General features: G+C 59.7%; 83 protein-coding genes and 2 pseudogenes (1 of these 85 only partly in view). 44 read left to right on the forward strand and 41 right to left on the reverse strand.

Annotated elements, in window-relative coordinates; genetic code table 11:
* The 7 genes from phnE to OA90_RS18085 form a co-directional block, all read left to right on the forward strand.
* Positions 1-291: the 3' end of a phosphonate ABC transporter, permease protein PhnE gene (phnE, locus tag OA90_RS18055; protein ID WP_068415155.1), read on the forward strand. It extends 1,053 nt beyond the left edge of the window; only the last 291 of its 1,344 coding nucleotides appear in the window; the start codon falls outside the window, past its left edge; it ends in the stop codon at positions 289-291.
* 125 nt (positions 292-416) lie between these two features.
* Positions 417-1,604 (forward strand): lytic murein transglycosylase, encoded by a 1,188-nt coding sequence (locus OA90_RS18060; protein WP_068415156.1) that lies wholly within the window; start codon positions 417-419, stop codon positions 1,602-1,604.
* A 188-nt stretch (positions 1,605-1,792) separates the two neighbouring features.
* Positions 1,793-2,434 (forward strand): ParA family partition ATPase, encoded by a 642-nt coding sequence (gene parA, locus OA90_RS18065; RefSeq protein WP_068415157.1) that lies wholly within the window; start codon positions 1,793-1,795, stop codon positions 2,432-2,434.
* Positions 2,435-2,761: 327 nt separating this feature from the next.
* A complete protein-coding gene (locus OA90_RS18070) occupies positions 2,762-8,263 on the forward strand; it encodes an alpha-2-macroglobulin family protein (protein WP_068415158.1) in 5,502 nt (1,833 codons plus the stop codon).
* Positions 8,264-8,281: 18 nt separating this feature from the next.
* Complete coding sequence (gene pbpC, locus OA90_RS18075) at positions 8,282-10,447, forward strand: penicillin-binding protein 1C (RefSeq protein ID WP_068415159.1); 2,166 nt, start codon at positions 8,282-8,284, stop codon at positions 10,445-10,447.
* Positions 10,448-11,144: 697 nt separating this feature from the next.
* Entirely contained in the window at positions 11,145-12,287 is a 1,143-nt protein-coding gene (locus tag OA90_RS18080; protein WP_068415162.1) for a porin, read from the forward strand.
* Positions 12,288-12,731: 444 nt separating this feature from the next.
* A complete protein-coding gene (locus OA90_RS18085; protein WP_068415165.1) occupies positions 12,732-13,895 on the forward strand; it encodes a porin in 1,164 nt (387 codons plus the stop codon).
* A 276-nt stretch (positions 13,896-14,171) separates the two neighbouring features.
* On the opposite strand, the gene OA90_RS18090 is transcribed toward OA90_RS18085, so the two are convergent.
* A complete protein-coding gene (locus OA90_RS18090) occupies positions 14,172-15,095 on the reverse strand; it encodes an alpha/beta hydrolase (protein WP_068415168.1) in 924 nt (307 codons plus the stop codon).
* Between the two features lie 270 nt (positions 15,096-15,365).
* Between OA90_RS18090 and dapA the strand changes: the two genes are divergently transcribed.
* Both dapA and smpB read left to right on the forward strand, forming a co-directional pair.
* Complete coding sequence (gene dapA, locus OA90_RS18095) at positions 15,366-16,244, forward strand: 4-hydroxy-tetrahydrodipicolinate synthase (protein WP_068415170.1); 879 nt, start codon at positions 15,366-15,368, stop codon at positions 16,242-16,244.
* A gap of 25 nt (positions 16,245-16,269) precedes the next feature.
* On the forward strand, positions 16,270-16,749 hold the full coding sequence (smpB, locus tag OA90_RS18100; protein WP_068415173.1) for an SsrA-binding protein SmpB: 480 nt from the start codon (positions 16,270-16,272) through the stop codon (positions 16,747-16,749).
* Positions 16,750-17,033: 284 nt separating this feature from the next.
* Here smpB and OA90_RS18105 read toward each other — a convergent pair whose 3' ends face one another.
* The 3 genes from OA90_RS18105 to OA90_RS18115 all read right to left on the reverse strand — a co-directional run bounded on the left by OA90_RS18105 (position 17,034) and on the right by OA90_RS18115 (position 19,151).
* The gene (locus tag OA90_RS18105) at positions 17,034-17,492 is read right to left on the reverse strand and encodes a thioesterase family protein (RefSeq protein WP_068415176.1); all 459 of its coding nucleotides are present in this window, start codon (positions 17,490-17,492) and stop codon (positions 17,034-17,036) included.
* Complete coding sequence (locus tag OA90_RS18110) at positions 17,489-18,652, reverse strand: iron-containing alcohol dehydrogenase (protein ID WP_156510555.1); 1,164 nt, start codon at positions 18,650-18,652, stop codon at positions 17,489-17,491. The genes OA90_RS18105 and OA90_RS18110 overlap by 4 nt, the downstream gene beginning before the upstream one ends.
* Positions 18,653-18,743: 91 nt before the next feature.
* The gene (locus tag OA90_RS18115) at positions 18,744-19,151 is read right to left on the reverse strand and encodes a DUF2000 family protein (protein ID WP_068415179.1); all 408 of its coding nucleotides are present in this window, start codon (positions 19,149-19,151) and stop codon (positions 18,744-18,746) included.
* Here OA90_RS18115 and OA90_RS18120 point away from each other — a divergent pair.
* Positions 19,150-20,049 carry an AraC family transcriptional regulator gene (locus OA90_RS18120; RefSeq protein ID WP_068415183.1) on the forward strand — a complete coding sequence of 300 codons (900 nt, stop codon included), beginning with the start codon at positions 19,150-19,152 and terminating at the stop codon, positions 20,047-20,049. The two genes, OA90_RS18115 and OA90_RS18120, sit on opposite strands and share 2 nt — an antisense overlap.
* Positions 20,050-20,168: 119 nt before the next feature.
* On the opposite strand, the gene parC is transcribed toward OA90_RS18120, so the two are convergent.
* From parC to rpoZ, 9 genes are all read right to left on the reverse strand, one after another.
* Complete coding sequence (parC, locus tag OA90_RS18125; RefSeq protein ID WP_068415186.1) at positions 20,169-22,421, reverse strand: DNA topoisomerase IV subunit A; 2,253 nt, start codon at positions 22,419-22,421, stop codon at positions 20,169-20,171.
* A gap of 120 nt (positions 22,422-22,541) precedes the next feature.
* Positions 22,542-23,297, reverse strand: a complete 756-nt coding sequence (gene recO, locus OA90_RS18130) for a DNA repair protein RecO (protein ID WP_068415189.1) — start codon at positions 23,295-23,297, stop codon at positions 22,542-22,544.
* A gap of 135 nt (positions 23,298-23,432) precedes the next feature.
* Positions 23,433-24,332, reverse strand: a complete 900-nt coding sequence (gene era / locus OA90_RS18135) for a GTPase Era (RefSeq protein ID WP_082837134.1) — start codon at positions 24,330-24,332, stop codon at positions 23,433-23,435.
* Positions 24,333-24,453: 121 nt separating this feature from the next.
* Positions 24,454-25,167, reverse strand: a complete 714-nt coding sequence (gene rnc, locus OA90_RS18140; protein ID WP_068415192.1) for a ribonuclease III — start codon at positions 25,165-25,167, stop codon at positions 24,454-24,456.
* Between the two features lie 46 nt (positions 25,168-25,213).
* Positions 25,214-25,966, reverse strand: coding sequence for a signal peptidase I (lepB, locus tag OA90_RS18145; RefSeq protein ID WP_068415195.1), 753 nt, complete (start codon positions 25,964-25,966; stop codon positions 25,214-25,216).
* Between the two features lie 270 nt (positions 25,967-26,236).
* Positions 26,237-26,734 carry a DUF2062 domain-containing protein gene (locus tag OA90_RS18150; protein ID WP_347876841.1) on the reverse strand — a complete coding sequence of 166 codons (498 nt, stop codon included), beginning with the start codon at positions 26,732-26,734 and terminating at the stop codon, positions 26,237-26,239.
* A gap of 144 nt (positions 26,735-26,878) precedes the next feature.
* Positions 26,879-27,460, reverse strand: a complete 582-nt coding sequence (gene pyrE / locus OA90_RS18155) for an orotate phosphoribosyltransferase (protein ID WP_068415201.1) — start codon at positions 27,458-27,460, stop codon at positions 26,879-26,881.
* A 28-nt stretch (positions 27,461-27,488) separates the two neighbouring features.
* Positions 27,489-29,735 carry a bifunctional (p)ppGpp synthetase/guanosine-3',5'-bis(diphosphate) 3'-pyrophosphohydrolase gene (locus tag OA90_RS18160; RefSeq protein ID WP_068415204.1) on the reverse strand — a complete coding sequence of 749 codons (2,247 nt, stop codon included), beginning with the start codon at positions 29,733-29,735 and terminating at the stop codon, positions 27,489-27,491.
* Positions 29,736-29,846: 111 nt separating this feature from the next.
* Positions 29,847-30,248 (reverse strand): DNA-directed RNA polymerase subunit omega, encoded by a 402-nt coding sequence (gene rpoZ / locus OA90_RS18165; RefSeq protein ID WP_068415207.1) that lies wholly within the window; start codon positions 30,246-30,248, stop codon positions 29,847-29,849.
* A 403-nt stretch (positions 30,249-30,651) separates the two neighbouring features.
* Here rpoZ and OA90_RS18170 point away from each other — a divergent pair, with 403 nt between their 5' ends.
* The gene (locus tag OA90_RS18170) at positions 30,652-31,245 is read left to right on the forward strand and encodes an NYN domain-containing protein (protein ID WP_068415210.1); all 594 of its coding nucleotides are present in this window, start codon (positions 30,652-30,654) and stop codon (positions 31,243-31,245) included.
* Between the two features lie 9 nt (positions 31,246-31,254).
* Positions 31,255-31,914: a uracil-DNA glycosylase gene (locus OA90_RS18175; protein ID WP_068415213.1), complete on the forward strand. Its 660-nt coding sequence runs from the start codon at positions 31,255-31,257 to the stop codon at positions 31,912-31,914.
* Between the two features lie 36 nt (positions 31,915-31,950).
* Here the strand turns inward: OA90_RS18175 and OA90_RS18180 are convergent, their stop codons facing one another.
* Both OA90_RS18180 and OA90_RS18185 read right to left on the reverse strand, forming a co-directional pair.
* On the reverse strand, positions 31,951-32,718 hold the full coding sequence (locus OA90_RS18180) for an arginyltransferase (protein WP_068415403.1): 768 nt from the start codon (positions 32,716-32,718) through the stop codon (positions 31,951-31,953).
* Between the two features lie 85 nt (positions 32,719-32,803).
* Positions 32,804-34,639 (reverse strand): SLC13 family permease, encoded by a 1,836-nt coding sequence (locus tag OA90_RS18185; protein WP_068415216.1) that lies wholly within the window; start codon positions 34,637-34,639, stop codon positions 32,804-32,806.
* A 373-nt stretch (positions 34,640-35,012) separates the two neighbouring features.
* Between OA90_RS18185 and OA90_RS18190 the strand changes: the two genes are divergently transcribed.
* The gene (locus OA90_RS18190) at positions 35,013-35,495 is read left to right on the forward strand and encodes a TspO/MBR family protein (protein ID WP_068415218.1); all 483 of its coding nucleotides are present in this window, start codon (positions 35,013-35,015) and stop codon (positions 35,493-35,495) included.
* A gap of 93 nt (positions 35,496-35,588) precedes the next feature.
* On the opposite strand, the gene OA90_RS18195 is transcribed toward OA90_RS18190, so the two are convergent.
* The 9 genes from OA90_RS18195 to OA90_RS18235 all read right to left on the reverse strand — a co-directional run bounded on the left by OA90_RS18195 (position 35,589) and on the right by OA90_RS18235 (position 43,957).
* Entirely contained in the window at positions 35,589-36,452 is an 864-nt protein-coding gene (locus OA90_RS18195) for a hypothetical protein (RefSeq protein WP_068415220.1), read from the reverse strand.
* A 406-nt stretch (positions 36,453-36,858) separates the two neighbouring features.
* Positions 36,859-37,683 carry an SDR family NAD(P)-dependent oxidoreductase gene (locus OA90_RS18200; protein ID WP_068415222.1) on the reverse strand — a complete coding sequence of 275 codons (825 nt, stop codon included), beginning with the start codon at positions 37,681-37,683 and terminating at the stop codon, positions 36,859-36,861.
* Positions 37,684-37,686: 3 nt separating this feature from the next.
* Positions 37,687-38,559: an amidohydrolase family protein gene (locus tag OA90_RS18205; protein WP_068415224.1), complete on the reverse strand. Its 873-nt coding sequence runs from the start codon at positions 38,557-38,559 to the stop codon at positions 37,687-37,689.
* Between the two features lie 51 nt (positions 38,560-38,610).
* Entirely contained in the window at positions 38,611-39,159 is a 549-nt protein-coding gene (locus tag OA90_RS18210; RefSeq protein ID WP_068415227.1) for a carboxymuconolactone decarboxylase family protein, read from the reverse strand.
* Positions 39,156-39,821, reverse strand: coding sequence for a glutathione S-transferase family protein (locus tag OA90_RS18215; RefSeq protein WP_068415230.1), 666 nt, complete (start codon positions 39,819-39,821; stop codon positions 39,156-39,158). The genes OA90_RS18210 and OA90_RS18215 overlap by 4 nt, the downstream gene beginning before the upstream one ends.
* A gap of 10 nt (positions 39,822-39,831) precedes the next feature.
* Positions 39,832-41,142, reverse strand: a complete 1,311-nt coding sequence (locus OA90_RS18220; RefSeq protein WP_068415237.1) for a TRAP transporter large permease — start codon at positions 41,140-41,142, stop codon at positions 39,832-39,834.
* Positions 41,139-41,657, reverse strand: a complete 519-nt coding sequence (locus OA90_RS18225) for a TRAP transporter small permease (protein WP_068415239.1) — start codon at positions 41,655-41,657, stop codon at positions 41,139-41,141. The genes OA90_RS18220 and OA90_RS18225 overlap by 4 nt, the downstream gene beginning before the upstream one ends.
* A 196-nt stretch (positions 41,658-41,853) precedes the next feature.
* Positions 41,854-42,882 carry a C4-dicarboxylate TRAP transporter substrate-binding protein gene (locus OA90_RS18230; protein ID WP_199823761.1) on the reverse strand — a complete coding sequence of 343 codons (1,029 nt, stop codon included), beginning with the start codon at positions 42,880-42,882 and terminating at the stop codon, positions 41,854-41,856.
* Positions 42,883-43,033: 151 nt separating this feature from the next.
* Positions 43,034-43,957: a LysR family transcriptional regulator gene (locus OA90_RS18235; RefSeq protein ID WP_068415252.1), complete on the reverse strand. Its 924-nt coding sequence runs from the start codon at positions 43,955-43,957 to the stop codon at positions 43,034-43,036.
* Positions 43,958-44,200: 243 nt separating this feature from the next.
* On the opposite strand from OA90_RS18235, the gene OA90_RS18240 reads away from it, so the two are divergent.
* Together OA90_RS18240 and OA90_RS18245 are read left to right on the forward strand one after the other, a co-directional pair.
* Entirely contained in the window at positions 44,201-44,752 is a 552-nt protein-coding gene (locus OA90_RS18240) for a YeeE/YedE thiosulfate transporter family protein (protein ID WP_068415413.1), read from the forward strand.
* Between the two features lie 3 nt (positions 44,753-44,755).
* Positions 44,756-45,340 (forward strand): YeeE/YedE thiosulfate transporter family protein, encoded by a 585-nt coding sequence (locus tag OA90_RS18245; protein ID WP_068415254.1) that lies wholly within the window; start codon positions 44,756-44,758, stop codon positions 45,338-45,340.
* A gap of 66 nt (positions 45,341-45,406) precedes the next feature.
* Here the strand turns inward: OA90_RS18245 and OA90_RS18250 are convergent, their stop codons facing one another.
* The 3 genes from OA90_RS18250 to hemB form a co-directional block, all read right to left on the reverse strand.
* The gene (locus OA90_RS18250) at positions 45,407-45,913 is read right to left on the reverse strand and encodes an RDD family protein (RefSeq protein ID WP_068415256.1); all 507 of its coding nucleotides are present in this window, start codon (positions 45,911-45,913) and stop codon (positions 45,407-45,409) included.
* A gap of 108 nt (positions 45,914-46,021) precedes the next feature.
* Positions 46,022-47,272 carry a threonine ammonia-lyase gene (locus OA90_RS18255; RefSeq protein ID WP_244274666.1) on the reverse strand — a complete coding sequence of 417 codons (1,251 nt, stop codon included), beginning with the start codon at positions 47,270-47,272 and terminating at the stop codon, positions 46,022-46,024.
* Entirely contained in the window at positions 47,269-48,264 is a 996-nt protein-coding gene (hemB, locus tag OA90_RS18260; protein WP_244274671.1) for a porphobilinogen synthase, read from the reverse strand. Before hemB ends, OA90_RS18255 begins: the two co-directional genes overlap by 4 nt.
* A 287-nt stretch (positions 48,265-48,551) precedes the next feature.
* Between hemB and OA90_RS18265 the strand changes: the two genes are divergently transcribed.
* The 16 genes from OA90_RS18265 to OA90_RS18340 all read left to right on the forward strand — a co-directional run bounded on the left by OA90_RS18265 (position 48,552) and on the right by OA90_RS18340 (position 64,827).
* Positions 48,552-49,691 carry an isobutyryl-CoA dehydrogenase gene (locus OA90_RS18265; protein ID WP_068415271.1) on the forward strand — a complete coding sequence of 380 codons (1,140 nt, stop codon included), beginning with the start codon at positions 48,552-48,554 and terminating at the stop codon, positions 49,689-49,691.
* Between the two features lie 56 nt (positions 49,692-49,747).
* Positions 49,748-50,782, forward strand: a complete 1,035-nt coding sequence (locus OA90_RS18270) for an enoyl-CoA hydratase/isomerase family protein (RefSeq protein ID WP_068415273.1) — start codon at positions 49,748-49,750, stop codon at positions 50,780-50,782.
* An 18-nt stretch (positions 50,783-50,800) separates the two neighbouring features.
* Complete coding sequence (locus OA90_RS18275) at positions 50,801-51,220, forward strand: DUF6163 family protein (protein ID WP_068415277.1); 420 nt, start codon at positions 50,801-50,803, stop codon at positions 51,218-51,220.
* Positions 51,221-51,291: 71 nt separating this feature from the next.
* On the forward strand, positions 51,292-52,224 hold the full coding sequence (gene mmsB, locus OA90_RS18280; protein WP_279625824.1) for a 3-hydroxyisobutyrate dehydrogenase: 933 nt from the start codon (positions 51,292-51,294) through the stop codon (positions 52,222-52,224).
* A gap of 155 nt (positions 52,225-52,379) precedes the next feature.
* Complete coding sequence (locus OA90_RS18285; RefSeq protein WP_068415286.1) at positions 52,380-52,895, forward strand: MarR family winged helix-turn-helix transcriptional regulator; 516 nt, start codon at positions 52,380-52,382, stop codon at positions 52,893-52,895.
* Positions 52,896-53,348: 453 nt separating this feature from the next.
* Entirely contained in the window at positions 53,349-54,635 is a 1,287-nt protein-coding gene (locus OA90_RS18290) for a L,D-transpeptidase family protein (RefSeq protein WP_068415287.1), read from the forward strand.
* Between the two features lie 108 nt (positions 54,636-54,743).
* Positions 54,744-54,971 (forward strand): serine hydroxymethyltransferase, encoded by a 228-nt coding sequence (locus tag OA90_RS18295; protein ID WP_068415295.1) that lies wholly within the window; start codon positions 54,744-54,746, stop codon positions 54,969-54,971.
* Between the two features lie 362 nt (positions 54,972-55,333).
* Complete coding sequence (glyA, locus tag OA90_RS18300) at positions 55,334-56,644, forward strand: serine hydroxymethyltransferase (protein WP_068415297.1); 1,311 nt, start codon at positions 55,334-55,336, stop codon at positions 56,642-56,644.
* Between the two features lie 29 nt (positions 56,645-56,673).
* Complete coding sequence (gene nrdR / locus OA90_RS18305; protein WP_068415300.1) at positions 56,674-57,150, forward strand: transcriptional regulator NrdR; 477 nt, start codon at positions 56,674-56,676, stop codon at positions 57,148-57,150.
* A gap of 20 nt (positions 57,151-57,170) precedes the next feature.
* Positions 57,171-58,295, forward strand: a complete 1,125-nt coding sequence (ribD, locus tag OA90_RS18310) for a bifunctional diaminohydroxyphosphoribosylaminopyrimidine deaminase/5-amino-6-(5-phosphoribosylamino)uracil reductase RibD (RefSeq protein ID WP_068415303.1) — start codon at positions 57,171-57,173, stop codon at positions 58,293-58,295.
* 1 nt (position 58,296) lies between these two features.
* A complete protein-coding gene (locus OA90_RS18315) occupies positions 58,297-58,908 on the forward strand; it encodes a riboflavin synthase (RefSeq protein WP_068415306.1) in 612 nt (203 codons plus the stop codon).
* A 148-nt stretch (positions 58,909-59,056) separates the two neighbouring features.
* Positions 59,057-59,506, forward strand: a complete 450-nt coding sequence (gene ribH / locus OA90_RS18320) for a 6,7-dimethyl-8-ribityllumazine synthase (RefSeq protein WP_068415418.1) — start codon at positions 59,057-59,059, stop codon at positions 59,504-59,506.
* A 5-nt stretch (positions 59,507-59,511) separates the two neighbouring features.
* Positions 59,512-60,045 (forward strand): transcription antitermination factor NusB, encoded by a 534-nt coding sequence (nusB, locus tag OA90_RS18325; protein WP_068415308.1) that lies wholly within the window; start codon positions 59,512-59,514, stop codon positions 60,043-60,045.
* 2 nt (positions 60,046-60,047) lie between these two features.
* On the forward strand, positions 60,048-61,046 hold the full coding sequence (thiL, locus tag OA90_RS18330) for a thiamine-phosphate kinase (RefSeq protein WP_068415311.1): 999 nt from the start codon (positions 60,048-60,050) through the stop codon (positions 61,044-61,046).
* A gap of 200 nt (positions 61,047-61,246) precedes the next feature.
* Positions 61,247-62,470, forward strand: coding sequence for an MFS transporter (locus OA90_RS18335; protein WP_068415314.1), 1,224 nt, complete (start codon positions 61,247-61,249; stop codon positions 62,468-62,470).
* A 218-nt stretch (positions 62,471-62,688) separates the two neighbouring features.
* Positions 62,689-64,827 carry a sodium-translocating pyrophosphatase gene (locus OA90_RS18340; RefSeq protein ID WP_068415317.1) on the forward strand — a complete coding sequence of 713 codons (2,139 nt, stop codon included), beginning with the start codon at positions 62,689-62,691 and terminating at the stop codon, positions 64,825-64,827.
* Between the two features lie 195 nt (positions 64,828-65,022).
* Here OA90_RS18340 and bamE read toward each other — a convergent pair whose 3' ends face one another.
* Positions 65,023-65,460: an outer membrane protein assembly factor BamE gene (gene bamE / locus OA90_RS18345; RefSeq protein WP_068415324.1), complete on the reverse strand. Its 438-nt coding sequence runs from the start codon at positions 65,458-65,460 to the stop codon at positions 65,023-65,025.
* Positions 65,461-65,562: 102 nt separating this feature from the next.
* Between bamE and OA90_RS18350 the strand changes: the two genes are divergently transcribed.
* The 6 genes from OA90_RS18350 (at position 65,563) to OA90_RS18375 (ending at position 70,136) form a co-directional block, all read left to right on the forward strand.
* Entirely contained in the window at positions 65,563-66,132 is a 570-nt protein-coding gene (locus OA90_RS18350) for a ubiquinol-cytochrome C chaperone family protein (RefSeq protein WP_208986186.1), read from the forward strand.
* Positions 66,133-66,211: 79 nt separating this feature from the next.
* Positions 66,212-66,778: a DUF177 domain-containing protein gene (locus OA90_RS18355; protein WP_068415326.1), complete on the forward strand. Its 567-nt coding sequence runs from the start codon at positions 66,212-66,214 to the stop codon at positions 66,776-66,778.
* Positions 66,779-67,023: 245 nt separating this feature from the next.
* Positions 67,024-68,088, forward strand: coding sequence for a phosphate acyltransferase PlsX (gene plsX, locus OA90_RS18360; RefSeq protein WP_068415328.1), 1,065 nt, complete (start codon positions 67,024-67,026; stop codon positions 68,086-68,088).
* On the forward strand, positions 68,085-69,062 hold the full coding sequence (locus OA90_RS18365; RefSeq protein WP_068415331.1) for a beta-ketoacyl-ACP synthase III: 978 nt from the start codon (positions 68,085-68,087) through the stop codon (positions 69,060-69,062). Before plsX ends, OA90_RS18365 begins: the two co-directional genes overlap by 4 nt.
* 143 nt (positions 69,063-69,205) lie before the next feature.
* On the forward strand, positions 69,206-69,520 hold the full coding sequence (locus tag OA90_RS18370) for an integration host factor subunit alpha (protein ID WP_023003819.1): 315 nt from the start codon (positions 69,206-69,208) through the stop codon (positions 69,518-69,520).
* Between the two features lie 10 nt (positions 69,521-69,530).
* The gene (locus OA90_RS18375; protein ID WP_199823762.1) at positions 69,531-70,136 is read left to right on the forward strand and encodes a MerR family transcriptional regulator; all 606 of its coding nucleotides are present in this window, start codon (positions 69,531-69,533) and stop codon (positions 70,134-70,136) included.
* 116 nt (positions 70,137-70,252) lie between these two features.
* Here the strand turns inward: OA90_RS18375 and OA90_RS18380 are convergent, their stop codons facing one another.
* Together OA90_RS18380 and OA90_RS18385 are read right to left on the reverse strand one after the other, a co-directional pair.
* Positions 70,253-71,452 carry a glycerophosphodiester phosphodiesterase family protein gene (locus OA90_RS18380; protein ID WP_068415333.1) on the reverse strand — a complete coding sequence of 400 codons (1,200 nt, stop codon included), beginning with the start codon at positions 71,450-71,452 and terminating at the stop codon, positions 70,253-70,255.
* Between the two features lie 89 nt (positions 71,453-71,541).
* Entirely contained in the window at positions 71,542-72,777 is a 1,236-nt protein-coding gene (locus OA90_RS18385) for a cytochrome P450 (RefSeq protein WP_068415340.1), read from the reverse strand.
* A 276-nt stretch (positions 72,778-73,053) separates the two neighbouring features.
* On the opposite strand from OA90_RS18385, the gene OA90_RS18395 reads away from it, so the two are divergent.
* Positions 73,054-73,242 carry a hypothetical protein gene (locus OA90_RS18395; protein WP_068415346.1) on the forward strand — a complete coding sequence of 63 codons (189 nt, stop codon included), beginning with the start codon at positions 73,054-73,056 and terminating at the stop codon, positions 73,240-73,242.
* A gap of 21 nt (positions 73,243-73,263) precedes the next feature.
* Here the strand turns inward: OA90_RS18395 and OA90_RS18400 are convergent, their stop codons facing one another.
* Complete coding sequence (locus OA90_RS18400; protein WP_156510557.1) at positions 73,264-73,884, reverse strand: flavodoxin family protein; 621 nt, start codon at positions 73,882-73,884, stop codon at positions 73,264-73,266.
* A 103-nt stretch (positions 73,885-73,987) separates the two neighbouring features.
* On the reverse strand, positions 73,988-74,830 hold the full coding sequence (locus tag OA90_RS18405; protein WP_068415351.1) for a universal stress protein: 843 nt from the start codon (positions 74,828-74,830) through the stop codon (positions 73,988-73,990).
* A 236-nt stretch (positions 74,831-75,066) separates the two neighbouring features.
* On the opposite strand from OA90_RS18405, the gene OA90_RS18410 reads away from it, so the two are divergent.
* The gene (locus OA90_RS18410) at positions 75,067-77,781 is read left to right on the forward strand and encodes a cation-transporting P-type ATPase (protein ID WP_068415354.1); all 2,715 of its coding nucleotides are present in this window, start codon (positions 75,067-75,069) and stop codon (positions 77,779-77,781) included.
* A gap of 211 nt (positions 77,782-77,992) precedes the next feature.
* A complete protein-coding gene (locus OA90_RS18415; protein WP_199823763.1) occupies positions 77,993-78,886 on the forward strand; it encodes a DMT family transporter in 894 nt (297 codons plus the stop codon).
* Between the two features lie 146 nt (positions 78,887-79,032).
* Here the strand turns inward: OA90_RS18415 and OA90_RS18420 are convergent, their stop codons facing one another.
* The 7 genes from OA90_RS18420 to OA90_RS18450 all read right to left on the reverse strand — a co-directional run bounded on the left by OA90_RS18420 (position 79,033) and on the right by OA90_RS18450 (position 86,996).
* The gene (locus tag OA90_RS18420) at positions 79,033-79,758 is read right to left on the reverse strand and encodes a ribonuclease activity regulator RraA (protein WP_068415357.1); all 726 of its coding nucleotides are present in this window, start codon (positions 79,756-79,758) and stop codon (positions 79,033-79,035) included.
* A gap of 39 nt (positions 79,759-79,797) precedes the next feature.
* Positions 79,798-80,703 (reverse strand): dihydrodipicolinate synthase family protein, encoded by a 906-nt coding sequence (locus OA90_RS18425; protein WP_068415362.1) that lies wholly within the window; start codon positions 80,701-80,703, stop codon positions 79,798-79,800.
* Entirely contained in the window at positions 80,693-81,898 is a 1,206-nt protein-coding gene (locus OA90_RS18430; protein WP_082837132.1) for a mandelate racemase/muconate lactonizing enzyme family protein, read from the reverse strand. Before OA90_RS18430 ends, OA90_RS18425 begins: the two co-directional genes overlap by 11 nt.
* Complete coding sequence (gene araD / locus OA90_RS18435) at positions 81,898-83,628, reverse strand: L-arabinonate dehydratase (protein ID WP_068415363.1); 1,731 nt, start codon at positions 83,626-83,628, stop codon at positions 81,898-81,900. Before araD ends, OA90_RS18430 begins: the two co-directional genes overlap by 1 nt.
* Before the next feature lie 14 nt (positions 83,629-83,642).
* On the reverse strand, positions 83,643-83,765 hold the full coding sequence (locus tag OA90_RS29805; RefSeq protein WP_068415364.1) for a dihydroxy-acid dehydratase: 123 nt from the start codon (positions 83,763-83,765) through the stop codon (positions 83,643-83,645).
* A gap of 10 nt (positions 83,766-83,775) precedes the next feature.
* Positions 83,776-85,851 (reverse strand): TRAP transporter large permease subunit, encoded by a 2,076-nt coding sequence (locus tag OA90_RS18445; RefSeq protein ID WP_068415366.1) that lies wholly within the window; start codon positions 85,849-85,851, stop codon positions 83,776-83,778.
* A 113-nt stretch (positions 85,852-85,964) separates the two neighbouring features.
* Positions 85,965-86,996 carry a TRAP transporter substrate-binding protein gene (locus tag OA90_RS18450; protein ID WP_068415368.1) on the reverse strand — a complete coding sequence of 344 codons (1,032 nt, stop codon included), beginning with the start codon at positions 86,994-86,996 and terminating at the stop codon, positions 85,965-85,967.
* Positions 86,997-87,129: 133 nt separating this feature from the next.
* Between OA90_RS18450 and OA90_RS18455 the strand changes: the two genes are divergently transcribed.
* The 4 genes from OA90_RS18455 to OA90_RS28635 all read left to right on the forward strand — a co-directional run bounded on the left by OA90_RS18455 (position 87,130) and on the right by OA90_RS28635 (position 90,503).
* The gene (locus OA90_RS18455; RefSeq protein WP_068415371.1) at positions 87,130-87,843 is read left to right on the forward strand and encodes a GntR family transcriptional regulator; all 714 of its coding nucleotides are present in this window, start codon (positions 87,130-87,132) and stop codon (positions 87,841-87,843) included.
* Positions 87,844-88,424: 581 nt separating this feature from the next.
* Complete coding sequence (locus OA90_RS18460; RefSeq protein ID WP_156510558.1) at positions 88,425-89,720, forward strand: hypothetical protein; 1,296 nt, start codon at positions 88,425-88,427, stop codon at positions 89,718-89,720.
* Positions 89,721-89,756: 36 nt separating this feature from the next.
* On the forward strand, positions 89,757-90,086 hold the full coding sequence (locus OA90_RS28630; RefSeq protein ID WP_156510559.1) for a hypothetical protein: 330 nt from the start codon (positions 89,757-89,759) through the stop codon (positions 90,084-90,086).
* A gap of 129 nt (positions 90,087-90,215) precedes the next feature.
* The gene (locus OA90_RS28635) at positions 90,216-90,503 is read left to right on the forward strand and encodes a hypothetical protein (RefSeq protein WP_156510560.1); all 288 of its coding nucleotides are present in this window, start codon (positions 90,216-90,218) and stop codon (positions 90,501-90,503) included.
* A gap of 172 nt (positions 90,504-90,675) precedes the next feature.
* Here OA90_RS28635 and OA90_RS28095 read toward each other — a convergent pair.
* Together OA90_RS28095 and OA90_RS29580 are read right to left on the reverse strand one after the other, a co-directional pair.
* Positions 90,676-90,894: pseudogene (locus OA90_RS28095) on the reverse strand (integrase core domain-containing protein); the annotation flags it as partial.
* Positions 90,895-91,040: 146 nt separating this feature from the next.
* Positions 91,041-91,307: pseudogene (locus OA90_RS29580) on the reverse strand (transposase); the annotation flags it as partial.
* Between the last annotated feature and the right edge of the window lie 52 nt (positions 91,308-91,359).

Genomic DNA, 91,359 nt, shown 5'->3' on the forward strand with positions numbered 1-91,359 from the left:
ACCGGCGCAAGCCAGATCCAGCGCTACCGCTTCGGCGTGATCCCGCAGATCCTGCCGGTGTTCGTCTCCCAGGTGCTGTATTATCTGGAATCCAACACCCGTTCGGCCACCGTCATCGGCGCGCTCGGGGCAGGGGGGATCGGCCTGCTCCTGGTTGAAACCATGAAGACCTCCCGCGACTGGGAAAACACCAGCTACATCATCATTCTCACCATCGTTGTGGTCATCGCAATGGATCAGAGCTCGGGCTGGCTGCGCCGCAAGTTGATCGAGGGTAAAAAAACCGGGTGACGCGATCTGTCATTGCTTTTCGCTTGATAACTGCTCGATCCTGATTTGTGCCGCATTTAGGTCGTGGTGGCATGGCAGCGTCTTCAGGTGATTCGAGGGGGACGGAGCAGGCAATGCGACAAGGCATGGAATGGAAACTGGCAGCTGCGGTCATAGGAGGCGGACTGGGCTTCCTTCCGGCATCGGGTCCGGCGCATGCGATTGAGAGCTGTGTCGCGGCCCTGAAGAAGCAGGCTATTTCTGCCGGCGTTCGCCCGGATGTCGCCGAGCGCATGCTTTCAGGCGCCACTTTCGACGAGAAAGTCATCCGCTTTTCCACGTCCCAGCCCGAACACAAGACCGAAATCTGGGACTATATGGCCTTTCTTGTCGACGCACAGCGGATCAAGGACGGCAAGTCGAACCTGAAGAAACACGCCCGTACACTGGCCGCGATCGAAAAACGCTATGGCGTGGATCGTCATGTGGTGCTGGCTGTCTGGGGCATTGAAAGCGATTACGGCCAGTTTCGGGGCGACTTCTATACGCCGCATGCCTTGGCAAATTTGGTCTGCGCTGGAAAACGCCGCCAGAAATATTTCCGCGGCGAGCTGATCAAGACCTTGCAGATCGCCTCGCGCGGCGATGTTCCGGCAAAGGATTTCCGCGGTTCCTGGGCGGGGGCCTTTGGCCAGACCCAGTTCATGCCGAGCACCTATAACAGTCTGGCTGTCGATTATGACGGCGATGGCCGCAAGGATCTGGTCAACTCGGTTCCCGACGCGCTCGCGTCGACTGCCAATTTCCTGAAGAACGCCGGCTGGAAGAACAGTCGTGCCTGGGGATACGAGGTCAAGGTGCCGGACGGATACTCGGGTCCATCCGGCCGGAAGTCCTATTCCTCGCTCGCCACCTGGGGCAAACGCGGCCTTGTCGGCATCGATGGCAACCGTCTCTCCGGCAATCTCGAGGCAGCGCTGATCCGGCCGGCCGGCGCGAATGGACCGGCTTTTCTCGTCACCCGGAACTTCCGTGCGCTGCGGTCCTACAATGCCTCGACATCCTACGGCCTGGCGATTGCCCTTTTGTCGGAACTTGTCTCAGACGGCGAGCCTTTCAAGACCCCTTGGCCGACCAACAATCCCGGACTGTCCCGGGCACAGCGGCTTGACCTCCAGAAGCTGCTCAACCGGAACGGTTTCGACGTTGGTGAGCCGGACGGCAAGGTAGGGCCGGCAACACGAGCCGGGATCCGCAGGGCGGAGGCCAAATACGGCATGCCGGAAACGGGCCGGCCTTCCTGGAACGTCTACTACGCCCTTGGAGGACGCTAGAGAGAAAGGCGGCGCCTTCAGCTCGCAGATTCTCCTGTCCTTGCGTTCATTTTGAACGCTATCCGGATTTCCGCGCGGATTACTTCATCAAACCGAATGCCGGTGCGTATATGCACCGGTTCCGGCATTGCTTTGTTGCAATGCGGTAGGGCGCGGCGCACTATATTGGCGTTTTCTGGAGGAATGGCATGTCGGGACGGATTTTGACTGTTGCGCAGCAAAAGGGCGGCTCGGGAAAAACGACGCTGGCTGCGCATCTCGCTGTGGCCCTTGCAAGACAATCTGGCGAACCGGTCGCGATTCTCGATGTCGACCCGCAAGGATCTCTCGGCACTTGGTACGAAGCGCGGGAAAACCGGCTGGGTGAGGATAACACCGGCCTGGAATTTCGCACGGCATCCGGCTGGGGCGCGCGGCGGGAAGCAAGATCGCTCGCCAGGTCCCACGGTTACGTGGTGATCGACACCGCGCCCAAGACCGACACCGACGCCAAACCCGCCATCGACGTCGCCGATTTCGTGATTGTTCCAATCCAGCCGACACCGGTCGACCTGTGGGCAACAGCGCAAACCGTCCAGTTGGCCGCCCGCGAGGATACGCCAGCACTGCTGATTCTCAACCGTGTCCCACCCCGCGCCTCCCTCACGCAAGAAATGGCGGAAGCGATTGAGGCCTCCGGTTACGATGCTCTGAACGCCCGTCTTGGAAACCGCACCGTATTCGCCTCCGCCATGGGAAAAGGGAACTCGGTGATGGAGGAGGCGCCCTCCAGCAAGGCGGCGCAGGAAGTCGGTCTGCTCGTCGAAGAACTGATCGTCCGGATCGGGTAATACATGGCGTAGTTCCGCCACCACTCTCCCAGCCCGGGATGCAGGATCGTAAGGAACGCCCCAATGGGCCCGATCAGGAGAGTGAGCGCCGAAACCAAGCCATATATCGTCCTGGGCCTCGCTTTTGCGGATTACCGCCTGTGAAGCCGCCTGATCCTTTGCCGGACGTCCAGCCGGAATGTCATCGCCGTTTTTCGACCGTGCATTTTTGCCTTGTCCTTGTCATGATCCGGTGCCTTGATGGGTAAAATTCTCGGCCCGGGAGGTCTGGCCATGGCTCTTTTTTCGCAGCTCTCTTTTAGATTTCAGTTATTTTCAGGACATCACATGAAAAACGGTCGCACATCCTTCGCCTTTGCCCTGGTTCTGTCGTCGCTGCTGGGCTGGGGCGCTGGCGCCCCGGTTTCCCCGGCCGAAGCCCAGGACCGGCGCATTGTCACCATTGAAGACGCAGACTTTTTCGGCAGTGACTATCGAACGGTGAAGGACGTCGATCTGGAAGGATGCAAGTCCGTCTGCTTGCGGGACGATCAGTGCAGGGCCTTCACGTTCAACACTTCCGCCGGCTGGTGCTTCCTGAAATCCGACTTCGGAGAATTGCAGGGCTTTTCCGGTGCAATTGCGGGCCGGGTCGTCGAAGTTCAGGCTCCGCGGCCGGATCTGAGCGCCGACCGGAAAGCAGAGCTCGCGTTCCTGCCGCAATCCCGGATCGACGCGGCCGAGACCTATTCTCTCAGCATTGCCAATTCCGTCCGTCCACGGGGCCAGAGCGCGGATCAGCTCCGCCGTGACGGTCAGGCAGCTCTGTCCAGTCGGAACGGGTCTCTGGCGGAGGCCGATTTTCTTCAGTTGATCGTGCTGGAACCGGGTGATTTCCATGTCTGGCGGCAATTGACAAATGCGTTGCTGCTGCAGGAACCGGAAGATTGGCAGGATCGGGAAAACAAGCAGAAAAACGCGGTTTCCGCGGCGGTCAACGCCTATTTGCGGGCTGTAAGCGTCCCCGAGCAGGCTCTGGCGCTGGAACTGTTGGGTCTGTCGCTGGAACGGCGCAGCGAATTCAAGACGGCGATCAAGGCCATGCGCGCCTCACTGGCGCTTGAGGAAAATGCCGCTCTGCGCCGTCGCTATGACGATCTGGTGGCACAACACGGCTTCCGGATTGTCGATCATCAGGTGGATTCCGACAGCGTCTCCCCGCGCATCTGTCTCGTTTTTTCGCAGAAACTGCCGGTCGGTCAGGATATGAACCCCTATGTCACCATGCGCGGTGAAGGGGTCCTGTCCGTCGAAGCGGAGGGCAACCAGATCTGCGTGGACGGCCTTCAGCACGGCAAGCGCTATCAGGTGAGCGCGCGCAGCGGTCTTCCGGCAGCTGACGGTGAGAAGCTCGAGAAATCCGTCGAGATTTCCGCCTATGTGAAGGATCGCACGCCGACCGTGAATTTCCTCGGCCGCTCCTATGTTCTGCCCGCCGGCGGCAACCCGACCATTCCCATCGTCTCGGTGAACACCAGCGAAGTGGAAGCGTCTATCTACAGGATCGGCGACCGGTCCGTCGCCGATATCCTGCGGGAAAACAGGTTCCTGCGGCAGCTTAATGCCTATGAGGCCGAGCAGATAGGCGATGAGCTCGGGGAGAAAATCTGGTCCGGTATCGTGGAAACCGAGAACCCGCTCAACCAGGACATCACCACGGCGATACCGATCAGCGAAACCGGCATCGAACTGAAACCGGGTATCTACGCCATGACGGCGCGCTCCCGGCTCGACTTGCAGAACCGCTGGGGAACACAGGCAACGCAATGGTTCCTCGTCTCGGACCTGGGGGTGACAGCACTCACCGGGGATGACGGCATCGCGGCGAATATCCGCTCGCTTTCCACAGCAGAGGCTCTTGAGGGCGTGACGGTCCGGCTTCTCGCGGTGAACAACGAGATTCTCGGCGAGGCAACCTCGAATGCGGAAGGTTTCGCGGAATTCGCTCCCGGTCTGACTCGTGGCCAAGGCGGTCGGGCTCCCGGCATACTGGTCGCGGAAACAGGCACCGGCGACTATTCCTTCCTCGACTTGCGCAAACCGGCATTCGATCTTTCGGACCGGGGTGTTGAAGGCCGCCCGGCGCCCGGACCGCTGGACGTGTTCGCCTGGACCGACCGGGGCATCTACAAGGCCGGAGAAACCGTTCATGCCCAGGCGCTCCTGCGCAATGCGAGCGCCGTCGCTCAGGAAGATTTTCCGCTGACACTGGTCTTTACCCGCCCGGACGGTGTCGAGCATGCCCGCTTTACCGTCAATGACAGCGGTCTCGGAGGTCATCTGCAGGACCTGACACTTGCGCAATCCGCGCAGCAGGGAATCTGGTCCTGGAGCGTCTATGCCGACCCGAAGGGCAGCTCTCTGGCGCAGGAAACCTTCCTGGTGGAGGATTACCAGCCGGAACGGGTCGATTTCGAGCTCGAGACTGCGTCGAAGACCTTCAGCCGGACCGAGCCGACGAAAATTTCGCTCTCCGCCAAGTTCCTCTATGGCTCTCCTGCGAGCGGACAGTCCCTGGAAGGGGACATCATCGTTCGTCCTGTCCGTACCCTGAAGGCCTATCCGGACTACCGGTTCGGACTGGAGGACGAGGAAACCTATTCGCAGCGCGGTGAGATCCCTTCCGGTCTGAAAACCGACGACGACGGCAGGCTCAGCTTCGAAGTCAGCCTTCCGGAGCTGCCCGAGACGACGCTGCTCTATGACGGCGAGCTGAATGCGCGCCTTGTCGAGGCCGGCGGGCGTTATGTCGAGCGTAATCTGGATCTGCCGGTGGTTCTCGACGGACCGCGGATCGGCATCAAGCCAGCTTTCGACGGCGGTGTCGACGAAGGCGGACCAGCCGATTTCTCCGTCATCGTCGTTGGCGCCGATGGCGGGGAGCAAACAGCTTCCGGGCTTGGCTGGACGCTTTCCAAAATCGATCGCCGCTATCAATGGTATCGTCTGGACGGGCGCTGGTCCTTTGAACCCATCACCACGTCGCGACGGGTGGCGAATGGTGAGATCGAAACAGCTCCCGGCGCGCCCGCCCGTCTGTCGCTGCCGGTGGAATGGGGGGAATACCGGCTTGATATTCACGGCGGCGGCGCTCTCCAGACATCGACCAGCGTCACGTTCGATGCCGGCTGGTATACGGCGGACGCCACCTCCGACACGCCGGATTATCTGGATGTCGGGCTGGACAAGGCGAGTTACAGGCCGGGCGACACCGCTATCTTGCGGCTGAAGCCGCAGATGGCCGGGATCGCCGTGATCAACGTCGTCTCCGGTGGCCTTCTGGCCAGCCGCACCGTGGACGTGACCGGCGAGGAAACCGAAGTGGAAATTCCGGTCAGCGATGACTGGGGGGCTGGGGCCTATATCACGGCCAGCCTCTACCGTCCGATGGATCTCGAGCAGAGACGCATGCCCTCGCGGGCGATAGGTCTTTCCTGGCTGCAGGTTGATCCGGGCAACCGGGCCATAGACGTGGAGCTGACCGCGCCTGACCGGATCCTGCCGGAAACGACGCTGGAAATCCCGGTCCGGCTCGCCAACCTTGAAGTCGGCACACAGGCTTATCTTACCGTGGCGGCCGTGGATGTCGGCATTCTGAATCTTACACGATACGAAACACCTGATCCGGAAGGCTGGTATTTCGGCCAGCGCCGTCTCGGCACTGATGTTCGCGACCTCTACGGCCAACTGATCGACCGCATGGCGGGCACGATGGGGCGGGTCCGCTCCGGAGGCGATGCCATGGGGATGCGTCTGGATGCTCCGCCGCCGGATGATGAGCCGGTCGCGCTGTTCTCCGGCCTTGTGGATGTGGGAACCAGCGGCGAAACCGTGGTTTCCTTCGACATACCGGCTTTCAACGGCGCCCTGAAGGTGATGGCCGTGGCCTGGACGAAAGACGGGGTTGGTCATGCGGACCGGGAGGTGGAAGTCCGTTCCCCGGTGGTGATGACGGCAAGTGCACCGGCGTTTCTGGCGCCGGGTGACCAGTCACGGTTGGCCATCGAAATCGACAATGTCGACGGGGCTCCCGGCGCTTATGCGCTGGACGTTTCTGTGGCGGACGGGCTGACGCTTGACGGCGGCACGGCGGTTCAGAACCGGACGCTCGAAATCGAAGCTGGCAGGAAGGCTCTTATCCTCCTGCCGGTTTCCGCAGGCGAGGAGGCCGGCAACAGTGAAGTTGTCGCCGCGCTTACCGGGCCAGAGGGCAAGACCTATATCAAGCGCTTCGGCGTCGAGATCAGGGATACACAGCCGAATGTGGTTCGAAATTCCTCCTTCGAGTTGGCCTCGGGCGGAAGCCTGTCGCTGACCGCCGACAGTTTCGACGGGCTGCGTCCCGAGACCGTCAGGGTGACCCTGACGGCGGGCGGCGCGGCGAGTATCGATGTGGCGGGGCTTCTGGATGCGTTGGACCGCTATCCGTTCGGCTGCACGGAACAGACAACCAGCCGCGCGCTGCCGTTGCTTTATCTGAGCGACGTCGCCGAGGCCGCAGGTCTTGGGTCGGACAACTCCATTCGCGAGAGGGTGGTCAAGGCGATTGCCGGGGTGCTGGCAAACCAGTCATCCTCGGGCGATTTCGGCCTGTGGAACAGCTATGGCGGCGGCGACACCTGGCTTGATGCCTATGTCACGGATTTTCTCACCCGGGCCAAGGAGAAGGGCTATCGGGTTCCCGAAATCGCTTTCACCACTGCGCTGGACAATCTTGAGAACCGGCTGGCCTACGCCTCCGATTTTCAGGATGGCGGCGAGGGGATCGCCTATGCGCTTTATGTGCTGGCTCGGAACGGCCGCGCGTCCATGGGCGATCTGCGGTATTACCTCGATGCCAGACTGCAAAGTTTCGCGACGCCTTTGGCAAAGGCCCAACTGGCTGCCAGCCTGGCCCTGTATGGGGAACGTGAGCGTGCAGAAACCGGGTTCAAGGCCGCCCTTGCCGCTTTGCCAGGCGACAGGCAGCAGACTTACCGGGACGATTACGGGTCCGTCCTGCGCGACAGCGCCGGTGTGACCGACTATGTCGTCTCAACCTCCATGGGAGCGGACCTGACCGGCGAAGCGGTCGATTTCCTGAAAACCGCACAGACTTCCTCGTCCTGGCGCTCGACGCAGGACATGGCCTGGCTGCTTCTTGCCGCACAGGCCCTGAACGACTCGGCGCAGCAGGCCCGAATCTCTGTCGATGGCGAAGAAACGCCCGGGCGTCTGGCATGGTCCCTTGAGGGACGTGACATCGCCGGGGCTCCGGCTGAGGTGACGAACAACGGCGGTGAGGCGACGGATCTTCTGGTCTCGGTTGTCGGGCAACCCGTGACACCGGAACCTGCCGGCGGCAAGGACTTCGCGGTCGAACGCACGGTTTACGATCTCGACGGCAATCCGGTGGATCCCTCGGCGGTCCCCGTCAATACCCGTCTTGCAATCGTGGTGACTGTCCGCGCGCTGACGGATCAGCCAGGGCGGCTAATGGTAGTTGACCGGCTGCCTGCGGGCCTTGTCATCGACAACCCGCGCCTTGTGCGTTCCGGCGACCTTGGCGGCCTGTCGTTCCTGTCCACCATCGATCAGCCGGAACATTCCGCCTTCTATTCCGACCGCTTCGAAGTGGCGGTGGATCAGACCCGGCAGCAGGGCAGGGAAATGACTTTCGCCTATCTTGCCCGCGCGGCCACGCCGGGGACATTTGCCCACCCTCCGGCATCGGTTGAAGACATGTACCGGCCGGACCGGCGCGCGATAACGGCAACCGGCCGCTTTGTCGTACTCGGGCCGACCCGCTAGGGCTGGCAAGGCAGGACAATGAAAAAAGGGCCGCGACAAGGCTGGCGCGCAACCCGGCGGTGGGCAATCGCCGCCGGGTTGGGTGCGCTCGTTTTTGCCGTCGGTGGTGGGCTCAAGGTCCGCCACGACTTCAACGCGCTGCCAGCTCTGCCGCAGATCGGCGACTTGTCCCTTTCGGTCACGGTACTGGACCGGGACGACAGGTTGCTGAGAGCGTTTACCAGCGGCGATGACAAGTGGCGCCTGCCGGTTGATCTGGAAGAGATCGATCCGCTTTATTTCAAGATGCTGCTGGCTTTCGAGGATAGGCGGTTTTTCGACCATGGCGGGATCGATATCCGGGCCCTGGTCCGCTCGGCTCTCCAGAGCGCGCGCGCCGGAAGGATCGTCTCGGGCGGCTCCACCTTGACCATGCAGGTGGCGAGACTTCTGGACGAGGCGCCGACACGAACTTTCATGCGCAAATACGAGCAACTTCTGAAAGCCGTTCAGCTCGAGCGGAGCCTGTCCAAGCAGGACATCCTGAGGCTCTATGCGCTTCGAGCGCCTTTCGGGGGTAATCTTGAAGGTATCCGCGCCGCCAGCCTGACATGGTTCGGCAAGGAGCCCAGGCGCTTGACCCCGGCGGAGGCGGCCCTGCTTGTTGCCCTGCCGCAGAGCCCGGAAGCGCGGCGGCCCGACCGTTTTCGCGAAAACGCGCGCACAGCGCGCAACCGGGTGCTGGCGCGTGCCGCCACTGCCGGTGTCCTGACGCCGGAAGAGGCCGGCTCGGCATCCGCTGAGCCGGTGCGGGCAGCGCGCCATCCCATGCCCTTCCTCGCACCTCATGAAAGTCGGCATGCCCGCCTGACCGACCCGCTGAAACCGGTTCACAGGCTGACGATCGACCGGGACCTGCAGGCAGCGCTCGAGAAACTGTCCCGTCAGAAGATCGGTTCCCACCCGAAGCCGGTCTCGATGGCCGTCATGGTCGCCGATCATCGGACCGGCGACATTCTGGTGAGCATCGGCGCTCCTGAGCTTCTGGATAGTACCAGGCAAGGGCACGTCGATATGACGCGTGCCGTCCGCTCTCCGGGATCGACCCTCAAGCCTTTCATTTACGGGCTGGCCTTTGAGGAAGGAATAGGTTTTCCGGAAAGCTATATCGACGACAGGCCGACGGATATCGGTGGTTACAAGCCGACCAATTTCGATCAGGCCTATCAAGGAACCGTCACCCTTCGCGAGGCGTTGCAACTGTCCTTGAACACGCCCGCGGTGCAGTTGCTGGAGGCCGTCGGCCCCGCAAGGTTGATGGCCAGGCTCAGGCGGGCTGGCGTCCGTCCCGCTCTGGAGAAGGGAGCGGCGCCGGGCCTTGCCATCGGTCTGGGCGGGCTCGGGTTGACCCTGAAGGATCTGACGCAGCTTTATGCGTCGCTGGCGCGGCAAGGCGAACCGGTCTCCCTGTCTGTCTGCCGCGCGGAGTGCGAACGTGATTCCATGCCTGTCTCAGAAGCGGGCAAAGGTACAGATGTCGGTTCGCGGCGGACGGCCGATGTTCTGTCCCGCAAGTCTGCATGGCTGGTGAGCGACATTCTCTCCGGTTTGCCTCAGCTACGGGGCGCTGAAGCCTCCCACATCGCCTACAAGACCGGTACAGCCTACGGCTACCGGGACGCATGGGCCGTTGGGTATGACGGCCGCTATGTGGTCTCGGTCTGGCTTGGCCGGGCGGACGGAACACCGGTCCCCGGGGCAACCGGGGCCAGCGCGGCGGTTCCTGTCCTGTTTGAAATCTTCCAGCAACTCGGGCCCGGCCGCAGGGAGCTGCCGGAGGCTCCGCCGGAAGTCCTCCAGATGACAAGCAGCGAAGTGCCGGGGCCGCTCAGGTATGCCCGGCTGCCGGGCCGGCGGGAGGCCGCGCGCGTCGGAGACGCCCTGAAAATATCCTATCCGCCGGATGGAGCTGAACTGGATCTGGGGTTCGGCGCTCACGGCAGCGGGGCGCCGCGGTCTCAACCGCTCGTCGTCAAGCTCAAGGGCGGCTCAGCGCCGTTTTCGATTCTGGTCAATGGAACGCCGCTTGCCGAAAAGGCGCGCAGGCACCAGTTGGTCTGGCAACCTGACGCACCGGGCTACCTGACCGTCACGATCCTCGATTCCAATGGGAAAAGCGCAGGGATCACCGTTTTCCTGCGTTGAATTCAATTGGTTTCTGACCTGTTTTCGGAAGGTGGATCCTGACCGCCTTCCCGAAACGGGCACGATTCTCAAGTCCTTCACATTGCAGCATATGCAGGCCGACTGGTTCGGGCCTTCTGCCGATGTGCGTCTTTTTCCCGGAAATTGGAGAGTTTCTACCTGCAACAGATTGTGCGGTAGGGGAAGGTGCATTTTTCAGGCGAAATAATGACAAAAAATAGGCGATAATATTACTATTTGCCACAATTATAAATTATAGAATAATTATTCTTTTGAATTACAATTGATGTCGATCAAAAATTTTGCATCGCACCAGAACAACATGAAAATATTTTTTCATCATTTATATAATTCTTGCGGATCGTACGTAAAAATCGTAAGAAAATCGTCAATAATTAATTAAAGGTGAAAGTTTCTCGTTGGAAATATTACGCTGGGTAAGTAAATAATTGTTGCATTACAGCATGTTGCAAAAAGCACACATGCATAATTATCATTGCCTCAATTGACCATTTTGAGCTTGCTGACGATTATCAAGTTTGGTTCTTGAGATCCGCGACGGCGAGTAATCGCCAGTAAAAATGGTTCGATTGAATTGATCGGATCGTTTTTTTAGGAAATCGCGGGGACGGGACCTGCCTAGCCTTTTCGAGGTGCGGCTCAGGTTCTAATAGAAATTGACTTTGGAGGTCAGATAATGAAACTCAAGAGCTTGATGCTCGGCGCTGCAGCAGTTGCTACAGCTACCACCGCCCAGGCAGCCGACCTTCCGGTTGCTCCGGAGCCGGTTGACTACGTTCGCGTCTGTGATGCTTACGGCGCACGCTTCTATTACATCCCGGGCACCGAGACTTGCCTCCGCGTTGGCGGCCGTGTTCGTACCCAGGTTGTGATCAACAACGTTCTTGAAGACGGTGCCTGGGGCGAGCGCGACTCCGACGGCTACTCCTGGCTGGCTCGTGGCTACCTCTTCCTCGACGCTCGCACGGCTACCGAATTCGGCACGCTGCGCGCCTATGTCTCCATGTACGGCAACTCCCAGAACGGTGACAACTCCGGTTTCGCCATGGACAACGCCTACATCCAGTGGGGCGGCCTGACGGCTGGTCGTCTGGGTTCCAACTTCGACATCTTCACCGGTCAGGTTCTGGTGGGTGTTGTCGGTCGTGACTGGTCGGATAAAACTCTGAACCAGGTTGCTTACACCGCTGCTTTCGGCAACGGTTTCTCCGCAACCGTCGCTCTTGAAGACCGTTCCAGCCGTGAATCCGCTGCAACCAACTACGGCGGCACGCGTGCTCCGGACGTCGTTGCTGCTCTCGGCATCTCCCAGGGTTGGGGTTCCGCACAGCTGTCCGCAGCTCTGCATCAGGTTTACCCGAACGCGGCTGCTAATGGCGGCAACAACGGCGGCGAAGACGAAATGGGCTTTGCAGTCGGCGGCGGTGTAGTCTTCAACCTGCCGATGATCACCTCTGGTTCGAACATCTTCTTCCAGGGCTTCTATGCTGATGGCGCTCTGTCCTACATGGGCAACCAGGCTGGCGTAGCTGACAGCAACGGCTCGGGCGACACCTCCACCGGTTGGTCCCTGTCCGCTGGTGCATACATCCAGGCAACTTCGACCATCGGTCTCGCACTCGACGGTTCCTACGCTGACATCGATGCAGCAGCAGGCCTGAACGATGTGACCCGCTATGCGATCGATGGTTCCGTACAGTGGGAGCCGGTCTCCGGTTTCGTAATGGGTGCCGACGTTGGTTACGCCAACACCGACACCGACACTGTGGGTGACACCGACGAACTCCTCTTCGGTGTTCGTATGCAGCGTACGTTCTAATCATCCGATTAGAATCTGACTGAAGGCTCTGAACTCCAGTCAGTCATGCGGCCCGGCAGGCTCCAATCTGCCGGGCCGTCCCCGTTTTGATTCTTCAAAAAACGCGGGAACGGCGTATTTGAGACGCCGGCAGGTCTCGGAAAATGAGGTCGAAGAGGCTCTTTCAGGCCTTGATTCCTAACAGAGTCTAAATTTCCTCTCCGTTTTTGTGACATTCGCGCAACACCGGTTTTTGAAAACAGCCCCCTGGGCAGGGGGAGGGCGTTTTCGATGTTGAACCGGCAATGCGGATGCGTATGGTCATTTTGCGAGCGGCTTCGAGCCGCACTGGTTTGCATGCCTCGGACATCCAACCTCCGGTCGGTGGCAAACACAGACTTAATTCGCGGGGACAATGGTACTTATTCTTTAGTGCCAATTGAAATGACTGATTGGAGGTCAGATATGAAACTCAAGAGCTTGATGCTCGGCGCTGCAGCAGTTGCTACAGCTACCACCGCCCAGGCAGCCGATCTTCCGGTTGCTCCGGAGCCGGTCGATTACGTTCGCGTCTGTGACGCTTACGGCGCACGCTTCTACTACATCCCGGGCACCGAAACCTGCCTCCGCGTTGGCGGCCGTGTTCGTACCCAGATCGTAGCCAACAACGTTCTTGAAGACGGCGCATGGAGCGATCGCGACACGGACGGTTACTCCTGGCTCGCTCGTGGTTACCTGTACCTTGACGCTCGCACGGCTACCGAATTCGGCACGCTGCGCGCTTACGTCTCCATGTACGGCAACTCCACAAATGGCGACAACTCCGGTTTCGCCATGGACAACGCCTACATCCAGTGGGGCGGCCTGACGGCTGGTCGTCTGGGTTCCAACTTCGACATCTTCACCGGTCAGGCCTTCGTCGGCGTGGTCAATCGTGACTGGTCGGACGTGACCCTGAACCAGGTTGCCTACACCGCTGCTTTCGGCAACGGTTTCTCCGCAACCATCGCTCTTGAAGACCGTTCCAGCCGTGAAGCTACCGGTTCCGCAGCAGGCGGCGGTGTCGTGAACTACGGCGGCACGCGTGCTCCGGACGTCGTTGCTGCTCTCGGCATCTCCCAGGGTTGGGGTTCCGCACAGCTGTCCGGTGCTCTGCACCAGGTTTACCCGGATGCAGCTGCTAACGGCGGCAACAACGGCGGCGAAGACGAAATGGGCTTTGCAGTCGGCGGTGGCGTAGTCGTTAACCTGCCGATGGTTACCCCGGGTTCGAACATCTTCTTCCAGGGTTTCTACGGCGACGGCGCAATGGCCTACATCTCCACTTTCGGTGGAATTGCAGACAGCAACGGTTCGGGTGACACCTCCACAGGTTACTCCCTGTCCGCTGGTGCCTTCATCCAGGCAACTTCGACCATCGGTCTCGCACTCGACGGTTCTTACCTCGATGTTGACGCAGCCGCTGGCCTGAACGATGTGACCCGTTGGGCAATCGACGGTTCCGTACAGTGGGAGCCGGTCTCCGGTTTCGTAATGGGTGCTGACGTTGGTTACGCCAACACCGACTACGACGTCACTGGCGACACCGACGAACTCCTCTTCGGTGTTCGTATGCAGCGCACGTTCTAATCAATCCTCATCTTGAGGTTTGAGGGAAAACCCGGCGGAAACGCCGGGTTTTCTTTTGTTCTTTTTCGGGGAGGACCGAAGAGCGGTATCTCCAGCTTCCCCGGTAAGCTCTGAATGGACAACCTGCTGAAAGCTCACACCTGAAGTGTGTCGCGTTTACACGGATTCACCTGTTCCGGAAAACGCTCGAGGCAACGTTTGCATTGCAAATGCGTTCGGGTGGTTTCCTGAATTCAATCAAACGCGACAGGCACTGATGTTCAGGGATATGCCGGATCAAAGTCCTTCCAGGAATCGGGCGATTTCTTCCTGAGTGTCCCGCTCCCAGAGCACAGGCGCGTGTCCCTGGCCGCGGATTGTTTTCAATCGTGCGTTCGGGTGAGAGTCCAGCATGCGCAGGCATGTCTCCTCGCTCAGGAGGTCGGAATGTTCGCCGTGGAGAATGAGGACAGGGCGGTCGGTCAGTTTTTCGTATAAATGCCAGAGATCCGCGACGGGGGCCGCATCGTCCAGACTCGCCAGTTGATGCGCGAGGGCCGGATCGTAGTCCATGATCATCTGGCCACCATCGTCGGACGCCACTTGTCCTGCGAATTTTCTCCAGTTCGCAAGATCAAAAGCGGGGAACTGATTTCCAAGTGTTCGCTGCAACGAAACAGCCGCATCTTCAAGCGAAGCGTGGGTCATCTTGTGGCCAAGCGTCGCCGCGATCCGGTGAATGGCCCGCATTTCGATATGCGGACCGACATCGTTGAAAATCACCGCCGCCATGCGGTTTGCCGGATAGCGTCCGCTCATGGCGAGTGCGTGCAAGCCGCCCCTCGACGTGCCAAGAAGGGCAAAGCGCTCAAGTCCAAGCTGTTCGATCGCTGCATCGATGTCCTTACCTTCGATGGTCAGATCGTAGTTTCGCCAGTCGGGATCCCATTCGCTTCTGCCCCTGCCACGGTAGTCAAGCGCGATCACATGGTGATTCAAGGATTGAAGGTACTCGGCTATATCATTGAAATCGCGAGAATTTCTTGAAAGTCCGGGAAGGCATAGCACCGGAATTGCCGCCGCAGTCATGTCCGGTTCGCTCCGTGCTGGAAGCCACTCACACCCGGCAAGCGTGAGACCGTCAGGGCTCTTCAAACTGAAACCCGATCGGGGCGGCAGAGGACCGGAAGTCGATCCAGCTGGTTGCAAGGCAGTATTCATAAGCGCCTCCCGCGCGATAATTCGTAAGCCGGCTTCCTCAAGGATAAAGGGGTTTCCGACCGGCTGCCAACAGGAAGACTCCTACCCCATGGAGGTCACGCACCCGTGTCGCCCAAAAGCCCCAGCACGAGGCAGAAATGTCGCGAAGCCTTGCTGGAATGACGAGCGGAGCATTGCCCCTTGACCGGCAGATGAGTATGGTGCGCCTCCACTGAAACCCGGCAACGTTCAGACCACAGCCACAATAACTTCATCCAAGAGGAAACCGAGATGTTCAAAGGCTCCATTCCAGCGCTGATTACCCCGTTCAAGGACGGAGCGCTTGATGAGAAACGGTTTCAGGATTTTGTGGAATGGCAGATTGCCGAGGGATCTTCCGGACTTGTGCCGGTCGGCACAACGGGTGAAAGCCCGACGCTGGCCCATGACGAACACAAGCGGGTTATCGAGCTGTGCGTGGAAGCGGCCGCTGGCCGTGTTCCGGTCATCGCGGGGGCAGGGTCAAACAACACCGTGGAAGCGATCGATTTCGCCCAGCATGCTGAAAAGGCGGGAGCTGACGGGCTTCTGGTCGTGACACCATATTACAACAAGCCGAACCAGGCCGGATTGAAGGCACATTTCAAGGCGATCGACAGTGCCGTTGGCCTGCCGATCCTCATTTACAACATTCCGAGCCGCTCCATCGTCGACATGACGCCGGAGACCATGGCGGAACTTTATGAAACCTGCGATAATATCAAGGGCGTGAAAGATGCGACCGCCGATCTTGCAAAAGCAAGCCGCCAGCGCCATCTGTGCGGCCCGGAGTTCATTCAGCTTTCCGGCGAGGACATTTCCGCCCTGGCGTTCAATGCTCATGGCGGAGTGGGCTGCATCTCCGTGACCGCGAATGTCGCCCCGCGTTTGTGCGCGGAATTCCAGGCTGCAATGCTTGCAGGAGATTACAAGACGGCGCTGGAGTATCAGGACCGTCTGGCGCCCTTGCACCGCGCGCTGTTCCTCGAGCCGAGCCCGGGTGGTGCCAAATATGCGCTCTCGCTGCTGGGCAAGATCGGGGAAGAACTGCGCCTGCCGCTGTTGCCTATTTCCGAAGCGGCGCAGATGGAAGTCCGCGGTGCAATGGCTCATGCCGGTCTGATTAATTGAGCAGGGATAGCTCGGAAGGATAAAAATGGCTCCGAAAAAAGGGGGCGTTCCGGGACGGACCATCATTTCCGACAACCGGAAAGCCCGGTTCAACTTCGAGATTGAGGATACGCTGGAAGCAGGGATCGAGCTGCAGGGAACGGAAGTGAAATCCCTGCGCAGCGGCAAGGCGAATATCGCCGAATCCTATGCGGCCGAGCGTGGCGGCGAGATCTGGATCTACAACGTCTATATTCCCGAGTACCTGCAGGCAAACCGGTTCAACCATGAGCCGCGCCGGCCGCGGAAGCTGCTTCTGCACAAGCGCGAGATAGGTAAACTGGCTGGCGCCGTCCAGAAGGACGGCAAGACGATCGTCCCGCTCAAGCTTTACTTCAACGATCAGGGTCGTGCGAAGCTGGAACTGGCGGTTGCGCGCGGTAAAAAACTGCACGACAAGCGCGCCACTGAAAAGAAGCGCGACTGGGACCGCGAGAAATCGCGTATCATGAAAAACGGCGGTTGAGAGAGTCTCGCAGCTGGTGCCTGTCGCATTAAATTGAATTCAGGAAACCACCCGAACGCATTTGCAATGCAAACGCTGCCTCGGGTGTTTTCCTGAATAGGTGAATCCGTCTAAACGCGACACGCTTTAGAGCGTGGCTTGTGCGCTGCCTGTTGAGAAGTAGCGCATAAGCTGTTTGTTTCCTGTGCGCTAATTGTGGGTGGTGTTCGCTCTTGCGCAGAGCATTTGCTGTGCGAAACCTGTGTATGGACGGAACAAGAAGCTTCGCCGCATAACGACATGATTCAGAACATCAAACGGTTAAGAACAGCCCGCTTCCGCTCCTGTATCGGCACCGGTCTGCGCGAAGTCCGGTCGACATGGACATGCACGAACCGGCCATGGGCCGCAGTTTCCGACGCTCCCCCGGAAAACAATCCGATCTGAAAAACCACAGAGCTTGAGCCGATTTTGGCTATTGTCAGCCCTGCGGTGACGTCATCGGGGAAATTCAGCTCGCTAAAATAATTGCAACCTGATTCGACCACGAGAAAGATCTGAGGACTATTTGCCGGCTCCAGGATGCCGTGTTTCACGTACCAGGAGTTCACAGCCGTGTCGAAATAGCTGAAATACTGCACGTTGTTAACATGTCCATAGATATCCACATCCATCCACCGTGTGGAAATTGTGAGGAAGTCCTTGAAATCTTCGCGTGTTAGCGGTGCAGGGCGTGGAGTCGGTGGAGAAACTGTGGAAGTCATAAGGCCGCCTTGTAAATGGCCAATGCATCGGCTTCCGCTAGGTCCCTTGGGTTGTTCACCAGAAGTCTGGTCTGTTTCATGGCATCTGCGGCCAGTTTCGGGACGTCGGCCTCGCCAATGCCGACGTCCCGCAATCGGGTCTGAAGCCCCAGTTTCGCGGACAGCGCCGCCAAACGGCCGGCAAACTGCGCGGCGCGTTCCGGCACGTCCTCGATCCCGGCAAGATCGGGAAACAGAACCGGGGCGATCTCAGCATAGGTCCGCGCGGCAACTGCGTTGTTGAACTCAATTACATGCGGCAGGACCAGAGCATTGGACAGTCCGTGCGGTACGTGAAAAGTCCCGCCAAGCGGATAGGCGAGGGCGTGAACCGCGGCAACGGGCGAATTCGCAAAGGCCATGCCTGCCAGCATCGAGCCGAGCAGCATCGCGCCTCGTGCGCCCTCGTCGCCGGGCGAATGCACCGCGCGTTCGATATTCGCACCCAGAAGCCTCAAAGCTTCGACTGCCAGCGTTCTGGACAAGGGATTGTTGTTGGCCGATTTCGACGCATGGGATTCGATGGCGTGGACCATCGCGTCAATGCCTGTCGCCGCCGTGACCGGTGCCGGGAGACCAAGCGTCAACAGGGGATCCAGAACTGCCAGGTCCGGAAGCAGGAGCGGGGAGACTACACCGCGCTTTTCCTCTTCTCCAACGGTGATGATCGAAATCGGTGTCACCTCGGAACCGGTTCCCGCCGTCGTCGGAACAAGGATCAGCGGCAACCGCGGCCCCTTCGCATTGCCGATGCCCCAGGCACCGTCCAGATCTTCGCCGCTTCTGGCGATCAGTGCCACAAGTTTGGCAACGTCCAGCGACGAACCGCCGCCGAAGCCGATAACAGACGTCGCTCCGTGCGCCCTGGCCGCATCGATGGCCTTGTCCACCAGGGCTCTCGGTGGATCCGCAGTGACATCGGTAAATCGCGCCAGCACGCATCCTGTCTGCCGCAAGGAGGTCTCGCACGGGTCCTGCAGACCCAGAGCGACAATGCCCGGATCTGTCACCAGAAACGGGCGGGCACCGAGGAATGGCGCTGCATGACGGCCCAACGCGGACGCAGAGCCGTTCTCAAAGACAATGCGTTGACTGGTATTGAACGTAAACGCGCTTATCATTGGTGTCTCCATGCCGTTTTCTCAGCACAGAGTGCCCATTTGGAAAGGATCCGTCGAGAGGTGAAGGCACTGTTTTTTGATGGTCTTTCGACTAAGCGTGCATGCGTGCGCCTTTGGAGATCTTGTCGGCGATCTTCTTGTCGGCATGGAAGGCCAAACCGGCGACCCTGGCGTCTTCAGGGGTGAATTTGGCAAAGACCTCCCGGTTGGCACTGTCATGGCCGGTCGAGAACATTTCCTCGATGTAGAGACTGGCGCGAATGCCGCGCTGAAGTGTCCTCTGATGGATCTTGCCAAGTGTCACTGCATCCGTGCTCAGAACGATTATCGGCTGAATGCTCATGGGGTGATAGACATTTTGCGCGGCATCGCGGTAGTTTTCTCCAATGATTTCAGGCTTTGTGGCTGCAATCCCGGTCGCGAGAAAGGCCGTGACGTTGAGTTTTTGCCAGACGGCCAGATCTTCGCGGACAACAACGACGAATTTGGTTTCGAACATGAATAACAACTCCACACAGGGATTTCAGAGGGACTGGAAGTCGCAAAACCTAGAGGGAGCCGGGGAGACCGGTCTTGAACGTTTGTGCGTTACCGGCAGGGATATGATCCGCACTTCGCCGTCCGAAGAGGGTATTGACCGGATTGAGGCGCGGTTCAGCGGCAATGGCTTCGCGCCGCATCGCCATGACACCTACGCGATTGGACTGACGCTCGCCGGGGTGCAAACCTTCAGATACCGGGGCGAGGAGCGGGCTTCTCTCCCCGGGCAGATCATCGTCATCCACCCGGATGAACTCCACGACGGCGGTGCTGGAACCGAGCGTGGGCTGCGCTACCGCATGATCTACATTCCGCCAGAGATGATCGCAGACGCCCTTCAGACTGCGGGCCATTTCGCTGTTCTGCCTTTTGTCGCCTCTCCGGTGTTCTCCGACCCGGATTTCCAACGGGACCTGATCGAGGCGCTCGACGATATTGACACTGAAATGGGGGCTTTCAAGCGCGACAGTCTGCTTGCGGATCTCGCCGGAGGCTTATGCCGCCGCGCGGACAACGGCAAATCTGATGCAACTGCCGTGAACCGGCCCGCGCTCAGGCAATGCAGCGAGTATTTGCGGGAATGCTGCGGTAAGCCGGTTCAAATGAAGCATCTGGAAGGGATCGCGCATATGGACCGCTTCACGCTCTCCCGGCAGTTCCGGACCGCTTTCGGAACCAGTCCGCATCGCTATCTCATCATGCGGCGGCTGGACCGGGTCAAGTCGGCGCTGGCACTGGGCGGGTCGCTTGCGGAGGCTGCTGCCGATAGTGGCTTTGCCGATCAAAGCCACATGACCCGCCATTTCAAACGCGCCTATGGCATGACCCCGGGCCACTGGCGTCGTCTGTGCACCTGAAGAACATCCACCAGATATCGGATCATATGATGCCGGAAAGCAGGTTTTCGGGTGCTCCGGGATGGACTGAAGTCTCGCAACTCCAGTCTCCTCGTGGACACCCTGTTGAAAGCTCACATCTAGAGTTTACCCGGCCCGAACTTGTTGGACCGCGGGAAGCCCGTTGGCGGCAGACGGCCGGCCTGACCGCGCTCGCCGTGCCATTCCGCGAGTTCCTCCAGTGACCGGGTGAAACTGCGGCCGGAGCTGTCGCTCCAGGTGAGACCTTCTTCACCCTTGAAGACGCGGATATCGGCGAGGTTGCCGTCCCGGTAGCGTTGCAGGCGCACGCCGCGTCCGCGCCCCATCTGCGGGATCTGAGCCAGCGGGAACAGAAGAAGCTTCCGGTTCTCGCCGATGATCGCCACCTGGTCGCCTGCGGCTTCCACACAGAGCGTTGCCTCGGCGGGCATGGTGAGGTTGAGGACCTGTTTTCCCTTGCGGGTATTGGCGATCACATCGTTCTCGCTGACGACAAAACCGCGCGCTTCGTTGCTGGCAAGCAGGAGATTGCGGCCCGGCTTGTGCACAAAGGCCCCCACCACATCCTGGGATTCGTCCATCTCCACCATCAGGCGGATCGGCTCGCCATGTCCGCGTCCACCCGGCAGGCGGTCGGCACCAATTGTGAAGAACTTGCCCCCGGTGGAGAAGATCAGGATCTTGTCGGTCGTCTCCGCATGGAAGGACAGTTTCAACTTGTCGCCCTGTTTGAAGGTCAGGGAGGAAAGGTCTGCCTGATGGCCTTTCAGAGCGCGGATCCAGCCCTTCTCCGAAATGATGACGGTGACCGGTTCCTTTTCGATCATCGCCTGCTGGATGTCGACGAGATCCGTTTCGGGCGCTTCCGCCCGGTCGGTCCGCCGTTTGCCGATTTCGGTTTCCGGTCCGTAGACCTTGGCGATTTCGGCGATTTCCTTGGAAATCTTCGTCCACTGACGCGCGTCGGAGCCGAGCAGCGTGGTGAGGCCGTCCTTTTCCGCGGTGAGCTTGTCATGCTCCTTGCGGATTTCCAGCTCTTCCAGCTTGCGCAAGGATCTCAGGCGCATGTTGAGGATGGCTTCCGCCTGCACGTCGGTCAGTTCGAAAGTCCGGATAAGCTCGGCCTTTGCATCGTCCTCTTCGCGGATGATGCGGATCACCTCGTCCAGATTCAGATAGGCGACCAGATAGCCTTCCAGAACCTCAAGCCGGTGATTGATCTGGCCCAGCCGGTGTTCGGAGCGCCGGATCAGCACTTCCTTGCGGTGGTCGAGCCATTCGCGCAGCACCTGCTTCACGCCCATGACCTTGGGCACCTTGCCCATGGACAGCACGTTCATGTTCAGCGAGAACCTGTTTTCAAGGTCCGTCAGCTTGAACAGCGATTCCATGAGAATGTTCGCATCGACATTGCGCGAGCGGGGGACCAGAACGACGCGGATGTCTTCCGCAGATTCGTCCCGGACATCGTCGAGCAGAGGCAACTTGCGGGCTGTCAGAAGCTCGGCGATCTTTTCAATCAGGCGCGATTTCTGAACCTGATAGGGGATTTCCGTAACGACGATCGCCCACTGGCCTCGGCCGAGATCTTCCACTTCCCAGCGCGCCCTGACGCGGAAGCTGCCGCGCCCCGTCGCATAGGCTTCGCGGATCGATCCCTGATCGGAGACCAGAAGTCCACCGGTCGGGAAATCCGGCCCCTTGATAAACTCCAGAAGTTCTTCGACTTCCGCTTTCGGGTTGCGGATCAGGTGTTCGCAGGCCTGGCAAAGTTCGAAGGCGTTGTGCGGCGGGATCGAGGTCGCCATGCCGACGGCGATGCCCGAGGAGCCGTTGCCGAGCAGGTTCGGGAATCCGCCGGGCAGGACAATGGGCTCCTTGTCCTCGCCGTCATAGGTCTCCCGGAAGTCGATGGCGTTCTCGTCGAGCCCGTCCAGAAGGCGCCGGGCCGTATCTGTCATGCGCGCTTCGGTGTAGCGCATCGCGGCGGCGTTATCGCCGTCGACATTGCCGAAATTGCCCTGGCCGTCGATCAGCGGATACCGCTGTGCAAAATCCTGGGCGAGCCGGACAAGGGCGTCATAAACGGCCTGATCGCCATGCGGATGGTATTTACCGATCACGTCGCCGACGACGCGCGCGCATTTCTTGAACCCGGAACCGGGGTCAAGCTTCAAAAGGCGCATGGCATAGAGAAGGCGCCGGTGCACCGGCTTCAATCCATCGCGTACGTCCGGCAACGCCCGGTGCATGATGGTCGACAGCGCATAGTTCAGGTAGCGCTCTTCCAGCGCGTCCTTCAGGTTGATGCCTTCAATGCCGCCGGGCGGTAGTGTGGTCTCTTTTCCCATATCTGCTTGCTAGCCGGTTCAGGCAATCAGCGCAATTCGCTTGCGGGCATTCACAGGCGGGATCGGCGGATTTTCAACGGATTTCGACCGGCTGTGGGTTCTTTGGGCGTCAGTGGCGGCCTAAAAGTTCCACGGGAAGTCCTCGCGGTAGCGTTTTTCCAGAGCGCCTAGAAGCTGCGAGCGTGTGCCGCTGTCTGTGGTCTCTCTTTCCTGAAGGTGGCGATTCAGGAAAAAGCTTGTCAGGTCAAAACCTTGGGTGATGTCTTTCCACATCAGTTCACTGCCGGCCTGACGCTGGCCGTCCAGCAGGAATGAGGGCAGCGGCAGCAGCTTGTCATGATAGGGCAGGCCGGCCTCGCGGCTGACCGCGCGCGCCGATTTCGGGGACACATAGGCAAGGTCTTCCCGGGTTCCGGTCGCCGCGCAGGAGGACAGGTCGAGGCCTATCCCGAGTTCGCGCAAAAGTTCCAGTTCGAACCTGATGACAAGAGCGCCTGCCGTCTCCGCTTCGTTCAGATGGTTCAGCACGACGCTGACGGCATTGAACAGTCCGGGGTAAGGGTGCCGCTCCGGGAGGAGCCGCACGAGAAAGGCCAGGTGCTGGACGCCGGTCAAACCGACGGAACTGGTCATAAGGTCGCCGGCGCGCAGATTGAGCGGATCGATCTGAAACTGGCCGAGATGGTCCGACAGACGGGCCTTCCAGGTGAGTTCCACCTCGTTGCCGGGCTGAAGCACCGGACGATGACGCTTCGAGCGGCCGCCCCGCACCAGACCGAGATGCCGGCCCCGCTCGAGCGTCAGCACCTCCAGAATGACATCGTTTTCGCCATGTTTGCGGGTGGTCAGGACAATCCCGCGTCCGGTCCATTCCAAATGCTGTTTCCTGCGTAGGGGGCCAACTTGGAGTTTGGAGGATTCTGGCCCGGACGCCAAGTATACCAAAGAGCGTTGGTTATGGCCCGCCGGAGACGGATATTAGAGGCGGGGCACGATCAACGTTCTTTGGAGTTACTTCGGAAACTCAAGCCCCATTTCCCGGTAGCGTTCCGGGTCGTCGGCCCAGTTTTCCCTGACTTTCACGAACAGGAACAGATGCACGGGCGCCCCGATGATTTCGGAAAGCTCATGGCGGGCCATCTGGGAAATAGCCTTGATGGTCTGGCCGCTCTTTCCCAGGACGATACTCTTCTGGCTGTCGCGTTCCACATAGATTGTTTGCTCGATGCGCGCCGAGCCGTCCTTGCGGGTCTCCCAGCGTTCGGTCTCGACGGTGGAAATATAGGGCAGTTCCTGATGCAGGCGTTCGAACAGCTTTTCCCGGGTGATCTCGGCCGCGAGAATGCGCAGGGGCAGGTCGGAGGGCTGGTCCTCGGGATAAAGCCAGGGGCCTTCAGGCACCTTGGAGGCAAAATAGTCCAGAATGGTCCCGGTCCCGTCGCCGGTCAGAGCCGAAACCATGAAGGTTTCCTCGAACTGCGCGTATTCATTGGCTTTTTGAGCCAGCTTCAGCAGTTTTTCGCCTTTGGAAATATCCGTCTTGTTCAGAATCAGCACCTTTGGCGCCGACTGGCCTGAAAGCCGCTTCAGGATGTTTTCGACTTCCTCGTCGATGCCCTTGCGGGAATCGATCAGAAGCGCGATCAGGTCGGCGTCTCTTGCCCCGCCCCAGGCAGTGTCGACCATGGCGCGGTCCAGACGGCGTTTCGGTTTGAAGATGCCTGGCGTGTCGATGAACACAAGCTGGGCCGTGCCGTGCATGGCTACGCCGCGGACGATGGACCTCGTGGTCTGCACCTTGTGTGTGACAATGGAGACCTTGGTGCCGACAAGCTGATTGATCAGGGTGGATTTACCCGCATTCGGCGCGCCGATGAGGGCGATGAAGCCGGCTTTCGTATCAGACGGCATGGCTGAAACGGGATCGGGCAGGGGAAAGTCGAACCGGCCCTTGGCAGGCTGGAAAACGTTGTCATCTTCCTCCGGTTCACCGGCAGGGCTCACATCCTGGTCTTCGTCGCTCAAGGTACTTCTATTCCTTCCAAACGCCTTCGCGGCGGAGCACGGCCTCGGCCGCGCTCTGTTCTGCGATCCGCTTCGAACCGCCTTTGCCTTCACCGGGTTTCAGCCCCTGCACGATCACCGATACCGTGAAATTCGGTTCATGATCGGGCCCGTCCCGGCCGGTAACTTCATAATGCGGTGTCGGCAGACTTCTGGACTGCGCCCATTCCTGCAATGTGGTCTTTGCGTCCCTGAGCGGTCCAGACCACGATAACATACGCGGTTCCCAAAGGCGCTGGATAAAAGCCTCTGCCGCCTCGTAGCCGCCATCCAGATAGATCGCGGCGATCACCGCCTCGCAGATATCGGCGAGCAATGCGGTCTTCTTGCGTCCACCGGTCTGGGCTTCCGCGAGGCCGATGCGCATGGCATCGCCGATGCCCAGTTCCTGCGCGATCTCCGCGCAGGTCTCACGCTTGACCATATGGTTGAAGCGGCGGGCCAGTTCGCCTTCATCAGCTTTGGGAAAGTGACGGTGCAGCATGGACGCGATCGCCAGACCGAGCACCCGGTCGCCGAGAAACTCCAGGCGCTGATAGCTTCCCGCGACTGTCTCCGACGGGGTGAGCGCGCTTGCGTGCGTCAGCGAGACGCGCAGAAGATCCAGGTCCTTGAAGTCGTAATTCAGCGCAGCCTTGAGAGCTGAGATGGAATTCTTCTGCTGTTGCGGTTGCTTGATCATGCGACCTGCCTGGTCCTTCAGCGGGGGTGGACGCCGCGCCGGGCGCTCAAAGCGTCCGGCCAATCCGCTCCCAGCGCACGTTCCATGGCCAGGTCCAGATCTGCCAGGCCGGTGTTTCGTCCTTGATGGAGAAGAACAGGACCTCCGCGCGTCCCATGAAGTTTTCGATCGGCACATACCCGACGCGGCTCAGGACACGGCTGTCGACGGAATTGTCCCGGTTGTCGCCCATCATGAAATAATGACCCTCCGGCACCTTGTACTCGCGCGTATTGTCGAGCTGGCCGCGTGTCGTGAGGTCCAGCGTATCGTAGGAGACGCCGTTCGGAAGGGTTTCTCTGAAACGCGGAACCCGGCGGACGACGCCGGACGGAGACTGTTCGATATAGTCGTCGATACGCTCACGTTTGACCGGCTCGCCGTTGATATGAACAATGCCATCGGTCACCTGGATGGTGTCGCCGGGCAGGCCGATCACTCGTTTGATGTAGTCGACGGACGTGTTGGTCGGAAGTTTGAAGACAGCCACATCGCCGCGCTCGGGATCCGAAGAGAGAACACGTCCGGAGAAGGGACCCAGACCAAAGGGGAACGAGAAGCGCGAATAGCCGTAACTGTATTTGGACACGAAAAGATAGTCGCCGATGAGCAGCGTATCCTTCATGGACCCCGAAGGGATGTTGAACGGCTGGAACAGGAAGGTCCGGACGATCAGGGCAAGCAGCAGAGCCTGGACGATGACCTTCACAGTCTCGTAAAGGCCGCCTTCCTTGTCTTTCTTGTGGTCTGTCACGCTCATTTTTTCCCTTAGGCAAGTTGTCCGGAATCCCGGAGGGAGACGCCGCCATTCAGCGGGACTCTTAGCTCTTCAATCGAATGGAAGCAATGCGGGGAAAGCTTCCCGTGAACGGTCATGCCCTTAAAACAGACGAAACGTGTCCTTCGGGAGAACTTCATGTGAAGGCCGCTGTGTTTTCTCCCCGCGGCACCGTGACGAGGACGGGAATTCATGGTTGCAGGGCCGAAGAAACATGACCCATGGCACTTATGAGGATCGTTGGGCTTTTTTTCAAGCGCTGCCGTCTTCTTCCGCAGGCGTATCCGGTGCCGGAAAAAGACGGCCGTTCTTGCCTGCGAGCGTGCGCCGCCGGCGGCGCTGATAGACCTCGACGCTTTTCAGGACGACCACGTAGGAAATTGACCCGACGATCAGACCGACAGGAACCGCTCCGATGAACATCGGTTTGAGCATCGGCCAGAGCGCATCGAAAGACTTCTCCCACAGTCCGTGCTGGAATTGCTGGTGAACCTGGTGAGGGTCGGTCTTCGGGGCCCGGCCGTGCAAGACCCATTGGCCGATCTTGTAGGTGAGAGCCCAGATGAACGGAAATGTCAGCGGGTTGCCGACGGAGGTTCCCAGCGCGGCGGCAATAAGATTGCCGCGCAGCAGGTAGGCAACGGCGAAGGCGGTCAGGAAGTGGAAACCGATCAGCGGAGTGAAAGACGCGAACGCACCGGAGGCAAATCCGATGGCGATGGCATGCGGTGTCGCTGTTAGCCGCAGCACACGTTTGCTGAAATAGCGCGTTGACCGGGCCCAGCTGTTGCGTGGCCATACGGCGATTCGCAGGCGCTCGGCACGGGATGGCCTATTTCTTCGGCGAAACAGCATGGTCTTGAGGTGGTCTCCGTTGTTCCTGCTCGTTTCTGCTCAGGCCAAACCGCGGCTGCCCGGTTTTACCGCGGGCAGAGCCGCCAGTTCCGGGGGAAGATTGTCCGGCTCATAGGCCGGCACCTTGTATTGCGCCAGGGCGATGACCGGCACGGACGCATCGGCTTCACCACCCGACCGGTCGATGAGGCATGCAAGTGCGAGAACTTCAGCACCAAGAGATTTCAACGAGGTTACCGTTTCCCGGCTGGAGAGCCCGGTTGTGACGATATCCTCAACTATGATGACCCGCGCGCCCTTGGGAAGCTCGAAACGGCGCAGCCGGAACTCGCCGTCCTCGCGCTCCACCCACATCGCCGGAACACCGAGATGACGAGCGGTTTCATAACCTGGGATGAGGCCGCCCAGGGCAGGGGAGACGATATAGTCGATCTTGCCGAGGTTCGAGGCGCGGATTTTCTCCGCCAGCGCCTTGCAGAGTTTCTCGGTCTTGTCGGGATGCATGAACACCCGGGCTTTCTGAAGAAAAACGGGGCTGCGCAGGCCCGACGTCAGAATGAAATGCCCTTCCAGGATCGCGCCGGCCTCCCGGAACAGGGACAAGACTTCGTCACGTGTCATAAATAGTCTCCCTCAATCTGACGCTCAGCTATCCATTGACCCGGCTGACGCTTGAAACATTCGGTTTGGAACGAAGTTGATTGATGATCCGGTTCAGGTGCTTCAGATCCCAGACTTCCAGATCGATGATCATTTCATGGAAATCATGCGCCCTCTGGATCATTTTCACATTGTCGATATTTCCACTGTTTTCACCGATAACCTGGGCGATTGTCGCCAGTGAACCCGGTTCGTTGGCCGCCGAGATTTCGAGCCGCGCCGGAAACCGCTCCGGATTATCGACGTCTATATCCCATCTGACATCCACCCAGCGCTCCGTCTGGTCATCGAATTCCTTCAGGGAGGGTGACTGTATGGGATAGATGGTCAGGCCTTCCGACGGGGTCAAGATGCCGACGATGCGGTCACCGGGCACCGCGCCGCTGTCGGGAGCGTAAGTGACCGGAATATCACCGGACAGGCCTCGGATCGGCAGGGCCGGGCCATCCCCATTCTCGTCGGCGGGGCCCGATACCTGCGGCTCGTGATCCAGTTCGCCCGGCGGAATGCGGAACTTCAGGCCATGCCCCTGTTTCAGGTCGAACCAGCCTTCCTCCACAGGAGGGCCGGATATCGCCACGCGTTCGTCCTGATAGTCGGGATGCGCGGATTTCAGGACCGCTTGCGCACTCAGGTCACCGCGGCCGACCGCGGCCAGCAGATCGGCGACGCTGGCCTGATGATGTTCGTCCAGAACGGCGTCCAGAAGGTCTTCGGAATAGGCTTTCTCGGCGCGGGCGAAAGCGCGCGTGAGGATATGCTCTCCGAGGGTGCCATATTGCTTGCGCACGGATTCCCGAGTCGCCCGGCGGATGGCTGCCCGCGCCTTGCCGGTGACGGCGATGGTTTCCCAGGCGGGCGGCGGCGTTTGCGCGGGAGAGCGGATGATCTCCACCTCGTCACCGTTATGGAGTTCGGTCACCAGCGGCATGATCTTGCCGTTGACCTTGCAGCCGACGCAGGTATTGCCGATACCGGTGTGGACCGCATAGGCGAAGTCGATCGGCGTCGCGCCGCGCGGAAGGGCGATCAGGCGGCCCTTGGGCGTGAAGCAGAAGACCTGGTCGTGGAAAAGCTCCAGCTTGGTGTTTTCCAGAAACTCTTCGGGCGTATCTCCCTGGGCGAGCAATTCCGTTGTTCGCCGCAACCATTCGAAGGCACGGAAGTCCTCCGAGTAATTGGCAATGTTGCGGCCGCCGAATTCACCGTCCTTGTAGAGAGCGTGGGCGGCAATCCCGTATTCGGCCACCCTGTCCATGGAAATGGTGCGGATCTGTAGCTCGACGCGCTGGCGGGAAGGGCCGACAATGGTGGTGTGGATCGATTTGTAGTCGTTCTGCTTCGGTGTCGAGATGTAGTCCTTGAACCGGCCGGGAACGGTTGGCCAGGTCGTATGGATGACACCCAGAACCCTGTAACAGGCCTCAACCGTGCCGACAGTCACCCGGAAGCCGTAGATATCAGACAGCTGCTCGAAGCCGATCGCCTTGCGCTGCATCTTGCGGAAGATCGAGTAGGCGCGTTTCTCCCGTCCCTTGACGAGCGCCGCCATGCCGCGCTCGCTGAGCCGTTCCGTGAGAGTGGTTTCGATCTCGAGGATCAAATCCTTGTTGCGTTCGCGCAGATCTCCCAGTCTTTCGGTAATGGTCTCATAGGCTTCCGGATTGAGCGTGCGGAAGGAAATGTCCTCCAGCTCCTCGCGCATGTCGTGCATGCCCATGCGCCCGGCGAGCGGCGCATAGATCTCCATGGTCTCTTCCGCGATGCGGCCGCGCTTGTGCTCCGGCATATGGTGGAGCGTGCGCATGTTATGCAGACGGTCCGCCAGTTTCACCAGCAGCACGCGCACGTCGTCGGCGATGGCAAGCAGAAGCTTGCGGAAGTTTTCCGCCTGGTTGGCCTTCTGGGACACCAGGTCGAGGCGCTTGATCTTGGTCAGCCCTTCGACGAGCTTGCCGATTTCCTCACCGAACAGGCTGTCGATTTCCGATCGGGTGGCATCCGTGTCCTCGATCGTGTCGTGCAGAAGCGCGACGGCAATGGTCGCGTCATCCAGACGCAGGCCGGTCAGGATAGCGGCGACTTCAAGAGGATGGGAGAAATAGGGATCGCCGGATGCGCGCATCTGGCTGCCGTGCTTTTGCATGGCATAGACATAAGCCTTGTTGAGCAAGGCTTCGTCCGCTTCCGGATTGTAGCGCGTAACCCGTTCAACGAGTTCGTATTGACGCATCATGGCAGCAACCGAACCCGGCAACCGGCCGGGAGATCAGCAGAATGAACAAAAAAGACAGGCCGAAGCGCCGGAAGGAACCGGGCGCGCTTCAGGCCTGCCTGTGACGAAAAATCAGACGTCGTCGGTTCGCTCCGGCGGAACCAGGCCTTCAAGGCCGCGCAGAAGGTCTTCTTCGGACATGCGGTCGAATTCCACCGCGCCGTCGTCGACGGCATTGACCTGGGTCACCTGATGCTGATTTGCGGAAGGAACGACCGGCACGGCCTCTGCTTCCGGCTCATCGACTTCCACAAACTTCTGCAGCGAGTGGATCAGATCTTCTTTCATGTCTTCCGGGCTGACGGTCTGCTCGGCGATCTCGCGAAGGGCAACGACGGGGTTCTTGTCGTTGTCGCGGTCGATCGTCAGCGGAGAACCGCTGGAAATCATGCGAGCGCGATGCGCAGCAATCAGTACCAGCTCAAACCGGTTTTCGACCTTGTCGATGCAGTCCTCGACGGTCACGCGCGCCATTCGACGTCTCCATAGGTTTAAGGAACTTGAAGAAACAGCGTATAGTGTTCACGTTTCCAAAAAGCAACCCCCCGCCAGATCTGATTGGCGATGTGTGCTACATTGGTAGTGGGCTGTGGCTTTTGGCCGAATTTTCATTGGCTTTTTTCAATTCGGCACTCGCTTTTGCGTTGCGGCTGTCCAATATAATAGTGTAGGGCACCTGTGCGGACCAGCTAAGAATCAAGGACCGTTTGGGAAAAACAAAAATATAAGCTGTTTGAAGTTGCGAAAATTAGCGGCCTCAATCCGGCAAATATGTGTTGTTTAAAGTATTGGACAAGCAAAGACAGGCTGCGGGAAGCCTGCGTAGCCGTCACAAATTCAAAAACAGCACATATCACTCTGAAAGGTTTCAAATAGGATGTTTGACGCTCGAGAAAAGGTTGCTTTGTTCATTGACGGAGCCAACTTGTATTCGACGGCCAAAGCCATCGGTTTCGACATCGACTACAAGCGATTGTTGAAAGAGTTCCAGGGACATGCCTACCTTCTGCGCGCATACTATTACACCGCGCTGATAGAAGATCAGGAATATTCCTCCATCCGTCCGTTGATCGATTGGCTGGATTACAACGGCTACAAGGTCATCACGAAACCGGTGAAGGAATTTGTTGATAGCGCCGGGCGCCGCAAGGTGAAGGGCAACATGGATATCGAGCTTGCGGTCGATGCCATGGAACTGGTCGAATCCGTCGATCACATCGTCCTGTTCTCCGGTGACGGCGACTTCCGGTCGCTGGTCGAAGCGTTGCAGCGCAAGGGCCGCAAGGTCAGTGTTGTCTCGACCCTGAAAACCCAGCCGCCGATGATCGCCGACGATCTGCGCCGGCAGGCGGACCACTTCATCGATCTGGCAAGTCTTGCCAACAAGATCGGCCGCGACCCTTCCGAGCGCCCCGTGCGCCCGCAGATGGCAGCGGACGTCGATGACGATGACGAGGATGACGACTACTAAGGTCGGCAAATGAACTTCGCGAATGCAGATATGGGACCGGTCGACCCGCCATCGGGTTGTTCGGGATGTCCTCGGCTTGTCGGTTTGCGCGAGGAACTGCAGGGGCTGCATCCCGGCTGGCACAACGCACCGGTTTCCTCTTTCGGGGCATCGAAGCCGCGTCTTCTCGTCATCGGCCTGGCCCCGGGAATGAAAGGCGCCAATGCCACTGGCCGTCCGTTCACCGGCGACTATGCAGGGGATCTGCTCTACAAGACCATGCTCGACTACGGATTTGCCGAGGGAACGTATCGTGCCCGGCCCGATGACGGGCTGGCGCTGACCGACGCCCTGATCACCAATGCGGTTCGCTGTCTGCCACCGCAGAACAAGCCGACCGGCGAGGAGATCAGGACGTGCCGGCCCTATCTGCTGGCGACACTGTCAGCCAATCCGTCCATCCGGGCGGTTCTGGCGCTCGGGCGCATCGCCCATGAGACCTTTCTGACCGCACTCGAGCTCAAAAGGGCGCGATATCCCTTCGGCCACGGCGCGCAGCATGAGTTGCCCGGATACGGGATGGACCTGTTCGACAGCTATCACTGCTCACGCTACAACACCAACACCGGCCGCCTGACGGAAGAGATGTTCAGATCCGTCTTCGACAAGATCCGCCGGCATATTCCGTGAAAGCAGCGCCTTGCTTCTTCCGTCGAGCGGGCAGTGTCATTCCCTGACGTTCGCGTCCGCGTCGACGACCGCCCAGCCGTTCGGCCCCAGATGTTCCTGCGGCCGGAAGCGTGCCTTGTAGGCCATCTTGGCCGAGCCTTCGACCCAATAGCCCAGATAAACGTATGGCAGACGCAATCTGCGCGCCCGGTTGATATGATCGAGGATCATGTAGGTGCCGAGCGCGGTGTCCTCATGGGCCGGATCGTAGAAGGAATAGACCATCGAAAGCCCGTCGGAGAGCTGATCGGTGAGCGCAACGCCGAGCAGCGGGCCGTCTCCGGTTCCGGTCAGAAAACTGTCCGGCCCCCGGCGGCGGTATTCGAGCACCAGTGTCTCCACATGGGTGTCCTCGACCATCATCGCGTAATCGAGAACGCTCATCTCCGTCATGCCGCCATTCTCGTGTCTGGCCAGCAGATATTCGCGGAAGAGGTCGTACTGTTCGGCTGACGGGCTCGGCGGAAGGCGCGCGCCGACGATGTCCGCTCCGGACTTCCAAACGCGCCTCAACGATCTGGTCCACTTGAAATCGTCAACTCGGACGCGTACGGAAACGCAGGCTTGGCATTTCTCGCAGGCCGGCCGGTAGGCAATGTTCTGACTGCGGCGGAAACCGCCCTGGGTCAGAACCTCATTGAGCGCCGGAGCACTGTGGCCGACAAGATGCGTGAAGACCTTGCGCTCCTGGTGGCCCTCGAGATAGGGGCAGGGCGCAGGCGCCGTCAGATAGAACTGCGGATGATCCGTTGGGTGCCGTGTCACCGTTTTGTCCCGCGAAACCTCAAGGCCTGACCCCATGCCAGAGAGCAATGAACCATAATCAGGGCGCTCCGGTCTGCCTCCACACTTACAATCCGTAATACCATGGTGCGACCAGAGAGAAGGTCAACCATAAAATTAGAGCCAGCGGTGCGCCAGCGCGCACGAAATCTATGAACCTGTAGTGACCGGGCCCCATGACGATCAGGTTGGTCTGATAACCGATGGGGGTGGCGAAGGAACTGTTGGCGGCGAAGATCAGGCAGACCACGAAGGCTTCCGGCCTCTGGCCGATCTGCTCGGCCAGATTGATCGCGATCGGCGTGAACAGAACGGCCGCCGCATTGTTGGACAGGAAATTGGTGAGCAGCATCACGACGAAGAACAGCGCCGACAGCATCACCGGCGCCGATGCGCCGTGCAGCACATAGACCATCGCCGAGGCGATGGCTGTTGAGCCGCCGGTCGATTCCAGCGCCACCGCGCCGGCGAGCGAGGCGCCGACCAGCATGAAGATCCGGCTGTCGATGGCGCGCAGCGCCTGACGGACGTTCAGGCAGCCGGTCGCGATCATCGCGAAGGTCCCGGCCACGGCGGTCGACACGATAGGCACCAGGCCGCTGGCGGCAAGCGCGACCACGCAGGCAAAGATGATGAGCGCGTGCGGGGCGTAGCGCCGTCTGGGCAATTCCGTGGTCGACCAGTCGAGCAGCAGCACGTCGCGGTTGCCGCGAAGGCGGCCGATCTCGTCTTCCTTGCCGGCGACCAGAAGCACGTCTCCGGCCTCCAGGCGGATGTCGTTCATCGCCATGCGCGGCATGCGGCTGCGCCTCTGGATGCCCATCACCAGGCAGCCGGTTTCGCTGTAGAAGCCCGATTGCGGCAGGGTTCTGCCCATTAGACGCGAGGCTGGCGCCACGACCACTTCCGCCAGGCTTATGGATCCGGGCGTTGTGGCGGAGGGCTCTCGTCCGGCGACATTGCCGTCCGATTCCGCCTCCATGAGCGGCTGCCGCTGGGCAAGGGCATTGGCGAGTGCGGTGCGTGTCGCGGCAACGATCACCGTGTCGCCTGGCGACAGCACGACATTTTCGAACGGCGGCAGGAGAGGCTTCTGGCCCCGCTGTACGAGGCGCACGGTCATGTCCTTGAGTTTGGGGAACATGCCGGAAACCGCCTCGACCCCGACCAGTGGGTGGCCGTAGGTGATCTCGATCTGTGCGATGAACTGTTTGCCGGAAGTGGCCTGAAACTCCTCGGCCATGGTCTTTCGGGTCTTCATGAGGCGCGGCATGAGGAACAGGACGTAGAGCGCCCCGGTGCCGGCGACAATCAGGCCGATGGGCGTGAAAGAGAAAAACGTCAGTTGCAGACCGGAATGCTGCGCGGCGTAGTTGGCGACCAGAAGGTTGGTGGAAGAACCGATCAGCGTCGTCATGCCGCCAAGGATCGCGATGAAGGACAGCGGCATCAGCACGCGGGCGGGAGATTGCCCGACGGTCGCCGCGACAGCAGTCAGGATCGGCAGGAACATCACCACCACGGGAGTATTGTTCAGAAACGCACTGAGCACCGCGACCACGAGCAGAATGGGGATCGCCGCCCGGTGTGAGCGGCCGCGCGTCATCCGCACGATGGCTTTGGCGGGCCCCTCCAGCGCATCTGTCTGGAACAGCCCCTGGCCGATGATCAGCAGGCAGATGACGGTGATCAGCGCCGGATTGGCAAAGCCGGCCAGAAAATCGGCCGCCACAACAGGCGAACCGTCCGGATTGCTGACCGGAAAGATCGAAAAGATGACGATAAAGGCGGCAACGGATCCGAGCGCGATGGTTTCGATGGAATAGCGCTCAATGGCGTAGAGAACCACAGTCGACGCAATTACCAGAAAGGTCAGCGTCATCGCAATATCAACTGCTTCCATTCACCTGCCCAAGAACTTCATCGCCGAACCTGACGAACGCCCACTTTAAAGCAGGCGGTCGCGGTATTGAAAGAGGCAAGTCACCAGATTGTCATAGCCGGATTGTTATAGCCAGATTGTTAAAGATTGCACTGGGCCGGGCAGGAGAGTGGTGTCTTCGCGCAAAAGTGCCTGCCGGTGCAAGGACGCAACCGGATCTGGCAGGTTGCATCACTCCGGCGAGAACTGGTGTTCGCGAAGCAAACCACCGGCTTGGCGGCAGGCACAGGTGGCCCTGCCGGTTGACGGGCATACCGCCGGCGCTATGTCGAAGAGAGCTGCCGGGAATGACCCGCCAGTGGAACCCTCCGGCCGCAGGCGCGTTGAACCTGTCATGAACATTGTTGATTCACACCCTCCGCAGCACCGGCAATTTCCGGCCCCGGTATTTTTCATCGTCGCTGTTGTCGGTGTCGGAATACTGATCGGCACCCTGTCCGCACCCGGGCCGTGGTATGAGGCGCTGCGCAAGCCGCCGTTCAATCCGCCCAACTGGATCTTCGCACCGGTCTGGACGGTGCTCTACGTGTTCATCGCCATTGCCGGCTGGCGGGTCTGGCGCAGGACGCCTCGAGGCACGCTTCCGGGGGCCTGGGCTGCGCAGATGCTGCTTAACTGGTCCTGGACGCCGCTGTTCTTTGTGCTTCATCAGGTCTGGGCAGCATTTGCCGTGATTGTCCTGCTGTTCGCACTGGTTCTGGTTTTCATCGCCCGCGCCTGGAGCACCGACCGCACGGCCGCACTGCTGTTCGTGCCCTATGCGGCCTGGGTCGCCTTCGCCGGGCTTTTAAACGTCTCGATTGCCGTTTTGAACTGAACAAGTACGAATCATTCTCCTACGAGAAAGACACGCTTGAAAGGAAGCGCGACGACCTTCAAGGCCACCGCACGGCATCAGTTGTTGCAGTACTTACTTGCAGGGGTAAACGGTGATCTGGCAGTGGGCGCTGTCCGGGACCCAGGTGAATTCGCCGGCAGTGTTGTCCTTTGGATAACAGAAGAACCCGTACTTGCCGTTCGTGTCCGGGTGTGCCGCGGCATGCATGGCCTTCACATAACCGGTGTCGCTCGGACTTTTTGCGGTCGATTGCGTCAGACTTTGCCAGCCACTCCAGTTGCTTTCGCTGCTGAACAACTGTGTTCCGCTTTTGGGCAGGGAAGAAAAGAAGCTCTTGTAGCTGGTTGGCACCCAGGGACCGATTTTATTATCTGGCAACTCACCTTGCCAGGCGGTGTTGGGGCCGATGACGCGATGAATTCCGTTGGGAAACTGACCCCATTGGGTCTTCACGTGTTTCAGCGGCCAGATCAGGGCGGACCAATCATAATCCTTCTGCTCACCCAATTCTTTCAGAATCGATTTGAGGCTTTTCGGGCCGTACTCGTGCCCTGCGACTGCGCCCTTGTAGGTGCCCAGGTCAGAGAACAGGATCGTCACCGGGTAGGAGAAGACGTCGATATAGGAGAGGTCGACAGTGTATCGGTCATTGCCGGGGTCATAATTGTATTCGGCAAAAGAGAACATCACCGAACCGTCCACCCCTAAATTGAAGGGGTCGGGTGCGACATCTTTTTCAAGGCTTTCCTTCAACCTCTGCCCGGCGAAATAGATACGCTGTTCGGCGTCGGGCTCCAATTTTAACGAAAGCGTATCGTTCTTCTTCAGTGGCCCACCACCCAGTGGCTTGACCTTGGACTTCGAACCGTAATTGAAGTCATAGACATAGAGGTCCTTGCCGGACTGGTTCGATATCTCGAATTTTGTCGATGTCATGCGTTGCTCCTTTGAGGTAACCGCTCGAGATTTCGCTCAAACTCTAGACTTCGTGCCGCTCGGTGAGCGGAGCCTTGAACGCGCTACAAATTCTTTGCGAAAGACTGCTTCCTGCAAAGTGGCGTGAATGACGGTAATCCGGCTCGATTCGGTAAAATATACAACCAAAAATAGAATCTCTTTCCCGCTTTCGCGCGGAAGGTCTCCTGAGCGTCGCAGTTCACCTGTTTCAATTGTGGCAATAGAGGCTTCAAGGGAGCGAAATTCGGATCGGCGAAGGTTGGGGTTTCCCAGTCCCGATCAGGATGGCGGTTGGTCAAACCATCGGCAATTTGTAACGCGATCGGCACATTGTTTCTGATCGCACTGTGAGGAAGGACGTCATTGTAGACCTGACACCGCTCCCCTAATCACAGCGGGCCGTCATGCCTCCATCAACCACGATCTCGGTTCCTGTAATAAAGCGGGCCTCGTCGGAGGCGAGGAAGAGCGCCGCGTTGGCGGTGTCGCGGCCGTCACCCATGAAGCCGAGGGGAATGCGGGCGAGGCGGCTCTGGAGAAGGGCGTCGATATCGCCGTCCGCGCGCTGTCCAGCCAGTCGGGCCTCGACCATCGGGGTGTGAAGTTGACCCGGCACCACTGTGTTGACGCGGATGCCGCGCGCGGCATATTCGACGGCGGCGACCTTCGAGAACTGGATGACGCCGGCCTTGGTCGCCGCATAGGCCGACTGGGCGGCGCCGGTCCAGCGCATGCCCGAGGTCGACGAGGTGTTGACGATGGCCCCCGAACCCTGTTTTTCCATCACCGGCAGAACGGATTTGCAGGTCAGGAAAACGCTCTTCAGGTTGAAGTCGATCTGACGATCCCAGACTTCCTCGCTCATTTCCACCGGGCCACCCTTCGCCGAGCCGCCGACGTTGTTGACCAGGATATCGACCCGCCCAAAGCGAGCAACGCAGGCTTCCACCATGGCGACCACGGCCTTGCCGTCGGTGATGTCGCAGATATGGCCGTGAATTTCGCCGGCGTTCGCGTTCACAGTTCCGCCGTCGGTGCTCTTTGCTCGCTCAAGGGTTTCCTTCAACGCGTCCGGATTGAGATCCACCGCAAAGACCTTCGCGCCTTCCTCGGCGAAGCGGACCGAAACTGCACGGCCATTGCCCCATCCTGGACCGACGCAGCCCGCGCCGGTGACGATCGCAACCTTGTCCTGAAGCCGTCCCGCCATCGTTCAGGCCGCAAACCGGTAAAAGCGCAGGGGATTATCGACAAGCAGCGCCTGCTGCAACTCCCGTGTCGGGGCGATCTCCGGAATAAGATCGACCAGCACGCCGTCATCCGGCGGCAGACTGCGGAAATTGGGATGCGGCCAGTCGGTGCCCCACAGCACACGGTCGGGGAAGGTTTCAACCAGTTTCCGCGCGAACGGCACGGCGTCTTCATAGGGCGCGTCGAGGCGCGAGGCCCGCTCGCCGCCGGAAACCTTCACGTGGATGTGGCGGGTTTCCATGAGGCGCTGCAATGCATTGAACGGCACCTGGTCGAGACCCCGCGAGGCGTCTATCCGGCCCATGTGATCGATCACCACGGGCACGCTCGCCTTTGCAAGGCCGGAAGCCTTTTCGGCAATCAGGTCGCTGTCCATGTGAATTTGCAGGTGCCAGCCGAATTTCGACAACCTGTCGGCGAGCCTCAGAAGGGTGTCCATTGAAGCGCCGCCCTCGAGATGCGCCATGTAATTGAAGCGGATGCCCCGGAAGCCGAGTGCGTGGTGGCGCGCGATCTCGTCGTCCGGCACGTCGGCGGGCAACAGGGCAATGCCGAGGTATCTGCCCGCGCGGGCGGAAATCGCATCGGCCGTTGCCGAATTGTCGAAGCCGTGGACACCGGTCTGGACGATGACACAGCGCTCGATCCCGATCATGTCATGCAAGGCGAAGAGCTTTTCCTTCGGCGCGTCGCCAGGCTGCAGCCGGCTTTCAGGCGCATAGGGAAACCGGTCGCCGGGCCCGAAGACATGACAATGCGTATCGCAGGCGCCCGCCGGCATGACGAAAGACGGCTTTCTGGGAGCCGGATGATAGGTGATCGGAGCCGTGTTCATGGCTTTCCTCGTTGGAAAATTCAGGCAGGCGTGACTTCAGGTGACGGACGTCTATTCAAGTTCCGGCGGCAGACCCTCGGGAGGGGGGACCTCGAAGACATTGATGGTCATGGAAATCAGGGTGTAGTAGCCGAGGATGCCTGTCAGATCGACGACAGCCTCATCGCCGAGCAGATCCACGGCCTGCTTGTAGAGCGCATCGCTGACCCGCCGTTCCGTGTGCAGCGTCTTTGAGAACCGGTAGACGATCTCCTCGTCGGCCTCATCGAATACCGGTTCGCCGCCGGTGCGGATCGCCTCGACGATCTGCGGCGCTATCCCGGCCTTGAGGGCAACCGGCTTGTGGGCCGCCCATTCATATTCCGACATCCACACCCGCGCGGTCGCCAGGATGGCGAGTTCCGACAGGCGCGGCGGGAACAGGCTGTCATACCGGCAGTAGCGTCCAAGTGCCTGCGCACGGTCAGCCAGGTCCGGGCGGTGGAGCCAGACGGCCAGCGGACCGCGGACCTTGCCGCGCGGACCGGATTGGATCGCTTCAAAGACTTCCTTCTGCCGGGATGTCAGGTTTGCAGGATCGACTGGTGGCAGGCGTGTCATGTCACGGCTTCCTCAGGTCTGCGGGTCATGTTGAAGGCGGGTTCCGCAGCGGCGAAACTTTCCAGCCAGTTTACGAGCTGTGGGTACCGACCGCGCCATTCCAACGGTTTGCGCCAGTCCAGGTAACCGAGCGCGCAGGCAAGACTGATGGAGACGACACCGGTCTTGTCCGGATCCGGTGGCTCCGCAGCCATCACGGCTAGACCGCGCTCCACCTTGCCGCGCTGGTGCGCAAGCCAGGCTTGCGAGACCTGCGCGGGATCGCGGAACCGCCCCTCATAGACCATCAGCAGCGCCGCGTCGGCGATACCGTCGGCGAGCGTTTCTCCGGTCAATGCTCTTGCCCGGTCCTCCGGGTCTGCAGGAACAAGAAGGTTCCGGCCCGACCAGGCGTCCAGGAATTCGATGATGACGCGGCTGTCGTAGAGCGCCGTGCCATCCGTGAGGAGTAGACAGGGCATTTTACCGAGCGGGTTCTGCAGGCGGAGGCTGTCCGTTTCGCTTCTTGTATCGGCGGGTTCCAGATCGATCTTGTGCGACAGCCCGAGGACCTCCATCGCGATCCGGACCTTGCGTCCGAAGGGTGACGTCAGAGTTGTGCGAAGGATGCGCGGCGCCGCGCTCTGTTCGCTACCGGGTGTCGGGGAAGCGTTCAAACTCATCTCGGCGGCCTCACTTCATCGTCTGCGGCAGGTAGAGAGCCAGTTGCGGGAATACGCACAGAAGGATCAGCATCACGAAGCCCGCGATCACGTAAGGCACCAGGCCCTTGAAGACTTCTTCCAGACTGACACGACCCTCGGAGGCTGCCTGGACAACGAAACAGTTGATGCCGACCGGTGGCGTCACTGCACCGATTTCCACGAGCAGAACCACGAAGACCCCGAACCAGATGGGGTCGAACCCGAGGTTCATCATCACCGGATGGGTGATCGGCAGGGTGATCGCCAGCAGCGCCGGTGCGTCCATCATCATGCCGAGTACCAGATAGATTCCGACTATGATCGCAACGACGACCCAGCGGTTGACGTCCAGTGTGGTCAGGAAGTCGCCGAGTGCATTGGCAACGCCGCTGATCGCCAGGAATTTTGAAAAGATCAGCGCGCAGATGATGATCGCAAAGATCATCGCCGATGTGCGGATGGTATCCAGAAGCGTCTGGTTCAGCTTGAGGGCCTTGAGGCTGCGCTGCCTGACAATGGCCAGGAGCAATGTCAGCCCCGCACCGATGCCGCCTGCTTCGGTCGGTGTGAAAATCCCGAGATAAAGTCCGGCGATGATGCAGACGATTACAAGCACGAGCGGGCCGGCGAGGCGCAGCGAATAGACCTTCTCGCGCAGGGTGGATTCGGTTCTCACCACAGGTGCCAGGGCGGGATTGCGCAGCACCGTGAAATAGGTGGCGAAGCACAGAAGGACGGCGAAAACCACCCCGGGAATAACCCCCGCGATCAGAAGTCCGCCGATGCTGCTGTCGGTCAGAATGCCATACACGACGACAAGCGCGCTCGGCGGGATCATAACCGCCAGGGTACCTGCGATGGCGATGGAGGCGGACGCCAGGCGCTTGTCGTAGCCCCGTGCCAGCATCTCCGGCAAAGCCAGTTTCGTGAATACCGTCGCCGTTCCCACGCTCGAGCCGGAGGCCGCGCCGAAAGCCGCCGCGCCGATGGTGGTGGAAATGGCGAGCCCGCCCTTCAGGTTCCCGAGCCACTTGCTCGTGGCTTCGAACATGTCCTCGCCAAGACCGGCACGCATGGCGAAGAAGCCCATCAGCAGGAACAGGGGAATGACGCTGAAATGGAAGCTGTGGGTGGTGTCGAAAAACACCGTTGAAAGCATCGCGGTCGCACCCTTGACGCCGACGATGGAGGCCAGGCCGATGGCGCCGACCGCCCCAAGCGCGACCATGACGTTGACGCCGAGAAGTATGGCGGCGAAAAGCGCGCCGATACCGATGAGACCGATTTCAAGACCTGTCATTTCGAGGCAAGCTCCTCAGCCTGTTCAGTGCCTGTCGCCTCGCGGACGAGCCCGAGAACATATTGAACCGCGAGCAGGGTCAGGCCGAAGAAGACCATGAATTTCACGGGGTAGAGCGGATAGCGAACGGCACCCCATTGCTGTTCGCCGATCACATAGGAAGCGAGTGTGTAGCCCCAGGCCGCATAGGCACACCAAGCAAAGAAGGCCGCGCCAAGCGCAAGTGCGGCGAGGCGTGCGATCTTCTGGAGCCCGCCCGGCAGTCTCTGGGTGAGGAGCACCACGCGGATGTGGCCGCCCTCATATTGCGTCAGGGCCAGAGACAGGAACACGAGCACCGTCAGCATGGTCTCGGTGATTTCGAAGGCGCCCGACACCGGGGAATTGAAGAGGAAGCGGGAGACAGCGTTGGCGATCACCAGCATCATCATCGCAAAGGTCGTGTAGCCGGCAACCAGCCCGCATCCGTAGAGAAATCTGCCGTAACCGCGCCAGATCCTATCGAACAGCGACATCGTTGATTTCTCCGAAAAGTGAGACCTGCCCGGGGGGGATCATTGAGTGTCTCCCGGGGCGTCCATTTGACGTTCCCGAGGCGTGCCCCGGGGCGGCCCAGGAGACAGCGAGAGGCGGTAAAACCGTCTCGGCCATCTGCGGGGGGGGGGGGCGCCCCAGGGTCAGCCCTGGGAGGGAGTGATATTCAGGAGTTTCTCAGAAACGAAGTTCTTCGACAATCTCGTCGGAAGGCACGCCGGCAGCCTCCGCCCGGCTGATCCATTCCTTGCGCACATTCTGGATGCGTTCGTCGTCGATGACCGCAATCAGTTCGTCCGTGGGAAATTGGATGACCTCGACGTCCTTTTCCGGCCAGCCGGCACGAACGGCCGAAATGGTCTTGTCGAGTTCGCCGGCATAGTTCTTCGCATAGTCCCTGCCAAGCTGATCGACGATCGCACGGTTTTTTTCGTCCATGCCGTTGTAGGTGTCCAGGTTCATGGCGATGAGGTGGCCGAACGATGCGCCAAGCGGAATCTCGATATAGTATTTCGCAACTTCATCGTATTTCCAGCCATGGGCAAGCGCCGGGCCGATCGGCGTGCAGTCGAGGATGCTGCGTTCCAGAGCTTCATAGGCTTCCGAAGTTGCAACGGAAACCGGTGTCGCTCCCAGCGCCTCGACCAGCGCGGGATAGGCGAAGCCGTATGTCCTGATGCGCTTGCCCTTCAGGTCCTCTACGGACCGGATCGGCGTCGTGCAAAGCAGGCCGTAGCTTTCCAGCGGCCGGAAACCGACGGCTTTCAGATTGCTTCGGGCAAGCTCCTCGGCGAATTGCGGATAGGCTTCATGCCACTTTTCCATCAGGTCGGAAATCTCGAGGGTGGACTTGGGCTGGGGGATAAAGAAGCCGACGGCATTGTTCAGCGGAAACTTGTCGGGAAAATAGGGGGTGACGATATCGCCGAAATCACCGACGCCCGCGGCGAGGGAATCCGGAATTTCCCGGGTCTTGGCGACACTGCCGCCCCAATAGACCTCGATCTCGTGTTCGTCGCCGGTACGTTTCTTGAATTCGTCGACGAACCACTGTGTGGAGATGGCCTGTGCATCGCCCGCACCCTGCGGCTTGAACGTGATCCACTTGTAGGTGTCTGCCACAGCTTCGGTCGTAGATACCGCGGCGATCATACCAAGGGCAATCGCTGCTGATCCAAGTGTTCCGCGGTTCAAAAGTCCAGTCATATTTCCTCCCATTGCGCAGTTGAGGCGCAAACGTTTGTCCCTGAAGTGGCGGCTTGCATGACAAGTAGCCGGAAACGGATCTGATTAAAAAGATCGCCGCCTATAATTCAAATACAATAGGCGTATATGTATTATGCCTTTTGGGTATGAGTCATTTCCAGATACCTTCAGCGACCAGTTCTTGCACGACTTCCTGGATCAGTTCTTCGATGACGGCCAGGGTCCGTTTGCGGCGCTGATCGGTGCGCATGGCGACGCACAGGGTCCACAGGATTTCCGGATTGCAGATGGGCACGGCCTGCAGCACGCCTTGCTGCACTTCGGAAATGACCGCGCCGTAGGTCAGGATTGTGAAGCCGTGACCATATTTAACCAGTGACTTGGTATGCCCGATCCCGTCGGAGCGCGTCACGATGTTCAGGGGGATGTCGAGCTGTTCGGCATGCCCGTCGATCAGAATGCGCAGGAAATTCGGCCGGCTTGGCATCACCAGCGGATAACTGCCGGCTTCAGCCAGGGAATATTCCGGTTTTTCCAGAGTGCCCGACCGCCCCACCAGGCACAGATGCTCGACCAGCAACTTGCTGATGCGAATATCGTCCCTGGGGGCGGGGTCGTGCATCACGGCGACGCCGATCTCGTTGTTGGCGAGCTTGCGTTCCAGTTCTCCGCTGAAACCTTCCACAAACCGTAGCTCGATATCCGGGTAGCGTTCCTTGCTGCGTTCCAGCAGGCGGGGGGCGATGAATTCTCCTGGGGTCGGCGGCATGCCGACAGACACGACCCCACCCAGGTGTCTTGAATGGATCGTGACGTCGTGATGCGTCTGCTGCACCTGATTGAAGATGAGATAGGCGCGGCGCAGAAGAATTTCTCCGGCCTCGGTCAGCTCGGCTCCGCGGGAATTGCGAATAAACAGCTGAACCCGCAAGTCTTCTTCCAGTTTCTTGATCTGCCGGCTGAGAGCAGGTTGCGCGATCCTGAGCCGGCCGGCGGCGCGGGTGAAACTCTTTTCCTCGGCGACACAGATGAAGTACCGCAAGGCCCGCAATTCGATTTGCCAGTCGCTGTTCATTCAAGGCACCCGGTCGAGAGATGGGAAACGGCGCAATGCCTAACACAGATTTGTTCTTGTCGACCGGGGCTTTTTCACAAGCCACCTGATGTTGACTTCAGGAAGAGGGCGGCTTGGCACGCGCGGGGTAAATATTGTTCCGATCTCCAAAGATCTCCGGAATCCTGCAAAAATTGACAAAAATCAAAGCCGACTCCAAATAGTTCTATTTATTCGAATAAATGAATATATATGGAGGCTGACATGACACTGGATTGGAAAACAGGCGGGCTGGCCCTGGGGCTGGTCTTTTTCGCGGCGGTGCTGCTGGTCAAGCCCATAGGGGTCTCGACCCAGTTCGTTATCCTCGACGGGGTGCTGTGGGACGCGGTCGATCCCGCTGTGGTGACGCAGACCGAGGACAGCTATACGGCGACAAACGCCTATCTTGCCAAGTCGGGCGGCAAATACGCCAAGGCGGTCGCCAACCCGCTGAATTACAGTTTCCTCTTCGTTCTGGCCATGCTGCTCGGTGGTGCTGCCTCGGCCTGGCAGCGCGGCGGCGTGGGCCCTGCAGAGCGCCGCGTCCCGGAGCTTTGGAAGGCGAACTTCGGCGACAGCCCGATAAAGCGTTTTGCGGCGGCCTTCGCCGGTGGCTTCATCGTTCTTTACGGCGCGCGGCTGGCGGGCGGATGCACCTCCGGCCACATGATGTCCGGCATGATGCAGACGGCGGTGTCAGGCTATCTGTTTGCCGCAGGCGCCTTCGCCGCGGCGGTTCCAACCGCCCTGATGCTCTATAAAGAGGAGGCGTAACCCATGGAAATCATACTCGCTCTTGCGATCGGCGGTGCTTTTGGCGCGGTTCTGGACCGCATTAGCGCTTCCAACCCGAATGTCATCGGGCGCATGCTCAACCTCACCAATCTTAAACTGATGAAGGCGATCCTGCTGGCCATCGGTGTCGGCTCTGTGCTGATGTTCGCCGGGCAGATGCTTGGCATCGTCGAGGTCGGCCACATGTCGGTGAAAACGGCTTATCTTGGCGTCTTCGCCGGTGGCCTGCTGCTCGGCGTCGGCTGGGCGCTTGCCGGTTATTGCCCGGGCACCGGCGTTGTCGCCGCCGGCGCGGGCCGCCGGGATGCCTTTGCCTTCATCGCGGGTGGCCTTCTGGGCGCCGCCGCCTACATGGCGACCTATCCCGCCGTCAAGGCCACCGGCCTTCTTGACGCAATTCTCGGCAGCAACGCAACGCTCGGAGCGATCCCCGGCACGGATTACCCGGGGCTGACCGGTCTGCCCGGCGACACGCTCGGCATCGTGCTGGGACTGGTCTTCGTCGCCGTGGCCTTCGTTCTGCCGGAGCGGATAATCCGCAAGGACGCGCGTCTCCCCGCGGAATGATCTCTTACCTTGCAGCGTGCGCTCCAGGCGCACGCTTGGCCTCAACGCCAACCAAGTGAAGCGCCACTACGCTTTCCCCGCTACATATTCCCGGTAATACGCCGAATTCATCACGACCACGCCCAGCACCATGTCGTGCAGCAGACGTTTGCGGTCGGAGAACAGGGAGACCAGCAGGACGAGCGGTGTCAGCAGCGAGATGGAGAACCAGAAGAGGATGGCGTGGACCGCTGCGAGCAGGGGATAGGGCCGGTCGCCATACCAGAGGCGCATTTCCAGGCCCATGGCGCGCATGCCCGGTGTTGATGACTGCGGGCCACCCAGCGTGAAGGCCACATAGATCAATGCGACGGCGGTTGGCAGGATGGCATAGAGCAGGAAGCCGAGACCGAGCGTGAACACGCCGAGCACGAACACCAATACCCCGGCCACTAGGGTCAGCAGCGCGATCGCGATCACGTCAATGAAAAAGGCGAAGATCCGGCGGCTGCGGACGCCTGAGAACAGGTCCGGATGAAGGGCGGCGTCGAACACGTCCTGACGGTCGTATTGCGATGAGGTTTCAACTGACATGATCCGGCTCCCGGTTTTGTGATGACCTGAATGTGGGAACTTCCGCAGGGATTCGCAAATCCCGCGTTCTCTTGCGCGGAAGAGCGGCGGATCTGCCGCTTTTCCCGTTCACTCCATCCGTTCGCCGATTTCCAGGTAGCGCACGCCGTAGCCGTGTTCGCGCAGGGCAGCGACGATGCGTTCGCCATGCGGGCGGTCGAAGGCCTCGAAGGTGACATCCAGTGTCGCGCCCTTGGCGGGAACGTTGAGGAACAGCCGGTGATGCTCCACATCGACGACATTGCCCTGCAGGTCGCCGATGACCGTGGCGATTTCGCCAAGGACACCCGGCCGATCCGGCGTGTCGATGCGGATGGAGACCAGTTTGCCGTCCCGGGCCAGCTCGCGCACAACGATCTTGGACAAGAGCCGCGGATCGATGTTGCCGCCGCACAGAACGAGGCCCACCCGCTTGCCGGTGAACCGGTCCCGTTCGCTCAAAAGACCGGCAAGGCCAGCAGCGCCCGCGCCCTCGGCAATCGTGCGCTGCAGGGTGAGATAGGCATTGATCGCCTGCTCGATGCTGCTTTCGGAAACCAGCAGGATGTCATCGACGGTTTTTCTGACGATCTCGGTCGTCAGCACGCCGATGTCACGCACGGCGATGCCCTCGGCGATGGTCGCGCCCTCGCAGCGGACCTCCTTGCCGTAAAAGGCTCCCCACATGCCCGGATAAAGCACCGTCTCGACCCCGATCACCTCGATGGAGGGTTTGAGAGCCTTGGCGGCCGTTGCCATGCCGGCAATCAGCCCGCCGCCACCCACCGGCACCACGAGCACATCGAGATCCGGTTGGGCTGCCAGCATTTCGGCCGTGATCGTGCCCTGGCCGCGGATCACATGCACATCGTCATAGGGATGCACCCAGACCAGATTGCGCTCTTCCGCCAGCCGGTCCGCCTCCGCCTTGGCTTCGGCCAGCGTGTTGCCGGCCAGCACCACTTCCGCGCCGTAGCCCCGAGTGGCGGATATCTTCACAAACGGTGTCAGCACCGGCATGACGATGGTTGCCGGTATGCCGAGGCGTCCGGCGTGATAGGCAACGCCCTGCGCATGATTGCCGGCCGAAACGGCGATTACGCCGCGCGTCTTTTCCGCGTCATCGAGGCTGGCAAGCTTGACCAGCGCGCCGCGCTCCTTGAAGGCGCCGGTGACCTGCATGTTCTCGTATTTGACAAAGACATCCGCGCCGGTGAGCTGCGACAGGCGCGGAGCGGGCAGGCAGGGTGTTTCCAGCACCGCACCCTTGATCAGTTCGGCGGCCCGAAGGATTTCCTCCAGGGTCACCGGAGCGTTTACAACTTGCGCGGCCTCCATCATCCGGCGTCGGCCAGCATGGCGGCGACCTTCGGTGCGAAATAGGTCAGGATGCCGTCTGCGCCGGCGCGCTTGAAGGCCATCAGACTTTCCATCATGGCGCGTTCGTCATCCAGCCAGCCATTTGCCCCTGCCGCCTTGATCATCGCGTACTCACCGGAGACCTGATAGGCGAAAGTGGGAACCTGAAAGGTGTCCTTGATGCGCCGGACGATGTCGAGATACGGCAGGCCGGGCTTGACCATGACCATATCCGCGCCTTCCGCGATGTCGAGCTCCGTCTCGCGCAAGGCTTCATCCGTATTGGCCGGGTCCATCTGGTAGGTGCGTTTGTCGCCCCTCAGCGTTCCGGACGAGCCGACCGCGTCGCGGAACGGACCATAGAAGGCGGAGGCGTATTTGGCTGAATAGGCCATGATCTGCGTGTCCCGGAAGCCTTGCCCGTCGAGGGACTGGCGGATGGCGGCGACCCGTCCATCCATCATGTCGGACGGAGCGATGACATCCGATCCGGCTTCCGCCTGAACCAGCGCCTGTCGGCAGAGCCGGTCGACGGTTTCATCGTTGAGGATCGTCTCACCCTCCATCAGGCCATCATGGCCATGGCTGGTATAGGGATCGAGCGCCACATCGGTCATCAGCCCGAGATTGAGCCCTTCGGCCTTGATCGCCTTCAGGGCACGGCAGGTGAGATTGTTCGCGTTCAGCGCTTCCGTGCCCATTTCGTCGCGCAGCTCGGGTTCGGTGTAGGGAAACAACGCCATCACCGGAATGCCGAGCTGGGCGGCGCGCTCGGCTTCCTGCACCGCCTCGTCGACCGAAAGGCGGAAGACATCCGGCATGGACGCCACCGGCTGGCGCACCTTCTCGCCATCGACCAGAAAGACCGGCCAGATGAGGTCGTCCACCGTCAACGTGTTCTCGCGCACCATGCGGCGGGACCAGTCCGTCTGGCGGTTCCGGCGCAGGCGCGTGCCTGCCAGAAGCGTATCCATATGGTCTGGGGTGATTGGCGGAAGCTTGGATCTGGACGACATGGTCTCTGTCTGCATGATGAGAGTGGCGGTGAATCTGCGTTTCCGCATGTGTGAGCCGCAATCTATCACGCAGATCTGAGCTTTCCAACATTCTGTAAAATAACTGAAATCAATAACGAAAAAGAGTTTGTTTGACGTGAGCGTCAAATATGCTTTAGTGCTGTCGCGACAGTGAAATGACAGGCCCTTGCAAAAAGGGATTGCGGCGGGAGCCCTGGTCTCCACCGCGCTTGGGAGGACAATCCGTGGACTTTTCTCTGAATGAAGATCAGCGCGCCTTTCAGGACATGGCGGCGAGCTTTTCGCGCGACGAGCTGGCGCCCTTCGCCAAGGAATGGGACGAGAACAGCCATTTTCCCGTTCCGACCCTGCGCAAGGCCGCCACGCTCGGCTTCGCCGGTATCTATGTGCGCGAGGATGTCGGCGGCTCGGCCCTGACCCGGCTGGACGCGGCGCTGATCTTTGAGGAGCTGTCCAGGGGATGCACCTCTACGGCCGCCTATCTGTCCATTCACAACATGGTTTCCTGGATCATCGATACCTACGGGTCGCAGGCGTTGCGCGAAAAATACCTCGGCCGGCTGTGCGCGATGGAGCTCCTGACCAGCTATTGCCTCACCGAGCCCGGGTCCGGGTCGGATGCGGCCAGCCTGCGCACCAGCGCCAGGGACGACGGCGATCATTATGTTCTGAACGGCTCCAAGGCCTTTATCTCCGGCGGTGGAGTGAGCGATCTCTACGCGGTGATGGTGCGCACCGGAGGCGAGGGCCCGGCGGGCGTCTCCTGCCTGCTGGTGGAAAAGGATACGCCGGGTCTCAGCTTCGGTGCCAATGAAGACAAGCTCGGCTGGAGGAGCCAGCCTACCGCGCAGGTTAATTTCTCCGATTGTCGGGTTCCCAAGGCCAATCTGGTGGGCGAAGAAGGACAGGGCTTCCGAATCGCGATGGCAGCTCTGGATGGGGGACGCCTGAATATAGGCGCCTGCTCACTGGGCGCGGCCCAGGCCTGTCTCGATTTTTCCCTCGCCTACGTCAAGGAGCGCAAGCAGTTCGGCAAGCCGATCGCCGACTTCCAGGCCTTGCAGTTCCGCCTCGCGGACATGGCGACCGAACTGGAAGCGGCCCGTCTTCTTTTGCACAAGGCCGCTCAGGCCGTGGAAAGCAAATCCGCGGATGCGACCAGGCTCGCGGCCATGGCAAAGCGTCTTGCCACGGATACCGGCTTCAAGGTGGTCAACGATGCGCTGCAGCTTCATGGCGGCTACGGATACCTGCGGGACTATCCCATCGAACGTTATTTCCGCGATGTCCGGGTCCATCAGATCCTGGAAGGCACCAATGAGATCATGCGGCTGATCATCGCCCGTCAGCTTTTGAAGGACTGAGTGAAGCGGTTCCCGTTACATCTTGAAACGACTCCACTATCGCGTGAGGTGCCAGCATGACCGACGACATCCTGTTTGAAAAACGCGGCCTGGCCGGATTTGTCACCTTGAACCGCCCGAAGGCACTGAACGCGCTCAATCACGCGATGGTCACAGCGCTCGCCGCCCAGCTCGAGCGCTGGGCGGATGATCCGGACGTGGCTCATGTGGTCGTCACTGGAGCCGGCGAAAAAGCCTTCTGCGCCGGTGGCGACATCCGCAGCATTTATGATGCCCGCCAGGCGGGGCAGCTCGACGGGCTCAGCGCCTTTTTCCGCGACGAGTATCTCCTCAATGCGCAGATCAAGACCTATCCGAAACCTTATGTTGCCCTGATCGACGGGATCGTCATGGGGGGAGGTGTCGGCGTTTCGGTGCACGGTAGCCATCGCGTTGGCACACAAAAGACGCTGTTCGCCATGCCGGAAACGGCAATCGGTTTCTTTCCGGATGTGGGCGGCACCTGGTTTCTGCCGCGCATGCCAAAGAGAACAGGCGTCTATTGCGCCCTGAGCGCGGGACGCGTGAAGCAGGGCGACGCATTGGCAACCGGCGTGCTGACCCATGCAATCGATGAAACATCCCTGCCGTATCTGGAAAAGGCGCTGGAAACCGCGAGCGACATCGGCGCGGCTCTGGCACCCTATCTGGTCACGCCGGAGAAGGGGCCGTTGAGCGGGAACGCGGACCTGATCGAACAGGTGTTTTCAGCAGGGTCGGTCGAGGAAATTCTGGAACGCCTCGAAAATTCCCGGGACGCCTTCGCGCAAAAGACGCTGGAATCAATTCACCAGAAATCGCCGACAAGCGTGTTGATCGCCTTTGAGCAGATGCAGCGCGGTGCGCAGCTTTCCTTTGACGACTGCATGCGGCTCGAATACCGCATCCTGTGCCGGATTCTCCAGAGTGAGGATTTTTTCGAAGGCATTCGCGCGGTGCTGGTCGACAAGGATCAGGATCCGAAATGGGTGCCTTCCCACTTCAGTCAGGTGGACAGGGCCGGTCTGGCGTCGTATTTCGAGAAACCGTCTGTTGGGGATCTTCCACTTTAATCCGGGACCGGACCGCGCATGATTACCAGTTTTCAGGACTTGATCGACTCCCGCCCGCCGTGGAGCACCGTTCTGGTCTGGTATCTGCGCGCGATGGCGATTCTTCTGATTGGTGGCGGCGTCATTTACTGGGCGCGGATAATCGGCATCGTCGAATGGCGCGGCCTGTGGTTCTGGGATATGCCCGTCGCCCTTCAGGGCGCGATCGTGTTCTTCGCGGTGCTGGATCTGGTCGCGGCAACCGGCCTTTGGTTGACCGTCTCCTGGGGAACGGTCATGTGGCTGTTCCGCTGCTTCAGCCAGATCGTCATGCACACGATCTTTTCCGATCTCTATGGCCGGCGGCCCTATGAGATTGCCTTCTACCTGCTGACAATCGCGATCTTCGGCTTGCTGGTCTACCTGATGGACAGGGAAAACCGCGCCGGTTCCGGCTGACGCTGGCCCGGGTTCGGGTTGACTGGATATCGGCCCTGTTGATTCCGGGCGTGAACTGCTTCGCACAACAGATTCAAAAACATCACCAATTTTCTTTCGGGAGAAACGCAATGGCACAGACAATCGGGTTCATCGGGCTTGGCAATATGGGTGGCCCGATGGCGGTCAATCTCGTCAAGGCCGGACACAAGGTGCTCGGCTTCGATCTGTCTGCGCAGTCCATGTCTGCCCATGCCGATGCCGGTGGTGAAAAGGCGGCAGGTATTGCAGAACTCGCGGCCGCCGCGGATATAATCGTGACGATGCTGCCGGCGGGCAAACATGTGCGCCAGATCTATCAGGGCGAGGGCGGCATTCTGGAAAATGCCAAACCGGGCACATTGCTGATCGACAGTTCGACCATCGATGTGGACAGCGCCCGCGCGGTGATCGCGGCGGCCACCGAAAAGGGTATGCCCATGGTCGATGCGCCAGTCTCCGGGGGCGTCACCGGGGCTGCCGCCGGAACGCTGACCTTCATGGTGGGCGGAGCCGATGACGCCTATGAGGCGGCCAAACCCTATCTCGACATCATGGGCAAGACGATCGTGCATGCGGGTGGTGCCGGCAATGGCCAGGCAGCCAAAATCTGCAACAACATGATCCTGGGCATTTCCATGATCGGCGTGTCCGAAGCTTTCGTGCTGGCGGAACGGCTTGGCCTCGACGCACAGAAACTCTTCGACATTTCCTCCACCGCATCGGGCCAGTGCTGGGCGCTGACGTCCTATTGCCCGGTGCCGGGTCCACTGCCGGCCAGTCCGGCGAACCGGGACTACCAGCCCGGCTTTGCCGCCGCGATGATGCTCAAGGATCTGAAGTTGGCACAGGAGGCCGCGAATTCCTCCGGCGCGGCAACGCCACTGGGCGCTGAAGCAGCGTCCCTCTATGCGCTGTTCTGCAACTCGGGTGGGGAAAGCCAGGATTTCTCTGCCATTGTGAAGTTCCTGCGGGGATCATCATAAACAATGTATTAAATGACCCCTTCAAAGACCTCGTGAAAATTAACCAATGATTCAGCGTGTCTCTTAAGCAGATTTTAGAATCGGTCGGTTAAATTGCTTAGTAAGGCGGGAATAATATCCGTCGAAAGACAGGTACTTGAAGAGGCGCAATTACAATGATTACAGCAAGCAGGGCAGTTGACGCTGTTGCACCGAGCCAGAGTGAAGAAGCGGAAATCAAGCCGCTTTATCTCGAGGCTCTGACGCTCGTAGAGCGGCTGCACCGACGTCTTCTCGACGTTATCAAGGATGAGTTCGATCGTATGGGCCGGTCAGATGTCAACAGCGTGCAGGCACTGCTGCTGTTCAACATCGGCGATTCGGAACTGACGGCCGGTGAGCTGCGCACGCGCGGTTATTACCTGGGATCGAATGTTTCCTACAATCTGAAGAAACTGGTCGAAACCGGTTACATCCACCACCAGCGTTCCCGTATGGACCGCCGCTCCGTTCGCGTCAGCCTGACGGAAAAGGGCGGGGAAGTGGCGAAGATCGTCAACGATCTTTACGAGCGTCACGTTCTGTCGGTCGAACAGGTCGGTGAAATCGGACCAGAGGACTTCGCGGTTCTCAACAAGTCCCTTCGCCGCCTCGAGCGGTTCTGGACTGACCAGATCCTGTACCGCCTTTAAGGGCAGACAGCAGACACATTTGAGTTTGATAAGCACCGCCCACCGGGCGGTGCTTTCTTTTTTGCCGCCTCACGCAGATTTGCGTTTCCATGCGACCGAATTCTTTCAAAATACCTGCGTTGATGACAGGCCTGAAATGAGTTGCTGTCATCGACATCTTTAGGTCACATTGAAATGGCTTTGTGCGGTGCTTCCAGCAAGATTTCGGTTAAAAAATCAAGCGATTTGTTAACTCCCTTACGTTAGGAATCGGAGCTGGTAAATGTGGTGCGGTACGTATCAATTCGTCATCCGGGCCTCAGGCACGACATCAGCGGACGTCCGGTCGCAACCGCTTGTTCGTCAGGAAGTTGATTGAATTTAAGGTGTCAGGGCACGTTGTTCGCGATCGGTTGAACAAAAGGTGCTTGTAAGACAGGTCAGCGCGTGAAACGCAGCAAGATGGGGTCGGCAATGAACCTTTTATCCGGACAGTTCGGGATAAAGCTTCACCACGGATGGATTACTCGGCGGACGCTCGGGAGCCTGTGCGCACTCGGGATCGTGGCGCCGCTTATGGCGGGTGCCCAGGCGCAGGCGCAATCCTCCGGCCAACAGGTTGAGTGGGCCGATAACTTCGACATCGCCACGGACAACATCAAGGAAGTGAAGTCGTCCGCACCGACATTGTCGCCGGAAACGGCTGATTACATTTCTGTCGCCATCGACCGCTATCAGCGCATCGTGCAGGCCGGCGGCTGGGGTATGGTCACGCCCGGTGGCAAGCCGCTGAGAATCGGTGCGAAAGACCCGCGCGTTGTCGAACTGCGCCGCCGCCTGATCGTTTCCGGCGATCTTGAGCAGCAGGCAGGCCTGTCCAACACGTTCGATTCCTACGTGGACACGGCCCTGCGCCGCTTTCAGCTTCGTCACGGTCTGATCCCGGACGGCGTGATGGGCGAGGGCACGGTGACCGCGCTGAACATTCCCGCCGATGTGCGTCTGCGCCAGCTTGAAACCAACATGATCCGCATGCGCTCCATGTCCGGTTTCCTTGGTGACCGCTATGTGATGGTGAATATTCCGGCTGCCGAAATCGAAGCGGTCGAGAACGGCCGTGTGCGGTCCCGTCATACCGCCGTTGTCGGCAAGATCGACCGTCAGACGCCGATCCTGAACAGCAAGATTTACGAACTGAACTTCAATCCCTACTGGACAGTGCCCGTCTCCATCATCCGCAAGGACCTGATCCCCAAGATGAATGAGGACTCGCAATATCTGGCGAAGAACAACATCCGCATCTTCGACTGGAGCGGGAACGAAATGTCCTGGCAGCAGATCGACTGGAACACCGAAGAGGCGACCCAGTACCGGTTCACACAGGATCCGGGATCGGACAATTCACTCGGCTCCGTACGCATCAACTTCCACAACAAGCACCAGGTCTATCTGCACGACACTCCGTCCAAGACTTTGTTCGGCGAAGACTACCGGTTTCATTCGTCCGGTTGCGTGCGTGTTCAGAACGTGCGTGAGCTTGTGACGTGGCTTCTGCAATCGACCACCCCGGACTGGGACCGCACCCGCGTGGATTCGGTCATCCGCACCGGCGAGCGTGAAGACGTGAAGCTGAAAGGTCAGATTCCTCTCTACCTGACCTATGTCACCGCCTGGGCCAATGCGGACGGCGTCGTGCATTTTCGCGAGGATATCTACAATCGGGACGATCTCTACGGTACCGGTACACAGGCCCGTCTCTGACGCGGTTTCCGGCACGACAACCCGATCTTTATGTTCACTGCGAAACGCCGGCCTTGATCAGACCGGCGTTTCGTGGATTCTGGGGGTCTGCGCGCAAGGATCGATAACATGAGTCGCGAGCCGAAGTCCGGCGAGATCTATCTTGAATTCCGTTCTGTCGGCCGTCAGGTCCAGGTGATCGCGATGGATGCCGCGACCGGTATCGAAGTGTCAGCGTTCGGACCGAATTCTGCTTCCCAGGGAGATCTGAAACGGATCGCCATCCGTAAGCTTCAACGCCGGATAGAGCAGGAACGCGAAGCAGCCGGCGGACGGTCCGACCCGTCGCTTTACTGAATGATCCGGCCGATTTGACCGCTCTCTCCGGCTCCGGTCATGGCGTTCGGGCCACAGCGTCGTTTTCAAGTTGGCGTGCGTCGGTAAGACCCTTGGTTCTTCCCGGGGCCTGTGTTAATTCCTCGCCTCGAGTTGGCTTGGCCGTCGCAGGGCGTTGCTTGACCTGCAAGACGCCGTGACCCGGTCAATGCGCCGGGGCTCCGCCAGAAAGGCCGATGCGGCTGTGAGCCCCGGTCGCCGGAATCGAGTTGCTGGAACGCATCCGGGGGAGAACCTTGCATGCGGACAGTTGTGAAAAATGGCCTGACAACAGGGCCGCGAAACAAGGCCCTGCAATCGGGCCGTAGAACAAGGATGGTGCGATGTCTTTGATGGAAAGCTCCAATCAGCCCCTGCAGTCCGGTTTCTTCACCCGTGGTCTGGAAGAGGCAGATAGCGATATTTTCGATACCATCGAAAAGGAACTCGGCCGTCAGCAGCACGAGATCGAGCTGATCGCCTCGGAGAACATCGTCTCCCGTGCCGTTCTGGAAGCTCAAGGGTCGATCTTTACCAACAAATACGCCGAAGGCTATCCGGGCAAGCGCTACTACGGCGGCTGCGAATTTGCCGATGTCGCCGAGACACTGGCGATTGAACGCGCCAAGCAGTTGTTCGGCTGCGGCTTCGCCAACGTTCAGCCCAATTCCGGCAGCCAGATGAACCAGGCCGTGTTCCTGGCGCTGCTGCAGCCGGGAGACACCTTCATGGGGCTCGACCTGAATTCCGGCGGCCACCTGACCCACGGTTCTCCGGTCAACATGTCGGGCAAATGGTTCAACGTCGTCTCCTATGGTGTGCGCAAGGAAGATCATCTGCTCGACATGGCAGAGGTCGAGCGTCTCGCCCATGAGCACAAGCCAAAGCTGATCCTGGCCGGCGGCACGGCCTATTCGCGCCTGTGGGACTGGCAGAAGTTCCGCGAGATCGCAGACAGCGTCGGCGCGTATCTGATGGTCGATATGGCTCATATCGCAGGTCTGGTGGCCGGAGGAGTGCATCCGTCTCCTGTTCCGCATGCGCATGTGGTCACCACCACCACCCACAAATCCCTGCGCGGTCCGCGCGGAGGCATGATCCTTTCCAATGACGAGGCGATTGCCAAGAAGATCAACTCCGCCGTCTTTCCCGGTCTCCAGGGCGGCCCGCTGATGCATGTGATCGCGGCCAAGGCGGTTGCCTTCAAGGAAGCGCTGCAGCCGGAATTCAAGATCTATGCCCGCGCCGTGGCCGAAAACGCCAAGGCGCTGGCCGAGGTGCTGAAGGAGCAGGGCCTGGACATCGTCTCCGGCGGAACGGACAACCACCTGATGCTCGTCGATCTGCGCCCGAAAAACGCCACCGGCAAGGTCGCCGAGAAAGCTCTCGGCCGCGCCAACATCACCTGCAACAAGAACGGCATCCCCTTCGACCCGGAAAAACCCTTCGTGACGTCTGGCATCCGGCTCGGAACTCCGGCCGCAACCACACGCGGGTTCGGCGTGGCGGAATTCCGCGAAGTCGGCTTGCTGATCACCGAAGTTCTGGACGGATTGAAGGCAGCAAACAGCGAAGAAGGCAACGCGGCGGTTGAAGCGGCCGTCAAAGCCAAGGTAGAAGCACTGACGGCCCGGTTCCCGATCTACGGGGGGTAATCGACGGGTCCCGTCAGGAGCTTTGAAAGATGAGATGTCCGTTTTGCGGCGGCGAGGAAACCCAGGTCAAGGATTCCCGCCCGACCGAGGACAACACCGCCATCCGTCGGCGCAGGATCTGCAACACCTGCGGCGGCCGTTTCACGACATTCGAACGGGTTCAGCTGCGTGAGCTGATGGTGCTGAAACGTTCCGGCCGCCGGGTTCCCTTCGACCGGGAAAAACTGATGCGCTCCGTGCAGATCGCTGTGCGCAAGCGTCCCGTCGATCCGGAAAAGATCGAACGCATGGTCAGCGGCATCGTCCGCCAGCTGGAAAGTTCGGGTGAAAGTGAAATCACCGCGGAAACCATCGGCAATCATGTGATGGAAGGCCTGAAGGCTATCGACGACGTCGCCTATGTGCGCTTTGCCTCCGTTTACAGGAATTTCCGTGAAGCCAAGGATTTCGAAGCACTTCTGGACGAACTCAGCGACCCTGAGAAACATCCCGTCAAAGACAACTGACCCGTTGCAACCGGCTTTTCATGTCAGCTAATCCCGATCTCGATGAGCGCTTCATGGCGGCGGCCGAACGTCTGGCCCGCCGCGGGCTCGGCCACGTCTGGCCGAACCCTTCCGTGGCCGCCCTGATCGTCCGTGAAAACGAGGACGGCCCGGTTCTGGTCGGACGGGGTGTGACGTCGCGCCCGGGCATGGCCCATGCGGAAGTGAATGCGCTCAACCAGGCAGGAGACAAGGCAAGAGGCGCGGCGTGCTACGTGACGCTCGAGCCGTGCTCCCACTATGGCCGCACGCCGCCGTGTGCGCTCTCGCTGATCAATGCCGGCATCAGCCGCGTGATCGTCGGGATGCTGGACCCGAACCCCCGAGTTGCCGGCCGCGGCGTGAAAATGCTGGAAGATGCCGGGATCGAAGTCACTGTGGGCGTGCGCGAAGCGTCTATGAAGGTGCTTTATCACGGGTTCACGATGCGTCAGCTCCGGCAGCGGCCGCATGTGTTCCTGAAGCTCGCTGCTTCACGGGACGGATGTATCGGCAAGGCCGGGGAGGGGCAGATCAGGATTTCCGGGGATCTGTCGATGCGCAAGGTGCACGGCTTCCGGGCTGCCTACGATGCCATTCTGATCGGCTCGGGCACGGCGCTCGCGGACGATCCGCAACTGACCTGCCGTCTGCCCGGACTTGCGGGCCGCTCGCCCGTCCGTGTGGTCGTCGACCGCTTCGCGCACCTGCCTGTTGGATCGAAACTCGTGCGCACCTGCGTGGATGTTCCGGTCTGGCTGATTTGCGGAAACGCCGCGGACCCCGACAGCCTTGATGCCCTGGCGGAGGCCGGGGTGAATATCATCCGCGTCCCGGCGTCCGAAACCGGCATCGCCCCGTCCGTCATCCTCAGCGCGCTGGCAACCCGTGGCATCACGTGCCTGATGGTGGAGGGCGGAGCGCGGATAGCGTCCTCCTTCCTGACCGCCGATCTTGTGGATGACCTTTGTGTGGTTACCGGCGATATCCAGATCGGCGCGGGCGGCATACCGGCTCTGCATGGCCTTGACCTTGCAGATGTTCTTCAGGACCCCAGATTCGAGCGTGTGGATGCCGGTAAATTCGGGCCGGACAGCTTTATCTATTTGAGGCGGAGTGGAGCCTGACATGTTTACCGGCATTGTGACCGACCTTGGCGAAATTCTTTCCATCGAAGACGTTCCGGCGGGCAAACGTACCCGGATACGCACCGCATTTGACACGGAAAGCTTCGATATCGGAGCCTCTATCTCCTGTGCGGGTGTCTGCCACACTGTTACCGCCAAGGACAACGCTCCGGACGGCAACTGGTTCGATGTGGTCTCCGCCGCCGAAACGCTCGCTCTGACAACCGTCTCGGATTGGCAGACCGGCCAGAACGTCAATCTGGAACGGTCCCTGACAATGGGGGCGGAGCTCGGCGGGCATCTGGTGCTGGGGCATGTGGACGGTGTCGCGACCGTCACCAGGCGAGAAGACCATCCGGAGTCCGTTTATTTTCAGTTCGAAGCGCCCGCGGAAGCCGCGCCCTTCATCGCCAAAAAGGGCTCCGTCGCCCTGGATGGCACTTCGTTGACGGTCAATGAGGTCGACGGGCTGCTGTTTTCCGTGTTCCTCATCCCGCATACGCTGGAAGTGACCACATGGTCTGACCGTCAGGTGGGAGACAGGATCAATCTTGAAGTGGACATGATGGCCCGCTATGCGGCCCGTCTCGCAGAGTTCAGCAGGATTGATTAAAGACGCAACGTCATTCCGGACGTGAGCTGTTGTTGTTAAACACGATTGCGATGTGGTGCGGTCGCCACGGGGCGATCCTGTATGAATGACTGGACAAACCGGGGCAGACGTGGTTCCTGTCGCGGCCTGATACTGGATGGTAAAACCCATGAGCGCTGCCCCGAAACTGCTGATCATAGAAGCCCGCTTCTACGAGGATCTTGCCGACGCGCTCGCAGAAGGTGCTGTGAAGGCGATTGAAGCTGCGGGCGCCAGTTATGAACGGATCGCCGTTCCGGGTGTGCTGGAGATCCCGGCCGCCTTGTCCATGGCGATGACAGCCATGGAAAATGAGGGCGAACTGTACGACGGTTTCGTGCTTCTGGGCGTCGTGATCAGGGGCGAAACCTCGCATTACGACATTGTCGCCAATGAATCGAACCGGGCCATCATGGACCTGATCATTGACGCTGATCTCGCCGTCGGCAACGGCATCCTGACCGTAGAAAACGGCGATCAGGCATGGGCCCGTGCGAAGGTGAACGACAAGAACAAGGGCGGGGCTGCTGCTGATGCGGCCCTTCAGATGATCGCCCTGCGCGAACGGCTTGGAGTATAAGAAAAATGACCGGAAAGGCCGACCCGGAAAAACCGGCTGCAAAAACTGTGCGCCCGGCGAATAAACGCGGTGTGGCCCGTCTTGCGGCGGTCCAGGCCCTTTACCAGATGGATGTGGGCGGCTCGCCGCTTGCCAATGTGATAAGCGAATTCACCGCTTTTCGCCTCGGCAAGGAAATCGACGGCGCCCAGTACCGCGATGCCGATGAACAATGGTTCAAGCAGATCGTCTCCGGTGTGGTCGAGGACCAGAAGTTCCTCGATCCCTTTATCCATACCGCGCTGACGGAAGACTGGCCGCTGAAGCGGATCGACAGCCTGCTGCGCGCCATCCTGCGCTCCGGCTCATATGAGCTGCTGCGCCGCAAGGATGTCCCGGCCAAGGTCATCATTTCCGAATATATCGACGTCGCGAAGGCCTTTTTCGAGGACGACGAGCCGGGTCTTGTCAACGGTGTGCTCGACCGGCTGGCCCACGACCTGCGCAACGCGGAATTCGATGCCGATACCCAGGTCAGCAAGGTTGATGGTGCCTCCTGATCATGGATGGTGACCGGCCGGACGAATTTACGCTCATCAAGCGCTATTTCGCGCCGCTGGCGACCGATCCCGGGAGCCTGGGGCTGACGGACGACGCCGCGGTGCTGGCGCCAGAAGCCGGCCATGATCTTGTTCTGACAAAGGACATGCTGGCCGCCGACATACATTTTTTCTCCGAAGACGCACCGGAGGCGATCGCCGCCAAGGCGCTCAGGGTCAATCTGTCGGATCTGGCCGCCAAGGGCGCACGCCCGCGCGGCTACCTGATGGGGCTCGCTCTGCCCGCCGGCTGGACGGAAACCTGGCTGGAGCGCTTCTGCAACGGGCTGGCCGCGGACCAGGCCGCCTATGACGTTCAATTGCTCGGAGGGGACACCATCCGCTCCGGAAATGGCCTGCAGATCTCCATTACCGCTATAGGCGAAGTGGAAACGGGCAAGACCGTCCGCCGCTCTGGGGCACGCCCGGGGGACATTCTCTTCGTGAGCGGAACCATTGGCGATGCGGCCGCCGGCCTCGAAGCCCGCCTTCACCCGCAGTTCAGTCGGGAGCATGACCTGACCGAAAGCGAAGAGCTGCACATTCTGGACCGTTATCTGCTGCCGAGGCCGAGAACCCGGCTGGCGGTGCTCATCACCCGCTTTGCCTGTGCTGCCCTCGATGTGTCCGACGGACTGATTGCCGATTGCGGTCATATGGCGAAAGCCTCCGCTGTCGATATCACGATCGATGTGGAGCGGATCCCGCTCTCGGGTGCGCTCCAGCATCTCAAGGTGAAGTCGCCGCAAGACTTCGCACGCTGCCTCAATGGCGGTGACGACTATGAAATCCTTGCCAGCGTGCCGGCAGGCGAGGCGGTCGCCTTTCAGCGGGCAGCGCAGGTCACCGGGTGCCCCGTAACCGAAATCGGCCGGGTAGATCAGGGCCTGGGCGGCGTGCATCTCACGGAAGCGGGCAAACCGTTCCAGTGCGATTTCAATGGCGGCTTTCGCCACTTTTGATCTGCCGCGACGACTATCCCCTCCCTGGCGGCCATGTTATAGCGTGTTGCGTTCAAACAGGGCCATGGATCTGGGAAAATGCCCGGGGCTACGTTTGCATTGCAAACGTGTTCGGGTGATTTCCAGCATGCAATTCAACGCGACACGCTTTAGAAATCAGGCCCCGCCCTTACCAAACCAAGCTATTCGAGAGACCAGCCATGACTGCCGCAACTCCGGACGTTTTCGTCGATGATCGTCTGGCCAAACGCAATGCGCTGCTTCTTGGTCTGGCTCAGGCCATCGGCGGCGCATCGGCCTCCATCGTTATCGCGACCGGGCCGCTGGTCGGCTACATGATGCTGGAAACGGACAAGTCCCTTGCCACCCTGCCGGTTTCGGCCATGGTTCTGGGAACGGCCTTCGGCACCATTCCGGCGGGCATTATCATGCGCCGCTACGGCCGCAGGGCGGGCTTCATGGGGGCGGCGCTGCTGGGAGCGCTTTCCGGTCTTCTGGCTTCCTACGCGGTTTTTGAGGACCTGTTCCTGCTATTTGCGCTTGCGTGCTGTCTGGGCGGGCTTGCAGGGGCCTTTGTCCAGCAATACCGCTTCGCCGCTGCCGATACGGCGAGCGATGCCTTCAAGCCCAAGGCAATCTCCTGGGTTCTCGCAGGAGGTGTTCTGGCCGGCGTGGTCGGTCCCCAGACCGTGATCGCGACGAAGGATCTGTTCGAGCCGATCCTGTTCGCAGGCACCTATCTGGCGCAGGCCGGACTGGCGCTGATCGCCCTGTGCCTGCTGGCCTTCATCAAGATCCCCATTCCGCCACGGCGCACGCACGCACAGGCCGGAGGGCGTCCGTTGCGCGTGATCATGGCGCAGCCGCGCTTCCTCGTGGCGGTGGCATGCGGGATCTGTTCCTATGCCCTGATGAGCCTGGTGATGACCGCGACCCCGCTGGCGATGATCGCCTGCGGCCTGACGGAAACCGATGCCGCGCTCGGAATTCAATGGCACGTGCTCGCCATGTTCGGACCGAGTTTCTTCACCGGAAACCTGATTGCACGGTTCGGCAAGGAACGGATTGTCTCCATTGGTCTGGCGCTTCTGGCGGGCTGCGCGGTGATTGCGCTGACCGGGGTCGAACTCAGTCATTTCTGGACGGCGCTCGTGCTGCTTGGTCTCGGCTGGAACTTCGGCTTCATCGGCGCGACTGCGATGCTGACCGATACATACCGGCCGGAAGAGCGCAATCTGGTTCAGGCGGTCAATGATTTTATGGTGTTCGGATTCGTGGCCGCGGCGTCCTTTTCTTCCGGAGCGCTTCTCAATATCTACGGCTGGAACACGGTGAATATCCTTGTTTTTCCTTTCGTGGTCCTGTGTCTCGGGCTTCTCGGCTGGCTCGTTTTGGCTGAAAGAAAAGCAGTTACAACCGCTTAAAGTTTCTCCCAAATTTTATTTCGTCAGTGCAGCATAAATACTGCACCGCACCAAATAATACCGTCACGGAACTGGCTAATTAGTCGATCTGAGAGCTTGACGAGCGGCTCTGCTTTGTTGCTATCGTGTCAATCCCTCACGCAGAGGAATCGGCGGGAGGCACAGTCAGGCGGGATAAACAAAAACAAAATCAGTCCGCCGCAGTTTTGGGAGGAAGCATGATCGAGCTTGTCGTCATCATAATTTGTGGTCTCTTGTCCATCGCCTATGGCGCCTGGGCAATCCAATCCGTCATGGCGGCGGACGCGGGCAACGCCCGTATGCAGGAGATCGCCGGGGCGATCCAGGAAGGGGCCAAGGCTTATCTCAACCGTCAGTATACAACCATCGCCATTGTCGGTGCGGTTGTGTTTGTGATTGCCTGGGTACTGCTTTCCGGTCCGGCGGCAATCGGTTTTGCCATCGGCGCGGTTCTGTCCGGAAGTGCCGGTTATATCGGCATGATGGTTTCCGTCCGCGCCAACGTGCGGACCGCTCAGGCCGCGAGCCAGAGCCTCGGTGCAGGTCTGGAGATTGCCTTCAAGTCCGGCGCTGTTACCGGTCTTCTCGTCGCCGGTCTGGCCCTTTTGGGCGTGGCCGTCTACTACGCCATCCTGACCAGAGGCCTGGGATACGATCCGACGGACCGCACGGTGATCGACGCACTGGTCGCACTCGGCTTCGGCGCATCGCTGATCTCGATCTTCGCCCGTCTCGGCGGCGGCATCTTCACCAAGGGGGCGGATGTCGGCGGCGACCTTGTCGGCAAGGTGGAAGCGGGAATTCCCGAAGACGACCCCCGCAACCCGGCAACGATCGCGGACAATGTCGGTGACAACGTCGGCGACTGCGCGGGTATGGCGGCCGATCTGTTCGAGACCTATGTGGTGACGGTCGTCGCCACCATGGTTCTGGCCTCCATCTACTTCTCCGGGGGACAGGCCATCGAACTGATGCTGCTGCCGCTTCTGATCGGGGCAAGCTGCGTGGTGACGTCCATCATCGGAACTTTCTTCGTCAAGCTCGGCAAGAACAACTCGATCATGGGTGCCCTCTACAAGGGCTTCATCGCCACGGCATTGCTGTCGGCAGTCGCGCTTGGTGGCATCATCTTCGGCTGGCTTGGCGCCGGTACCGAATACACCACCTCTGGAGGTTTCAGCTTCAACGGCTTCGACCTCTTCATCTGCGGCCTCGTCGGTCTGATCATCACCGGCCTGATCATCTGGGTGACCGAATATTACACCGGCACGGAATACCGTCCGGTGAGATCGATCGCCCAGGCGTCGGTGACCGGCCACGGCACCAACGTGATCCAGGGCCTTGCCGTGTCACTTGAGGCAACGGCGCTTCCCGCGATCATCATCATCGCCGGCATTCTCGTCACCCATACGTTCGCCGGCCTGTTCGGCATCGCCATCGCGGTGACGACCATGCTGGCGCTGGCGGGGATGGTTGTGGCACTGGACGCCTTCGGCCCAGTGACCGACAACGCCGGCGGTATTGCCGAGATGGCTGACCTTCCCGCGGAAGTCAGATCGACGACGGATGCGCTCGATGCGGTCGGCAACACCACCAAGGCGGTGACCAAGGGCTATGCCATCGGGTCCGCCGGTCTGGGGGCGCTGGTCCTCTTCGCTGCCTATACGGAGGATCTGAAGCACTTCTCCAGCACGGCGCTGGAGGGATCGATCTTCTATGGCATCGATGTCTCCACGCTGTTCTCGCTGTCCAACCCCTATGTGGTGGCGGGTCTCCTGTTCGGTGGTCTTCTGCCGTATCTCTTCGGAGGTATCTCCATGACGGCCGTCGGCCGGGCGGCCGGAGCAGTGGTTGAGGAAGTCCGCCGTCAGTTCAAGGAGAAGCCCGGCATCATGCAGGGCACTGAACGGCCGGATTACGGCCGGGCTGTTGATATGCTGACCAAAGCCGCGATCAAGGAAATGATCCTGCCGTCGCTGCTTCCGGTGCTTTCGCCGATCGTTGTGTTCTTTGTGGTCAAGGCGGTGGCAACACCTGCAGATGCCTTTGCCGCGCTGGGGGCGATGCTCCTCGGCGTGATCGTAACCGGCCTGTTTGTCGCCATATCCATGACGGCGGGCGGCGGTGCCTGGGACAATGCCAAGAAGTCCTTCGAGGACGGGTTCACCGACAAGGACGGTGTTACCCACCAGAAAGGCAGCGAAGCGCACAAGGCGTCTGTTACCGGCGACACTGTGGGCGATCCCTACAAGGATACCGCAGGTCCCGCGGTCAACCCGATGATCAAGATCACCAACATCGTCGCCCTGCTGCTTCTGGCGGTCCTGGCGCACTGATCTCCATTGGTGCCTGGATCAGCGGGCGATAAGCCGGAAACGGCTTGTTGGCCAAAAGCTGATCGACTCCTGAATGGCAGAGCGTCGGGCGTTTCTTAAACGCCTGACGCTCTGAAAGAAAAAACCCCGGCCGCTTTGGCCGGGGTTTCTCGTTGATGACCCATGGATCATACAAACCTGATTGAAGAGAATGCCTTAAAGACCGAGGCTCGGGTTTGCAGCGCCTCTCAGGATCTGCGTCAGGAAGCCGTAGTCGGCGCCGCCTGTGCGGGTCTTGCGCGTGACGATGTCGACGATCTTGCCGTCCTGCAGCGAGTAGTTGCCGAGATCCTGCACATAGCCGTCCTTGTCGAAATAAACGGCGACTACGCGCTGTTCGACAATATCGGGCGCCATGAAAGCCGTCGTCGCTGTCTTTTGCGAAATATAATAATAGGCATCGCCATTGAGGCTCGACGTCGTTGACGGCGATCCAAGCACCAGTTCGACCTGTTCACGGCTGGAGCCGACTTGAACCTGGTTCAGCATGTCGGTGGTGACCACGTGCCCGTGTGTATAGGTGGACGTGAAACAGCCTCCCAGCGGCAGTGTGGCCAGAAGCGGAAGGATCAGGGCGCTTGCCTTGAAGTTCATTTAAGAAGTCCCGTTGGGCCAGACCGGTCTGGCTGCTTTTGAATTTCGTTGCTTGGCAAAATCTCTATCGTGGGATAGGGCACATGACAACAGCAGACTCGAATGAAGACTTTGGAGACCGTCATGATTTTCGGCCTGTTCCGCCGCCGCAACCGCGATGCCGAGCACAAGGTCTATTGTGAAATCGTGGCTCAAGCACGGCAACCGGCATTTTATAGCGGTTTTCATGTGCCCGACACAATTGACGGACGGTTCGACCTGATCGTCGCTCACGCAGTATTGTATTTCAGGCGAATGCGCGGGGAGGGGAAGACGGTTTCCGAGTTTACCCAGTATGTCTTCGATCTGTTTTTCCAGGACATGGATGCGTCCCTGCGCGAGATGGGCGTCAGCGACAGCCGCGTGCAGAAGAAGATCACGGTCATGGGGGAGGCCTTTTACGGCCGCGCCAATGTCTACAACCCTGCCATCGACAGCGCGAATGCGGTGGAACTTGCCGAGGCTCTCGGCCGCAATGTCTTCCCGGACAATCCCGAACCCGTCGCACAGTTGCGTCTGGCGCATTATATCCTTGAGTCAGCAAACCGTCTCGGCGATCAGACAGTCGCGGATCTGATGAGCGGACAGATCAACTGGGCCGATCCGGAGGCGTTCAGGGACCTGCCTGTTTGAAGCCGGTCCAGGACGTTCGCACCACAGACCATCGCGCAATAGAATCTCGAGCCTAAGACGTAAAAAAGAAAGACGACCCATGGCAAAGGACAAATTTCCCTATTCCTTCAAGGTGACGGCCGCCAGTGTGGTCGATAAGGACCAAACCGTCCTTGTGGCGCCGAATGAAGACGGCCTGAAGGCGATCGCCAAGGCGTTCGATCTTGAAGCAGTTCATGATCTGAAGGCGGAGTTCACCCTCAAGCCTTACCGTAAGGCCGGTCTGAGAGTGGTGGGACCGGTCACCGCCACCATCACCCAGGTCTGCGTCGTTTCGCTCGAGCCGTTCGAGAGTTCCCTGAAGCTCGATGTCGACCGGACCTTCGAGGCCCATTCCGGCAAACAGCGCAAGATCAGGGATCTCAACGAGGACGGCGAAATCGAGATCGACCTTGAGTCGCTGGATCCGCCGGATGTCATCGTCGACGGGGTTCTGGACCTCGGTGCGGTCATCTGCGAGGAACTGGCTCTGTCGCTCGATCCATTCCCGCGCAAGCCGGGTGTCGCCTTTGAAGGCGGTGACGTGGAGGCCGATGATGAGGTGGCGGAGGAAAAGCCTTCCCCGTTCGCCGCCCTCCAGGCCCTGAAGGACGAAAAGGAAAGCTGACGCTCCGGCCTCATCCGGCCGATCCTGACCCTGGCGCCGGTTTGCCGCGGCAGGCGCGTGCTCCGGTCGCGGTTTTCCCGCCGCTTTTCAGTCTCTTCACCGGCAAGGGTAAGGAAAACGGTTGTCACTCCGTCCAAAACCGTTATGTTCGCGCCGGATCAGGGCCCCTGCCGAACCGGTGGGACATTGCGGGCGCACCGTCCAGGTGACGCCCTTTGTAGAAAAACGTTAAAAAGACCTTCTAAATGGCGAAAACGATTCCGATTTCATTGGATGCCATGGGCGGCGATAACGGGGCCGAAGTTGTGATACCCGGTGCGGAGATCGCGCTTGTCCGCCATCCCGATATCCGGTTTCTTCTCTACGGCAACGAACAGGTTTTGCGTCCGCTTCTGGAAAAATATCCCCGGGTCCGCGACGCTTCCACCGTCCATCATTGTGAAGTCGCGATTGCGATGGACACCAAGCCCAGTCAGGCCCTGCGCCAGGGGCGGTGGCGGTCCAGCATGTGGCGGTCCATCGAGGCGGTGAAAACCGGAGAGGCATCCGTCGCCGTTTCCGCCGGCAATACCGGCGCTCTCATGGCCATGTCCAAGTTCTGCCTGCGCACCATGGCGAATATCGAGCGGCCAGCCATTGCCGCCATCTGGCCGACGCTGCGCGGGGAATCGGTCGTGCTGGACGTCGGTGCGACCATCGGCGCCGACGCACAGCAGCTTATCGATTTTGCTATTCTGGGCGGCGCCATGGCCCGCGCCGTCTTCGGTGTCCAGCGTCCCACGGTGGGGCTTCTGAATATCGGTGTGGAGGAAGTGAAAGGTCTGGAGGAAGTGCGCACGGCGGGACGTTTGCTGCGCGAGACCCCTCTGCGTTCCCTGAATTACGCCGGTTTCGTCGAAGGCGACGATCTCGGCAAGGGGACGGTCGACGTCGTTGTGACGGAGGGCTTTGCCGGCAACATCGCCCTGAAAACGGCGGAAGGCACCGCCAAACAGATCGGCGGTTACCTGCGGTCGGCCATGAACCGAACCTTCATGTCGAAGATCGGGTATCTTTTCGCCAAGGGCGCGTTTGATCTGCTGCGCGAGAAGATGGACCCGCGCAAAGTCAATGGCGGTGTGTTCCTGGGTTTGAACGGCATCGTGATCAAGAGTCATGGCGGGACGGATGCGGAGGGGTATGCCTCGGCGATCGATCTGGCCTATGACATGGTGAAAAATGAATTGACCCACAAGATCGCTCAGGATCTTGTGCATTACCATCGCGGCCGCTTCGCAGAAGCCGCGCCGACATCGGAAGGTGATTTGTGAGCGTTATCCGTTCAACCGTAACCGGCTGCGGAAGCTTCCTGCCGGAAAAAATTCTGACAAATGATGATCTGTCCCGGATGGTCGATACGTCCGACGAATGGATCGTTCAGCGCACCGGCATCAGGCAGCGTCACGTCGCCGCCGAAGGCGAGCTGACCTCGGATCTGGCTCTTGCGGCCGCCAGGCGGGCGCTCGAGGCGGCCGGCCGCGATGCCCAGGACATCGATACCATCATCCTGGCGACGGCGACGCCGGACAACACGTTTCCGGCAACGGCGGTCACCGTGCAGGCCGGTCTCGGCATCCATCACGGAGCTGCCTTCGATATCCATGCAGTCTGCTCGGGTTTCGTCTACGCACTGACCACTGCCGATGCCTATGTTCGCACCGGGCTTGCAAAACGCTGCCTGGTCATCGGTGCCGAGACTTTCTCCCGCATCCTCGACTGGGAAGACCGGGGCACCTGTGTGCTTTTCGGCGACGGCGCGGGGGCTGTTGTCGTGGAAGCGGCTGAAGGCGCCGGGGGCAATGAAGACCGGGGCATTCTGACATCGCATCTTCGCTCCGATGGCCGCCACAAGGACAAGCTCTATGTGGATGGTGGGCCGTCCTCAACTCAGACAGTCGGTCATCTGCGCATGGAGGGCCGCGAGGTCTACAAACACGCGGTTGGCATGATCACGGACGTGATCGAGGACGCCTACAAGGCGACTGGCCTGACTTCGGAGGATCTGACCTGGTTCATTCCGCATCAGGCCAACAAGCGGATTATCGATGCCAGCGCCAAGAAGCTCGGCATTGCACCGGAGAAGGTCGTCACCACCGTGCAACTGCATGGAAACACCTCCGCAGCTTCCATTCCGCTGGCGCTCGATACGGCTGTCAGAGACGGGCGCGTCAAGAAAAACGATCTCCTGATGCTCGAGGCAATGGGTGGCGGATTTACATGGGGATCGGTTCTCCTGCGCTGGTAGCTGTCGCTGCCGGCTTATTGCGACAAATCTTAACTTGTTGCGGAGTTCCGGTTGACCGACCCGCCGTGAGGCCGTACCGTACCGTATTGCGTCGAGTTCTCTTGCAAAATCAGCCAGATCACTGGCGTCGTTGAGGAGGGGTTATGGGCAACCGGACTATTACCCGTGCGGATCTGTGTGAGGCCGTTTATCAAAAAGTGGGTCTGTCACGTACTGAATCATCCGAATTGGTCGAACGTGTACTTTCTGAAATTTCTGACTGTCTTGTGACGGGAGAATCGGTAAAATTGTCGAGCTTCGGTTCATTTGTGGTTCGCTCCAAGGGGGAGCGTATCGGCCGCAATCCGAAGACCGGAGAAGAAGTTCCGATTTCACCGCGCCGCGTGATGGTGTTCAAACCATCGAATGTTTTGAAGCAGCGGATCAATGATGCGCTCACAGGACAGGCCAGCAAATAAACAAGACCGGATGAGTTCACTGGATAAAAGCCCGGACGCCTTTAGAACCATCAGCGAGGTCGCTGACGACCTTGACCTGCCGCAACACGTGCTGCGGTTCTGGGAAACCCGGTTCTCTCACATCAAACCGCTGAAACGCGGCGGAGGGCGGCGCTATTACCGTCCGGACGATGTCGAGCTTTTGAAGGGAATTCGGCATCTGCTCTATGGAGAAGGCTACACCATCAAAGGGGTGCAGCGTATCCTGAAGGAGCAAGGCCCGAGATTTGTCATGCAGATATGGCGTGAGGACGCGTCACCGCTGCAGTCGGCTGCTCCCGCCGCGCCGGAGACCGTGGACCATGCAAACGGCGGTCAGACCCGGGTGGCATCCCAATCCACAACGAACGGACATCAGGACAAGCTGCCCAGCGGCGTTCTGGCCGAAACCGTTCCGGATGCGGGCAGCCATTCTTCCTCCGGAGGCCTCAACATTCTCGGCAGACTTCGCGGCGACAAGTCAGCGGCAAGCGCCTCGGCGGCGCAGCCCTCGGTTGCGAAAGAGGATATCCGCCGGCTGCAGTCCACCTTGTTCGAACTTCTGGAATGCAAGCGCACGCTGGATCAGGCTCGCTGAGAGCCTGACTGACTAAACAATCTTCTGTGGTTTCATTTGCCAACCTGTATCAGGCTGCCCGAGTTCACTCGGGGTTGCCGTATTATTCCCGGCACCAAAATCATCGCGCCTTGATATTACTCCAGTCCCATGCAGGACGCGTAGAAGCTGGTCGTCGCCGGCCAGTCCGAAAAGACCCCTTTCACGCCGACATCCCGCGCCAGAACGTCGAGCACTTCCAGCATGCGTCCGTCGCCATCGATGGCCGGGCTCACGCTCTGGTAATACCAGCCGCCTCCTGACGCCAGGGGGCCGGAGCGCTCCAGGGTCCAGGTGATGATATCCAGACCTGCGTCCCTGGCAGCCTTTGCGTAGGCGGACGGCACGATCTTGCCGTCTTCCAGCGCAAGCAGGACAAAGAGCGGCGGCGCGATGAAATTCACCCCCATCTCCTTCAACTCGGACATGGAGGGTGAGAACGAACCTGGATCCATTGGATCAAGCCCGCGCCGCCCGTCGAGAAAGACTGCCTGCCGGCCGAACTCCGGCGCGTTGCGGATCCAGTAGCGCACATCTTCAAGGTCGAACGACTGCGGGTAGACATCTTCCGGTGGAATGCCGGCGTCCTTGTAGTCGTCGATCATCTTTTGCGCATAGGCCTCGCGGGTGAAACCGTCAAAGGGCATGTCGACAACCGGGGTCTTCAGCTCCGGGGTGAACTTTACCCCCAGATCCTTGAAGAGCCGGATGGACTCCTTGTGGGTAAGCAGGGTTCCAGTGCCGGCATACAGTGCGGTCCGCCAGGGGACATTGGCCTTCAGGTAGTCCTCTACGCTGAGCGCGGTCTTGTCGGCTGCGTCCATTTTGCCGCGCAGGGACCTGAACTGCGCAAGCGTCAGGTCGGAAGTCCGGCACTCAGCAGCCGCCGGAGTGTCACCCTGCGCGGGCGTGAAGGGCTCCTCGCATGTCGCCGCCAGGTCGGTAGCCAATATGTCTGTGGTTGTCTGTAGATCGTTCTGTGAATGGCGGCAGACCAGTTCCTTGTCCTTCGTGAACGTAACGTCGCACTCCAGGATACCTGCGCCCATGAGCCCTGCGGCGCGGTAGCCTTCCTCCGTGTGCTCGGGAAACTGCAGGGGCGCGCCGCGATGGCTGATGGAAAACAGGGTCCGTTTCGTCGGCTGGCCGATGCAGGCGGCAAGCTTGTACTTCAACGGGCTATCCGCCATCTGGCCGACCAGATAGGCCGGGCGGGGACCGAGTTCGATTTCGCCGGAATGCGCGGGCGAGGCAAGGGTCAGTCCGATCACTGACAGAACGGCAAGGGCAGAACGCATCTTATGTCCGGTAATTTGAGAGGGCGGGTAACGGCGAAACTCGATGTGTAACTGAATATAGCGAAGCGGTGGCGAGGGGCAAGAAGGTGTCAGGCTGCCGTCCAGCCGATCCGCAGCGTCTCGGGTCCGCGAACGGACAGTCCGCGCTTGTACGTGACGATGTCTTCCGCCAGTTCAATGTCCCGGAACCTCTTGAGCAGAGTTGAAAAGATGATGTCCATGTCCAGCCGGGCCAGATGATTGCCGAGGCAGAAATGCGCGCCGCGGCCGAAGGCGATATGCCAGTTGGGCGTGCGCCCGGCGTCGAACCTGTCCGCATCGGGAAACTGCTCCGGATCGCGGTTCGCGGACCCGTAGAGAACACCGAACTTGGTGCCGCGCGGAAACACCCGTCCTCCGATTTCAACATCCCTGGTTGTGTAGCGGTGAAAAAAGGGCAGGGGAGATTCGTAGCGGAACATCTCCTGGACAGCCGTTTTCATGAGGCTCGGATCGGCGCGCAGGCGTTGCATTTCATCCGGGAATTTCAACAGTGCATGCATCCCGCTGCCAAGGACGTCGATCGTCGACCCGTGTCCCGCCATCAGGATCAGCATGGCGGTGGAGATGAATTCGTCGTGGTTTATATGGCCCTGCCGCTCGGCCTCGATCATCAGGCTCATCAGGTCGTCTTCGGGGTTGGTTTCCCGTTTTGCCTTGAGCTTCAGCAGATAGTCATAGAATTCAGTGGTGTTGCGTTCGGCGAGCTCCTTGCGCTCATCCGAACGGTCGATATCGAAGAACTGCACGATGTTTTCCGACCAGACGCGCAACTGCGGGCAATCCTCGTCGGGCACCCCCAGAACGCGGCCGATGATGTGGCCGGGCACATGGGCGGCAAGATCGCCGATGAAGTCGATCCCGTCGCGGTCACCCAGCCTGTCGAACAGCGTATCGACATATGTCTGAATGTCGTCTCTCAGCTTTCCCACCATCACCGGCGTGAACAGCTTGAACACCTGCTTGCGCAGCCGGTCATGCACGGCGCCGTCGCTGTCGAGCAGCGAAAATTGCACGAAGCGGGAATGATGCGGCATGTCGTGCCAGTTTTGTGCCCGTTTCTGCGCGGCGATTTCCTCAGGCGCGGCGACATGGTCGAGGGTACGAACCATGTCGTCGTCAAGCACTATTCGGGAGACATCCGAAAAGCGCGACGCCAGCCAGATGTCGAACTCCTCATAGTAGGTCAGGCCCTCCGTAGCGCGGAGGGCCGCGTAAAAAGGGTAGGGATCCTGTGCGAATTCGGCTGACAGGGGGGCAAAGCAAAGGTCTGTGGACGGCGGCATGCAGGACTCTTGGAGTGAACGGCGATCGGGTAGAATTGTGATTCTTGGCAGCGTCGAAGATTTGATTGCCCAAGTGCAAGCGAAAAGAACGGATTGTGATCTGTTTTTGCTGGTCATCGTGCTTTTCCCTGTGCCTGCGGACAACGCCTGGGGATTGCGAGGAAAGGACAGAATTGACGATAACTGTGTGAGATTGAATTTCTTAACAGTTTGTTAACTTGCTGCGGTCATGTCCCGCGCCAGTCCGGAGAAATAAATCAGGTGCGTGAGGCCGTTATGCGTGTTCCAAAGGCTTTCAGGGAAGAATATCAGAGCTTCTTGCGGGAAGCCGGATTCGACAATCCGAACCCGCAGGCCCTGCTGATGGAACTCGCCTCGCTCAGCATGGATGTCTACCTGAAGGAAATCGCCTGGTTGTCGGATTTCATCGGCAGGATCGAACGGGCGAAACGCGAGGCCGCTTGAGACTATCGGTGTCCTGAAAGCCTAATTTTGCGGGGCCGTACCCTTGGGTGCCAGGGCAGGCTTGAGCGCTTCGACGAAGCTTGCGGTTTTTTCCTTGTGCTTGCCCGACTTAATATCGCCTTCGGTTATTTCGAGTGTCGCTACTGGTGATTTGCCGCACAGATCTTCCATTTGTTTGAAGACGTCCTGTCCTCCGACATTGCCTTCGGTGCAGAAGAAAGCGATCCTTTCGAATCCTTCGGCGTGTTCGTGTATGTAAGTCCGTACCGCTGGCGGGAGACTGCTGGCCCAAACCGGTGTGCCCACAATGACGAGATCGTAATTTTCTGGAGTGGTATGGACCGGCTTCAGCTGGGTCTCGCGTTTGAACAACGCCCCCAAACCGGCAATCAGATAATTCCGACGCCGGCGTTCCTCCAGTTCTTCCAGATCTGCACCCAGGGTGCCGGAGATCACTTCTGCGACCGAATGGGTATGTCCGGTCCTGGAATAGAAAACGGTCAGAATTCTGCTCATTGCCAACATCCCAACGCCACTCACCGGGAGGCACCAACAGCAGTAAGGCACGCCCGATGCCGGAGGCCGGTGTTCCCGTCCATTTGAAGTGAACCTCATCAAAATGCGTTTTATCTTCGCGCTCATTGACCGGTGTCAATTGGCGCCCGCGAGGGTCTGGTATGAGGTTGTCGCGCCTGTTTTTTGTTCTTGCCGGGCGAAAGTCAACAGGTGCGGGAGAGCTGGTGGGTCAGCGCGACAGCAGTATGGGAACACCACTGTTTTCAAGCATTTCCGATGTGGTCCCCCCCAAGATGTTCTGGCGGAGCCTCGAATGTCCGTAAGCCCCCATGACAATCATGTCGCTCTTGATCTCGCCTGCCTTTTCAAGCAGGGCCTGAGAGACAGGTCTTCCTTCGGACGCAACGACCCGTACGTGGGGCTTCAGGCCATGGCGGGAGAGGATCAGGGCCATGTCGCTGCCCGGGTCCTGACCGTGTTCCTCATTGCCGATGACCGGATCGACGACAAGGAGATCGATCTGAGCCGCCTTTTTCAGAAAAGGCAAGGCATCGGTCACGGCACGGGCGGCTTCCCGTTGGGCGTTCCAGGCGATCGCGATCCGTTGGCCGAATATGTCCAATTCCGGAGCTTTTGGAATGTAGAGAACCGGTCTGCCGGAATCGAACAGGGCGCCATCAATCGCGTTTTTCTCAATACTCTCCAGCTCCTGTTCGGCGGAGCGCAGAACAATCGCCAGATCGCAGTAGATCGCATGACGCGCTACCAGATTGTCCTCCCGCTCCGGGGAGGAGAGACAGGGACGAAGATCGTAGGAAAGACTTTCCCGTGCGAGCAACTGGTCCATCCGCAGGTTGACTTCGGCAAGGTCCGCCTTGCGCTGGTCGCACTCCTCGGACCAGATTTTCACGTAGCCGTGCCCTCCGTAGCCGTAAAAGGGAAGATGCGGCACTTCACCGATGTTGAGGACGGTCAGATGAGCATCATGCGCGCGCGCCACGGCGGTGGCCAGGCCGATACTCTCCAGAGCCGTCTTGAATTCCATGATCGCAAGGATTGTTTTGATGGACATGGCCGGTTTCCTTGCAGGTGGAAGGCGCATCGAACGCCTGTCGGAAAAGCGATTATCACCGATAGGATGTATCGGCGGCAAGCAGGGATAGAATACCACTTTCTGCCGACAGGAATGACAGACTGTTTGACTGTGCACGGTTCCGCTGAGCGGCGCTGCCGGACGACGGCATTCAGCGCACCCTCTCGCGGGATCGGCCCGGCCGAAAGAAACAGGAAAGTGTGATCCGAGGAACAATGGAAACGACCGGAACCGTGACGAATGCCTTTGCCCTCGAGAGCGGGGAGATTGCCGAGAAATTTGCCACCCGGCCGGGGCAGGGGCTGGCGGAGGCCGAAGCCGTTCGCCGTCGTGGTGTTCATGGTCCCAACCGGCTCCGCGAGCACAAGACCCGCAGCACGCTTCTCATCCTGGCGCATCAGTTCACCGGCATAATCGTATGGATGCTCGCGGCGGCGGCGGTCTTGTCATTCGTTTTGGGGGATGTCGCGGACTCGGTCGCAATCGTCATCGTCCTGCTGCTGAATGGGGCCATAGGATTTTTCACCGAACTGCGTGCCGCGCGGTCGATGGAAGCTCTCATGCGCATAACCGAAGTCCGCACGCGCGTGCGCCGGGACGGGCGGGTGCGCGACATAGACGCTCACGAGCTGGTGCCGGGGGATGTTGTGGTTCTGGAAGCCGGTGACGTGGTCACAGCGGATCTGCGGCTCGTGACCGCATCGAACCTGTTGTGCGATGAATCCCTGCTCACTGGTGAATCCGCGCCCGTTGCGAAACAGACCGCCAGCATCGCCCCCGGTGCCGGTGTCGCGGACCGGACGAACATGGCGTTCAGCGGAACTGCGGTCACCCAGGGGCTCGGGGAGGGGATTGTCGTCGCCACCGGAATGGAGACGCAGCTCGGTCATATCAGCGCGCTTGCCGAGGAGGCGGACTCCGACGCCTCGCCCCTGGAACAACGTCTCGACAAACTGGGTCAGAAGCTTGTCTGGCTGACGCTGGGTTTGGCGGCGTTGACCAGCCTTGCCGGCATCTTGTGGGGCAACTCCATTGCCGAGATGGTCAAGACCGGTGTGGCACTGGCCGTGGCGGCAATTCCGGAGGGACTTCCGGTCGTCGCCACGCTCTGTCTGGCGCGTGGCATGTGGCGGATGGCGGCCCGCAATGCGATTGTCACTCAATTGTCCTCGGTGGAAACCCTCGGAGCGACCACCCTGATCCTTACCGACAAGACCGGCACTCTGACGGAGAACCGGATGTCGGTGGTCAGCTATCTCCTCGGCGGCACGGACGTCGAGGTATCGCGCGACGGGGAAGATGTTGCTTTCCGCATGTCGGACAACTGCGAGGTCCCTGCTGGTTCGGAGAGCCTGAACTGGGCACTGAAGGTTGGCGTCCTGTGCAACACGGCCGAGCCGGATCTTGAGGACGGCAGCGCCCGCATCGGCGACCCCATGGAAATCGCATTGCTTGCCGTTGCCGCCAGGGCTGACCTGACCAGGACGTCCCTTGCAGCGGATTTCCGGGAGGTCAGGCAGTATGCTTTCGATCCGCTTCGCAAAATGATGGCGACGGTCTTCACACGCGACGATGACAGCCTCTACGCGGTGAAGGGCGCCCCCGAATATGTGCTCGACGTATCGCGCTCGGTTCTCGTGGACGGCGGCCCGCGTGAGATGAGCGAGCAGGACCTGGCCGAATGGCGCGCGCGCAGCGCACTGGCGGCGAGCAGGGGACTGCGTGTTCTGGCTCTGGCCATGAAGACGGCGGCAACGGAAACCGAAGATCCGTATGAGGAACTGACACTGGTCGCGCTGGTCTGCTTTCTCGATCCCCTGCGCGAGGATATTCCCGCCGCCATAGAGGCAAGCCAGAACGCCGGCGTGCGCGTCGTCATGATGACGGGAGATCATGCGGACACAGCCGCCAAGATCGCTCAGGAGGCAGGCCTCGGCACGGAGCCGCTCAAGGTGCTGACGGGCCGGGATCTCGCCGGCATCGACCCCTCATCCGCTGATGAGACGACGCGTGAGAACGTGCTTCAGACGGATGTATTCGCGCGGGTGGCGCCCGATACCAAACTCAAGCTGGTGTCGCTTTTTCAGGAACAGGGCCACGTGGTCGCCATGACGGGCGACGGCGTCAATGACGCGCCGGCCCTGAAAAAGGCGGATATCGGCATTGCCATGGGCTTGCGCGGCACACAGGTGGCGCGCGAAGCGTCCGACATCGTTCTGAAGGACGATGCCTTCGCGACGATCATCGCGGCCATGCGCCAGGGGCGAACGATCTTCGAAAACATCCGCAATTTCGTGGTCTACCTGATGTCCTGCAATGTCAGCGAGATCCTGATTGTCGGGATTGCCGTCGGCGTTGGCCTGCCGGCTCCGCTTTTGCCCTTGCAGATCCTGTTTCTGAATCTCGTCACCGATGTCTTCCCCGCTTTCGCGCTGGGGCTTGGCCGGGGAGACGAGGCAATCATGTCGGAGCCTCCGCGCGATCCGGACGAACCGATCATAGACAGGAAGAGATGGTTCCTGATCGGGCTGCTTGGCGGGGCGATCACCCTTGCCACCCTCTCGGCCTTCGTGTTGGCGCTTTTTTATCTTGACCTTGGAACCGACACCGCGGTGGTCGTCGCTTTTCTGACCCTTGCCCTTGCCCAGCTATGGAATGTTTTCAATGTCCGGCGGCCCTCCCTGGCAGTTGTTCGCAATGAAATCAGCCGCAACCCGTATGTCTGGGCAGCCCTTGCACTCTGCCTCGGTCTCCTGGGCCTTGCGATGGGGCATCCGACCCTTGGCGATGTTCTGGGTCTTCACTGGCCAGGTTCGGAAGCAATGCTTCTCGCTGTCTCCCTGAGCTTTCTGCCGCTGTTGATCGGTCAGGCGTTCCTGATGCTGTTCCGTCCGGGCCAATCGCCTGACCGGAACCGCAATCACCGGTGACACCCGCATCACCGGACCGGAACAGTCATGCTGAAGACGGGACCTGTCCGTCGGAGACAGCGCGGCGTGACAAGCCATCGGACATGCAGGCCTCGCCGAACTGCCGCGACGATCCGGGGCTGTCCGCGGCCTTCAACGATTTGCTCTGAAAGTCTGTTGATCTGGAGCCGCTGGCGTTCCATACCCCTTGTCCAGACGAGGATCCGAACACGTGAAGACGAACGGCGTATTGCCCACCCAAATCCTGACAAGGCCCGAATTCGGCCTTGGGCTGATGTGGATGGCGTTCAGCATGGTGTCCTTCATCGGAATGTCGGTCGGCTCGCGCGAACTGGCGGCCACGCTTTCCATCAATCAGGTGCTGTTCTTCCGCGCGCTGGTCGGTCTTTTCGTGATCCTGGCCGTGGGCAGATCCCTGCTGCCGGAAGTTCGGCAGATGACCATGATGCGGCTGCACGTCCTGCGCAACGTCATCCATTTCGCCGCACAGTATTTCTGGACCATCGGCGTGGTCATGCTGCCCCTGGCTTCCGTTTTCGCGCTGGAATTCACGATGCCGATCTGGGTAGCGTTCTTCGCCTGGATCTTGCTGAAGGAACGCCTGACCAGACCGCGCATCCTTGCCACCATCGGCGGGTTCATCGGGGTGCTGGTCATCGTGCGTCCTGGCGTCGGCATGGTCGATCCTGCCGCCGGCCTTGTCCTGATCGCCGCCGCTGGCTACGGCCTGTCGCTGATCTTCGTCAAACGCCTGACCGGATATTGCTCGCCCGGGGTGATCGTGGTGTGGATGATCCTCATCCAGCTGCCGCTGGGTTTCGTCGCGGCCCTGACCGCATGGAACGAAGTGCACCTCACGGACGTGCCCTGGATGCTCGTGGCCGGCATCGGCGCGCTCAGCGCCCATTTCTGTCAGGCGCAGGCGTTGAAGAGGTTGGAGGCCTCCGTGGTCATGCCCATCGACTTCCTGCGTGTGCCGCTCGCTGCGGTCGTCGGATACTACGCCTACGGGGAGGCAATAGACCTCTGGGTGTTCCTGGGCGGCGGCATCATCCTGTTCTCGAACTATCGTGCCGTAATGGCGGAGCGCCGCGCTGCACGGTGAAGCGGGAACAGCGAAACTCCACCGAACTGCCGCATCGATAAAACCGTCAGCCGCGTCCGGTTGATATCGAGGCGTCTGCACGGGCAAAGTCACCGCAGGCGACTTATGGGAGACGGCAAGCTACGCGCGAAGGGGGCATTGCCCTCTCATCTGTCGTTTTGGGCCCGCCAGGCAGTGAACTTGACGAGGTTCTCTTCTCTGGTTGCCGGGTAGAGGCCGATGATCGTTTCGCCGGCGCGGACCTGCTCCATGGCGAAATCCTCGTAAGCCGTCATTTCGGTTGCTTCATCGGCAACTTCGTCAGCCAGATGCGCCGGGATGATGATGACGCTGTCATCGTCGCCCACAACAATGTCGCCGGGGAAGACGGGCGCATCGCCGCAGCCGATCGGGACATTGATATCGATGGCTTCGTTGATCGTCAGATTGGTCGGGCTTGAGGGGCGGGAGTGGTAGGCCGGCATGTCCAGTTCACCGATATTCATCGCATCCCGGAAACCGCCATCGGTCACGATACCAGCGCCACCGCGAACCATCAGTCGGGTGATAAGAATGTCGCCGGCGCTTGCCGCATCCGCATTGCGGCGGCTGTCCATGACCAGCACATGCCCTGGCGGGCAGGTTTCGATCGCGTGCCGTTGCGGGTGTTCGGGGTTGCGGAACTCGACGAGTTGGTTGCGGTCCTCGCGTGCGGGCATGTAGCGCAGGGTAAAGGCCGGGCCGACCATGTTGCGGCCCTTGGCCTTGACGGGCCGAACGTCCTGGATCACCTGGTGGCGCAATCCGCGTTTGTACAGCGCTGTGGCAAGTGTTGCGACCGAGACGTTGCGGAGTTTTTCGAGGGTAGTTGGATTTGGAGGTGTGGCGGTCATGGATCTCTCTCAGGGATTGGCGGCAAATCCGCCCCGGTTTCAGGCGTTGATCAGATTGTGGGTTCGCATGAAATTGGTCAGGCGGGTCATCTGATCCGGGTTCAATGGCCAGGCGGCGGGCGGGCGGGCATGACCGCAATCCTCCCCCATCAACGCGAGAGCCGCCTTGACACCGGGAACGTTGGCGCCACCCTGTTCCTCGGCACGGATGTCTTCAAAGACCTGCATTTCGGCGATAAGTTGCCGGGCAACTGCGTAGTCACCCCTTTCCAGAGCGGTGTTGATCGCCACCGAGCGCTCGGGCCAGACGTTGATCAGTCCGGAGGTGAACCCTCTGGCTCCAACGGCATAGAAGACCGGAGCCCAGACCTCTGCCAGCCCTCCTGTCCAGATGATGTGGTCCGGCGCAGCCTCGATCGCGGCCTTCAGCTTCATCGGGTTGGGTGTCGCCCATTTGACGCCGATCACACCGGGTATCTTGCAGATGTCGGCGATGGCGGTGGTGCCGATGGCGTCATTGCGCAGATACAAGATGAGAGGCAGACCGTCACCGGCCTCCTGGACCGCGCGGATATAATCACCGATGCCGCGCGGGGCGACGAACGGGTCGGGCGGCTGATGGATCATCAAGGCATCCGCGCCAGCGGCGGCGGATGCCTCTGCCAGACGGCAGGCGTCGCGAACCCCCCGGCCGACACCGGCCACCAGCGGTACGCGTTTGGCGATATGGCCGGCGGCGGCCCGCACCATCGCGACAGCCTCATCCGTGGTCAGCCCGTAGAATTCGCCTGTGTTGCCGTTGGCGGTTAGAACATGCAAGCCTGCGGCGATTGCACGATCGACCACCGAGGCTTGCAGGGCGGGTGCGATTTCGCCATCGGCTCCGAATGGCGTGACGAGGATGCCGGAGACGCCGGTTAGGGCGCGGCTCAGATCATGCGTCATGGAAGTCTCCGAATTTTTGTGAGGCCACGATCAGGTCAAGTGCCCGGCCGGACAAGCTGAGACCCAGGCCGGGACGGTCCGAGACATGCATGCGTCCGTCACGGATTTCATTGTGTTCGTTGAAGAGAGGGTCATAGAACTCGAAGTGCTCGACCCAGGGCTCCGTCGGGAAGGCCGCGGCAAGGTGGAGATGCAACTCCATGACCATATGCGGCGCGAGCTGGACCTGGCTGGCCTCTGCCATTGCCATGACCTTCAGGAAGGGGGTGATGCCGCCGATGCGCGGCGCATCCGCCTGACTGATGTCGCAGCCGCCAAGGCCGATAAGACGAAAATGCTCCTGCGGAGAGGTCAGCATCTCGCCCGTCGCGACCGGCGTCGCGAGTGCGCGGGCCAGGTCCGCATGGCCCTCAAAGTCCCAGGCGTCGAGCGGCTCCTCGATGAAGGCCAGCCCGATATCGTCCACGATGCGTCCGAATTGCAATGCGTAGGCACGGTCCCATTGCTGGTTGGCGTCGATCATCAGGGCAATTGCGTCGGGCAGGTGGGTCCGCAAAGCATCGATGCGTTTCAGATCTTCCTGCCCATCTGGTTGGCCCACCTTCATCTTGATCCCGCCAATACCCTTTTGCATCGAGGTCTCCGCCGCCGTTTTCATATCGGCCACGGAGGCCTGGAGAAACTGGCCGGAAGAATTGTAGATCCTGCAGGAATCCCGATGGGCGCCAAGGAGCTTGGCGAGCGGCAGGTCCGCGCGGCGCGCCTTCATGTCCCAAAGCGCGACATCGAAGGCGCAGATCGCCTGATAGGCAGCGCCCCCGCGCCCCAGCGAAATGGATTGCCAGGCCAGCCGCTCCCAGAGGCGCCCGATGTCGTTCGGATCCTGCCCCTGAAGGATAGGCGCCAGTTCGCAACCGATACCGTAAAGAGCCGAGCCGCCGGCCCGCAGCGTGTAGCTGAAGCCAAGGCCGCGGTGCCCGGCCTCGCTGACAATCTCGACAAACAGAAGTTCGTGCGCGGCCAGTGGGGTTTGCCGGCCGGTCAGCACCTTTGCGTCGGAGATGGGTTTGTCCAGCGGCAAGGTCACATGCATGACCCGGCTGCCGGTGATTGCATCCTGAGAGGCTGGCCCCTTCGGCAGCCCTGCCATGGGCGGACGTGCCGGAATGCGGCGAAGGGAAAGGTCGAGGCTCATCAGTAGATGTCCGGCTCCGGTACGGGTTTGCCGAAGTCGGTGCGCAGGAAATCGAAGTCGCAACCCTTGTCGGCCTGCTCGATATGTCTGGAGAACATGTGCCCGTAGCCGCGTTCGTAGTGCGGTTCCGGCGGGGTCCAGTTTTGCCGGCGCCTGGCGAACTCTTCATCGGATATGTCGACACGCAGAACCCGGTTGGGGACATCGAGTTCGATGATGTCGCCGGTCTCGATCAATGCCAGCGGTCCGCCAATGAAGGACTCCGGGGCGACATGCAGCACACAGGCGCCGAAAGACGTGCCTGACATGCGGGCATCGCTGAGCCGCACCATGTCCCGGTGGCCATCCTTGAGAAGCGCCTGCGGCATCGGTATCATTCCCCACTCCGGCATTCCCGGGCCGCCCTGGGGGCCGGCATTGCGCAGAACCAGCACGTGATCCGGCGTCATCGGGTAATCGGGATCGGCAATGATCTTTTTCAGTTCCGGGTAGCTGTCGGCGACGATCGCCGGGCCGGAATGCTTGTGAAATTTCGGATCGCAGGCGGCGGGTTTTATGACGGCTCCGTCAGGAGCCAGATTGCCGCGAAGAACGGCCAGAGAGCCCTCGTGATAGACCGGGTTGGAGAGCGGACGGATGACGTCCTCGTTGTAATTCACCGCAGGTGCAATGTTCTCGCCAACGGTCTTGCCGTTTACCGTCAGGACCGAAAGGTCCAGCTTGTCGCCAAGTTCCTTCATCAGGGCCGGCAACCCGCCGGCGTAGTAGAAATCTTCCATCAGGTATTCGCTGCCTGACGGCCGGATGTTGGCCAGCACCGGCACCTGGTGACCGATCCGGTCCAGATCGTCCAGCCCCCAGTCGATCCCGGCGCGTTTCGCCATTGCGACAAGGTGGATAATGGCATTGGTCGAGCAACCGGTGGCCATTGCTATCGTCGTGGCGTTGGCGGCAGCCGCCAGGGTCACGACCTTGTCTGGCGTCAGGTCTTCCCACACCATCTCCACGATACGCCGGCCGCAGGCTGCCGCCATGCGTTTGTGTCCCGCATCCGGTGCGGGGATCGACGAAGCACCCGGCAAGGTCAGCCCGAAGCCTTCGGCAATCGACATCATGGTGCTGGCGGTGCCCATGGTCATGCATGTGCCGTAGCTGCGGGCGATGCCGCCCTGGACACCATCCCATTCTTCCTTGCCGATGTTGCCCGCGCGCCGTTCGTCCCAGTATTTCCAGACATCCGTGCCGGAGCCCAGTTTCTGCCCGGCATAGTTTCCCCTGAGCATCGCGCCTGCAGGCATGAAAATGAAGGGAATGCCCATCGACAATGCGCCCATGATCAGGGCGGGAGTGGACTTGTCGCACCCACCCATGAGAACGACACCGTCGATCGGGTGCGAACGGATTGTTTCCTCGACTTCCATCGCGCCCATGTTGCGATAGAGCATGGACGTCGGTTTCAGGAACTGCTCGGAAAAGGAATGCACCGGCATTTCAGCCGGCATGCCGCCGGCCTGATACACGCCTTTTTTCACGAACTCCGCCCGGTCGCGCAAATGGTGGTGACAGGGAGACAGGTCCGACCACGTGTTGACGATCGCGATGACCGGTTTGCCTTCCCAGTCTTCACCGTCAAGTCCCATCTGCATGGCGCGCGATCGGTGACCCATGGAGCGCAGGTCGTCGGGCGCGAACCAGCGTGCGGATCGAAGGTCTTCAGGGCGTTTCTTCATGCGTCGGATCTCGATCAGGAAATGGGTTGGGCAAGGGTGAACATCAGGAATATGATCACTCCTGCCAGCACCAGGCCCAGAACCCAGGGCCAGATGCCATAGCCGTTGATGTCGTCATGGGAATCGCGACCGATCATGGCAGTCTCCTCAGTTCAAGAGTTCGGGCAGGAACAGCGCGATCTGCGGGAACATCATCACCAGTACCAGACCTGTGACTTGCAGGGCGATGAACGGCAGAACGGCAATGAAGATTTCCTGCAAGGTGACATCCTTGGGGGCCACCGACTTCAGCCAGAAGCATGCGGGACCGAAGGGGGGCGACAGGAAGTAGATCTGGATGTTCATCACAAAGAGGATGCCGAACCAGATTTTCGCCTGATCTTCAGTCAGGCCCAGTTCCGGAGCCAGGGTCATCACGACCGGCGCAAAGACCGGAACAGTGATCAGCACGATGGCGATCCACTCCATGAACGTGCCGAGCACCATCAGGATCAGCATCATCACCACGATGGTGCCCATGGCGCTGAGCCCGAGGTTGAGGAACAGTGAGCGGATGAAGTCGCCACCGCCGACCAGGTTGAAAATTCCGACGAAGCTGACCGCGCCCAGAATGAGCCAGATGATCGTGCCGACAGTCGTCATGGTGCCCAGAAGCGAGGCGGAGATGACGGACCAGTTGAAGCGGTTGCGGACGGCGGCAATGAACAGGGCTCCGATACAGCCGACGGCAGCGGATTCCGTCACACTGGCAATACCGCCGTAGATCGACCCCATCACCATCATGATCAGGATGACGCACAGGATGACGGCGGTCAGGCGTTCGCGTGACAGTTTCTGATGGGTTCCTGTCACCTCGGCCACTTCGGCGGCGGTCGGGGCCAGGGACGTATTCAGGTTCACCCGGATCAACACATAACCGGCATAGAAGGTCGCCAGCATGATACCCGGGATCGCGCCTGCCATGAACAGGTCCCCGATGCCGACTTCCGCCGAGACGCCATAAACAATGGTGATGATTGACGGCGGGATCAGCGTGGCCAGCGCTCCGGCGGCGCAGATCAGGCCGATGGAAAGCTTGCGGTCATAACCGAGCCTGAACATCTGGGGGAGGGCCACAAGACCGAGCATGACGATCTCGCCGCCCATGACACCCGACATTGCCGCCAGAATGACCGCCACGACCGTGGTCTGGACCGCGACGCCGCCGCGCATGTTGCCGGCGAAGATGGACATGGCATCGAACAGGTCTTCCGCAATGCCCGCGCGCTCCAGGATGGAGGCCATCAGCACGAAAAAAGGCACCGCGACCAGCGAGTAGTGTTCCAGGAGGCCTACGGCGTTGGAACTGACGAGGAACAAGCCTCGGGGCCCGAAAAAGCCGACAGCCATGATCACCGAAACGATCAGCGTCACGATGCCGAGCGGCATGCCCGTCATCATAAGTGCGATGAGCAGCACCACCATGATGATGGAGATAGTGCCCAGGTCCATACTGCGCAGTTGCAGGGCTTTCGACGGATCCAGCGCCTTGCCGATGTCGGACATGTAATCCGAGAAATGGGCAAACAGCTGAATGTCGAGAGCGTGGCTCAGGAAGGCAGAGGCGAAATAGGCAACGAAATAGACGGCAACGATCTTGACCAGCCATCTGGCCCAGGCAGAGGTCAGGTGGCGATGCAGGTTCACCATGAGCTGCGCGAGATACATGAAGGCGCCGATCACCATCAGCGATTTCATCATCATCGGGAGCGGGGAGTTGAAAGCAGAGCCCGATTTCTCGATGCGCCCAACGCTGTCGTAAGCGCGGATCGATGCGTCGGTCAGAAGCATGTAAAGGGCAATGACGCCGATGATCATGGCGAACAATTCAAGCCACCAGCGCTGTGCCGGGCTGGCGATGTTGTGGATGACCGTGATCGCGATGTGGCGCTTTTTCAGGGTCACATAGCCCGCCGACAACATCCATGCGGCGGCGACGGTGACCATGACGGTCTCAAATGCCCAGAAGGTCGGCGCGTTCAGAACGTACCGGGAAAAGACTTCAAAGAGCGTTGCAAGAGCCGCGATCAGGTAAAACGTCGAAACCGCGATACCGGTGACGTGACTGACATGTTCGACCGGGCCATATTGGCTGCGCGGCGTATCCGTTTCGTGATGCTCCGGATCCTGTGCCGCGATCTCGACTTCCGTTGCTTCCAGCGCCTTGTCGTATTGGTCGCCCATCTCTTTCCTCTCCCTTACCGGATAATATCCGGACCTTCCCCGCCCATGGCAAGCACGAGGAGGTGTGTCACCCCGGGCCGGGCCCGGGGTGCGTCAAGTGGTGTTTGAGAGCCTTAGAGAAGGCCGGCTTGCTTCATGAAAGCAACGTGCGCGTCAAAGACCTCCTGAGCGAGGTCGGAACCCGCTGCGAAATCGTTCCACGCTTCCTGTGCAATCTCGCGCAGCGCATCGCGCTCGGACTGCGGCCAATCGATAACCTCGATTTCGCCTTCCGCCTTGTCACGCGCCACCAGTTGGCGATCGAGCCGGTCGAAATACTGGCGCAGCCCGTTATAGGCGGCAAGATACCAGGTCTCGAGCGCGACCCGTTCCTGCTCGCTCAACTCGTCGTATACCGATTGACTGATGGTGAACTGCAGGATCGGAGTCGAGTGGATGCCCGGGAAAATCGGGTATCTCGCGATCTTGTGCATGCCGTTCGCATCATTGTTGGCATAGGCCGAGTTGTCGGCGGCATCAATGACGCCTTTTTCCAGGGCTCCGTATGTTTCAGAACCCGACATCGAGACAGGGGCTGCGCCGGCGCGCTTGAATACGTCCGCGGCCAGTCCTTCCGGCGAGCGAATTTTCAGGCCCTTGAGATCGGCGATGCCGCGTACCGGAACCTTGGACACGAATGCTTCGCGCGCATAGGCGCCACAGCCGATAACGTGAACGCCCGGAAAGTGCTCGTCATAGAGTTTTTGCAGCATTTCCTTGCCACCGCCCTGGGCACAGAAGGCCTGGATCTGGTCGGCGCTGTCATAGCCTGCGATCAGGTCTCCCATGAGTGCGAAGGCCGGATCGATGCCGGCGAAATAGTTGATCGACGTCAGGTCGCCATCAAGAATGCCGACGGCAATGGCCTCGGCCGTTTCACGGCGCGGCACGACGGCATCAACCGGCAGCAGTTCGACGGACAGCGAACCACCGGTCATCTGTTCCAGCTTTGGTACCCATTCTTCGTTCAGGTAGCCCAGAGATGCGTGACTGGCATTGGCTGACGTCTGGATCTTCAGAACGCGATCTGCCGCGTGGGAAGCAGCGACGCTCATTCCCAAAGCCGCAGCGACGGCAAGCGATTTGCCCAGGATATTGATTTTCATAGAACTCCTCCCAAAGTTCGCTCCGTGCAGACTGTCTTCTTTCTGCTCGATCAGAGCGAAGATAAGACTAATATATTAGTTGACTATTATTGGCAACGGCATATTTTCACCCTTTCACTTGAACGGAAGAAACATGCAGCAGGGTTTGACGAAAACACGGTCTGGGGGATCCAAGACCGGCGGTGCGCCGGACCGGGTTTACCGGCAACTGCGTGAGCGCATACTCAACTTCGACCTGCCGCCGGGCGCGTCCCTGAGCCGTAATGAAATTGCTGAGAATTATGGGGTCAGCCAGGCCCCCGTCCGGGAGGCGCTCCAGGCGCTGGAAGAGGACGGGCTGGTGTTGATCATCCCCCAGTCCCGAACCCTGGTCTCGCAGATCGACGTCAAGCAGCTTTACGAAACCCAGTTTCTGCGCGTGGCCGTCGAATGTGAGGTGGTCCGGCGGCTCGCCGATGCACAAAAGAGCGAGACCATCGAACGCGCCCGAACCATCTTGCGAATGCAGTCGACCCTGGAAGGGGAGATGGACAAAATGGATCTCTTCAACGAGCTTGACCGGTCGTTCCACGAGACACTTTTCGAAGGTGCCGGCATGAGCCGGATCAACGAGATGGTGCGCCGCAAGATGGGGCACCTTGCACGCTGTCAGCGGCTGGAACTTCCGGTGAAGGGAAAGATGGAAACAATTCTGCGGCAACACGCCAAGGTGATCGAAGGGCTCGAAGCAGGGGATGCACAACGTGCGGCGGCGGCAATGAACGAGCATCTGTCCGGAACGATCAGCCGGGTCGAGAAACTGCGGGGGGATTTCCCGGACTATTTCACTGACGATGAATTTCAGTGAGCAGGGGCACTGGATCGAGGCGGGCGCAATTTACCCGGCGCTCCGCAGACTGTCCAATTAATGCAAGTTTCCATCGGAAAATCCGCAGAGATCTGCAGGCCGACCTGAATCGGTCCGCCGCCCACGCCGATTTAAAGTGTCAACTTCTGCACTGCGCTGGGAAGTAGGGTGGGGGGCATGGTCTCCGGCGTGAAGAATGACCGGGGTGGGGCTGATAGGGGACTGGCGGCTTACACCCTTGCAAACTATCCAGCCGGACATCCAAACAGACCGGGCTCGCGACGGTCTCAGCGCCAAATCGACAGCTGCCACACAGCACTCAAATTGCAACCTTTGTTTATCAAATTCGTAACGAAATCTCGCTAGGAAATTGCAACTTTAAGTTAGTGGGAGTTTTTATGTATCGCAGCTAAGCGGCCCTTTGTGCATTATTGATTGCAACGTCTCCGGCAATGTCCAAATCGCCCCCGACTACGGAAGATATGCTCCGAAAAACTGTGAATCGCGACGCTGATAAGGCGAAGGAACAATTCGTCTCCCAACTGTTCAAAATGTCTCCGACAGGTGAACTGACTCGAACAATGGCCGAGACAATTGATCTCAGGTTCAAAGCTGAAATACGAACAAGCATAACGACATCGATCCTGAGGAACGATCTGGACGGAAACGGTGAAATGTCGAGCGAGGAAATCGACCGTGTCCGCGCGGTTCTTTCAGGGGAACAGCGATCACGCTTTGAAACAACAGTGATCAAGGTTGATACTGACAACGACGGAACGCTGTCGGCTGCCGAGATCAGGAAAAGGGGTGCTGAAGCGGTCGCGGATCTGCAAAAGCTTGGTGGACGTGGCAGGCTTAAGGGGACGGCGTTCATGGTGTTCGATGCCAATGCGGACGACGTGGTCGTCGTCGACGACATCATCAAAACAATTGATCGCCTCACCAAAGAAGGGCCATCTGTCACGCCAGAGTCTCGATCTGACCGAAACGAGGTTTGCAAGCTGCCTAAACCCTCACCGGAAGCCTCTCCGGTTTTTGTGGGTGCCTACGAAGGGACTGCTCTCTCCACTGTTGCGGTTGCCGGCCCTGAAAACGAAACAACCTTCGCGGAGCTTGAGATCGAGGAAGGCAAGGAACCGGTCTACATCGTGGCCAGCGTATATGATGCGATGGTTTTACGCGTCACCGGCGCGACCGAACGTGTCGAGCGTTTTGTTGGGAGAAGCCAAAATGGCATGGGCGTTATCGGGCTGCCGGCAGAGCTAGTGGATCTAACATCATTGTCAAATTGCCATTTTCCGGTTGCCTATAAGGAAAATACCTCGAAGTGGATCAAGGCGCGGGCGTTGTTGACCGCCGATCTTGGCCGCGAGGCCAGCATGATTGTTGGTTACAAACTTAGTCGACTGCAGCTTCCCTCAGGTCGTAGCGATAAACCCGCAGCATCGCAAAAGGCCAGCGGCGGTATCATCATACAAAAGGGCGACAAGCGCTTTCGGATGACTGATAAGGGCCTTGCGGAAATTGTAGAGTCGCAAACCTCTTCCGCTTTGGAAATTGATCTGCGCCGAAACTATCCGGACGGGATCGAAAGGCTAATGCCGGAAGATATCGTGACCAACGGAAAGGCAGAGGTGTATGAAGTGTTGCCGCAGCAGGCAGGATTGGTTCAACTGATGAAAAGTGGTGCACTGAGCAGGTTAAGTGATGGTGCTTATTCAATTGACAAGCCCATCGTGCGGTTTCCCGCCGGATTGAATGGCGGACATTCCGTGAAGTTTGTTTTACGAAGTGGTGTGCCGATGCCCGCAGGTAGTCGCGGACATTCAACAGTTTTGATCGAAGAAACGGGAGAATGCCTTGGCATCCGTTGCTGAGAGCAGGTGCAGCCAACTGTAGTAAACAGATAGGCCATGGATTTGCTGACAAGGTCTCAAGCCATGGCATTTTTCAATGAGTGTGAAGAAACTGCATGGCAGGAGGGCATATTGCTTAGGTTTCTTGCGTCTTTGTTGGTGTTAATTTCTATACTATATTTAGGTTCTGTTGGGATTGTCTTGGGGGTAATTATTTGTTGTGTATTGAAGTTTGCTGGAAAACTTCCAAGAATACATAATGCAAGAAAAATATCTATTTATTTAAATTCTCAATTGAATGCCGCAGTCGCTGCGTATGTTTTATTCATTCCAATAGATTATTACATAATTCAGAGTGATTATATTCGTTTCCTTGCTCATGTATAGGAAATTAAGTTCCCGGAAAATAAAGTTTTTATTTCTGCAATAAGCAGTGGTGCTTTTTATTTAGACTTTTATGACTGGTTTGAAGGTAGAAGTTTTCTTGCTAATACACTATTTGCTTGGCAGGGTGCCTTGTATGGTTCATTTCTCGTTTCAATTGTCTGGTTTTCAATGATTTTGCCAAGCATGTTTCAGTTCTTCCCGGCGACTGAAAGAAAGGCCGGTTATTCAGCCGTCGCTGCCGGATTTGCTTTGTTGTTATCTGGTATTATTTTGATAAATATTGATTTTCTATATCTTTCATCTCGGAGGGTAGATCTTCTTTCGCAGTTAATACTGCCTACGGCGGCGTTTGTGCTGATTTTGTTCGGAGCTTCTATTGTTGGAGTTTGTCTCAATAAATTGGGATCTTCTAAATGACAAATGCAAAAACTCTTGGTGGTTTAATTCGAAAATCTTCGGAGAAGCGGCTGAAACACTATCAAGTAATGGATACAATCCGCCAACCGTAGTTGCGCGCGCCACGACGCCAGTGCGTCTTCGCGGACAAAGCCTATGTCGTTGACCTGGTAGTGCTTTCCAATGAGGTTGTTCACCGATTTTGGTTCAGGCGACTGATCGGTGTCTTGAAGTTAATGCCGCCGTGCGGTCGTTGGCAATTGTAGATATCGAGCCATCGTGGCTGGGCGGCATTTCTCATGTCTGAGGTCTTGTACGGAACTCCGTAAGCCCACTCCTCCTGAGGGGTTTTGATGAAGCGCTCTGCCTTTCCGTTGGTCTGCGGAGTGTAGGGCCTTGTGCGGACATGTCTCGCGGATAGTGTCAAAGATCTTTCGCACCTTTGTTTTCAGGCGACGGCTCCTTGGGTTTTGTGTTGCTCCTGGTAGAGCGGTGCCATGTTCATGTATTTGCGGCTGGACCATTCTCCGGCCGCGATATGCCTGAGCCTGGCCGCGCCAGGTTGAGGCAGGATTGGCCGTCCGCGAACGCCCCGACGACCCGAGTTCGTCGCCGGATCTCCTTCATGATCCGCTCCAGCGGATTGCTGGTTCTGATCTTGCGCCAATGGCTGTCCGGAAAGCCGTAATAGGTCAGCGTTTCGCCGATGCTCTCTTCAATCAGGTCGGCGGCCCGTGTCAGTCGCCGCGCCCGCAGGTCTGCGATAACAGAGTCAGCCTTTTCCTGGGCCGCCTTGCGGTTCTGGGCATGGATGGCCTTCAGCATATGCGTGACCTCGCGCACCTTGGTGGAGGGAACGTGGCTGAACACATTGCGG

The organism is Labrenzia sp. OB1 (assembly GCF_001624695.1).
GTDB lineage: Bacteria > Pseudomonadota > Alphaproteobacteria > Rhizobiales > Stappiaceae > Roseibium.

Coding starts and splice junctions, on each gene's coding strand:
- OA90_RS18420 (WP_068415357.1), bottom strand. CDS start 79,758: ATGACCGCCACACCTCCAAATCCAACTACCCTCGAAAAACTCCGCAAC.
- pbpC (WP_068415159.1), top strand. CDS start 8,282: ATGAAAAAAGGGCCGCGACAAGGCTGGCGCGCAACCCGGCGGTGGGCA.
- OA90_RS18115 (WP_068415179.1), bottom strand. CDS start 19,151: ATGTTCGAAACCAAATTCGTCGTTGTTGTCCGCGAAGATCTGGCCGTC.
- OA90_RS18285 (WP_068415286.1), top strand. CDS start 52,380: ATGATTACAGCAAGCAGGGCAGTTGACGCTGTTGCACCGAGCCAGAGT.
- OA90_RS18120 (WP_068415183.1), top strand. CDS start 19,150: ATGAATAACAACTCCACACAGGGATTTCAGAGGGACTGGAAGTCGCAA.
- OA90_RS18170 (WP_068415210.1), top strand. CDS start 30,652: ATGTTTGACGCTCGAGAAAAGGTTGCTTTGTTCATTGACGGAGCCAAC.
- OA90_RS18400 (WP_156510557.1), bottom strand. CDS start 73,884: ATGAGCGCGAAGATAAAACGCATTTTGATGAGGTTCACTTCAAATGGA.
- OA90_RS18230 (WP_199823761.1), bottom strand. CDS start 42,882: ATGACTGGACTTTTGAACCGCGGAACACTTGGATCAGCAGCGATTGCC.
- OA90_RS18445 (WP_068415366.1), bottom strand. CDS start 85,851: ATGGGCGACCAATACGACAAGGCGCTGGAAGCAACGGAAGTCGAGATC.
- OA90_RS18235 (WP_068415252.1), bottom strand. CDS start 43,957: ATGAACAGCGACTGGCAAATCGAATTGCGGGCCTTGCGGTACTTCATC.
- pyrE (WP_068415201.1), bottom strand. CDS start 27,460: ATGACACGTGACGAAGTCTTGTCCCTGTTCCGGGAGGCCGGCGCGATC.
- glyA (WP_068415297.1), top strand. CDS start 55,334: ATGTCTTTGATGGAAAGCTCCAATCAGCCCCTGCAGTCCGGTTTCTTC.
- OA90_RS18240 (WP_068415413.1), top strand. CDS start 44,201: ATGACACTGGATTGGAAAACAGGCGGGCTGGCCCTGGGGCTGGTCTTT.
- OA90_RS18190 (WP_068415218.1), top strand. CDS start 35,013: ATGAACATTGTTGATTCACACCCTCCGCAGCACCGGCAATTTCCGGCC.
- OA90_RS18290 (WP_068415287.1), top strand. CDS start 53,349: ATGAACCTTTTATCCGGACAGTTCGGGATAAAGCTTCACCACGGATGG.
- plsX (WP_068415328.1), top strand. CDS start 67,024: ATGGCGAAAACGATTCCGATTTCATTGGATGCCATGGGCGGCGATAAC.
- OA90_RS18405 (WP_068415351.1), bottom strand. CDS start 74,830: ATGTCCATCAAAACAATCCTTGCGATCATGGAATTCAAGACGGCTCTG.
- OA90_RS18250 (WP_068415256.1), bottom strand. CDS start 45,913: ATGTCAGTTGAAACCTCATCGCAATACGACCGTCAGGACGTGTTCGAC.
- OA90_RS18105 (WP_068415176.1), bottom strand. CDS start 17,492: ATGACTTCCACAGTTTCTCCACCGACTCCACGCCCTGCACCGCTAACA.
- OA90_RS18090 (WP_068415168.1), bottom strand. CDS start 15,095: ATGAATACTGCCTTGCAACCAGCTGGATCGACTTCCGGTCCTCTGCCG.
- OA90_RS18200 (WP_068415222.1), bottom strand. CDS start 37,683: ATGGCGGGACGGCTTCAGGACAAGGTTGCGATCGTCACCGGCGCGGGC.
- OA90_RS18270 (WP_068415273.1), top strand. CDS start 49,748: ATGACCGACGACATCCTGTTTGAAAAACGCGGCCTGGCCGGATTTGTC.
- OA90_RS18430 (WP_082837132.1), bottom strand. CDS start 81,898: ATGAGCCTCGACCTTTCCCTTCGCCGCATTCCGGCACGTCCGCCCATG.
- OA90_RS18220 (WP_068415237.1), bottom strand. CDS start 41,142: ATGACAGGTCTTGAAATCGGTCTCATCGGTATCGGCGCGCTTTTCGCC.
- OA90_RS18275 (WP_068415277.1), top strand. CDS start 50,801: ATGATTACCAGTTTTCAGGACTTGATCGACTCCCGCCCGCCGTGGAGC.
- OA90_RS18375 (WP_199823762.1), top strand. CDS start 69,531: ATGAGTTCACTGGATAAAAGCCCGGACGCCTTTAGAACCATCAGCGAG.
- era (WP_082837134.1), bottom strand. CDS start 24,332: ATGCCGTCTGATACGAAAGCCGGCTTCATCGCCCTCATCGGCGCGCCG.
- OA90_RS18210 (WP_068415227.1), bottom strand. CDS start 39,159: ATGACACGCCTGCCACCAGTCGATCCTGCAAACCTGACATCCCGGCAG.
- OA90_RS18385 (WP_068415340.1), bottom strand. CDS start 72,777: ATGCCGCCGTCCACAGACCTTTGCTTTGCCCCCCTGTCAGCCGAATTC.
- smpB (WP_068415173.1), top strand. CDS start 16,270: ATGGCTCCGAAAAAAGGGGGCGTTCCGGGACGGACCATCATTTCCGAC.
- rpoZ (WP_068415207.1), bottom strand. CDS start 30,248: ATGGCGCGCGTGACCGTCGAGGACTGCATCGACAAGGTCGAAAACCGG.
- OA90_RS18085 (WP_068415165.1), top strand. CDS start 12,732: ATGAAACTCAAGAGCTTGATGCTCGGCGCTGCAGCAGTTGCTACAGCT.
- nusB (WP_068415308.1), top strand. CDS start 59,512: ATGACCGGAAAGGCCGACCCGGAAAAACCGGCTGCAAAAACTGTGCGC.
- dapA (WP_068415170.1), top strand. CDS start 15,366: ATGTTCAAAGGCTCCATTCCAGCGCTGATTACCCCGTTCAAGGACGGA.
- OA90_RS18410 (WP_068415354.1), top strand. CDS start 75,067: ATGGAAACGACCGGAACCGTGACGAATGCCTTTGCCCTCGAGAGCGGG.
- OA90_RS18450 (WP_068415368.1), bottom strand. CDS start 86,996: ATGAAAATCAATATCCTGGGCAAATCGCTTGCCGTCGCTGCGGCTTTG.
- araD (WP_068415363.1), bottom strand. CDS start 83,628: ATGAAGAAACGCCCTGAAGACCTTCGATCCGCACGCTGGTTCGCGCCC.
- parC (WP_068415186.1), bottom strand. CDS start 22,421: ATGGGAAAAGAGACCACACTACCGCCCGGCGGCATTGAAGGCATCAAC.
- OA90_RS18380 (WP_068415333.1), bottom strand. CDS start 71,452: ATGCGTTCTGCCCTTGCCGTTCTGTCAGTGATCGGACTGACCCTTGCC.
- hemB (WP_244274671.1), bottom strand. CDS start 48,264: ATGGATACGCTTCTGGCAGGCACGCGCCTGCGCCGGAACCGCCAGACG.
- OA90_RS18350 (WP_208986186.1), top strand. CDS start 65,563: ATGAAGACTTTGGAGACCGTCATGATTTTCGGCCTGTTCCGCCGCCGC.
- OA90_RS18070 (WP_068415158.1), top strand. CDS start 2,762: ATGAAAAACGGTCGCACATCCTTCGCCTTTGCCCTGGTTCTGTCGTCG.
- OA90_RS18395 (WP_068415346.1), top strand. CDS start 73,054: ATGCGTGTTCCAAAGGCTTTCAGGGAAGAATATCAGAGCTTCTTGCGG.
- OA90_RS18195 (WP_068415220.1), bottom strand. CDS start 36,452: ATGACATCGACAAAATTCGAGATATCGAACCAGTCCGGCAAGGACCTC.
- ribH (WP_068415418.1), top strand. CDS start 59,057: ATGAGCGCTGCCCCGAAACTGCTGATCATAGAAGCCCGCTTCTACGAG.
- lepB (WP_068415195.1), bottom strand. CDS start 25,966: ATGAGCGTGACAGACCACAAGAAAGACAAGGAAGGCGGCCTTTACGAG.
- OA90_RS18315 (WP_068415306.1), top strand. CDS start 58,297: ATGTTTACCGGCATTGTGACCGACCTTGGCGAAATTCTTTCCATCGAA.
- rnc (WP_068415192.1), bottom strand. CDS start 25,167: ATGATCAAGCAACCGCAACAGCAGAAGAATTCCATCTCAGCTCTCAAG.
- OA90_RS18110 (WP_156510555.1), bottom strand. CDS start 18,652: ATGATAAGCGCGTTTACGTTCAATACCAGTCAACGCATTGTCTTTGAG.
- OA90_RS18245 (WP_068415254.1), top strand. CDS start 44,756: ATGGAAATCATACTCGCTCTTGCGATCGGCGGTGCTTTTGGCGCGGTT.
- OA90_RS18205 (WP_068415224.1), bottom strand. CDS start 38,559: ATGAACACGGCTCCGATCACCTATCATCCGGCTCCCAGAAAGCCGTCT.
- OA90_RS18185 (WP_068415216.1), bottom strand. CDS start 34,639: ATGGAAGCAGTTGATATTGCGATGACGCTGACCTTTCTGGTAATTGCG.
- OA90_RS18175 (WP_068415213.1), top strand. CDS start 31,255: ATGAACTTCGCGAATGCAGATATGGGACCGGTCGACCCGCCATCGGGT.
- OA90_RS18455 (WP_068415371.1), top strand. CDS start 87,130: ATGCAGCAGGGTTTGACGAAAACACGGTCTGGGGGATCCAAGACCGGC.
- OA90_RS18355 (WP_068415326.1), top strand. CDS start 66,212: ATGGCAAAGGACAAATTTCCCTATTCCTTCAAGGTGACGGCCGCCAGT.
- OA90_RS18060 (WP_068415156.1), top strand. CDS start 417: ATGGAATGGAAACTGGCAGCTGCGGTCATAGGAGGCGGACTGGGCTTC.
- OA90_RS29805 (WP_068415364.1), bottom strand. CDS start 83,765: ATGATCGGTCGCGATTCCCATGACGACATCAACGGCTATGGCATCTGG.
- OA90_RS18080 (WP_068415162.1), top strand. CDS start 11,145: ATGAAACTCAAGAGCTTGATGCTCGGCGCTGCAGCAGTTGCTACAGCT.
- thiL (WP_068415311.1), top strand. CDS start 60,048: ATGGATGGTGACCGGCCGGACGAATTTACGCTCATCAAGCGCTATTTC.
- OA90_RS18295 (WP_068415295.1), top strand. CDS start 54,744: ATGAGTCGCGAGCCGAAGTCCGGCGAGATCTATCTTGAATTCCGTTCT.
- OA90_RS18160 (WP_068415204.1), bottom strand. CDS start 29,735: ATGATGCGTCAATACGAACTCGTTGAACGGGTTACGCGCTACAATCCG.
- OA90_RS18370 (WP_023003819.1), top strand. CDS start 69,206: ATGGGCAACCGGACTATTACCCGTGCGGATCTGTGTGAGGCCGTTTAT.
- parA (WP_068415157.1), top strand. CDS start 1,793: ATGTCGGGACGGATTTTGACTGTTGCGCAGCAAAAGGGCGGCTCGGGA.
- OA90_RS18425 (WP_068415362.1), bottom strand. CDS start 80,703: ATGACGCATGATCTGAGCCGCGCCCTAACCGGCGTCTCCGGCATCCTC.
- OA90_RS18225 (WP_068415239.1), bottom strand. CDS start 41,657: ATGTCGCTGTTCGATAGGATCTGGCGCGGTTACGGCAGATTTCTCTAC.
- OA90_RS18255 (WP_244274666.1), bottom strand. CDS start 47,272: ATGATGGAGGCCGCGCAAGTTGTAAACGCTCCGGTGACCCTGGAGGAA.
- nrdR (WP_068415300.1), top strand. CDS start 56,674: ATGAGATGTCCGTTTTGCGGCGGCGAGGAAACCCAGGTCAAGGATTCC.
- OA90_RS28630 (WP_156510559.1), top strand. CDS start 89,757: ATGGATTTGCTGACAAGGTCTCAAGCCATGGCATTTTTCAATGAGTGT.
- ribD (WP_068415303.1), top strand. CDS start 57,171: ATGTCAGCTAATCCCGATCTCGATGAGCGCTTCATGGCGGCGGCCGAA.
- OA90_RS18335 (WP_068415314.1), top strand. CDS start 61,247: ATGACTGCCGCAACTCCGGACGTTTTCGTCGATGATCGTCTGGCCAAA.
- OA90_RS18340 (WP_068415317.1), top strand. CDS start 62,689: ATGATCGAGCTTGTCGTCATCATAATTTGTGGTCTCTTGTCCATCGCC.
- OA90_RS18460 (WP_156510558.1), top strand. CDS start 88,425: ATGGCCGAGACAATTGATCTCAGGTTCAAAGCTGAAATACGAACAAGC.
- OA90_RS18215 (WP_068415230.1), bottom strand. CDS start 39,821: ATGAGTTTGAACGCTTCCCCGACACCCGGTAGCGAACAGAGCGCGGCG.
- bamE (WP_068415324.1), bottom strand. CDS start 65,460: ATGAACTTCAAGGCAAGCGCCCTGATCCTTCCGCTTCTGGCCACACTG.